This is a genomic window from Christiangramia crocea, assembly GCF_022410465.1.
Classification (GTDB): domain Bacteria; phylum Bacteroidota; class Bacteroidia; order Flavobacteriales; family Flavobacteriaceae; genus Christiangramia; species Christiangramia crocea.
Genome location: NZ_JAJSON010000023.1, coordinates 1 through 115,343 on the forward strand (window position 1 = coordinate 1; position 115,343 = coordinate 115,343).

Consider the following 115,343-nt stretch of genomic DNA (forward strand, 5'->3'; position numbering starts at 1 on the left):
ACGCCTGGAGGAAAGTATCAAAACAGCCATGTATCATGGTGATGATACACTTATGATCCTTGATCATGAAACCGGGAATATCAGATATTTTAGCCGGAACCTGATGTGTCCCACCACAGGGATAAGTTATCCGAATCCTGAGCCGAACAGTTTTTCTTTCAATTCACCAAAAGGAGCCTGTCCTACCTGTAATGGGATTGGCACCCTCTACCAAGTGAATATCGATAAGATAATTCCGGACAGGTCCAGATCCATAAGGAATGGAGCGCTTGAGCCCCATGGGCCACAAAAGAAAAACTGGATTTTCTCCCAGCTCGAACTCATTTCAGAACGTTTTGAATTCAGTCTTGGAGATCCTGTAGAGAAGATCCCTCAGGAGGCACTCGATATGATACTATACGGCGGAAAAGAAAGGTTTTCCCGGGAGTCCAAATCCCTTGGCATTACCAGGGATTATAAAATAGATTTTGAAGGGATTGCTAATTTTATTGAGACCACCTATCGTAATAATGACTCCACCTCGCTCAGACGCTGGGCAAAGGAATATATGGATAAGGTAGTATGTCCCGACTGTGAAGGCTCAAGACTGAAAAAAGAGGCTTTATATTTTAAGATCTACAATAAGAATATCTCAGAACTTTCTGAACTTGATATTACCGATCTAAGCAACTGGTTTGCTGATATCGAAAAACATCTTAGTGAGAAACAACTGCAAATTGCTGAAGAGGTAATTAAGGAAATCAGAACGCGACTACAGTTCCTGTTAGATGTGGGATTAACATACCTTAACCTTAACCGTAGTTCAAAATCCCTGTCGGGAGGTGAAGCCCAAAGGATAAGACTGGCCACACAGATAGGTTCCCAGCTTGTGGGAGTGCTTTACATCCTGGATGAACCAAGTATCGGCCTGCACCAGCGGGATAATGAAAAACTTATCAATTCCCTGGAATCTCTCAGGGATATTGGCAATACAGTGATCGTGGTTGAACATGACAAGGATATGATAGAAAGGGCAGATCATGTAATAGATATAGGTCCCCGCGCCGGAAAACACGGAGGGGAAATTATAAGTGAAGGCACTCCTGCAGAACTGAAGGAACACGAAACACTTACGGCTTATTATCTCAATGGAAAGAAGGAGATCCCGGTACCCAAAGATCGGAGAAAGGGAAATGGGAAAAAAATCGAACTAAAAGGGGCCACAGGTAATAATCTGAAAAATGTAAATATCTCCATCCCGTTAGGCAAGATGATAGCAGTTACCGGAGTTTCCGGCAGTGGAAAATCCACACTTATAAATGAGACCCTCTACCCCATTATGAATGCTCATTACTTTAACGGGGTTAAAAAACCTAAACCCTATAATAGTATAAAGGGACTTGAGCATATAGACAAGGTCATAGATATCAACCAGTCTCCAATAGGCCGGACCCCCAGATCTAACCCCGCAACTTATACAGGCGTTTTTTCAGAGATCAGAAGCCTGTTTGCTAAAACACCCGAGGCACAGATCAGGGGATACAAACCGGGACGCTTCAGTTTCAATGTAAAAGGGGGTAGATGTGAGACCTGCAAAGGAGGCGGACTAAGAGTGATAGAAATGAACTTTTTACCTGATGTTTATGTGGAGTGTGAGACCTGCCAGGGAAAAAGGTTTAACAGGGAAACTCTTGAAATAAGGTACAAAGGAAAATCTATTGCAGATATTCTGGAAATGACCATCAATGAAGCAACCACCTTTTTTGAGAATATTCCCAAGATATACAGAAAACTAAAGACCATTAAGGATGTGGGACTAGGCTACATCAGTCTTGGCCAGCAATCCACCACACTATCCGGAGGCGAGGCACAAAGGATAAAACTGGCAACAGAACTTTCAAAGCGCGATACCGGAAATACTTTCTATATATTAGACGAACCAACAACCGGACTTCATTTTGAAGACATCCGGGTCCTGATGGAGGTTCTGAATACCTTAACCAATAAAGGAAATACCGTGCTTATTATTGAACACAATATGGATGTGATCAAAATGGCCGACTATATTATAGATATAGGTTACGAAGGTGGAAAAGGTGGAGGTAAAGTGGTCGCCAAAGGCACTCCTGAAGAAATTATTAAGAACAAGAAAAGTTATACGGCTCAATTCCTCAAAAAGGAATTAAACTAACAATAAAAATGATAAAAAAGCATAGCAGAAACAAAGCCTGGAACGAGATAAAGACCAATGACTCCTGGGCGATATTCAAGATAATGGGGGAATTCGTAAACGGCTACGAGAAATTAAGCCAGATAGGCCCCTGTGTATCGATCTTTGGTTCCGCCAGGACCAAGCCCGATATGAAATATTATAAGCTGGCAGAAAAAGTTGCCAAAAAGATCGTGGACCATGGTTACGGAGTAATCACAGGAGGTGGCCCTGGAATTATGGAAGCCGGTAACAAGGGAGCTCACCTGGCCGGTGGAACTTCAGTAGGGCTGAATATAGACCTGCCTTTTGAACAGCACGACAACCCATATATAGACAACGATAAAAGCCTGGATTTCGATTACTTCTTTGTAAGAAAAGTAATGTTCGTGAAATACTCCCAGGGATTTGTGGTAATGCCAGGTGGCTTTGGAACCCTGGATGAACTTTTTGAGGCGATCACTCTTATCCAGACCCATAAGATTGATAAGTTTCCTATTATCCTCGTTGGCACCGAATTCTGGGGAGGACTGGTAGACTGGATAAAGGCTACACTGCTGGATAACTTCAAGAACATTAGTGAAGGAGATATAGATCTTGTACAGGTGGTGGATACCGAAGATGAAGTAATTGAAATTCTGGATAAATTCTACGAAGAATATAATTTAAGTCCTAATTTCTAGTTAATAGCCTTATTGAAGGTATCAAACTTTGATTATATTTAGCCCTGATAGCTTATCAGCATTAAATTCTTATACTCGTTGAAATACCTTCAGTTTTTCCTGATATTTTTTATTGGTTCGGGATGGCTTTCCGCACAGAATGTCATTAATGTAAATGCACGCCTGGTTGACAGTCTGCATACCCTGGAAATAGATCAGGATATCACCTTCATCAACACCGAAAACAGGGAGTTGGCAAGCATTTATCTTAACGACTGGAATAATGCATTTAGTTCAAAATCTTCTGCCCTTGCCAAACGCTTCGCTGAAGATTATGCCAGGCGCTTTCATTTTGCAAAAGACCAGGAACGTGGCCATACTTATATAGATCATATAAAAGACAGCCTGGAAACAGATCTTGAATGGGACAGACCGGGTGAGGTTCCGGATCTTATTAGAGTTCTACTGAAAGAGCCGCTTGCCCCGGGAGATTCTTTAAAGATTAATTTAAAATATAGAATTAAGGTTCCTGATGATAAATTTACCCGCTATGGTATAGATCAGGAGGGAAATTATAAATTAAGGTACTGGTACCTTGTCCCTGCTCCCCTGGATAACGGGTGGAAGCTATATACCCATAAGGATCTGGGACTGCAGTACGTAAAACCCTATGATATTTTCATTTCCCTGGATATTCCCACGGAATTCTATGCGGCATCCGGCCTTGATCTTTTACGAACCCAAACCAGACAGGGCTATAAAACCATCACATTTCGGGGAGAGAACCGGATTGATAGTAAAATGTATATCACAAAATCATACATTTTTGAATCCATCAACGCCAATTCGAACCAGGTTATCACCAATATTGAAGATGAAGGCATCCAGTTTGATATCAAAAATACAATACTTGAACGCGTTGTAGGCTTTTTGAATGAAAGACTGGGCGAATATCCTCATTACAATCTTTTTGTGACTCAGGAAGATTATTTAAATAACCCTATTTATGGCCTAAACCAGTTACCGGGCTTCATAAGACCTTTTCCCGATGGCTTCCAGTATGATATAAAGCTTTTCAAAACCATAACCAGCAATTACCTTCAGAATACTATTCTCATAAATCCACGTACCGAAAAATGGGTCACCGATGCCATCATGATCTCTCTTATGATGGACTATGTAGATACCTATTATCCAAAAATGAAACTCATTGGTAACCTTAGTAAGATAATTGGGGTTAGATGGTTTCATGCGGCCGATCTGGAATTCAATGACCAGTACCAGTTTCTGTACATGAACATGGCCAGACTCAACCTGGACCAGCCGTTAACCACCAGTCAGGATTCCCTTGTAAAGTTTAACAAGAATATCGCAAACGCATATAAGGCTGGTGTTGGATTAAAATATCTTGAGGATTTTTTAGGAGACCAGACAGTAAAGGAATCTATTTCAGAATTCTATTCCACCTATAAACTGAGACCTGTAACAGAAGAAGATTTTGCTAATTTACTTCAGAAGAATACAACCAGAGATATCCAATGGTTCTTTGATGATTATGTAGGTACCAATAAGAAAATCGATTTCAAAATAAGCGGACATGAAAAAGAACGTGATTCTTTAAATGTAACCATTAAGAACCTTCGAGATAATGATATGCCCGTTAGCCTTTATGGCTTGAAAGATGGCGAAGTTGTGTATAAAACCTGGGTAGAAAAGGTACGCGATACCAAAAGCGTTAAGATTCCCAAAGACGGGATTCAAAGGCTTGCACTTAATTATGAACAGGAGATACCTGAATTTAATCAGCGTAATAATTATGAGGGGGTTACTAAATTACTGGACAAACCTATACAGTTCAGATTACTTCAGGATGTAGAGGACCCAAGATATCATCAGGTATTTTTTATGCCTGAGTTTGAATATAACCTTTATGATGGCATAGCCATAGGCCCTAAATTATATAACAAGACCATACTTAGCAAGACCTTTAATTTTGCGATCTCACCAAAATATGGATTCAATAGTGAAACTTTTGTTGGTTCGGCTTCCTTCTTCAACACTCATCAGTTCGAGAACAAGAAACTATATGCGATTTCTTACGGAATAAGCGGCACCCGGTTTTCTTATGGGTATGATCTTTTCTACGAAAAATTCACGCCTTATCTGGGATTTGGTTTTAGGAACTCTTATTTACGAAGTAATGAAAGGCAACGCTTACTTATAAGGAATGTGCATGTTCAAAGAGATCAAAATCCTACCGTTCCCCTGCCCCAGCCAGACTATAATGTATTTAATGTAAATTACCGTTACAGTAATCCAAATTTTCTTAAACATCTCACTGCTTCACTCGACTACCAGCTATCAGATAAGTTCAGTAAAATGTCTGTTAGTGCGGAATATCGCAAACTATTTAAAAACAACCGGCAGATAAACCTGAGATTTTTTGGCGGAACTTTTCTCTATAATGATGTAAGGTCCAATGATTATTTCAGTTTTGCCCTGGACCGCCCCACAGATTATCTCTTCGACTATAAATATTATGGAAGGAGTGAAGGCAGTGGACTGTTCAGTCAGCAAATCATCATGGCTGAAGGTGGTTTCAAATCACAGTTACAACCAGAATTTGCCAACCAGTGGCTAATGTCTTTAAATGGAAGTACGAACATCTGGAACTGGATCTATGCCTACGGGGATATTGGAATAGTAAAGAACAGAGGGGATAATGGTAAATTACTTTATGATTCCGGAATAAGGGTAAGTCTGGTACAGGATTATTTTGAACTGTTCTTCCCTGTTTATTCCAGTATTGGATGGGAATTAGACGATCAAAATTATGACCAGAAAATAAGATTCATAGTAGCCTTAGATCTTAATACCCTAATAAGATTGTTTACCAGGCGTTGGTATTGATTGGATAAATTCTTATTTTGACATTCCATATCTAAATTTCATTATTATCAGGAGAATGTTAATATAGAACTCTTTATTTTAAAAATAAATAATAAATAAAGGTTAAAATTATATTATTATCAATTTTAAAGCGAAAATTTGAATTGTATTTAATCAGACTTTTCGTTACATTTGTTACCATCCAAAAACATGTTCATGCAAAGCGAAACACAAACTGAAAATTCTATTTCATTTGATGAGTTCAAATCTCAGATTCTGGAAGATTACAGAACAGCTGTCACGAGCAGGGAATGTAGTCTTTTGGGTCGGAGAGAAGTACTTACCGGGAAAGCGAAGTTCGGAATATTTGGAGATGGAAAGGAAGTACCGCAGTTAGCCATGGCAAAAGCCTATAAGAATGGTGATTTCAGGTCCGGTTACTATCGCGATCAGACCTTTATGATGGCCATTAACGAGCTTACCCCCGAGCAGTTTTTTGCCGGACTTTATGCCGACACTAACATGGAAAATGAACCTATGTCTGCCGGAAGGCAAATGGGAGGTCATTTCATGACTCATAGCATTGATGAAAATGGAGAATGGGTGAATTTGATGAAGCAGAAAAATTCCAGTGCTGATATCTCACCAACGGCAGGACAAATGCCCAGATTGCTTGGGCTTGCTCAGGCATCAAAGATCTACAGAAATGTTAAAGGAATTGATGCCGAAAAATTCAGTGATAATGGTAACGAAGTTGCCTGGGGAACCATTGGCAATGCCAGTACCAGTGAAGGTCATTTCTGGGAAACCGTAAATGCCGCAGGAGTATTGCAGGTACCAATGGTATTAAGTGTCTGGGATGATGAATACGGAATCTCGGTGCATGCCAAATACCAGACAACCAAAGAAAATATATCAGAGGTTCTTAAAGGTTTTCAGAGAGATGAAAATAATAAGGGTTACGAGATCATAGTTGTGGAAGGTTGGGATTACCCCCGACTAATCGACACTTACGAAAAAGCGAGTGAGATTGCCAGAACACAACACTGTCCTGTTTTGATCCATGTGGTAGAACTAACGCAGCCACAGGGACATTCTACCTCGGGCTCACATGAAAGATATAAATCTGAAGAAAGACTGAAATGGGAAAAAGAGCACGATTGTAACCTCAAGTTCCGAAACTGGATCATTGAGAATGATTTTGCAACTTCCGATCAGCTTGAGGAGCTGGAAAAACAAATAAAAAGGGAAATAAGAGAGGCAAAACAGAAAGCCTGGAGTGCTTACTTACAACCAACAATTAAAAAGCAGAAAGAACTAATCCAGCTTCTTGAAAATGCAGCGGCATCAAGTTCTAATTCAAGGTTTATAAATTCAATTAAAAAGGAAGTATCCGGTAACAGAGAGCCATTAAAGAAAGACCTGGTTTCTGCTGCCAGAAGAAGCCTTAGATATTTGATTGGAGAAGAATCTTCTGAAAAGAAAAGCCTTATTAACTGGCTTGAGACTTTTTCAGAACAAACTGATGAGGAGTATGGTTCACGGCTTTATAAGGAAGAAGATATCAGCCTGGAAATTCTTCCAACCTATGATGATCAACCTCATGAAGTTGATGCAAGGATAATTTTAAGAGACAATTTTGACGCAATCTTTAGCCGTCGTCCCGAAACACTAATTTTCGGGGAGGACTCCGGTGAAATTGGTGATGTTAATCAGGGACTGGAAGGCCTTCAGAAAAAACATGGGAAATTCAGGGTTTCCGATACCGGGATCAGGGAGACAACGATCATAGGACAGGGAATTGGAATGGCTATGAGAGGGCTGCGACCTATTGCCGAGATCCAGTACCTTGATTATGTAATGTACGCACTTCAAACCCTTAGCGATGATCTCTCAACATTACATTATCGAACCAAAGGAAAACAAAAGGCTCCATTAATTGTTAGAACAAGAGGTCACAGGCTGGAAGGAATATGGCATAGTGGTTCTCAAATGGGCGGATTACTTAATCTCCTTCGCGGAATGTATATCCTGGTTCCAAGAAACATGACCAAGGCCGCAGGTTTTTATAACGCACTACTAGACCTTGATACACCAGCTATCATTGTTGAATGTCTTAATGGTTACCGTTTAAAGGAAAAGCTTCCAAACAATTTGGGAGAACTCAAAACGCCAATTGGGGTGACGGAAACCGTTCGTAAAGGAAAAGACATCACTCTTGTTTCTTACGGATCCACCTTAAGAATTGTTGAAGATGTAGCCAGGGAACTCCTTGAAGTTGATATTGACGCAGAGGTGATAGATGTTCAGTCATTACTACCTTTCGATTTGAACCATGACATTGTAAAAAGCATCGAGAAGACCAGCAGGCTATTAGTTATTGATGAAGATGTTCCTGGTGGGGCTTCAGCATACATTATGCAAAAGATACTTGAAGAGCAGAATGCCTACAGGTTCCTGGACAGCAAACCTCAAACACTTACTGCAAAGGAACACAGGCCGGCATACGGCACCGATGGAGATTATTTTTCAAAACCTTCACCTGAAGATATTTTTGAAAAAGTATACTCCGTCATGCATGAAACCGATCCTAATAAATATCCGAAATTAAGATAGACCGGAATTTCCAGGACTTATTAAATAAAGAAAAAGCCATGAAAAGTTTCATGGCTTTTTAAATTATAAAAATCTTCAAACCCTAGCAATCTACAAATAACGAATACTGTTTACTGAGTCTAAGGTATCCACTTCTTTTCGAAATTCGGCTTTCTCTTTTCAAGGAAGGCATTTCTTCCTTCTTTAGCCTCATCGGTCATATAAGCCAGTCTGGTTGCTTCGCCGGCAAATACCTGCTGCCCAACCATACCATCATCAGTAAGGTTCATTGCGAATTTCAGCATTTTTATGGAGGTTGGTGATTTAGCCAGGATCTCCTGTGCCCAATCATAGGCCACATCTTCCAGTTCATCATGGGCAATCACAGCATTTACCATTCCCATCTCAAAAGCCTCCTGAGCGGAATAATTTCTTCCTAAAAAGAAAATTTCACGGGCTTTTTTCTGTCCGACCATTTTCGCAAGATAAGCTGAACCGTAACCCGCATCAAAGCTGGTAACATCAGCATCGGTCTGTTTGAAGATAGCATGCTCTTTACTGGCCAAGGTAAGATCACAAACCACATGAAGGCTATGCCCTCCTCCTACAGCCCAGCCAGGAACAACAGCGATTACCGCTTTAGGCATAAAGCGAATCAGCCTTTGAACTTCAAGAATGTTTAATCTGTGATAACCGTCTTCTCCAACATAGCCCTGTTCTCCCCTGGCCTTTTGGTCTCCACCACTACAAAATGCCCATTTTCCATCTTTAGATGAAGGGCCTTCTGCCGATAATAAGACAACACCGATAGAAGTATCTTCATGAGCATCATGAAAAGCATCCAGTAATTCAGAGGTGGTCTTTGGCCTGAAAGCATTTCTGACGTCCGGTCTGTTAAATGCTATCCTCGCCACCCCGTTTGACTTTTTATAGGTAATATCTTCGTATTCCTTTGCTATTTTCCAGTCTATACTTGCCATTAAATATATTTTTAGTAAAATTAAGACTTTTAGGTAAGTTGAGAAAGTAAAAAGCCCGCTTAAGAAAGCAGACTGCGAAGTGGATTCTGAGCATTTTGATTCAGTGTAGCAAGGGCTAAGAAGAGATTGCTTACCGGGTTTTTATTAAAATAAATGTTTTTTAAATTTACTATAAATCTCTTTTTTAAATAAAACCAGTAATTTTATAGTGTAAAAATTGTGCCCTCATGGCAATTTAGCATCATTTTTGATTTAAAACTGTAAAAATTCCGAATGAAACTCTATTCTCTTATTTTTTTCCTTTTAATCGGCTTCAGTGCTACAGCCCAGGAATACTGGGACAGGGAAGATTTTGAAATAGGAAACCGTAGTATAGAAAACTCCTGGAAAGATTATGGTTTTGTCTGGCAGACTGGATCCAGTTTTAATCTGCCTGATGGAAGTTTTTTACATTTAAAGAACGAAGTGCAAAAAAAGCAGATAGATATGCTTGCCATCATCGATAAGACCAATAGAAATAAGATTCAAAGAGAAATTGATCTCGGCTCACCACTTCCGAAATCCAGTAAGGAGAAGAAAATTTTCGAGGTCTCAGGAGAAGTAAGACCTTATGACCGGAATGATGTCTTTAATAACCCCTATTTCGCCAATCCCTTTCTGCATAATTATAATTCCCGTGGCTTTGGTGTTAGGAGGTATACTCCGTACCGGTTTATTTACTGATCTTGATCTGTTAAATGAATTCCGTCTTCTCTGATATCAATTAGACGTTGTTTGTAGAGCGTGCCTACAGCTTTCTTAAAGCTCTTTTTACTCATTTGAAGTCTATCTTTGATATCATCGGGATCAGACTTATCAGAAACATTCATAAAGCCTCCTGCAGATTTCAGTTTGTCCAGTATTTTCTGTGCATTGGGCTCAATACTTCGGTAACCCGGACGTTGTAAAATAACATCTATTTTATTATCATCCCGGATCTTCTTAATATAACCTTTCAAAGAATCCCCAATTTTTAAAGGCTTAAAGACATCATCATGGTAAATCAGTCCCAGATGCAACTGATTGATGATAACATTATAACCCAGTTCAGTCATATTACTCACCAGCAGATTCACTTCTTCAAATGGTTCTACAGTAAGTACTGAATTATCAACAAAGGCATGCACCTTAGATGAAGCTGCCAGTCGCTCTGTTTCAAGGTCCAGGTAACAGAAAACCAGATAATCTTCCCCTGGCTGCATAGGTATTACCTGCTCTTTAAAAGGAACGAAAAGATGTTTTTCAAGCCCCCAGTCAAGGAAAGCTCCAAATTTATTCACCTCAACGCATCGAAGTTTCGCAAACTGATCCAGTTTTATTTTCGGTTCCAGGGTGGTGGCAACCGGCCGCTCTTCATGATCCAGGTAAATAAAGACCTTAATTATATCTCCCTCCTTCCATTCCTGGGGTACATATTTATTAGGAAGCAGGACTTCCTCTCCCTCATCATTTTCAAGATATACACCATGGTCGGTTTCCCTTATCATTTTGAGATCATGAAATTCGCCTAACTGAATCATACTTTACATTTAGCCTACAAAGATACTTTTATTCAATAATAAAAAAATCCGTTTCAGGTTTTATCCCTAAAACGGATTTCCTGCGTTTATATGGATTTTATTTAAAAACAGACTCTTTTTTAAAATGCTTTGTTAAAAGATAATAGATCACAACCCTGTATTTATTCCGGTTTGATTTTCCATATTTCTCAAGTACCTGGTTCAAAGCTTCATTAGCTTTTGATTGATCAGAAATACCCAGTTTCTTATCAATGAAATTCCTTTTTACGGTATCCAGTTCAGATTCGCTGGTAGAAGCAACCGTTTCAGCATCGGCATTATAAATGCTTGGCCCCAGTGATTCTGTGATCTTTCTCAGAAGATCCACATCGGGATCGTTTTCTCCTACTTTCGATTTCAGGTCATCAAGATACTTACCTACTTTTTCATCAAGTTTGCTCATAATGATTTTTTTAATTCGACATTTTCGAATATAAAGATTAAGAGTCTTAAGAAATGTTAGGCTATGCTTAAGATTTCATAAAATTAAAATACTCAAGCAGCACCTCATCATTGATCTTTCTTGGAGTGAAAATTTCGAGAAGTTTAGGTTGGCCCGATTCATCGAAAAAATCTCTCAGATTTTCATGAACCTCTTCCTGGGAGTTAGCCCTGTAATATTCAAAATTATATTGATCACAAATAGGTTTCGCGTTCATATCATGAACGGTCTCAAAATATTTGTCAAAATTTTCAGTGTTCTTATTTCCTGGAAGAATTCTGAAAATCCCTCCCCCTTGATTGTTCAGAACTATAATCCTGAAATTGGAAGGAATATAATTGTTCCATAAAGCATTACTGTCATAGAAAAAACTCAGATCGCCTGTAATCATTAAAACAGGTTCGTCCGAAGTCACCGCCGCTCCCACCGAGGTGGAAACACTCCCATCTATCCCGCTGGTGCCGCGATTACAAAACACTTTTAAACTGGGATGCCACTGGAATAACTGGGCATACCTGATCACTGAGCTGTTTCCAAAATGAACTATTGTATCCTGCGGGACTTTTGGCACTATCTCCAGCATTGCCTTGAGGTCTGAATATGGAATTTGCGTCATATATTCCTCATGCCTGGCCTGTCTTTTTCTCCTTACAGCCTTCCAGAACCCACCATATTCACTTTCTGTTCTTTCTGTAAGCGGAAGGAATTCAGAAAAAAAGGAGTTCACATCGGTCTCAAAGTGTTTGTTCAGGCAAAAGAAAGTATTATAGGCTTTTTTTGAATCTATATGCCAGTGATGCTTTGGATTATTGTTCCTTAAGAAGGATTTTATCTTCTTAGACACTATCATCCCGCCGAAAGTAAGTAAGATATCAGGCTGCAGTTTTTTAAAGAGCTCCTGTCGCCTCTCATCCTTTTCAATAGGGCCAATTATCGTATCTATTCTGGTGAAAAATTCTTCCTGATGAATATTTGAGGTGGTTTCAGTAAAGACAATCACGCTGGGGTCTTCTGCCAGCCTTTCAAGAAATTTTTGTTCTACGGCATTTGGCTGGGCAACTCCAACGATCACCATTTTTCGCTTCGCCCTGTTCCATTCTTCAGCATAATATTGCAGCTGTTTTTTGGAATAATGTCTCTCCTTAAGCTCGGGATAAATTTGAAGCGGCTGTACATCAATATTTTCAACAGTATCATATAAAGGTTCATAAAATGGCACATTAATATGTACAGGTCCCTTCTCTTCTATCGCCTTATTCAGTGCCAGGTTCACTTCGCGCTCATTATGTTTCTGAGCCTCAAACTGTTTCTGTTGAAGTTTGGGATCGCTGGATTCCTTTTCCAGAACCAGTTCTGAATAAAGATTGGCAGAATAAAGTATATGATTCTGAAAGACATTTTTCTGTCTTATGGTCTGCCCGTCTCCAATATCTATTCTTTCTACCGGCCGGTCTGCAGAAATGATCACTAATGGAATATCACTATAAAAAGCCTCGGCAATTGCCGGATAATAGTTGAGTAAGGCTGAACCCGAAGTGCAGACGAGGGCTACAGGCTTCCCCAACTGCTGTGCCATTCCCAATGCAAAAAATGCTGCACAACGCTCATCTACAATACTGTAAGGCGTAATTTCAGTATGATGGGTAAACCCAATGGTCAACGGAGCATTACGGGAACCGGGGGAAATAACAACATGTTTAATATCTTTTGCCGCACACAAGGCCACTACCGAGCGGGCAACGGGAATCTTAGAATACTTCATAGAAGCCCAAAATTACAATTTAAAGGAAATTTCATGGGTAGTTTTTGACCTTATTTAACAAGAACCGCCTTCATGGTCTGGGATTTATTCACGGTTTCCATCCATTCGTCGGCAGCATTAGAATCTTTGGTAATACCTCCACCAATGAATATCCTCGCGTTTCCCTCCTTTAACTTCATACATCGTAGATTAACATACAGCTCGGTCTTCTTGCTAATAGCTGCAAATTGCTGATTCTCCTGGTTACTGGTATTCGAATTCCTTTTAGTCTCAGTTTTCATATTCAGCTCCCCAAGGTATCCGGAATAGAATTCCCTTGATATTTTTTCATTTTCAAGGATAAACTGAAGGGCCTTCTGCTTTGGCAAACCACATACGGCAGGAGTAGGATGAAGTGCCTTGATAAGTTCTCCGAGCTTTTCTGCACTTGCAAGCCTCCCGGTTATATCCGTTCTAATATGAAGTAAATTACCGGCCTTTGCCGTATAAGGTGCAGAGACTTCTACTGAATTTATATCTGTAATAGAATTAAGAGATTCAAGGATATAATCTGTAACAATAAGCTGCTCCTCTACTTCTTTTTTCTCCCATTCAACATTGGTTTCTCCTTTAAAAAGCTGAGTTCCGGCAAGGGCCATACTCTTAAAACGATTTCTCTCTGACTTTAAGAGGGTTTCAGGAGTGGCCCCAAGCCAGCAACCGGTTTCCGGATGAAACCAGATATAAACGAAAGCCTGGGAATATTTGTTTAGCAGTTTTTTGAAGATTCTGATAGGATCCGGATCGTGGACCTGAACCCTTTCTGACCTTGCCAGAACAACCTTTTTGAAATCACCTGCCTTAATATGGTCAATCCCCTTCTGAACCAGATTTTCATGGACCTTCTGATCTTCCTCCATATACTCAAAATCAGTTTCCCAGGAAAGATATTCATAGAGATCACTATCGATCCCATCGGTGGAAATATCCTCAAACTCATAGGTTTCAGAATGATCATCTGGAATAAACCAGGAGGGATTTTCAGGATTGAAAGCTGCAAAAACAAACCCGCTTTCCTTCATATCTTTCACCCTAAAACTTCCTGAATCCTTTTGAAGCATGGCTTTTACCATGTTCTCCCCAGGTTTTCGATAAACCACAAAGGGGCTTTGCTCCTTTAAATGGGATTTCAATTTCTGATAAAAATCGGCAGCTTTGATCATTTCTTTTCTTTTGGAAGAGCAATAGTTGTCAATTTAACAATAGAGATGAGTCGGTCCTCTTCATCAGTAACCCTTATTTCAAAAAGCTGAGTGGTGCGCCCCTTGTGGATAAAGGATGCTCTGGCAAAAACATAACCTTCTTTCACGCTTTTTAGATGATTGGCAGAAATTTCTATTCCGCGAACAAAAAATTCCTTTGTATTAAGAAAAACATAACTGGCCATACTGCCAACACTTTCAGCGAGTGCAACAGTAGCCCCGCCATGGAGTACACCATCCGGCTGATGCACCTTTGGAGAGACCGGCATTTTGGCGATCATATAATCGTCTCCCGCCTCCACAAACTCAATATCAAGAGTTTCCATTAACGTATTTTTGCAGGCCCTCCGTGAAAGCTCAATAATTTCTTCTTTCGTCATCCTATAAAGATTGGTTACTTTGTAAAAATACAAAACAGTAAAGAGATGAGCACCGAGAAAAGTGTTTCGTATCAGATTAAAAACAGCTATTCTGTTCTGAATGAACATACTCCAGGGACAAAAAATGTCTGGATGGTCTTTCATGGTATCGGGTACCTAAGCCGTTACTTTCTGAAATATTTTAAACATCTGGATCCTGAGGAGAATTATATCATTGCTCCTCAGGCTCAATCTAAATATTACCTGAATGGTGAATACAGGCACGTTGGTGCTTCCTGGCTAACCCGGGAAAAGCTCGAGGAAGGAATTGAGAATACATTGAGTTACCTTGACGCCGTATATGAAACCGAAAACCTAAAGGGTGTAAAGAATCTCAATATCCTGGGGTATTCCCAGGGAGTTTCTGTAGCAACCCGCTTTGTTGCAAGACGACAAATTGAATGTGAAAATCTGATCATGCATTCCGGTAAAGTACCTCAGGAATTAAATTCAGATGATTTCAAATTTCTTGATAATACTAATTTCAGCTTTATCTATGGAACTGAAGATGAATATTTAAAATCTGGAATTGTAGAAGTTGAAGAAGAAAGGCTGAAGCAAATCTTTCCGCGAAATCTGGAAATCCTGAGATTTAAAGGTGGACATGAGGTAAATACTGAAATGATCTCAAAATTTGCTTAATTTAATCCATATTTATTTCTGGATGTTGTTGCGAGCCATCCTGGAAAAAGAAGTAATCTCAATTCTTAGATTACTTCGCTCTGCTCGCAATGACTATCCGTACAAATGCTAAAGCCTTTATGAAACAAACCTCCTCTACCAAAACCTCCTTCTTAAAAACACTTGGTCCCGGATTTCTGCTGGCAGGAGCTGCAATTGGGGTTTCCCATCTTGTACAGGCCACCCGCGCCGGGGCCGATTATGGATTCCTTCTTTTGTGGGTTCTTGTGCTCGCCTGTGTAACTAAATATCCATTCCTTGAATTCGGACCCAGGTATGCCGCTGCTACCGGAGATCACTTAATTAGCGGCTATCGAAAAATGGGAAAATTCCCTTACTGGAGCTTTATAATTATAACTATTGGAAGCATGTTTATAATCCAGGCTGCAGTTACCATTGTCACCGCCGGGCTGGCCGAAAGGCTTTTTGGAATGGGCTGGTCGTCATTTACCTGGAGTTTTGTAATTATTGGAATCTGCATAGCTCTTCTATTAATCGGGAAATACCCTGCTCTGGACAGGACCATGAAGCTTATCGTCTCTGTGTTGGGCCTTGCTACTTTAACTGCGGTTATCCTCGCCTTTGGCGATGGACGTCTGGAGAATGCAATTACGATGACCCCTCCGGATGTTTGGAATAAAGCCGGGATCGCTTTTATCATTTCATTTATGGGCTGGATGCCTATTCCTCTGGACGCTTCTGTCTGGCATTCCATCTGGACCAAAGAAAAAGCCATTGGGAATAAAAGAAGAACAACTATTAAGGAAGCATTCGCCGATTTTAATGTGGGTTACCTCGCTGCTGCGTTTATAGGTCTACTTTTCTTTTTTATGGGAGCTCTTATCATGTTTGGCAGTGGAATAAGTTTTTCGGGCAACGGAGTGGAATTTTCCGGTCAGCTTATAGACCTCTATGGTAAAACACTGGGCGACTGGAGTAAACCTATAATTGCTGTTGCAGCTTTTATTGCCATGTTCTCCACTACTCTTGCGGTCACCGATGCTTTTCCCCGTGTGATATCCGAAGTTTTTAACGAAAGAGCTGAAGATAATGATCCAAATTCCAAATGGAAGAATTACCGAATAAGTGTTTTCCTTATCCCATGTCTTTCTTTATTGATCCTCTTCTTTTTTACCGCTTCTTTTACAGTCCTCATAGATTTCGCCACAGCGCTATCGTTTTTATCTGCTCCATTTCTGGGCTGGTTCAACTATAGGCTTGTTACCGGAAAATATATGCCTGCAGAAAACAGGCCTGGAAAACCTTATCGTATCTTTTCTGTTATATGCTTTATTATCCTTATAATATTCAATATCATTTACCTTTCCACATTTTTTTGATCTGTACTTTTACCAAATCACCTTTATGGTTAGAAACAATTAGATAACTTTTAAATAAATTTATTTTCATATCTATATGGAAGAAATTTAAAATATTTGAACTGCTTCCTTTACCTGGGAGTAATTACATAAAATCCGAGAGTTTTTTGTCAACTTAGATTTATGAATGAACCGCTCATGGAGAGCGGTTCTTTTTTAAAACTATTCTTTGATTTAATCATAACCTGTACTTAACACTGAGGTAACATTAGAATCGGTTATTTGCATCGACAAAAAACTTACAGGTAATGAAATTATTAAAATGGCAACTTTTTGTTGCTCTCCTAGCATTAGGGATGTTTAATGCTAACTCACAGGAAATTACAGAAAGTAAATTCGGAAAAGGATTGGTAAATGTAGTAGCTAAGGATAGCTCTTTTAGTCTGAAATTTGCTGCCAGATTCCAGTCTCTTTTCACAAGTAACTGGGATTTTCCAGGTAATGAAAACTTACAAAACGGGGAATCAAATTTTCTAGTCAGAAGAGCCCGTTTAAAGTTCGAAGGTTTCGCTTATTCTCCAAAACTAAGTTATAAGATGGAGCTGGGTCTTTCAAACAGGGATATTTCTGGTGCTTCATACTACACTCATAATGCTCCAAGGTATATTCTGGACGCGGTAATCATGTGGAACTTCTATGATAATTTCGAGTTATGGGTTGGGCAAACAAAATTACCAGGTAACCGTGAACGAATTGTGTCTTCAGGAAATATGCAAACGGTAGATCGTTCCCTGGTAAACAGCATGTTCAATGTAGACCGTGAAATGGGTCTGCAGTTGCACCATGGTTTCGATCTGGGAAATGATTTCCTGGTAAAGGAATCCGTAGCTTTCACTCAGGGTGAAGGTAGAAACGTGACCCGTGGTAATATTGGAGGTCATCATTTTACCGGAAGAGCGGAGATCTACCCTTTTGGAGATTTTGACGCTTACTCTGGAGCCGACCTGGACAGGGAACAAACTCCTAAACTGGCCATTGGAGCTGCATACAGCTATAATGCCGATGCAGTAAAAACAGAATCTGTTTCAGGTTCTTATATGGAAAATGATAACGGATTCTACGAGACCGACATCAATACCTTCTTTCTGGACGCTATGTTCAAGTATAAAGGATTTAACATATTGACCGAATATGCCGATAGAAATGCAGACGCCCCAATTGCAGTAAATGCTGATGGAACTCCAACCGGAGATGTCGTAGAGGTAGGAAATGGATTTAATTTCCAGGCAGGTTACTTATTTAAAAACAATTTTGAGGTAGTTGGAAGATATACCACTATAGACCTGGATGAGAACATCACAGGCGAAGGGGTTCATAACCAGTATACCCTGGGGCTTTCAAAGTATATCGTAGGTCATAAACTAAAAGTCCAGACCGATGTAAGTCTGAATGATTTTTCAGATAATATGAATAATGACCTTATGTACAGATTACAAGTTGATATTCATTTCTAAATAAAAAACAACCATGAAAAAAGTATTATTTATCGCAGTAGTGGCATTTACAATGTTTGCCTGCGGAAACAAAAAAGGACAGGACGGGGATGAATCAGGCACCATCAGTGTTGACGGATCCAGTACTGTATATCCTATCACCGAGGCAGTAGCCGAGGAATTCAGAACCGAAAAACCTAGAGTAAATGTTACTATAGGGGTATCGGGAACAGGAGGAGGATTTCAGAAATTCACCCGTGGAGAGACTGATATCTCTGATGCTTCAAGAGAGATCAAAGACAAAGAGGCTGCTTTAGCTAAAGAGAACAACATAGACTATGTTGAACTTGAAGTAGCATACGATGGTCTTGCAGTAGTGATAAATCCTGAAAATGACTGGGCTAAATCTTTCACTGTAGAAGAATTGAAAAAAATATGGGAGCCTGCTGCTCAGGGAGAGATCATGAAATGGAGTCAGATTAATCCTGAATGGCCAGATGAAGAGATCCATTTATTTGGTCCTGGTGTGGCATCAGGAACTTTTGATTATTTTACCGAAGCCATTGTAGGTGAAGGTGGAGCAAGCAGAGGTGATTTTACCGCCAGTGAAGATGATAATGTATTGGTACAGGGTGTTGCAGGGGATAAATATGGATTAGGTTTCTTTGGCCTGGCATATTATGAAGCAAACTCAGATAAACTGGAACTAGCTGCAGTAGATGGCGGAAACGGACCAGTAGTTCCTTCTGCTGAAACTGTTAACAATGGAACCTATTCTCCATTGTCAAGACCATTGTTTATCTATGTAAGTAGTACCGCTATTCAGGATCCAACCGTTGTGGAATTCGTGAATTTCTATCTGGATGAGGCTGGAGCACTGGCAAAAGATGTTGGTTACTTCCCTCTTACCGACAACGAATATGCTGAGCAGAAGAAAAAGTTTGAAGACTTCGTGGCAAAGTATAAAAAAGAGGATCAGGAGACTAAATAAGGTTGAAACATTTAAAGTAACATCAGATTCTCTAATATGGATGGATCTGATGTTATTTTTAATTACACTCTAAATGCGAAAACTAAAAGAATTAGTAATTGAAAGGGCCTTGCTGATAAGCTCCCTCATTACTATTGCCGTTACCATAGGTATCATTTTAGTTTTGTCTATTGAAGCCATCAACTTTTTTAGTGAAGTTTCTATCATAGATTTCTTTACTGATACAGAATGGACACCTTTATTTACAGACAAACACTTTGGTATTCTGGCGTTATTATCGGGTACCTTGCTTACCTCATTCATAGCGATCGCGTTTGCGGTTCCGGTTGGCCTATCCATAAGTATATATCTTAGCGAATATGCTCCAAAAAGCTTTAGAAGAACTATCAAACCATTATTAGAGCTTCTGGCGGCTGTTCCTACTGTAGTTTATGGTTTTTTTGCTTTAATGGTAGTTACGCCGTTTCTACAATCCATTTTTCCGGAAATTTCAAGTTTTAATTCCCTCTCAGCTGGTATCGTAATGGGAATAATGATAATTCCATATATCTCTTCTTTAAGTGAAGATGCGCTTCACGCCGTACCGGACTCCTTAAGGGAAGCAGCTTACGGAATGGGATCTACCAAACTGCAGAACGCTTTTAAAGTGATGGTTCCGGCAGCTTCGTCAGGAATTGTGGTATCCATAATTCTTGCAATTTCCAGAGCCATTGGAGAGACTATGATCGTTGCCATTGCGGCGGGACAGCAACCAAGATTCACTTTTGATCCAACAGTACCGGTAGAGACCATAACCGCATATATCGTACAGGTTAGTCTTGGAGACGTTCAACATGGGTCCTTGGAATACAAGACCATCTTTGCTGCAGGTATTACCCTGTTCATCTTTACTTTCCTGCTGAATACCTTAAGTTACAGGATACGTAAAAAATTCCAGGAGAAATATGAATAATATTAGAAAAAACAGGATCAAAGACCAGGCCTTCAAATACTGGGGAATCGCCTGCACATTATTGGGTCTGGTATTACTTGCGATCTTTATTGGAAATATTCTCATTGACGGAATAATGAGGATCGACTGGGACTTTATTGTAAACCTTCCATCCAGAAAGGCCGAAAGATCTGGTATCTATACAGCCTTAATGGGAAGTATCTGGGTCCTGTTGTTAACCACCTTAATTGCTCTGCCCGTTGGTATCGCTGCAGCAATCTATCTGGAAGAATATAACAAAAAGAATAAGCTCTCAACCATACTGGAAGTGAACATTTCGAATCTGGCTGGAGTACCCTCAGTTATATACGGGCTCCTGGGGCTGGAGGTATTTGTTAGAATTATGGAAATGGGATCCAGTGTCCTTGCAGGTAGTTTTACCCTGGCGTTATTGATACTCCCAATCGTAATAGTTTCAACCCGTGAGGCCTTAAAGGCTGTACCAAAATCAGTTAGGGATGCATCCTTTGCTATGGGAGCATCAAAATGGCAAACCGTTTACCACCAATTATTACCCGCTTCTTTTGGAGGTATCCTTACCGGAGTGATCCTGGCATTATCAAGGGCCGTGGGTGAAACCGCACCTTTGATCGTAATTGGGGCACTTGCTTATGTGCCTTTCGCCCCTTCATCAGCTATGGATGAGTTCTCTGTATTACCTATACAGATCTTTAACTGGATTACCCGGCCACAACATGGGTTTGTTGAAAATGCAGCAGCAGCAATAATCATATTATTGTTGATTACTTTTGTAATGAATGGTATAGCTGTATATTTTAGAAATAAGTGGCAGAAAAAATTCAAATAACACAAGTGTTATAAAATGATAAAAAAGAAAAAAAAACAGGATAGCATCATTGATAGCAGCCTGAAACGTAAATATAAATTACAGGCCAAGAACGTAAAGGTGTGGTATGGAGATTTTCTTGCCATCAAAGGGGTTAGTATGGATATTAAGCCCAATAAGATCACTGCGTTTATTGGTCCATCTGGTTGTGGTAAGTCAACTTTTTTAAGACTGTTCAACAGAATGAATGATTATGTGGACAGCTTTAGAATGGAAGGAGAGATCAATATTGATGGTGACAATATCTATGATAAAGATATAAACGTAGAATTGCTTCGAAAGCAGGTTGGAATGGTTTTCCAAAAACCGAATCCGTTTCCTAAATCCATTTATGAAAATGTAGCTTACGGCCTGAAAATTCAGGGAATAAAAGATAAGAAATTCTTACAGGAACGGGTTGAAGAATCTCTGAAACAGGTTGGACTTTGGAATGAGGTGGAAGATGATCTGAATAAGTCGGCACTTGCGCTTTCAGGAGGCCAGCAACAGCGACTATGTATAGCACGTACGCTGGCAGTAGAACCTTCAATTATCCTTATGGACGAACCAACTTCTGCCCTGGACCCTATTTCTACTGCGAAGATCGAAGATCTTATCTATCAGCTAAAGGAGAAGTATACTATTGTAATTGTAACGCATAACATGCAACAGGCAAGTAGGATAAGTGACAGCACAGCCTTTTTCTATATGGGTGACCTTATAGAGTATGATAAAACCAATAAGCTCTTCACAAACCCGGAAAAAGAACAAACCGAGAATTATATAACCGGCCGTTTCGGATAAAATACAACATATGATAAATTTAGACGAACATAGAGAGTTGCTTAAACAGCATGGAATGGAAATGTTCAATCTCTGTAGAAAGCAATTAAAGAAATCCAGAGAGGCATTTTTAAATCATGATAATGATCTTGCTGAAGATGTACTGCATTCAGAAAACAGGGTAAATAGCCTTGATCTTAGAATTGATAGGGATTGCGAGCGATTCATCGCCCTTCACAACCCCGTTGCTGTAGATCTCAGATTTGTACTTGCCCTTAGAAAGATCAATTTCGATCTTGAGAGAGTGGGCGATCATGCTTATGGAATCTCCAAATATATAGTTGAAGTAGACACTCCGGTAGACAAGAAATTACTTGAAAAATTAAGGTTTGAAGAGATGTATGAGGCTGGGCTCTCAATGCTGGATGATATACAGATAGCTTTTAGAGATGAAGATGCCAATAAAGCAAGGAAGGTTTTTAAAAAAGATAAACTTTTGAACAAGATCAACCTGAGTGCATTTGGAGTGATCTCAAAAGAAGTAAAAAAAGATCCTTCACTTATAGAACAGTACCTGCTTCTTTTTTCGGTTATTAAGAAAATTGAGCGTGTAGGTGATCTGATAACGAATATTGCTGAAGAGATCATCTTTTATATGGAAGCCGAGGTTCTTAAGCACAGTAAGAAAAAAGGCCCTAAGAAATAGTAATTTATTTTTATTGATCCATAAGAAAAACCCTCGCGAATTGCGAGGGTTTTTCTTTGCATATAGGTTCACCTTTTGTTGATGCTTAGCTTATGGTTAAGACAAGCGAGAACATAAGGTTTAGCAAAAGAAGAGCATAAAAAAAGCACGACCTTCTCAGGTCGTGCTTTCAGTTCTATGTATTTAGTGAAGATCCCTTGTTTTGCCCGGGATAAGCGATTCACTCATTTTGTTTACCAAAATGGTTCTCTGCTTACTTCACTTCTTCAAAATCTACATCTTCTACGTCGTCTCCACTTTTGGTGTCTCCACCTTCAGATCCATCCTGGGCTCCGGTTGCACCTTGTTGTGGTCCTCCGGCTTGTCCGCCCTGAGCTTCTGCCTGTGCCTTGTACATTTCTTCTGAAGCTGTTTTCCATGCTTCATTGATCTTGTCAAGGGCCGGCTGAATAGTTTCAACTTCTTTAGTTTCGTAAGCTTTCTTAAGCTCTTCCAGGGCTTCCTCGATTGGCTTCTTCTTATCGTCAGATAATTTATCACCAAATTCTTTCAACTGCTTTTCAGTCTGGAAGATCATTGCATCAGCTTCATTCAGCTTATCAACTTTCTCCTTAGCTTTCTTATCGGTTTCAGCATTCGCTTCAGCCTCTTTCTTCATTTTTTCGATTTCCTCTTCTGTCAATCCTGAAGAAGCTTCAATACGAATATCCTGAGACTTACCAGTTGCTTTATCTGTAGCACTTACTTTAATGATACCGTTGGCATCAATATCGAAAGTCACTTCAATTTGAGGTGTTCCTCTTGGCGCTGGTGGTATTCCGTCTAAGTGGAATCTACCAATTGTCTTGTTATCTGCGGCCATTGGACGCTCACCCTGAAGTACGTGGATCTCAACTGATGGCTGATTGTCTGCTGCAGTAGAGAAAGTTTGTGACTTCTTGGTTGGGATCGTAGTATTCGCCTCAATAAGTTTAGTGTTCACTCCTCCCATAGTTTCAATACCTAAAGATAGCGGAGTAACATCAAGAAGCAATACATCTTTTACGTCTCCGGTAAGTACACCACCCTGGATAGCTGCACCAATTGCAACAACCTCATCCGGGTTTACACCTTTTGAAGGCTTCTTACCAAAGAATGCTTCTACTTCTTCCTGGATCTTAGGGATACGGGTTGATCCACCCACAAGAATTACCTCGTCGATATCACTTTTACTTAGACCTGCATCACTAAGTGCTTTTTGAACCGGATCCATAGATCTTTTTACAAGTTCATGGGCCAGTTGTTCAAATTTTGAACGTGTAATAGTTTCTACAAGGTGTTTTGGTCCGCTTGCAGTAGCAGTTACATAAGGAAGATTGATCTCTGTTTGAGTAGAAGAAGATAATTCGATCTTCGCTTTCTCGGCAGCTTCTTTTAAACGCTGAAGTGCCATAGGATCTTCTCTAAGATCGATATCTTCAGCTTTTTTAAAGTTATCTGCAAGATAATCTATCAGTACTTCATCAAAGTCATCACCACCAAGGTGAGTATCCCCATTAGTAGAAAGTACTTCAAATACCCCATCACCTAATTCAAGGATAGAGATATCAAATGTACCACCACCAAGGTCATATACAGCGATCTTCTGATCTTGTGATTTCTTATCCAGACCGTAAGCCAGTGCCGCAGCTGTAGGCTCGTTGATGATCCTTCTTACTTTAAGACCAGCGATCTCACCAGCTTCTTTGGTTGCATGACGCTGAGAGTCATTAAAATATGCAGGTACGGTAATCACCGCTTCGGTTACATCCTGTCCAAGATAATCTTCAGCAGTTTTCTTCATTTTTTGAAGTACCATTGCTGAAAGTTCCTGAGGAGTATATAAACGACCGTCCACATCTACACGTGCGGTATCGTTATCACCTTTCTTTACGGTATAAGGAACCCTTTTTGCTTCTCTTTCAGATTCAGAATACTTATTTCCCATAAAACGTTTTATGGAAGAAATGGTTTTCTGTGGGTTAGTTACTGCCTGACGTTTTGCAGGGTCACCAACCTTTATTTCGCCACCTTCCACAAATGCAATAACAGAAGGCGTAGTTCTTTTTCCTTCGGCATTAGGTATCACTGTAGGCTCGTTACCTTCCATTACGGCAACGCAGGAGTTGGTGGTACCCAAGTCAATTCCAATTACTTTACTCATAACTATATAACTTGTTTTTTACGTTAGTTTTTCAATTACAGTCACTAGAAGTCAATCATTATGCCAGCGCAAATCTTATGACAGGTTGTCACATTTTTTGAAAGCACGTGTCACCGGGCCTGATTCAGCCGTTTTGACTTTTATAAATATTATTTTTTCAATATTTCATGGACAGCATTAACAATTCCTTATTTTTGTGAGCAAATTTGTACTCTGAATGCGAAAAAGAGAATGCATTAGCGTTTTTGACATGCTCAAGGTGGGTGTTGGACCTTCAAGTTCCCATACCTTAGGACCATGGCGTGCAGCCCAAAGGTGGATTACCGAACTCAAACAAAAAGAAAGGTTCTCTGAGCTTGAAAAAATACATGTAGATCTGTATGGCTCCTTAAGCCTTACCGGAAAAGGTCATGCAACAGATATTGCAATCCTTCTTGGGTTGCTTGGACATGATCCCGTCACCATGGATATTTCAATTATTGATTCTGAAATTGAAAGGATCAGGGAATCAGGCAAGCTATTCCTGAACGGTGAAAAGGAACTAAATTTTAATATCAGCGAAGACATTAAATTCAATCGGAAATTTTTAGAATTCCACCCAAACGGAATCACATTCAGGGCTACCTTAAATAATGGCAAAAAGACCTCTTCTTCATTTTATTCCATAGGAGGTGGATTTGTGGTCAAAAAAGAACGGAAGAATGCCAGTAAGAAAATGAAGAGTTTTCAGGAATTCCCCTTTCCAATTGAGAAAGCTACTGACCTGGTGCAGTACTGTAAAGCAGAAAATAAAAGGATCTCTGATATAGTTCTTGAAAATGAACGTTCTCTCCGCAGTGATGAGGAAATTGATGCAGGCCTGAAACAGATATGGAAAGTGATGCTGGAATCCATGTACACCGGCTGCCATACCGATGGTACACTTCCTGGCGGACTCAATGTAAAACGCAGGGCTTTCGAAATGCAAGAACGCCTTATAGGTGAAGAGAAATATGAATCTTCTGAAGAGTGGATCGCCGCCATTAGAAACACTGAGGTCAGGTTCCGCCAAATACTGAAATGGGTAAGTTGTTTTGCCCTTAGTGTGAATGAGGTGAATGCTTCCCTGGGAAGGGTGGTAACGGCTCCAACCAATGGAAGTGCCGGGACTGTTCCTGCAGTGCTTATGTACTATATGGTAATCGAAAATCATAAGGCCGGTTTTGAGGAAATAAAAAGGTTCATGCTGGTTGCGGGAGAAATCGGTAGTCTTTTCAAAAAAGGAGCTACCATCTCGGCAGCAATGGGTGGCTGTCAGGCTGAAATTGGAGTTTCTTCAGCAATGGCAGCAGGTGGACTTACTGAACTCCTGGGAGGCACCCCGGAACAGGTCCTTATGGCCAGTGAGATCGCAATGGAACATCACCTGGGTCTTACTTGTGACCCTATAGGAGGATTGGTCCAGGTTCCCTGTATTGAAAGAAATGCAATGGGCGCCATTAAAGCGATAAATGCTGCTGAGATCGCCATGGAAAGTGATGCCAGCCGTGCAAAAGTTCCACTGGATAAAGTTATCGAGACCATGTGGGAAACGGCTAAGGATATGAGTACAAAATATAAAGAAACATCTGAAGGCGGACTGGCCGTTAAAGTGAACCTTAGCGATTGCTAATATTTAATTTTAAAATTGAATGATCTGTCAGTATACGGGAATTGGGCAAAAGTGAAAAACCTGTTGAGGAATTTCACTTTGATGATCGCATGCTACTTTATTTTTTTCATTGCCCTTCGTGTTATAGACGTTTTTGTATTCAATTTTGATTTCAATAAATATGAGCAGATCGAATTATTCGAAACCCTTAAAGATCATCCCTGGAAATTTGTATTTCTTGCCGTGATCGCTGCTCCCCTAATTGAGGAAAGTATCTTCAGGAGCCTTCTTAAGCCATCCCCTTTCAGTCTTAAACTTTTTCTCTGTGCCATAATATATATGACAGGTGTTTTCATGATTCCTGAACAGGGACACTGGATATTACGCTACTCCTTATTATTTGGCACCATACTTCTTTTTTATTACGCAATGGGTAAACTTATCCCCTCAGAATTTTACAAAATAATATGCGCTTGGTTGCATAAATATTACCTCTTTATCTGGATTATGGGAGCTATTATTTTCGGTTTTGTTCATATATTCAATTATGTTGATAGCTTTAAAATAGACCTGGTGTTATTAATGATGATCTTTCCCCGTATCATCGCCGGATTCTTCTTTGGAAAAATAAAACTAGAGAACAAAGGCATGATCTGGCCAATACTAATGCATAGCATGAATAATTCCATAGTCCTTTTCTTTCTGTTACCCTATACCCTATCGCAGTATTAACAAAGCCTTAAAATGGTATTGCTTCATGATTTTGTAACTTCTGCATCCTAAAAAAAATTGCAGAATTATGAAAGCAGCATTGATTGAAGAAAAAGGCGGGGATTTTATCGTTAAGGATATCGATAAACCCACTCCCAATGAAAATGAAGTATTAATTAAGGTAGAAGCCTGTGGAATTTGCCATAGCGACAATTTTGTAAAGGCAGGGGCTTTCCCGGGGATCGAATATCCCAGGGTCCCTGGTCATGAGGTGGTAGGTATTATTGAGGAAACAGGAAAATCGGTGAATAACTGGAAAATAGGTCAGCGTGTTGGTGTTGGCTGGCACGGCGGGCACTGTTTTGAATGTGAATCCTGCCGGCGTGGTGATTTCATCAATTGTCAAAACGGAAAAATTAGCGGAATCTCTTATGATGGTGGTTATGCCGAATATATGACAGCTCCCAAGGAGGCGGTTGCCAATGTCCCCGAAGAACTATCCTCTGTTGATGCGGCTCCCCTACTCTGTGCTGGGATCACTGTATATAATGCGTTGAGAAATTCCGGAATAAGAGCAGGTGATCTGGTAGCCGTTCAGGGAATTGGAGGTCTCGGTCATCTTGCCATTCAGTATGCCTCAAAAATGGGAATGCGTACCGTGGCAATCTCAACCAGTGACAGTAAAAAAGAGCTCGCTAAAGAACTTGGAGCTCACCATTTCATAAATACCGAAAAGCAGGACGCTTCAGAAGAACTGCAGAAACTGGGCGGCGCAAAGCTTATTCTTGCCACTGCTCCTCACAGTGATGCCATATCTTCTGTTGTAGACGGACTGGGGATAGATGGAAAACTACTGATGGTAGCTGCCACCGGAGAACCTATAGAAGTCTCTCCAATGCAGTTATTAATGGGAAGAAAATCGGCTGCGGGCTGGCCAAGCGGTACGGCGATGGATTCTGAAGACACCCTGAACTTTAGTGCCATGACGGGTACAAAACCAATGATAGAGGAATATCCCCTGGAGAAGGTGAATGAAGCTTTTGAAAGAATGATGAACAATAAGGCCAGATTTAGAGTTGTATTAAAACCTTAAGTTGCCATACTAACCTTTACAGCCGGAATATCAGCTTTGATTTCCGGCTTTTCTTATAATTGAGACTAGTCACAATCCTGTGTGGTCCTGGTATCTATAAGATACACGATCTTCCACTTACCATTGAACTGAACAAGCTGAAAACTGTTTACACCGCAATGACTGAAAGCACCATTATAATAAAATGAATAAGGAGTCGTAACCGTTGCCAGTGGTCCATTTTCCTCTACTCTGAATTCATGTAGTTTTTCTTCGAATGTAGCATCCGCTGGAATTGAAGCTATTCCTTTCAGGAATTTTGAATAATCACCGGTGATGAGTTTGGTACTGCCTTCGGCATCAATAGAAACCGATTCTAATCTCGCTCCTTCGTGTGCAAAGGTCTTGAGTTCAGTCGTATCCTGGGCATGAAAAGCTTCAAAAAAATCGTCCACTAATTCCCTGGGGGTTTGCCTTTGGGCAAAAGCTGACATATTCACAAAAATCAGGGCCAGAAATATTATTTTTTTCATTGAAAGCTAGTTTTGAATGTGGCTCACGAATTTACTACTTTTACTCAAATTTAAATAGAAGCCAATGTCTGTTGCTAAAAAAGAATACAAGCGTATCACTACCAAATCTTTAGTAGATATGAAAGCTAATGGTGAAAAGATCGCCATGCTGACTGCCTATGATTTCTCTATGGCTAAAATAGTTGATGGCGCCGGAATAGATGTGATTCTGGTGGGTGATTCTGCAAGCAACGTTATGGCTGGTCATGAAACGACCCTGCCTATCACTCTGGACCAAATGATCTATCACGCAACCAGCGTAGTTAGAGCTATTAACAGGTCTCTGGTGGTGGTAGATCTGCCCTTCGGAAGTTACCAGAGCGACCCAAAGGAAGCCCTTAGGTCAGCAATTAGAATAATGAAGGAAAGCGGCGCCCATGCCGTAAAACTTGAAGGTGGTAAGGAAGTGAAAGAGTCTATCAAAAGAATTCTACATGCGGGTATCCCTGTAATGGGACACCTGGGACTTACCCCGCAATCAATATATAAATTTGGAACTTATACCGTAAGGGCCCGTGAAGAGCATGAAGCTGAAAAGCTGAAAAGCGATGCAAAAATGCTTGAAAAAATGGGGTGTTTTGCCGTGGTTCTTGAGAAAGTTCCTGCACAATTAGCTAAAGAAGTAGCCGAAAGCATCAGTATTCCGGTAATTGGAATCGGTGCAGGAAAAGATGTAGACGGTCAGGTACTGGTAATACATGATATGCTGGGAATGACACATGAATTCAATCCACGGTTCCTGAGACGTTATGCTGATCTTCATGCCGAAATGACCCAGGCTTTTGAGAACTACAGGGACGATGTAAAGAACAAGGACTTCCCATCAGATGAAGAACAATATTAATGGAATGTTGACTGGTTAACATCTCCTTATTTCTACCGAAACTCTACTAAAAAATTTCCGAAAAATTGGCTTCAGAAAAACTACATTCCAATAAAGAAAACCTGGAAGTTCTTTACGAAGACAATCACATCATTATAGTCAATAAAAGACCAGGTGATATCGTGCAGGGAGATAAAACCGGCGATAAGCCCTTAAGCGAGGTAGTGAAATCTTTCCTTAAGGAAAAATATAACAAACCTGGAAATGTTTATCTGGGGGTGGTTCACCGTCTGGATAGACCTACCAGCGGAATCGTTCTCTTTTCCAAAACTTCAAAGGCACTTCCCAGACTGAATAAACTCTTTCAGAATAAAGATGCGCAGAAGACTTACTGGGCAGTGGTTAAGCAAAGACCTCCAAAAGATAGTGACAAATTAATACATTTTCTTAAACGAAATCCCAAGCAGAATAAATCTTACGCTAATATTAAGGAGGTTCCTGAGAGTAAAAAGGCTATCCTTGAATACCGCCTTAAAAAGGAATTGGATAATTATTATTTGCTGGAAGTAGATCTTCAAACAGGAAGACATCACCAGATAAGAAGCCAGCTTTCGGCTATAGGATGTCCTATAAAAGGAGATCTGAAATATGGTTTTGATCGAAGCAACAAAGATGCAAGTATCCACCTGCATGCCCGGGAACTCAAATTTGAACATCCGGTGAAGAAAGTGCCTGTTCATATAGTAGCACCATCTCCTAAAGACGCTATATGGAACTCGTGTCTGGACTAGGCTGTCTTCTCATGCTTCTGCTTATTTCAACAAAAATTGCACAAATAATCAGCAGGCCTCCTATCACTGTCTCTAAGGCAGGATACTCCCCTAAAAATAACATTCCTATTAATATTCCATAAACCGGCTGTGCACTACTGATTATACTTGCTGTAGTCACAGAAAAATTTCTGAAACTCATCAGTAACAGGGTATGTCCCAGACTGGTTGTGATGAAGGCCAGAACGAAAATAGGCACTAACTGGGAAACCACTTTAGAAAGATCAAAAATGAAAAGGACCGGAAGCAGCAAACAGCTTATTATAACCATCTGGTACATCATAAGTACAGATCCGTTATATTTTTCTATCTCCTGTTTCATCAAAATATTCCGTAAGGAATAAAAAAATGCGGAGGTTACACCAAGGGCTACCGCCAGGGTCTGATCATTTTTCAAACTGAATTCGGGCACCAGGAAATATATTCCGAAAAGCACTAAAACCGCCAGTGCCAGATGCATCTTACTAAAACCTGTTTTTAAAAGCAAAGGCTCCAGAAAAGTAGTGATAACAGGGTAAGTATAAATGCTCAACATCCCGATGGCAACACTTGATAGTTTTAAAGAATAAAAATAGGTGATCCAGTGTATACCCATTAAGCTTCCTCCCAATATCACCTTTAATAAATCCCTTCTGTTGGCAATGCTAATTTTGAATGCTTTGTAGCGACAAAACAAATAAAGCACTACACCGGCCATTAAAGCCCTGAACAGAATTATTACAAAAGGATCCAGCGTGATATACCGGCCTAATGCACCAGAAGTACTAATTAGTAGTACAGCCAGGTTAAGCTCCAGAATATTCTTAAAATGCTGGTTTAGATGGGGCAAAATATATGCTTATCTTGAGTATTCCTGATTCTTTTCTTTGATCACCTCCTTTACAGGCCGGTTCTCGATCTTACTTTCCAGCCAGGAAATAATGTCCAAATATAAGAATGCTCTTTTTTCAAATGGATGATCTTCGAATTTTTTAAGCTTGGAATGTAATTTCCTGAACTCATCTTTAATATTCAAAGGAGAAACATCTGGCAGATTTCTCAGGAACCTTATCATTTCCTTCTGTACTTCATGCAGATCGTTCATCCTGATCAGGAATTTATAGGTAGATTTTATCAGACTATCCAGGTGGTAATCAAGTCCTGCTTCATAATGGGCTACAAGGTTAAGTATCCTGGCAAAACACATAAGATCTTCCCGCATTTCCAGTGACTTGTTGGTAATGATCTTATTAAGGAACTCGATACACTTTTTATTATTTCCATCACCAAAATAAAGACAGGCGATCTTATAATAGAACACCATAATATGATGTTCATCCAGTCTTCCCCTGAATTTGCTTATCTTCTGATTGATCTTTTCTACCAGTTCATCAGAATCACCAAACTCACCTTTCATGAATTTTAAATTCAGTTTATTGGAATACACATAGAGAAATGAAAGGGCGGCAATATTATCATCATGCGGGATCTTGGCATCACGCAGGGAATCTTCCAGATGCTTCAGGGTTGCCTCAAACAATTCAGTGTGATTCAGATAAAACAATGACTCCAACAGGTAATGACTGCCCTTCAAATAGGAAACAGGATGAATTGGGATCAAATGATCATATTCCTTGAACAGATCGTTCCATTTTGTGGAATAACGATAACAACCCAGGAAATCCTGGATTAGGAAACTATACCATAAATGAGCCTTATAAAGCCATAGCTTCTCACGGAAACCAAGATCCCGGAAATTATATTCAGGTAATTTTTTTTGAAAATAGTCTTTAATCTCCTTTGCTTCCTCTTCCGTCCGGCTATAACCCATTTTTAGAAAAATAGAATAAAGTTCCAGGGAAAGATTAGATAACTGTCCTGAAATAAGATTCAGTTTGTTCAGCTCCTCGGTTTGCCGGATAAGTGTTTCAGCCCTGTTCTTGATACTTCGTGTGATATATTGTGACTCGATTATCTTTTCCAGTTCCAGGATCTCATATGCCACATTTTTCTCTTCATATGTTAGCGCTAGAGATTTTACCTTGTCAAGTATTTTCAGACTTTGTTTATACAACCCCTTGTGATAAAGGATATAGGCAAAATCAAGCTGCTCCCTTATTTGTACAGGAATATCCTGATGAGCAGGATTCAAACGAAGCGAGATAAGTAACTGTTTATAAAGGTGAGCCTTTACATTGGAAAGCTGTTGCTTGCTTACTTTCGTATTCTTTAAAATTTCATCCTCGTTATACTTCTTTTGTTTTGAGATGACCTTATAAAGATTCAAAAATTTACTATCGGTATTCACCCCTATTCTTCCCACATAAAGGGAGAATTGTCTTTTTTCTGAAGCAGATAAAGATTTAATTAAAGAAAAAAGATTTTCGGTTAAGTCATTGGTCATTGTAATACATTTATTTGTAAAACCCTGTCTTACAAGGCTTTTCTGCTATTATTTTATACTTCAAATATCGTAACACTATGCCTGAACTCCTAACTGATGCATATGTTTTCCAATACTTTAGTTAAAGATAAAGCAAAAAAAATCTCATATGAGCACAGAAAAAGTAGAAATTTTTGACACTACCTTGCGCGATGGAGAACAAGTCCCGGGCTGTAAACTTAATACTCAACAAAAATTAAAGATTGCTGCGAGACTTGATGAACTGGGAGTAGATGTGATTGAAGCCGGTTTTCCGGTATCCAGTCCTGGAGATTTTTCTTCTGTAACTGAGATCTCTAAAATTGTTAAAAACGCTGCTGTTTGCGGACTTACGCGGGCGGTTAAAAACGATATTGAAGTTGCCGCAAGAGCATTGAAATATGCCCGGAAACCAAGAATCCATACCGGTATAGGGACTTCAGATTCTCACATAAAATACAAGTTCAAAGCTAGCCGTGAGGAGATCATAGAAAGAGCGGCAATTGCGGTTGAACATGCAAGACGTTATGTAGATGACGTTGAGTTCTATGCAGAGGATGCAGGTCGTACCAGTAATGAATTCCTTGCCAGGGTATGCAGTGAAGCTGTTAAAGCCGGCGCTACGGTATTGAATATTCCGGACACTACCGGATATTGCCTTCCTGAAGATTATGGTAGAAAGATAAAATACCTTAAAGATCATGTGGAAGGGATTGAAAATGTAATTATTTCATGCCACTGTCACAATGACCTTGGTCTTGCTACTGCCAATGCAATTGCAGGGGTTATGAATGGAGCCCGCCAGATAGAATGTACCATCAATGGTATAGGAGAGCGTGCAGGAAATACCGCTTTGGAAGAAGTGGTAATGATACTACGTCAGCACCCGACTCTTAACCTTAATACTGATATCAATCCAAAGCTATTGTTCGATACAAGTAAGATGGTTTCCCGTGAAATGGGAATGTTGGTGCAACCAAACAAAGCCATTGTTGGAGCCAATGCTTTTGCGCATAGCTCAGGTATACATCAGGATGGTGTTATCAAGAACCGCGAGACCTATGAGATCATAGATCCTGCCGATGTTGGTGTAACCGAATCTGCAATTGTGCTTACTGCAAGAAGTGGCAGGGCTGCCCTTGCTTTCAAGGCTAAAAAGATGGGGTACAATTTAACAAAACTTGAATTGGATGTTGTATACGCCGAATTCCTGAATTTTGCTGATGCTAAAAAGGAAGTGGCCGATGCAGATATACATACCATAATGGAGATCTATAGAAAGAGCTCCAGAGCAATTGCTTAAACTTTTATGAAGAAAAAGACATTATTTGATAAAATATGGGATTCCCATGTGGTGGAAAGTATCCCAAACGGACCTGACATTTTATATATCGATAAACATCTTATACATGAAGTGACAAGTCCGCAGGCTTTTAATGAATTAAAAGAACGGGATATTCCTGTTTTCAGGCCGGAGCAGATCGTAGCCACGGCCGATCACAATACACCGACAGAGAACCAGCATCTGCCGGTACAGGACCTTCTTTCAAGAAAACAACTGAAACAGCTTTCCCAGAACTGCGAAGAGAACAATATCACACTTTATGGCCTGGGACATCCTTATAATGGCATTGTACATGTGATGGCACCGGAATTAGGTATCACCCAACCGGGAATGACCATTGTTTGCGGGGACAGTCACACCTCTACCCATGGTGCATTTGGTACCATCGCTTTTGGGATTGGCACCAGCCAGGTTTCACAGGTGTTTGCCAGTCAGTGCCTATTAGTAGAGAAACCTAAAAGACTAAGGGTTAACGTTAATGGGAAACTGAAAAAAGGAGTGCTTCCTAAAGACGTTATATTATATATCATCAGTAAACTGGGAACCAATTCGGGTACCGGATATTTTTGTGAATATGCCGGAAATGTATTCGAAGAAATGTCAATGGAAGGCCGGATGACCGTCTGTAATATGAGTATTGAAATGGGTGCCCGAGGTGGATTGATCGCTCCTGATGAAACTACTTTTGAGTATGTAAAAGGCCGTGAGTTTGCTCCTAAAGGACTTGAATTTGAGAATCAGCTGGAATACTGGAAGACCTTAAAAAGTGATGAAGGTGCAGAATTCGATAAGGAATATTCCTTCGAGGCTGAGGATATTGAGCCAATGATCACCTACGGAACGAATCCGGGAATGGGGATCAAACTTACTGGTTCCATCCCAACTGAAGGTAATAAGAGTGATGCGAAGGCCCTGGCCTATATGGACTTCAAACCAGGGGAAACACTCCTCGAAAAGCCTATCAACTATATCTTTATTGGAAGTTGTACAAATTCGAGGATCGAAGATTTCAGGGTTGCGGCTTCCTATATTAAAGGAAAACAAAAAGCAGAGAATGTGAATGCCCTTATTGTACCGGGCTCACGTCAGGTAGCGGCTCAGATCAAAGAAGAAGGCCTTGATAAGGTATTTGAAGAGGCTGGTTTTAAACTTCGGCAACCGGGTTGTTCAGCCTGTCTTGCGATGAATGACGATAAGATCCCGGAGGGTGAATATTGTGTTTCAACCAGCAATCGGAACTTTGAAGGAAGACAGGGACAGGGATCAAGAACGATTCTTGCCAGTCCACTTACAGCAGCAGCCACAGCTGTGGCAGGAAAGATCACCGACTTTACTAAAAGCCTGAACTAAAATGGAGAAATTCATAACACTTATAGATACTGCCGTACCACTGGATGCTGAAAATGTGGATACCGATCAGATCATCCCAGCCCGCTTTCTAAAAGCGACAGATAAAGCCGGTTTTGGTGAGAATCTTTTCAGGGACTGGAGGTTTAATAAAGATGGTAGCCCAAACGAAGAATTTATACTGAACGATTCCAATTATAAGGGATCCATCCTTGTGGCAGGTAATAATTTTGGATGCGGTTCAAGCCGTGAACATGCTGCCTGGGCAATAAAAGCTTATGGTTTTAAAGCAGTTGTTTCCAGTTATTTTGCTGATATTTTCAAAGGGAATGCACTTAACAACGGTGTCCTGCCTGTGCAGGTAAGCCCCGATTTTCTGCAGGACCTATTTACCGCTATAAACAATGATCCTTCACAGGAAATAAAGATCGATCTGGAAAAACAGGAGATAGGAATTTCAGGAACGAACCTGAAAGAAGGTTTTGATATAGATCCGTATAAAAAAACATGTCTGATAAACGGCTATGACGATATAGATTTTCTGGTTAGCAAACTGGATTCTATAAAGAAATTCGAAAAGAAAAGTGATTCAAAGAAGCACACGGCTGCTCAGATGTAATACAAATTAGATAGTCATGAAATTAAATATAGCAGTACTTCCCGGAGACGGGATTGGTCCCGAAATCACACAGCAGTCAGTAAAAGTGCTGAAGGCAGTTGCAGACCGATTTGAACACGAGTTCCATTTTGAAGAGGCCGCCGTAGGTGCGGCAGCAATTGATTTTTGGGGAAATCCGTTGCCGGACGCTACACTGGAACTATGTAAAAATTCTGACGCTGTGCTGTTTGGGGCAATTGGTGATCCTAAATATGACAATGACCCTTCGGCTAAGGTAAGACCTGAACAGGGATTGCTGAAATTAAGAAAGGAACTTGGTCTTTTTGCCAATATAAGACCTGTAAAGGCTTATGATAAACTGGTAGACCGTTCCCCTTTGAAAGCAGAGAATATCTCGGGAGCCGATATGGTTATTTACAGAGAGCTTACCGGAGGAATATACTTTGGTGAAAAAAGCACCAGTGAAGATGGGAAAACAGCCTCCGATCTTTGTTCCTATTCCGTGGAAGAAATTGAAAGGATTGCCCATTTGGCTTTTAAAGCAGCTCAATCCCGAAATAAGAAATTAACGCTTGTAGATAAGGCCAATGTTCTGGAAACTTCCAGGTTATGGCGCAAGACAGTAACAGAGCTGGGCAAGCAGTATGACGATGTGCAACTGGATTTTCTTTTTGTAGATAATGCAGCCATGCAGATGATTTTAAACCCAAAACAGTTCGACGTGATCCTAACTGAAAACATGTTCGGGGATATTTTATCTGATGAAGCAAGTGTGATCGGCGGTAGTATCGGGTTGCTGGAATCGGCTTCGGTAGGAGAAAAAAGTGCTCTTTTTGAACCAATTCATGGCTCCTATCCGCAAGCGACCGGAAAGGGAATTGCAAATCCCGTAGCTTCCATTCTTTCAGCAGCCATGCTTCTGGACCATTTCGGACTTGAAAAAGAAGCTGCTGTGGTTAGAAAAGCTGTAGAAGTGAGCATTCAATTTAATGTATGTACCCCAGATATCAATACAGACAATCATTATACCACTGAAAAGGTTGGAGACTTCCTTGAAAGCGTGATCAGTGATACTGAAAACCATATTATAAATAATGACAACTTAAATTTTGGCCAAATGACCATTATTTAATTTTTTCTTCATTTAAGTTTGGGACCTCCTGGAATTTATTTTTCAGGAGGTTTTTTTGTCCCTGATAAGAATGAAGACCAATAGCTTTCTAAAGACTGATCTTATTTTTTCAGTTTGCTCCTTATCTCGTCTAAAGCCAGGTTGTCCTTACTTCCAAGGTGTGTATGCTTTTTAGATCCGGAAGGCTTATAAGTATTGTTCTGTACCTGCTCCCCTATTTCCTTATACGCGTCCCTGAATGAATTTCCCTGCATTACAAGATCATTAATGCTGTCTACCGTAAACAGATATTTATATTTTTCATCATTAAGGTCTACATCCTTGACCTTTATGACCGAAATGGAGTGAATAAAAATATCCAGGATCTCCTTCATATTTTCCACCGCGTAGATACTGTTCTCTTTAATTAGCTGAAAATCTCTGTGGTATCCACTTGGAAGGTTATTGGTGATAAGGATCATCTCATTTGCGATGGCCTGAAGTTTATTGCACTTGCCCCTGATAAGTTCAAAAACATCAGGATTCTTCTTATGAGGCATAATGCTGGAACCTGTGGTAAGTTCATCAGGGAAAGTAATGAAATCAAAATTCTGGCTCATATACAGGCAAACGTCCATGGCAAATCTTGAAAGTGTATTAGCCAGGGAAGAAATATTTGAAGTGACCGTTCTTTCACATTTTCCACGACTCATCTGGGCAGCCACCACATTGTATTTCAAGTCAGAAAAACCAAGCTCTTTGGTGGTGAATTCCCTGTCTATAGGAAAAGATGATCCGTAACCGGCAGCTGAGCCCAGGGGATTCTGATCGACTATCTTCTGCCCTGCTTCCAGTAGATAAATATCATCGATCAGTAATTCGGCGTAAGCAGAAAACCATAATCCAAAGGATGATGGCATGGCCACCTGAAGATGGGTATAGCCCGGAAGCAGTTTTTCCTTATGCTCTTCGGCCAGTTTTAAAAGTACATTAATGAGATCTTCAGTTTTCATGTGAATATCCTTCAGGTTCTCTTTAAAATAAAGCTGCATTGCTACAAGCACCTGGTCATTTCTGGAACGTGCAGTATGTATCTTTTTACCGGTTTCCCCGAGCTTCTTTGTAAGTTCAAACTCTATTTTTGAATGGACATCCTCAAAGTCTTCCTCGATCACAAAACTTCCTTTCTCCAGCTGTTCATTCAATTCATCCAGCTCTTTTAATATCTTCTCAACTTCCCCGGCATCCAATATTCCTACCTTTCCCAACATCTTCGCGTGAGCTTTAGACGCGATGATATCATATTCGGCCAGATGCATATCCAGTTCCCTGTCGTTGCCAACCGTGAACTTTTCTATTTTTTTATCTATTGAAATACCTTTGTCCCAGAGTTTCATAATCTTTAATTTAAAATCGTCAAGCTGAACTTGTTTGACTTCGTCGAATCTTAGATTTCAGCTTCTCTATAATTCAGACCTCTCGACTTCGCTCCAGGTGACCATCAGGATATATTTGAGTCCTAACTGTCGCACTGAGCCTGTCGAAGTGCGGTTATTTAATCGCCTTTTCAAGCAGTTTTATATATTTTTCTATTCCTTCTTCAATTTCCTTTACATAAATGAATTCGTCAGCCGAATGTGACCTGGTGGAGTCACCCGGACCCAATTTTAATGATTGACATTTCAGCATGGCCTGGTCTGACAGGGTCGGCGAACCATAGGTATTCATGCCTAAATCTATTCCCGCTTTCACCAGCTCATGTTCTTTGGGAATAGAAGATGAGTTAAGCCTTAATGATCGTGGCGTTATCTCATCAACAGGAGCTTTTTCCTGCAGGATATCGTTTATTTCCTCATTGCTGAAACAATCATTTACCCTGACATCTATCACTAAATCCACCTTTGCCGGCACCACATTATGCTGGTTTCCTGCATTAATTTGCGTTACCGTAAGTTTCACCTCTCCCAGCGCCGCTGACTTCTTCTCAAAACTGAAATTCTCAAACCATTCAAGTACTTTAGCCGTTTTATAGATGGCATTATTATTATTGGGATGCGCGGCATGAGATGGCGTTCCCTTTACTACCGCATCAAAGACCACGAGACCTTTTTCGGCTATTGCAAGATCCATTAAAGTAGGTTCTCCAACAATGGCTACATCTATTTTCGGCATCATCGGCAATAGACTGGCAATCCCATTTTTACCATTGATCTCCTCCTCTGCTGAGCCTGCAAAAATAAGGTTATAATTCAGGTCTTCAGAATCAAAAAAGTATGTAAATGTTGCCAGAAGAGAAACAAGACAGCCTCCCGCATCATTACTTCCTAAACCAAATAATTTTCCATCCTCTACTGCAGCCTGAAAAGGGTTTCTTGTATAAGCCGAATTTGGCTGAACCGTATCGTGATGTGAATTTAAAAGTAAAGTTGGTTTAGACTTATCGAAATGTTTGTTTACAGCCCATACATTGTTAAGATGTCTGAAAAAAGGAATGTTCTTTCTCTTAAACCAGTTTTCCAGGAGTTCTGCTGTGTTATCCTCCTTTCCGGAAAACGACTCTGTTTCTATCAGGTTTTTAAGTAAATCAATAGCTTCCTTCTGTAAGTCTGAGATCTGCATTATTCTACGATTTTTGTATGAATTGAATTCTTTTGAAGTAATCCTGAATCTCCCAGGTATATTGTGGAAACTCCATTTTCAAGTGCCTGAAAACAGTTATGCAGTTTTGGCAACATCCCATCGCTAATAATCTTTTTTTCGACCAGTTCCTGATACTTTTCTTTATCCAGAACCTCTATAACCGAATCATCATCCTGGGCATCAGCCAGTACACCTTTCTTTTCAAAACAGTAATATAATTCGGTTTCATATTCCCGGCTCATGGCCTTTGAAATTTCAGCGGCAATGGAATCGGCATTGGTATTAAGGATCTCCCCCTCCTCGCTGTATGATATAGCCGAAAAAACAGGGATAATATCCTGCTCTAAAAGTGAGCTTATAAAAGCTACATTTATCTCTTCAATATCCCCCACAAAGCCGTAATCCACTTCCTTCACAGGACGTTTCCTCGAAATGACACTTTTCCCATCGGCACCGCAAAGCCCTACGGCATTGCTTCCCAGTTTTTGAAGACCGGCCACAATATTCTTGCTTATGAGACCGGCGTATACCATGGTTATAACCTGCATGGAATTGGCATCGGTGATCCTTCGGCCATCAAGCATTTTTGTTTCATATCCGAGTTTTGTAGCAACTTCAGTCGCGAAATTTCCTCCTCCATGAACCAGGACCTTAGGCCCCTCCATAGCAGAAAAATCTTTTAAAAATTCCTGAAACCTGGCTTTGTCTTCAATTAACTTACCTCCGGTTTTTACTATTTTCAGTACTGATTTCATATTTCTTTAATCATTTACTTTCCAGCAACCTTTTCAGTACAGCCTGTGCGGCATAGGTCCTGTTTCCAGCCTGCTGAATGACTAGAGAGTCCTGGCTATCCAGAACCTCATCGGCAATAACAACATTCCTTCTCACCGGAAGGCAATGCATCACTTTAGGACTGTTTGAATTCCCGAGTTTATCTTTTGTAAGAGTCCACTCCCTGTCAGTTTTCAGTACTTTTCCATACTGCTCATAACTGCTCCAGCTCTTTACATATACAAAATCGGCATCCTTTAAAGCTTCCGCCTGATTATGGGTCACCGCGGTCTTCTTTGTTATTTCGGGATTAAGGTCATATCCCACTGGATTCGCGATTACCAGGTCCACATTCATCTTTTGCATAACTTCAACGAATGAATTAGGCACCGATTGAGGCAGGGCTTTAGGATGCGGAGCCCAGGTAAGCACTACTTTCGGCCTGTCTTTATCTTTAGTTTCAGTTATGGTAATTGCATCGGTTAAAGCCTGCAGGGGATGACCCGTCGCACTCTCCAGGTTGATCACAGGAACTGAAGCGTATTTCTTAAAACTATTAAGCACCGTTTCAGCTTCATCCTTCTCTTTATCTTCCAGTCCGGGAAAGGCCCTCACAGCTATAATATCACAGTATTGAGAAAGCACAGCTGCCGCTTCCTTGATATGTTCTGCCTTGTTTGAATCCATCACCGCACCATCTTCAAATTCCAGAGCCCAACCATCTTTATCCACATTCATCGATATCACTTCCATCCCAAGGAGTTTTGCAGCTTTCTCGGTACTTAAGCGCGTACGCAGACTCGGATTGAAAAACAACATCCCAAGGGTCTTTCCTTTTCCAAGGGTAGGAACGCTATTCTCCTTCTTTAGCTGAAGGGCTTCATTAATCAATTCATCTAAACTTTCTATATCTGATAATGTGATGTAATTCTTCATCTCTTCTTTCTATCTCTAATTTGTCAAGCTGAACTTGTTCTATTTATGAGTAATTCTTCAGGGCAATTTTCAATGCCTTGAAAAAAGTATCAAATTGTTCTTTTTTAATATTCAATGGTGGAAGTATTCGCAGTAACTTCTTATTACTGGCTGCTCCGGTGAAGATCTGATGTCTAAAAAGAAGATCCTTTCTCAATTCGGCAACCTCAAAATCGAATTCAAGACCTATCATCAAACCTCTTCCTTTCAAATTCTTTATTTGAGGGATCTCCTCCGCTCTTTCCTTAACATACTCGAAAAGGCTTTTTGAGTTCTCAATAAGCTTTTCCTTTTCAATGATTTCCAGAACCGCAATACCGGCAGCGCAGGCAAGATGATTTCCACCAAAGGTGGTTCCCAGCATTCCGTATTTTGGTTCAATAGCATTATCGATAAGTATTCCTCCAACAGGAAAACCATTCCCCATCCCTTTTGCAATAGAAATAATATCCGGTCTTATCCCGTGTTTCTGGAATGCGAAGAAATCGCCTGTTCTACCATAACCAGCCTGAACCTCATCGGCTATAAGAATCGTATTATGGCTCTTGCACAATTCAGCTGCTTTCAAATAAAATTCTGTGGTGCCTTCATCAAGTCCGCCCACTCCCTGAACAACTTCAAAGATCACTGCAGCAACATCGTCTTTCTTTAGCTCCTCCTCTAAGGCTTCAGCATCACCAAATCCAACTTTAGTAGCCTTATGTCCAGTATTAAACGGAGATTTTATCGCTTCATTATCTGTCACGGCTACCACGCCGGAAGTCCTGCCATGAAAGGCCTTTTCGAAATAGATCACCCTGTCCTTTCCGGTATGGAAGGAGGCTAATTTCAAGGCGTTTTCATTTGCTTCAGCTCCCGAATTGCATAAGAAAAGGCTATAATCATTTATTCCGGAAACTTTTTCCAGTTTACTTGCCAGTTCCTGCTGTAAAGGATTTTTTACCGAATTGGAATAAAAGCCGATCTCCCTTAACTGCTTAGTGAGTGCATTAACATATGCAGGGTGTGAATGCCCTATGGAGATCACAGCATGTCCTCCGTAAAGATCGAGGTATTTATTGCCATCTTTATCATAAACATAAGAACCCTCTCCTTTTACCGGGGTAATATCATATAGCGGATATACATCAAATAGATCCATAATTACTGATCTGAAATATTATTGATTTTTTTAAATGAAGCCTGAATTCCTTTAATTAATGATGAACTCAGACCGTTATGTTCCATTTCATTTAGTCCTTCTATGGTACAGCCGCGTGGAGTGGTCACTTTATCTATTTCCTCTTCCGGGTGCCGGCCAGATTCGATTAGAAGACTTGCTGCCCCCAGACAGGTTTGCATAGAGAGTTCCTGAGCGTCTTTCGCGTCAAACCCGAGTTGTACAGCTCCCTGGGTCGTAGCGCGTATGAGACGCATCCAGAATGCCACTCCACTGGCACATATTACCGTCGCAGCCTGCATTTTGTTTTCATCAATAATGATACTTGTACCTAACCTGTTGAAAATAGCCTCTGCAATGCCTATGCGTTTCTTTCCTTTTTCGTTACTGCAAAGGCAGGTCATTGATTTTCCTACAGCAATCGCAGTATTAGGCATGGAACGAATGATAAAATGATCCTCTCCTACGATATTTTCCATTCTCGGGATTTTAAATCCTGTAACCGTGGAAATAAGAACATGCTTATCTGTTAGTTCGTCCTTAATCTCCTTCAGAATTCGCTCCAGTTGTGTTGGCTGAACTGAAAAGATCAGAATATCAGAATTCCTCACCGCTTCAAGGTTATCTGAAGTCACCTTAACCTTGGAATATTCCTCGTAATCGGCAATATCTTCAGTCTTTCTCTTGGTGAGATACAAACTTGTATAAGCATTGCTAAAGATGAGTCCTTTCGCTATGGAAAGGCCCAGATTACCGGCACCCAGAATTGCTATTTTCATTTTATTCTATTTTTTGGTCAATTAGTTTTACTTGTCATTCCGAAGGAGTAAAGGGACTGAGAAATCACAGATCTCTCGACTCTCCTCGAAGTGACTTAAAAATAACTGGCTTTTAAGTCCAGTCCTAACTTTTCGTCCAGGCCAAACATGAGGTTCATATTCTGAACCGCCTGTCCCGACGCTCCTTTCAAAAGGTTATCAATGATACTTGTTACCAGCAATTTGTTTCCAAACTTCTGCAGCTTTATTAAACATTTATTTGTATTCACCACCTGTTTTAAATGCAGGTCCTCATCTACCACAAAAGTGAAGGCTGCATCTGAATAAGCTTCATTATAGATCTTCTGAGCATCTTCCGGGCTACCTGAAAAACTGGTATATGCCGTTGCATGAATTCCCCTTGAAAAATTACCTCTGTTTGGAATAAAGTTCACATCTGCACTATAATCCTCCTGTAACATCTTTAAACTCTGTCCTATCTCATTAAGATGCTGATGTTCAAAAGACTTATAAGCCGAAAAGTTGTTATCTCTCCACGTAAAATGCGTTGTACTTGATAATGAGGTTCCTGCCCCCGTCGCTCCGGTCACCGCATTGATATGCAACTCATCTTTCAACAGGTTTTTCTGAGCCAATGGAAGAACAGCTAAGCTGATGGCCGTTGCAAAACAACCGGGATTAGCGATATAATCTGCGTTGCTTATCTTTTCTTTATGAAATTCAGGTAATCCGTATACAAAGGAATGGTCATTTGCAGCCATTCTGAAATCGGTACTCAGATCAACAATTTTAGTGTTTTCAGAAAACTGATTTTCCGCCAGAAACTTTTTGGAGTTCCCATGTCCAAGGCAAAGAAATACCACATCGGCTTCCTTATTGATCTCTCCGCTGAATTTCAGATCGGTTTCTCCCAGCAGATCCTGATGAACCTGAGCTACAGGTTTCCCTGGCTGGGAAGTGCTGTAAACAAAATTCAGATTCACTTCGGGATGCCTTAGCAGGATCCTGATAAGTTCCCCTGCAGTATAACCTGCTCCTCCTATTATTCCTGCTTCGATCATGCTTCCTCTTTTACGTGTTGATATATTTTCCCTGAATTGGAAAGGATCTTGATAAATCCTTTAGCATCATCAGCAGTCCAGGCTTTGTTCTCTTCGCCATATTTTCCAAACCCGGAATTCATAAGATCGTATTGAGATTTTATCCCGTCCAGAGTGAACCTGTATGGATGAAGTGTTACGAACACTTCTCCACTCACCTGCTCCTGGGAACTTTCCAGGAATGCTTCAAGATCTCTCATTACAGGATCCAGATAAAGCCCTTCATGTAAATGAGTTCCATACCAGTTCGCTATATAATCCTTATGCTGTAGTTGCCATTTGCTCAATGTATGTTTTTCAAGAAGATGATGGGATTTGATCGTAATAAGGGCCGCGGCAGCCTCAAAACCTACCCTTCCCTTTATTCCAATAATCGTATCTCCCACATGAATATCCCTTCCTATGGCATACTTATTTGCGATCTCTTCAAGTATCTGAATATTCTTCTCGGGATCATTCATTTTACCATTCACACCAGTAAGCTCACCTTTAGTAAAACTAAGACTTATCTGTTTTGGATCTTTTTCTTTTAGTTGTGACGGATATGCTTCTTCGGGCAATGGCTTTTCAGATGTCAGGGTCTCGGCACCTCCAACACTGGTTCCCCAAAGCCCTTTATTCACTGAATACTTTGCCTTTTCCCAGTTCATATCCACACCATTAGCCTTAAGATAATCGATCTCCTCTTGTCGGCTTAACTGTTTGTCCCTTATAGGAGTAATGATCTTGATCTTAGGTGCAATGGTCTGGAAGATCATATCGAATCTTACCTGATCATTTCCCGCTCCGGTACTTCCATGAGCGATATATTCAGCTCCAATCTCCTTTGCATAATTAACGATCTCGATGGCCTGAACTATCCGTTCCGCACTAACCGAAAGCGGATAAGTATCATTCTTAAGTACATTCCCATAAATGAGATATTTAACCACTTTATCATAAAATGAAGAAACTGCATCGATGTTCTTATATGTTGCGGCACCTATCTTTTTGGCATTAGAACCTATATTTTCAACTTCTTCTTCTGAAAAACCACCGGTGTTCACGCTTACCGCATGAACTTCAAAATTTTCCTCTTTCGATAAATATTTTGCACAGTAAGAAGTATCTAACCCACCGCTATATGCTATTACTACTTTTTTCATTTATAACTTCTTTAATCCAATTTTGTCAAGCTGAATTTATTTCAGCTTCTCCAGAGATCCTGAAATCTATGATTCGACGAAGTCAAACAAGTTCAGGATGACGACCTTTATTATTCTTTTTCAGCCTTTTCCTTTTTATAGAAAAGGGTTTGTTTTATATGTTTCAGCCTTTGAAACGCTTTATCATTAAATTTACTCACCTTATTATTCTTCTTCTTAGCTTCAGCCTTCTTTTCCGGATCATATAACATACCGGTACAAAGGCACATTTTATGTTCGGTTCTTGTAAGCACATCATAGTTCTTACAGGTCTGGCAGCCTTTCCAGAAACTTTCATCATCTGTTAATTCGGAAAAAGTCACAGGCTGATATCCCAGTTCGTAATTGATCTTCATTACGGCCAGTCCGGTAGTGATACCAAAGATCTTTGCATGCGGATATTTCTTTCTTGAATGATCAAAGATCACCTGTTTAATATCTTTTGCAAGTCCCTGTTTTCTGTAATCGGGATGTACGATAAGTCCGGAATTTGCCACATATTTTTCGTGACTCCAGGTTTCGATATAGCAAAAACCTGCAAATTTTTCCCCGTCCAGGGCGATTATGGCATTCCCTTTCTCCATCTTATCGATAATATATTCAGGAGTTCTTCGGGCAATACCAGTACCACGTACTTTGGCCGATTCTTCTATGTTTTTACAAATGATCTCTGCGTAAGAAGCATGAGATTTATTAGCAATGATAATTCTCATCTGCTAAGAAATTAAGGTTGAAAAATTGTTTTGATTTTGTCTTTTGAAAGGGGAACCGGACTCACCTAAGTTCCATAAATATACACACGCACTTACGTGCGGCGCGGGAAAAAGCGGGGCATAGGAGATATGTCAGAAAAAATCCTGATATATAATTTAAATTCTATGCTTTTAAAGTGTTTCAAAATGGAAAAAATCAAATAATATTAATACTGAAGAGTCAGGGCCAGCGCTTAGCTGCAGCGGGGCCTGAAATGAAAAGAGGGTAATATTATTTGTCTGAATGTTTTCACGTGGTAAATGTACATAATATTTTGTTTCACACTAAATTATTAAACTAAAAATTGAAATAAATTTGGCTTATCATTCAGATATTCCCCATAAAAGTTCTTCTTTTTCATGCGTTCTACCAGGGGTCCAAAATCGGCAGGATCATTTAACTCAATACCCACTACTGCCGGACCGTTCTCCCTGTGGTGCTTTTTGGAATATTCGAAATGGGTAATATCATCATTAGGCCCAAGAACCTTTGCCACAAATTCTTTCAGGGCTCCAGCTCGTTGAGGAAAACTCACTATAAAATAATGCTTGATCCCTGCATAGAGCAAGGCTCTTTCTTTAATTTCTGCGGTTCGGGTAATATCATTGTTACTTCCGCTTACTATACAAACCACATTCTTACCCTTTATCTCTTCGGCATAACTATCTAATGCTGAGATCGCCATGGCGCCTGCGGGTTCTACCACAATAGCATCCTGATTGTATAGGTCAAGTATGGTCTGACAGATCTTACCTTCGGGGATGCAGATCATATCATCAAGATTCTCTTTACATATCTCAAAATTGCGGTTCCCCACTTTTTGAACCGCGGCGCCATCCACAAATCTTTCGATTTCGGAGAGTTCTACCACTTTGCCCTCTTTCAATGAAGAAGTCATGGATGGTGCGCCAGATGGTTCAACCCCAATTATTTTCGTATTCGGAGAAAGTCTTTTAAAAACTGTAGAAATACCGGCCAGCAAACCTCCACCTCCCAGTGGGGCGAAAACATAATCTATTGGAGAATCGGCTTGCTCCAGAATCTCCAGTCCTATAGTAGCCTGGCCTTCGATAACCTTTTCATCATCAAAAGGATGTATAAAAACCAGTCCGAATTTCTCCTTATGCTTCATGGCGTTCTTAAAGGAATCATCAAAAGTGTCTCCTTTAAGGATCACTTCTACCCATTCACCACCAAACATCTGAGTTTGCTGTACCTTTTGTCGCGGAGTAGTGATAGGCATATAAATAACACCTTTAGTATGCAGTTTGTTACAGGCAAAAGCCACTCCCTGCGCATGGTTACCGGCACTTGCACAGATAACCCCTTTTTTTAGCTGATCTTCAGGAAGACTGGATATCTTGTTATAAGCGCCTCTAATCTTATAGGAACGCACCTGTTGAAGATCTTCCCTTTTTAAAAGAATACTGGCCTCATAACGTTTGCTATAAGTGAAAGAAGCTGCCAGGGGAGTCTTTAGCACCACCTTCGAGATCCTTTCAGCAGCTTCTTTTACAGCTTCAAGTGTTGGTTTATATTTTCTATCTTTTTCCAGCAACATATTCATTTATTCGTATATTTTCTTCATTGCGGTCATTGCCTTTCTCAATCTGGCTCCTACCTTTTCTACAGGATGATTCCTTAAATTGTCATTTACTGCAATCAATTCCTGATTATCCACTCCCGTGTATCCTGTTCCGAATGATTTTCCTGCCACTTCAGGTTCAAGACCATTTACATAATCTTTGATAAGCGGTTTTGCAGCATGATCAAAAAGATAACATCCATATTCGGCGGTATCTGAGATCACCCGGTTCATTTCGTATAATTTCTTTCTTGCAATGGTATTAGCGATAAGCGGAGTCTCGTGCAGTGATTCATAATAAGCCGAATCTTCTATAATACCTGCTTCTACCATAGTTTCAAAAGCAAGCTCCACCCCAGATTTTACGAAGGCCACAAGTAATACGCCTTTATCAAAATATTCCTGCTCCTTAATTTCTTCGGAAGTGGCCTCTGTTTTTTCAAAAGCGGTATTCTCGGTTTCAGCTCTCCAGGTCAGTAATTCCTTATCATCATTCGCCCAGTCTTTCATCATTCTGCTACTAAAAGCTCCGGAAATAATATCATCCATATGCTTCTGAAAAAGCGGACGCATCTGTCCTTTAAGATCTTCTGCTATCTCGTTGGCCCTTAATTTCGCCGGATTGGAAAGCCTGTCCATCATATTGGTAATACCGCCATGCTTCAAAGCTTCTGTGATGGTTTCCCAACCATACTGGATGAGCTTAGCTGCGTATGAAGCATCCACTCCATCGGCCACCATTTTATCGAACGTAAGGATCGATCCTGTTTGAAGAACCCCACAAAGGATGGTCTGCTCTCCCATAAGATCAGATTTCACCTCAGCCACGAAAGAAGATTCCAGAACCCCTGCTCTGTGGCCACCGGTAGCATATGCATACGCCTTGGCCCATTCAAGCCCAATTCCTTGTGGATCATTCTCAGGATGTACCGCAATAAGCGTTGGAACTCCAAAGCCTCTTTTGTATTCCTCACGAACTTCAGAACCCGGACATTTTGGAGCTACCATGATAACTGTTATATCCTCACGTATCTTCATTCCTTCTTCCACGATATTGAATCCGTGGGAATAAGAAAGTACCGCTCCTTCTTTAATATGAGGTGCAATTGCCTTAATTACCGGGGTGTGTTGTTTATCGGGCGTAAGGTTGATCACAAGATCGGCCTGAGGAATAAGTTCCTCATAAGTCCCGACATTAAATTTATTTTCAGTTGCATTTTTCCAGGACTGTCTTTTTTCCTTGATAGCTCCTTCACGAAGGGCGTAAGAAATATCGAGACCACTGTCTCTCATGTTTAATCCCTGGTTAAGTCCCTGGGCACCACAGCCCACGATAACAATTTTTTTATCTTTTAAAGCAGTCACTCCTTCACTGAACTCGTCGAGGTCCATAAACCTGCAGGTTCCAAGTTGGGCCAGTTGTTCTCGTAACGGAAGGCTGTTAAAGTAATTGGTCATGATTATATTGAATTTGTAGTATTAAATTTTTCTAAGATTCCTGATATTGGCATTTCATTTTTAGTTACCGCAATGGTTCCAGATCTAACGAACTGCATAAGCCCATAAGGTTTTAAGGTTTCATATAACTGGTCTACCTCGCTTCGCTTTCCGGTCTTTTCAATGACAAAAAAGCTCTTTGTAACGGTCACGATACGGGCATTTGTTTCTTTTATAAAATCCTGGATATTATGATCATCCAGAAATTCTTCAGATTTGATCTTATATAAAGCCGTTTCCTGATAGATAGTCTCCTCATCGGTATGATAGAATGCCCTGATCACTTCAATCTGCTTTTCGAGCTGACCAATGATCTTCTTGATCTGGTCCTCTGTAACCTCTACGATTATTGTAAATCGCATCACTTCGGTAACTTCACTTGGGGAAGCCGTGATGCTTTCAATATTTATATGTCTTTTAAGAAAGATCGCTGCGATCCTGCTTAGCAAACCAAGATTATTCTCGGTATATATCGAAACTGTAAAACTTTTCTTTTCCATTACTCCAATAATATGTCTGAAACCGCTGCGCCCGTTGGTATCATAGGGAATACGTTTTCTTCCTGTTCAACTTTCACCTCAAGGAAATAAGCTTCACTGCTCTCCATCATTTCCTTAACGGCGTCTTTCAACTCATTTCTTTCAGTAACCTTTTTCGCTTTGAGATGATAGCCCTTTGCAATCGTTACAAAATCCGGGTTTATCATTTCGGTAGAAGCGTAGCGCTTATCAAAGAAAAGCTGCTGCCACTGTCTTACCATTCCAAGGAATCCATTATTAAGCACCACTATCTTTACGGGTACCTTTGTCTGGAAAATGGTTCCAAGCTCCTGTATGGTCATTTGATAACCTCCATCCCCAATCACTGCCACTACGTCTCTCTCAGGAGCTCCCATTTTAGCTCCAATTGCAGCAGGCAGAGCAAACCCCATGGTTCCAAGTCCGCCCGAGGTCACATTACTCCGGGTTTTGTTGAATTTACCATAACGGCAGGCTTTCATCTGGTGCTGGCCAACATCAGAAACGATCACCGCATCACCATTGGAGAAATTATTGATTTCCTGAATGACTTCTGCCATACCAAGATTTTCTTTACTGGTGTCAAGGTTTCCTTTAATGACCTTTTCGTATTCCGTTTTATACATATCCTTGAATTTTTGATGCCATTTCTCATGCTTACTGGGTTTCAAAAATTCAAGTAATACTTTCAAAGATTCTTTTACATCGCCAAGTACAGGATAATCGGCTTTTACATTTTTGTTCACCTCGGCAGGATCTATCTCAAAATGTATCACTTTAGCCTGTTTGGCATATTGCTCCAGATTTCCGGTAACACGGTCATCGAATCGCATCCCAATAGCGATAAGAACATCACATTCGTTCGTGAGCATGTTTGGCCCATAATTGCCGTGCATTCCTACCATTCCAACATTCAAAGGATGATCGGTTGGCAGTGCAGAAAGTCCCAGAATGGTCCAGGCTGCCGGGATACCAGTCTTTTCAACCACTTCTTTCAGCAGGTCTTCGGCACCACCCAGAATAACTCCCTGACCAAAGACTATAAAAGGTTTTTTGGCCTTATTGATAATCTCTGCGGCTCGTTCAACCTGAAGAAGATTTAGTTCAGGTACGGGTTTATAACTGCGTATTCCGGAGCATTTCTTATATTCAAAGTCAAGCGAAGCGAACTGTGCGTCTTTTGTAATATCCACCAGCACGGGGCCCGGTCTTCCTGAACGGGCAATATAAAAGGCTTTAGCCATCACTTCGGGAATTTCAGAAGCCTTGGTGATCTGGTAATTCCATTTCGTAATAGGGGTAGAAATACCTACAATATCGGTTTCCTGAAAAGCGTCGCTCCCCAGTAAATGTGATCCCACCTGACCTGTGATACAGACCATGGGAGTAGAATCTATCTGGGCATCGGCAATACCGGTGACCAGATTGGTCGCGCCCGGACCCGAAGTAGCCACGGCGACTCCTACTTTTCCACTTACCCTTGCATAACCCTGGGCGGCATGCGTTGCGCCCTGTTCATGCCTGGTAAGCACATGGTGAATTTTTCCCTGATATTTAAACAATTCATCATAAACCGGCATGATCGCTCCGCCAGGGTAACCGTAGATAGTGTCCACACCTTCCTCAAGCAAACATTTGATCACCGCTTCAGCTCCTGAAACAGTGGTAGTTTCCTTAGTGGTTACCTTTCCAAAACTTGCTGTTTTTACTTCTTCCATAATTCACCGTATTAAAATTCGTCGGTCACACAGCCGTTGGAGGCTGAAGAAACCGTTCTTGCGTATTTATATAGCACCCCGCCATCGGCTTTTAACGCAGGTGCTTTCCAGTTCTTTCTTCTTTTTTCGATCTCTTCGGCTGAAAGTTTAACATCCAGCGTATTCGCTTTAGCATTGATCACTATTTCATCTCCATCTTCCAGCAATCCAATTAGCCCACCTTCCTGAGCTTCCGGAGTAATATGACCAACCACAAAACCATGTGTCCCGCCTGAAAACCTTCCATCGGTAATCAGGGCGACCTCCTTGCCTAATCCGGCTCCCATGATGGCAGAGGTTGGCTTAAGCATCTCAGGCATTCCCGGGCCTCCTTTGGGACCTTCATAACGAATTACAACAACATCTCCCTTTTTCACTTTTCCGGCCGAAATTCCGTCATTAGCCTCAAATTCACTATTGAATACTTTAGCTTTCCCTGTAAATTCCAGACCTTCCTTCCCGGTGATCTTTGCGACAGAACCTTCTTCTGCCAGATTACCATATAGAATCCTGATATGACCTGATTTCTTTATAGGTTTATCCAAGTCATGGATCACATCCTGACCATCCTCCATATCTGGTACTTCAGCCAGGTTTTCTGCCAGGGTCTTTCCGGTAACGGTTAGGCAATCCCCATTCAGCATGTCATTTTTCAACATATATTTTAATACCGCCGGGATTCCACCAATTCGGTGTACATCCTCCATAGCATACTTCCCACTGGGTTTTAAGTCTGCCAGAAATGGGGTGCTGTCGCATATCTTTTCAAATTCAGCCAGACCAAAATCCACTTTGGCAGCCTTGGCAATAGCCAGAAAATGCAGCACAGCATTTGTTGAACCTCCCAGGACCGTAAGCAAACGAATAGCGTTTTCAAGAGACTTCTTGTTTACGATATCCCTTGGTTTTATATCTTTTTCCAGAAGAAGCTTTATCGCTTCACCTGCTTTTTTACTTTCCTCTTTTTTTTCAGGGCCTACTGCCGGATTTGATGAATTATAAGGCAAACTCATCCCCAGTGCTTCAATTGCCGAAGCCATGGTATTTGCCGTATACATCCCACCACAGGCTCCTGCCCCGGGACAGGCTTTACGTATCACCTGCTTATATTCTTCTTCGGGCATTTCTCCCGAAACCTTTGCTCCCCAGGCCTCAAAAGCCGAGACCACATCCAGTTTCTTTCCATTATGGCAACCAGAAGCTATGGTACCTCCATATACAAGTATTGCCGGGCGATTGATACGAAGCATGGCCATAAGGGCTCCAGGCATATTCTTATCGCATCCCACAACGGTGATAAGACCATCATAAGCCATGGCATTCACCACGGTTTCCATTGAATCGGCAATAATATCCCGTGAAGGAAGCGAAAACCTCATTCCCGGAGTTCCCATTGAAATTCCGTCACTAACCCCAATGGTATTGAATATCAAACCAACAAGGTCTGCCGAAAGTGTTCCTTCTTTAACTTCCTTTGCCAGATCATTCAAATGCATATTACAGGGATTGCCTTCGTATCCTGTACTGGCAATTCCCACAAATGGTTTTTTAAAATCTTCATCTGTAAGACCAATCGCGTGTAACATGGCCTGCGAAGCAGGTTGCGAATCGCTTTGAGTCAGGGTGCTGCTATACTTATTATTCATTAATTGATTTTCCTTTATATTCCTTATAATAGATTAAAATTACCGTCTTAAGATTGCTGCACTTCACCGCATACATGACTCAAATTACTTTCAAAAAAGAAATTAAAATTTCAACTTGTTGATTTACAGTTACTTAAACCGTTTCTTGTTACGATAGCTGAAGGTTTTTTGAGAAAGTGAAGTAGCACTAAAGACTTTTCAAAATTGATTATATACTAAAGCCACTTTTTCATAATGATTTAATCCAAAAGCTTTAAAATCCTTTTTTATCAACAATTAACAGAATAACTATCGATATGATAAAAATGCAGGAAAGGCTTTTAAAAATAGGAAATTTGACATGACAAGAAAAGATTCCGTCGCTTCCTTCGGAATTACTTCTTGCGCTTCAGAGAGTATAGATCTTTTCTACGGTCTTTTTTATTTCGTACGCTTCCATAATTATGAAGCTCTTTCAAAAGATCCAGGTCCACATCAACAAGTAAGGTACTCTCAGTGTTGGGAGTAGCTTCGGCCTTAATTCCGTTCACAGGAAAGGCAAAATCTGAAGGGGTTAACACAGCGCTCTGGGCGTACTGTATATCCATATTATCCACTTTAGGCAAATTTCCTACTGACCCGGCTATCGCCACATAACACTCATTCTCCACTGCCCTGGCCTGTGCGCAGATCTTCACCCGTGAATAACCATTTTGTGTATCGGTCATGAATGGTACAAACAGGATATTCATTCCTTCTTCCGCCAGAATTCTGGCTACTTCTGGAAACTCAATATCATAACAGATCAAAACACCAATCTTGCCACAATCGGTATCAAAGGTTTCCAGTTTATTGCCACCCTTCATTCCCCAGGCGGTCTCTTCAGCAGGGGTAATATGAAGTTTTTCATACCGTTCATAACTACCGTCTCTTCTGCACAAAAATCCTACATTATACATATGCTCTCCTTCAGGAAACGGCATACTTCCGGTGATGATATTGATATTATAATTGATGGCGAACTCCCTAAAAGTCTCGAGCAAACGTTCTGTATAATCTGAAAGCCCCCTTATCGCCTCCGGTTCGGTTAGATGATTGAACTGGGCCATGAGTGGCGCATTGAATAATTCGGGAAACATGATAAAATCACTCTGATAATTGCTCACCGCGTCTACGAAGAACTCTATCTGGGATACCAGGGCTTCATAATCCTTAAAAAGACGCATCTGCCATTGGACGAGTCCGAGTCTTACAACTGTCTTGGTTGTATTGACCAGTTTTTGAGATTTGGTATAATAGATATTATTCCATTCCATCAAAGTGGCAAATTCCTTACTTTCATAATCACCAGACAGATAACCCTTAATGACCTTCTTTACGTGAAAATCATTGGATAGCTGAAAAGAAAGAACCGGATCATGTATCTCCTGAAGCTTTACCTTTTCGATATACTTTTTAGGCGTCAACTCATCTGCATACTCGGCATAATTCGGAATTCTCCCTCCAAATACGATAGCTTTCAGGTTAAGATGCTCACATAGCTCCTTTCGGGCTTCGTAGAGACGTCTTCCCAGCCGCATACCCCTGTATTCTGGATGTATAAATACATCAATACCATACAAAACATTTCCGTTCTTAGTATGAGTGGAAAAATTCTCGCCTCCAAGGATCTCGTCATAGGTATGATTATCATCAAACTTATCATAATCTACTATGATTGACAGGGCACAGCCTGCAATCTTATTATCTATGACTATGCATAACTGACCTTCCGGAAATTTATTGATAAGAGTTTTAATCTCACCTTTAGTCCAGTATTCATGGGGCATCGCATGATAACTCTTTATCATGGAAACCTTTAGTTCTTCGTAATCCTTAACACGTAAGTTCCGGAGTTCTATTTTAGCGGAGTCGAGCAAATCATCAAAATTTAGTATACGAAGATAAGGCGCAAAGTGATTTCACGTAAACGGGAGTTGTTAAAATGATCAGAAAAAAGCCTAGATCTTATAGATACCTTCCTTAATGGCGAACATCACCAGTCCTACCCTGCTTTTTACTCCCAGCTTTCCAAAGAGGCTTTCCCTGTAATTATCAACGGTCTTGGGACTAAGAAACATTTCTTCAGCAACCTGTTTATAGGTGAGTTCACTACAGGCATGATTCAGGAATTCAAGTTCCCTTTCGGTAAGCTCTTCGTATTTCTTTTTTCTTTCTTCGTGGCTTAAAGCGTCTGAGATGGTCTGGTTTGAATAATATCCATTTCTCTCTATTGCGTTAAGCGCATATTCAAACTCCTCCGGCTCAATATCCTTTAGAAGATAACCCCGACAGCCAAGCCTGAGCATTTTAATAATGGTCTCATCTTCCTGGTCTACCGTAAGGGTCAAAACTTTCTGATCTGGTTTATTCTCCTTTAGCCATGCCATAGTATCCATCCCGTCCATCACGGGCATTCTCATGTCGAGCAGAATGATATCCGGAAGCGGATTACCATCTTCTATGTATTTCACGAGCTCCTCGCCATTCTTGAAACAGTCAATAACCTTGAAACCTTCAAAGGAATTCACCAGGATCTGAAGTGATTGTGCAAAAAGCTTATGATCGTCAACGATTATTATCGTCTTGTCCATTGTTTTTAATCTTGGTTGGGTACCGTAAAGATAGCGAAGTTCCTTTACCAATCGAAGAATTCAGGTTAAAATCGGTATTGATCATCTCTGCCCTGCTTTGCATATTAAGAAGTCCTGAGCCTGCATCCTGATGTTCAACATCAAAACCCCTCCCGTCGTCACTAGCCTTGATCTGAAGATAATCTGGTGTATATTCAAAGGTGACCTTAAGTTTTGAAGCATCGGCATATTTGATCACATTGGAAAAAAATTCCTGCAATATCCTGAACAGGATAATGGCATCTTCCTGTTTTATTTTACAGGAATTCCCTTTTACTTTAAGCCTGGCATCCAGAACACCCAGCCTGTTAAATCGTTCCATTTCGTTTTCTACCGAACCTTCCAGGCCTTTATAATCTATCACTTCATTATTAAGAGAACGAGATAGAGCCCTTACTTCAGCCAGCGAATCGGCAACAAGTTTACGTACTTCTTTGAATGCATCCTGATTCTCTTCTACCACGGACTTGGTTAAAAGGTTGATTTGCATCTTGGCAATAGAAAGCAGCTGACCAATATTATCGTGCAGTTCCCAGCTCACATTCTTAAGGGTGGCTTCCTGTATCTCGAGCCTGGCATTGGAAAGCTCTGCCCTGAATTTTTGCTCAGCTTCATATTTCTCCTTTAGGATCTTATTCTTCCGCCTTTGGTAGGTAATAAAGAATAAAACGGTAAAGCCTGCCAGGAATAGTATGACAAGTATAAAATAAACTATAAGTAAGATCTCCTCCTTACGAAGCATAGTATTGGCTGATTAGTCTAACAAGTATACATAAAATCGGGCAATTATTTTAAAAGGCTGATTATCTTCGATTTTCTTTCAAATAGTAAACTTTACTTCTTATCAATCATTCCTTTTAATTTCAAAGACCTGTAATCTATATAGAAAGCCAGGGCAAATAGCAAATATAAAATAAGGTTTGCCAGTCTCAGAGTTCCATAGTAAACAGATACAAAAGCCGGGTTTTCTGAATTAACGTAAGTAGAGTATATAAATAATGGCATGACGGTAAGGGTCCAGATCATTAAGCCTGCCGCCATATAAAAAGGAAGCTCTCCGAAAGAATCAAGTATCCTGGAACTATTCAGCAACTCCATTAGATAGATGCCTGTGCATATTAATAATCCAAAGGCACCAACAATATAAATATAGGCTGAAATAGACTTAAAAAAACCTTCCAGGACAAATATGCTTATAATAGCTGAAACTGCATAGAAGGCAGTGACATGTTTAATTATCCTACGTTTTCTTTTGGACTGAAGTTGCATCCTGAAGAAGCTGTAATAAAAATAATACTGAACGATCTTGAATATATTATACAACCACCAGTTCCGTTCAAAGCTTGAGCCTTCAGTAAAACCAAAAACCTTATAATCGGTTACATAGGCGATAAGGGGATATAATCCCAGGATTTCCACCCAGACCACCAGCCATAAAAAATAAACAAAGAGGCGATACGATTTTGGGGTGTGTGGGTATTTCAACAAATAAATAGAACCAGAGATAGCCGCAATAAATTCAGCGGCATAACCTATATACAACTTGCTTTCAAAAAAATAATCCCAGAAATTCATTAATCAATAAGCAGGCAAAGAAATATACCTGTAATTTAATAAGCATTAATATATAATTAGCTTACAGCCTTTCTCTAATACACTTATTTCTATAATCCACATAAAAACCCACAATATACATGGAATATAAAAATACATTGGCATATCTCATTACCACAGTATCTACCTTCATGAAATAGGGATTCTCAAGACTGAAGAAATCATCATAAATATCTAAAGGAAGTACACACAGACTCCACAATATCAATCCTACAGATATAAAAAATTTAATACCTCTGTGAAAATGAAGCACCCTGTCGGATTTTAAAAGCTCAAAATAAAAGTAGCCTATACAGACCAGTACAAAAAATGTCAGCAAGGTGCGAACATACAGGTCTGCTGAATAAAAAAACTCTCCTGAGGTTATAAAGCGGATGATGCTCCCAATAATAAGAATTATGAGAATAAGATTCAGGTTTCTTCTTATTCTGGCATTACTAAGGTTACGAATGAATAGCTGCGAAAAACATAAAGCATAAATAATCTGGTTAAAGTTCCCTATCCAGACATTTCTTCTAAAAACAGAATCTTTATAAAAACCCAGGACCTCGTAGTCATTAACCCAGGCATAGATTGGAATGAAGGCGTAAAATTCAACAAGGACTATGTAAAAAAGGTAGAATATAAAAAGTTTTAATTCCGGAGCGATGTATGGAGATTTCTTCCAATAGAGAGTCCCGGCAACTGCTGCCAGTAACTCGAATATAAAATGTATAAACAATTTGGTTTCCTGGAAAAACTCAATCATTTTAAAAGAATCAGTGGTTCTTCAAAATTAGACTGAAAATAAGTTAATTCATAAAAAGCATTTGTAAAAAGGGGAATTATCCCCTTGATGAGTATTCCTATCCTGCCTACATTTGATATAGTCATTTTAGTAAAGCTAAAGTGTTTTGGGGCAAAAAAGTGTCGACCGAGGTTATGTTATAGTTCTGAGTAGGGTCTTTTCTATAACTTTAATACCGAGGTGGCACTTTTTTATTTTACTCTTTCTTCAATATATGAACGGAGAGTATTTAGCTTATTGCCTTTTGCCCGGTTCTTTTTATCTCCAGGATCATTTTGATAAATCCGAAAGCAAAGACCAAGTACATAAAGATATTTCCCAAATCCAGGGTCCAACCATATACATCACTGAAATCTTCACTTACCTTAATATATTTCTGAAAAATGAATAATGGCGTTATTCCCAGCTGGTAAATAAGGAGGCCAAATGAAATAAAAAGTGGCAACTCTCTTCGAAAATTGAGTATCCTATCTGTTCTTACTAATTCCAGGTAATATAAAGCTATTGAAATACAAATCAAGAAAGCTCCAAAAATATATACATAAGCTGAAAAGGCATTAAAAAATACATCACTTGAGAAAAAATGAATTATTGAACTAAGTATAAAAATTAAGATCAGCCCTACTGTTAATCTTTTTAGTTTATTGTAATGCAATTGCATTACAAAATATAAAGTGAACATTGAAGATGAAATAAGTGTCAGGACATTGTAAATCCAAAATACACTCCTAAATGGAGTATCCTTTAAAAACTCTATATATTTATAATCATAGACCATAGTGTACAGCGCATAGATAATACCTGTAAGATCGATTATGAAAATCAAACTCAGACAAGAAACTATAAGCTTGTCTGCCCTGTTAACCGGCTTTTTTATGATTAGATAAAAGACCCCTGAAATTGCTGCTATAAGCTCAACTATATAAGTCGGATAGAGTCGATTTTCAATAATTATTTCCCACAAAATTAATTCCTGCTTCTTTCAATGTGAATATTAATTTTCCTTAAATTATCGGTGTTATTATAAACCTAATCTCTATTTAGTTAGATTAAATTCCTTCGCTGGGATCTTTTCATTTCCAGGATCATTTTAATAATGCCAAAAGCAAAGACCGAATACATAAATAAATTGGCAAAATCTAAAATATAGCCATATATATCCTCAAAATCACTACTTACACTTATATACCTTTGAAACATAAAAAGAGGAGTAATGGCTAACTTGTAAATTAAAAGGCCAATTGAAATATAAATCGCCAACTCAGAACGATATTTCAATATCCTGTCCGTCTTTATTAACTCCAGATAATAGATCGCTATCGAAAAACAAATTAAAAAAGCCCCCAAAACATACGGATAGGTGGCTGTAGTGGTAAAAAAATAATCTGTGAAGAAATAACTTATTATTGATGTAATTAAATAGCTCCCTGTTAAGAAGATAATTATCCTTTGCCAGAACTTGGAATTTAATTGATAAACAAAATATAAAGTATATGCCGTAGTTGTGATCAATGACAGAATATTAGCAATCCACCAATGGCTGGCAAATCGGGTCCCATTAATAAATTCAAAATATCTGAATTCATATACATGCCCGTACAAGGCATAAATAATAGCCATTAGATCAAACACGAAAATAAAAATCAGGTAATAAATCAAAAACCTGTCAGCTTTTCGAGCATTTCTATCTACATAAAGATAAATACAACCAACTACCGCTGCTATGAACTCAAAGATATAAGTAGGATAGAGGCGATATTCAATAAAAGTTTCCCACAAAATTGTTGATATTTTTAATAATCGCTAGGTGGCCATTTGGTACTACCGTCATTATAGGCATCTATATTGTAATTAGTTTCATAATTTGTATTTGCTAGGGCTAAGATAACATCGGAAGATCCTGAACCATTTTGGACCACTGCGTTTTTAGAAGCCGAAGATTCCTTTGTTGCAGCAAGGAAGATTGTGGAAAGCCCGTCTTTCTTTCCTTCATTATCTTCAGCCGCTAACCAGATACTTATTCCTGGATGCTCTACCCCCTGCTCAGCTGAAAGATCCCGTACGTAGTTTATATATTCCTGAAGTTCGTCCAGGCTGTACCATACTTCACATGAGTCCTGATATTCCTCATTTTCTTCAAATAATTTTCCCCTGGTATCTCTCCATTTCTTTTGGAGCTTTTTCGCTTTCTCAATCGTAATGCATTTGGCTGGTCGTTTCATAATTTAAATATTAAGGTTAGTAATACACTAAAAATAGAAATATTTGAGGTTAATCCTATAGATCAAAAATAAAAAGGGGAATTTCCCCCTTGGTAGCTATACTCTGCTACCTTACATTTGATACAGTCATTTTAGTAAAGCTAAAGTGTTTTGGGGCAAAAAAGTGTCGACCGAGGTTTTGTTATAGTTCTGAGTAGGGTCTTTTCTATAACTTTAATACCGAAGTGGCACTTTTTTTTATATTTTAAATAGGTGAAATTGAAGAATAATTTAGTTTCAGATACTACTTCTGGACATACCCATCTCCAGGATCATTTTAATAAACCCAAAAGCAAAAACCGAATACAAAAAGAAATTACCCAAATCAACCGTCCACCCGTAGACCGCCTCGAAATCATCACTTTCAACTATATAACGTTGAAAAATAAATAAAGGAGTTATCCCCAGCTGGTAAATAATGAGCCCTACTGATATATAAAGCGGCAACTCCCTTCGGAAGTTCAGTATACGATCTGTCCGTAACAGCTGCAGGTAGTAGGCTGCAATTGAGATGCAAATCAAAAACGCTCCAAAGATATAGACGTAAGCTGAAGTCGTAAGAAAAAATACCTCATTGGTAAAGAAATGAACGATCGAACTTATAATATAGATAGCCACTAAAGCTCCTATTGACTTTTTCAATTTTCGGGAATGTGTCTGCATTAAAAAGTAGATGGTAAATAAAGAACCCGTTAATAAAGTCAGGGTATTATAGATCCAAAAATGAGTTCTAAATGGAGTTTCTTTTATGAATTCTATATATGCATAATCATACACATAATTATAAACACTATAGGTAGCGCCAAAAAGATCTATTAGGAAAATCAAATTTATCGTAAATACTATCAGATAATCTGTCTTAACAGGTTCTTTCTTTGAATACAGATAAAAGATTCCGGAAATTGCCGCTATCAATTCAAAGATATAAGTTGGATAGAGGCGATATTCAATAAAGGCATCCCACACAACTTCTTTCTATTGATATGGATCTGGCGGGAACTTTGTTCCTCCACTGTTATATGCATCCAAAGAATAATTATTTTGAACCTCATCTAAATTAACGTCAGCTTCTGCATCTCCTCCTCCCTGGGTTGGCGCCAGAAATACGGTATTATAACCTTTTTTAGGTCCAGGTCCGGTTCCATAACTTCCAAAATAGATCCTGACCCCTGGATTATCAGAAATATTATTTTCTACGTACTCTAAATACGCTTTTAATTCAGCTACTGTAAAATAAGTTTCATAAGTATCTTTATAATTTGGACCCATAGTTTTTCCGGGCCCACCCGGTTTTGTCCAGTTTTCTAAAAGTTTTTTTGCTTCTGAAGGTGAAATTTGTTGCCCCATAATTATTTTTTTTTGGAAGGCGATTAATAGCCTTAAAGGTTAGTAGTAAATTAAAAATAGTGAAATTTTGGGTTAATTCTACGCACACAAAACAAAAAGGGGAATTTTCCCCTTGCTGACATTTAGAGGCCAACATACATTTGTTCAAGTCATTTTAGTAAAGCTAAAGTGTTTTGGGGCAAAAAAGTGTCGACTAAGGTTACGTTATAGTTCTGAGTAGGGTCTTTTCTATAACATCACTACCAAAGTGACACTTTTTTATTTTTGCCCCATTTAAGAAGTATATCACTCTAATTTAGTTCAGAATCTCCTAATATTCTAGTTTTCTGAAGATTATTTTTCCTTCTAATTTCTTTTACAAAAGTGTCTGCTGAGCTTTTTCTTCCAGGAAAAATGGAATAACTATTAAGCCTAAAAAAAGGGGGATTTTCCCCCTTTTTTTATAATATTTAACCATATAAATTGGCAAATCCATTTAGAAACCGAAAAAATTTGGGGCAAAAAATATCGATCACGGTTGTTTTATAGTTCTGAGTAGAGTCTTTTCTATATACATACAACCAAACCGAGTCCTTTTTTGCCCCATTGTATTTACTCTAATTTAGTCAAGAATCTTCTAATATTCTACCTTTTTGAAAGTTATTTTCTCTCCCGGCATCTTTTGCGCAAGCACCTGCTGAGCTTTTTCGGAAAGCTGAAGTATCCTGGGATAACCACCGGTAGTCTGGCAATCTTTCATAAGAACAATGAGCCTTCCTGAAGGTGTTAACTGAACCGTACCGGGAACGACGGGACCAGTGATAATTGGCTCCAGCTCATTCTCAAAATCTTCTTCCAACTGTACTGCCATCCGGTTGCTGTTCTTACCGGTCTTAAATGAAACGCTAAACAATTTTTGTCTCTGTTGGGCTGACAGTTCTCCGAACTCAGGCCCTGGATAAGTCTCGATCTCTGTAGATCCAATATAATTCAGATCTGTCTTCAGATGTGAATGAGTTTTCCTTTCTTCCATATCCTTAGAAAAAAAGAGCAGTTTCATTCCTTTTCTTAACCTGAAATCATCTGTAAGACTTTCATACCAACTCTTACTTCCCATCAGCTCCCCGGTTTGAAAGCCTCCCAATATCCCTATATAGGACCTAAAACCAGACTTTCTCGTTCCAAATTTCAATACATCCCCACGATGGATAGGAATAATTTCATTAAGACTAACAGGGCTATCGTTAAGGATTGGAGAAAGATCGCCTCCACTGATGCTGATGGCTGTCGCGGCATTGAATTTCATCTGTGGTCCCTGGAAAGTAATCTCCAAAACCGAAGCATCCTGAGGATTTCCCAGGATAAGATTACATACCCGCATGGCATACCTGTCCATCACCCCACTTTGAGGCACTCCATATTTCTGATAACCGAACCGCCCAAGATCCTGGATACTTGAAAATAATCCCGGTTGTAAAACTTCAATTTCCGCTTTCATAAGTTTCAGATTTCAACTCATAATTTCCGTTTTCCACTTCTTCTTTAATCTTAAAAAATTCATCTTTCGAAACCGAATAAAACCTGATCTTATCTCCAGCAGAAAAACGAGTTGGAGGATCCATATTTTTATCAAAAAGATCTACCGGACATCTGCCTAAAATCTGCCATCCCCCGGGACTTGATTTTGGATAAATTCCGGTCTGTTTTTCACCTATTCCTACCGAGCCTTTTTCTACCGATTTTCGTGGTGTTTTCTTTCTCGAAATATGTAGCCTTTCATCCAGCCCGCCCAGGTATAAAAATCCGGGTAGAAATCCTATAAAATAAATCTGATATAAAGGAGTGGTATGAAGTCGAATTATTTCGTCTATTCCAATGTTTTTTTCCTCGGAGATCAGCTTCAGGTCCGGCCCAAAATCCTCATCATAACACACTGGCAGATAAAAGATTTGAGAGTTGATTTTTTTCGGTATATTGGCATTCTTAAAAAGACCTTTTAGCTTTGAAACCTCACTATAAATATCCTCTATAGTGAATACGTAAATAATTAATAATGAGTTGTATGTGTTAATAACCTCAACTGTTTCTTTAAGTAATTCTTTTTCCAGAAGTTTTTTATAAAACAGAAGCTCACGTAACTTTTCCGGACTATAATCCTGACCAAAATCGATCAAAATTGCCCTCTCTCCCATGGGTGATATTAAAGGAAAATCTGCCATTAAGTATTTCTTATTCCTACCCCGTGCTCGGCGAATTTTTTGTGAAGAAATTCAATGATTTCAAGTGAAGATGGTGTATCGCTATGTACACAAAAAGTATCGGCTTTAGCTTCTATCTTCACTCCATTTTCACAGGTGATTTTCTGGTCTTTGAAGATGGAAAAAACATGCTCAAAAACAGCTTCTTTTTCAGTGATCAAAGCATGCTTTCCTGTGCGCGAAACAAGGCTGTAATTTTCATTATAATTCCGGTCTGCGAAAGCCTCAAAGATCAGGTCACATTTCCCCATAGCGAGTTCTGAAATTTTTGAATTTAGAGGCACATAAAGTTTAAAATCCTCATCCATAATTTCAAGACTTTCAAGGATGATCCTGGCGATATTTTCGTCTTTTGCGGCGTCGTTATAAAGTGCTCCATGAGGTTTGATATGGATAAGCTTCCCTCCTTCAGATTCAGCGATCTGTTTAAGACTTAAAACCTGACCCTCTATAGAAAGCTTCAGGTCTTCCTCAGACATCTTAACGGGACTTCTTCCGAAGTTTTCCCGGTCCGGATACGACGGATGCGCTCCAATTTCAACATTATGTTCCATTGCAAGCCTTACAGTGCGATGCATGCTTTCCAGGTTACCGGCATGACCGCCACAGGCAATATTGCAGGCCGAGATAAGCGGCATAAGCTCTTCATCGAATTTTCCTCCTTCCCCGAGGTCACAATTAATATGGATGGACTTTTTCATTTGTTCTATAGATTCTGAATTACGCTAAAAATCGATTTGGCTCCTAGAAATACGGCAAGTGCGATGACCAGAAAGCCAATTATATTCTGAAAAAGGCTGTTCCGGTATTTTCCCAGAACAGATTTTTGATTCACTATCCAAAATAAGAAAATTGCGATGATTGGCAGCACAAGACCGTTTGCAATTTGCGCAAACTGGATGATTTCCACAGGTTTTATTCCCAGTGAAGAAAATAGCACCCCAAGAATGAGGATAATAATCCATACCATCTTGAACTTTCCCGATTGCATGCCCCCTTTCCAGCCGAGACAACCCTGCACCACATAAGCAGCAGCCAGCGGGGCTGTAATAGAGGAAGTGATCCCGGCAGCCAGCAAACCTATGGCCAGGAAGATAGTTGCAGAATTTCCAAACAAAGGTTCAAGACCTGCAGCCAGATCCCCCGCATCCTCGATTTGAGTAATATTAGAGGCCGCAGCACAAATCACAATAGCCATAGATACCAGTCCCCCGAGAATGATGGAAAAAACCAGTTCCTTTCTAACGGTTCCCAGGTATTTCTTACCCTTCCATTTCTCGCTTACCAGAGAAGCATGCAGAAAAAGGTTATAGGGCACAACGGTGGTCCCAACCAGGGCGATAATAGTAAGAAGACCGGCATCGAAAGACCCAGGAATAAAACCTTCAAAGACACTGGAAATATCTGGTCTGGTTAAAAATGCAGTTAGAATAAAAGCAATACTCATCAGCAGAACAAGAGCAATAAAGACTTTTTCAAGTTTTTTATAACTCCCTAAAAAGAGCAGGATAAATGCCAGGAGTCCAATCACCAGACTCCAAATATTAAGATCGAAATTTCCAAACTCAAAATTAACGGAAGGAAGAACAGCCTCGAGCCCCAGAACTGCCCCAGTAATATTACCGGCCTCATAGGCCGCATTTCCAATTACGATCGCTGAGAATATTAATATAAGGGTAAAAGCTCTTACAAAAGGTATCCTGATCTCCTCCCGAATACAATCGCTTAATCCTTTCCCGGAGATCAAACCAAGTCTGGCAGACATCTCCTGAAGAATGATACAGGCAAATACAGATATTAGCAGAGCCCACAACAGGGAATAACCAAAATTAACACCGGCGAGACTACATACCGTTACCGTACCCGGGCCAATAAAAGCCGCAGAAACGAGTATTCCGGGTCCTAAATTCCTGAAAAAGTTCTTCACTCTTTTTTCTTGTTCCCGGCTTCCTGTAATGCGTAAATAGCAAAAGTGCCAAGCCAGTGCCCCCCTTCATAACTATCCCCTACTACGTTGGGAAATGAATAGGCAACATGTTCTTCAGCAACACTTCTAAGATGCCCATACTGTTCAGGATACTGGTTCGCCAGTCCATAGAAAACCCATGCCCGACTAAAATTAAGTCCGTCAAGATGTACCAATTTCCCGTCTGACCGATCTGAAACTTCCCCTACTTCCATAGAAAAATCCTTATTCTTAAGTTGTGGCATAAAATCGTCTATCCACATACTAAAAGCATTCTTGGGGAGCACACGTCTCATGATATCAACTTCAGCAAGACAGGGTGAGAGAAAATCATATCCGCTGGGTTCCCATTCCACAGGGCAGTTATCATCCTTGAGATAAAAATCCTGGGCTCTCTTGGCAACGGTTTCTTTTAACTTTTCATTCTCTGTGGCTTTCGCATAATCATAGGCTAAGGCCAGCCCGAAACCTGTATTGGTATGTTCCCCAACCCTGATGGGATAATTAAGTTTGGGAAGAAATTCCATATACCTTTGTATTATAATATCGGTTAATGGCTGCAGGTTATTGGCCAGCTCCTGCCCTAACGGGTCTTCCCAGGTCCTTAACTCTTCAGCCAGTTTGAGCAGCCAGGCCCAGCCATAGGTACGCTCATAAGAATCGCTTTCACCTCTTTTGAAATAAGCTACCTCTCCCTGAATATTCTCTTCAGAAAGTGAATTTTTTAAAGCTTCACGAATAGCTTCTTTTTTCTCGATCTTCGGAAACTGCTTTAGAAGGCTTACCAGCGACCAGTGCGCATGAACCGATGAATGCCAATCAAAACAGCCATAAAAAGCAGGATGCAGTTCATGAGGCTCTCCAATCGCTTCTTTATTTTCAAGGGTTTGCCCCAGCTTATTGGGATATTCTGTATCTATACAATTTAGAGGCAGCTCCACCAGGTTATTAGCCTCTTCTATACCAAGGCTTACGGGCTCAATAGCCATAATCTTATTTATATCTTCACTTATACTGTCTGTTGAAATATTGCTCTTGTTTCCATCCTGGGGTTTATCCCCTTTACATGAGGCAAGTATGAGGAAGATAAGTACTGGAATTAGTCGTTTCATCAGTTTAGGTTATAGTTTACCATGTATCTGGCAACCGGTTTTATTGATTGGTTGTTCACGGATTTACCAAAAATATAAAAATCCTTTAAAGGTTTAGTTAATTAAAACTGAAGATATTCAGCCAAGCCAACCCTCACGATCCAGACTACGGTATTGTATGGCCTCGCTTAAATGATCGCCTTTAATGGATTCGCTTTGTCCCAGATCGGCTATACTGCGTGCAACCTTTAGAATACGGTCATAGGCCCGGGCTGAAAGATTAAGCCTTTCCATGGCGGTTTTAAGCAATTGTTTGGAAGGCTCATCCAGAATACAAAACTCCCTGATCTGTCTTGGCCCCATCTGTGCATTGTAATGAAGGTGTTCGATCTCCCGGAATCTATCAGACTGAATCTGCCTCGCTTTTGTAACCCGGTCCCTGATCTGTATGCTGCCCTCTCCTTTTCTTTCCTCACTTAGTTTCTCAAACGGAACCGGGGTAACTTCAATATGAATGTCTATCCGGTCAAGTAAAGGCCCGCTTATCCGGCTTAGATATCGTTGCATTTCAGAAGCTGTAGAAGTTACCGGGGCACCGGGATCATTAAAATAACCGCCGGGACTTGGATTCATACTTGCAACCAGCATAAAACTAGAAGGGTAAGTCACTGTAAACCTTGCCCGCGAAATTGTAACTTCCCGGTCTTCGAGTGGTTGACGCATCACCTCCAGAACACCTCTTTTGAACTCCGGAAGCTCATCCAGAAATAAAACGCCGTTATGGGAAAGAGAAATTTCACCAGGTTGAGGGTAGGCTCCTCCTCCCACTAAAGCGACATCTGATATCGTGTGGTGCGGGCTTCTGAATGGTCTGTGAGACATTAACCCAACATTGTCTTTTATTCGTCCGGCCACACTATGAATCTTTGTAGTCTCCAGAGCCTCCTGCAGGGTCATTGGAGGAAGAATACTTGGCAATCGTTTTGCCAGCATGGTTTTTCCGGCCCCAGGAGGGCCAATAAGTATGATATTGTGGCCACCAGCTGCTGCGATCTCCATGCATCGCTTTATAGATTCCTGTCCTCTTACATCGGCAAAATCATGCTCTAAACTTTCCAGGTTATTATAAAAGACTTCCCTCGTATTTATCTGGGTTCTTTCAAGCTCACGGCCAGCATTAAAAAATTCGATAACCTGAGTTATATTATTGATCCCATAAACTTCCAGCCCGGCCACAATTGCTGCCTCCCGGGCATTTTGCTCTGGAAGAATAAAACCTTTAAAACCCTCTTTCTTAGCCTGGATGGCAATGGGCAAAGCCCCCTTTATTGGCTGCAGGCTTCCATCAAGTGAAAGCTCCCCCATAATAATATAATCGGAAATAGTTTCTGCTTTGATCTGCTGGGAAGCAGCAAGGATCCCCATGGCAAAAGTAAGATCGTATGCTGAGCCCTCCTTGCGAAGGTCGGCAGGAGCCATGTTGATAATGATCTTCTTTCCGGGAAGTTTATACTTGTTATTCTGAAGAGCTGCAGTTATACGATAGCTGGATTCCTTAACAGCATTATCTGGCAGCCCCACTAAATGATAACCGATACCAGCCGCAACATTAACCTCTACGGTAATAGTCGTAGCTTCTACCCCAAACACGGCACTACCGTATACTTTTACAAGCATCTAATTTTATTTGGGCTAAATGTAATTTATTTTCGAATACGCAGCCGAAATTATTTTTGAAACAAATGAATTTAATCAACTGATTTACAGAGTATAAATCAGTTTTCAGAGTAGTTTAATTCGGCACGAATCTTTCCTGGTGAATTTGACTTTTTACCAAGACTAATAGAAAAAGTGGTTCCATGTTCCTCATCACTTTCCAGACCTACTTTTCCTCCATGTGCCTGGGCCACACTTTTTACAAGTGTAAGCCCCATACCCCAGCTTTCAAGATTTCCAGTCTGAACACTACGAGCACGATTAAGGAATTTGAAAATCTCTGACTGGTTTTTTCTGGCAATAGGCTTACCATAATTATGAACTTTTATGATCACATGGTCATCTTTATCTTCTACCATGATTGTAACGGGAGTACTATGTGACCCATATTTAACCGCGTTAGTAACCAAATTTTCAATGACTCTCCTAACCGCAGTTCCGTCGAAAATACCTGTTATTTTTTCTGAATCACACTTAAAACCTATTTCATTGGTAAATATCTGCGAAGCCTCCTTATACACCCATTTCAGTTCTTTGACTAAATCAATCTCTTCAAAGTTAAGGGTAATCCCCTCGCCAGCCTGGACGCTGATCGCATCAAGAAGCCCCTCTAGAAGTTCAAGGGATTTCTCCAAACTCTTCATCCCCATATTTTTAAGATTCTGAAACCTTTCTTCAGAATCACCGTGGTGCAGGATGTCCAGGGCGAAATAAGCCGTAGAAATAGGGGTTCTTATATCATGAGCCAGGGTGCCCACAAGTTTCTCACGCATTTCCTGCAAAGAATCACTAAACGAACTGGCCGAATTGAGCATCGCATTTTCAAGAGTATACTTAAGTATAATCCCTACTTCTTTAGTATAGACACTATGTTCAATTAATATTTCAGTTAAGACCCGGTGAAAGACCACGTATTCCTTCAATATCTGTTTGACTGTATAATGAGAAGAAGTTGCACGATGCCTTCCATGGTCCAGGCTGTTTTTCATGATCTCCCGGTATTCTTCATGCTTATGAATCCCTTTAAAATCATCATACCTGGTCATTATTTCAGAAATATCGTCCAGGAGATTCGGCAACTGATTCCGAACCGCCAAACTGGATATATTGGAAGCTTCAATCTCCAGCTTTACAGCCCGCTCCCAGTCATCCATTATCCTGTTACTATTTTGTTTTATTATTTCAGCTGCAAGTCTCATTATCAATTAAATAACGCTTAAAATTAACTTAATTTTTGTTTTTAAGCAACCTAAACTGTTGATACCCTAAATCTATCTTAAATTTATCATAAAAAAAAGACCTGCAGAATTGCAGGTCTTGTATTATCTTTCAAAAATAAGTCTTTCCTCTTAGGAGACCTTAATCACTTTTTCTCTGTAATAATCGATCAAAGCATCTATAGGCCTACGTACGATATTTCCAAGTTCTATACCATATGGTTGCAATACCGCGCGAATAATATCTTCACTAAAATAAGCAATGCTCCCTATAAAGTGAACAGGAACAGATTTCACCTCCGGATACAATAATACTCTGGAATGAACAAAATCAGTGATCCCTTCATGCAACAACTTATAGAAATAGCCATTTCTCTCATTCGTAAAAATGAATTCCGCAAAATTAGCAAGGTAAGTATTAGGGTTTTCCTTACGGTAGAGATTCATTTTGATGGTATCAGAATTAAGATCAAACTTCTGTTTGAACTTTTCAGCTACTTCGGGAGGCATTCTTTTATAGTAATAATCCCTTATAAGCCTTTTCCCAAAATAATTTCCGCTAGCCTCATCCATCAGAATATAGCCAAGTGAATCAATTGCCTGATGTATATTCTCACCATCATAATAGCAACTGTTGGAACCCGTACCAAGAATACAAACGATTCCAGGTTCGGTGGTTGCGGCATGCACTGCAGCCACAGTATCTTCCATCACAAGTACCTCATCGGCATTCGTGAAATAATTCGCTATAATACTGCGAAGCAATTCCCTGGGTATAGGAGTTCCACAACCGGCTCCATAAAAATGAACTCTTTCAATTTTATCCTTCACCTCAGAAAGTTCAGGGTTCTCCGCGAGTCTTTCTTCCAATACAACTTCCTGAAATACTGCAGGATTAAGTCCTTTACTTCTGGTCTTTAAAACCTGTTCACCTTCATTGTTCAGAAGTATCCAGTCACATTTAGTGGAACCTCCATCAGCAATTAATATCATGCGTTCATTTATGATTAATAATTAAACTGAAAAAAATTCAGTTTAAGCGATAAAATTAATAAATAATATGCCTTCAAACTGAATTTCCTTCAGGTTTAATCTGGTTTTATAGAGTAGCTACGTGAGCTGCAAGATCTATAAGCTTGGCAGAATATCCATACTCGTTGTCATACCATGCGATAAGCTTGAAGAAATTGTCGTTTAAAGCGATTCCAGCACCGGCATCAAAATTACAGGTATGAGGATCTGAAACGAAGTCCTGACTTACAACCTCTTCATCTGTATAAGAAACCACTCCTTTTAACGGGCCGTCTGCTGCTTTTTTGAATGCCGCTTTGATATCTTCATATGAAGCATTCTTTTCGGTACGAACAGTAAGGTCTACCACAGAAACATCGGTAGTTGGAACCCTGAAAGCCATCCCTGTAAGTTTTCCTTTTAATGAAGGAATAACCTTGGTTACTGCTACTGCAGCACCGGTTGAACTAGGAATGATATTGGCCATCGCGCTACGTCCTAATCTAAAATTCTTTCTAGATGGAGAGTCCACAGTGAACTGAGTGGATGTAGATGCATGAACAGTAGTCATCAATCCTTCCACAAGACCAAATTCATCATCGATCACTTTTGCAAGTGGAGCAAGACAGTTTGTGGTACATGACGCGTTAGAAACGATATGATCGTCTGCAGTCACTTCCTGATGATTTACTCCCATAACAAACATTGGAGCCGTTTTTGAAGGGGCCGAGATAACCACTTTTCTGGCGCCTGCATCCAAATGGGCCTTTGCATTATCCTTATCTGTGAAGATTCCGGTACAGTCAAGTACTACTTCAACTCCTACATCACTCCACTTAAGGTCTGCCGGGTTCTTCTCTGAAGTTACTCTTATTTTTTTCCCGTCCACAAACAGGCTTCCGTCCTTAACTTCAACAGATCCTTTATATTTTCCGTGAACTGAATCATATTTTAGTAGATATGCAAGATGGTCTACATCCAGCAGGTCGTTTATAGCTACTACTTCTACATTTTCATTTTGAGCGGCTATTCGAAAGGCAATTCTTCCGATACGCCCAAATCCGTTAATTCCAATTTTTGTACTCATTTTCTTTGGTTTTAATTATACCGAAGTGATGTCTGCCACCCTTCGTAATTCTTTATCAAATTCATGTCTTGGTTCTATCGCATCCTTCAGCGATATTTGCACTACTTTTTTGTGTTCAACACCCATCATGACATTATATGTTCCATTCAAAATAGCTTCCACTGCACCTACGCCTAATTTACTGGCAAGCACTCTGTCAAAACAAGAGGGTTTCCCCCCTCTTTGAATATGTCCTAAAACGGAAACTCTTATATCGTAATTGTAATCTTCAAGATCGTCATTAATATGATCAGCCAATTCGAAAACATTTTTTCCGCTTTTATCACCTTCAGCAACCACAATAATACTGGAGGTTTTACCCTTCTCACGACTAATTTTAAGAGATTTCATTAGTCTGTTCATACTATCACTCTCCTCGGGAATCATGATTTCCTCTGCACCCGCTCCTACGCCACTATTTAGTGCAATGTCCCCAGCATCTCTTCCCATTACTTCGATAAGGAAAAGTCTATTGTGAGAACTGGCAGTATCCCTGATCTTATCTATGGCCTCCACGACCGTATTCAAAGCGGTATCATAACCCAGCGTATAATCGGTACCATTAATATCATTATCAATGGTTGCCGGGATTCCCACAACCGGAAAGTCATATTCATCAATTAGTAATTGTGCTCCTGTAAAGGTTCCATTTCCACCAATCACAATGAGGGCGTCCACACCAGCCAATTTCAGATTATCATAGGCCAATTTGCGTCCTTCTGGTTTTCTAAAGTCTTCACACCTGCTAGATTTAAGAAATGTTCCACCTTTGTTTATTACATTTCTTACCGAGCGTGCATCAAGATTTTCAAAATCTCCATCAAGTAATCCCTGATAGCCTCTATAAACTCCTGTACAATCTATTTTATAGAAAGAACAGGCACGAACTACTGCTCTAATAGCAGCGTTCATTCCCGGGGCGTCTCCTCCGGAAGTTAACACTGCGATATTTCGTATATTTTTACTCATTGCGCCCAAAGCTATTCCATTTCAAAACGATAACCTAATTTCGGAAAAAACTAAAACGTTTTCGGTTAATAACTAATAAAAAAAGCCACTTTAGCCTAGGTTTTTGCAAATATTTATGACTTTAATTATTTTTTTGTCAAAAAAAGACTCCTTCCGACGAGAAATACTCCCAGAAATAGCTCCAAATGTCATAATTAAAAAAACCCGGCAAACAGCCAGGTCTTTTTATTTAAAATATATGCTATTCTTAAGAAAGTACTTCCTGTACTTTATCAGCAGCTTCTTTAAATTCAACGGCACTAAATACCTTAAGTCCGCTATTATCAATAAGCTCTTTTGCCTTTTCAGCATTTGTCCCCTGTAATCTTACAATGATAGGAACATTTATCGCATCTCCCATATTTTTATAGGCATCAACGATTCCCTGTGCCACGCGGTCGCAACGAACAATGCCTCCAAAAATATTTACAAGAATGGCTTCTACTTTATCGTCTTTTAAGATAAGTCTGAATGCCTCTTCTACTCTTTTTGCATCGGCCGTACCTCCAACATCAAGGAAGTTAGCCGGTTCACCACCGGCCATTTTAATTAGATCCATGGTAGCCATCGCAAGTCCGGCTCCATTCACCATACATCCAACATTTCCGTCTAGATCCACGTAGTTCAGTCCAACTTCCTTGGCTTCAACTTCAGTTGGATTCTCCTCACGAATATCACGCATCTCTGCATAGTCTTTATGACGGAAAAGTGCATTATCATCTAAGGTCACCTTGGCATCAACAGCAAGTATTTTATCGTCACTTGTTTTAAGCACCGGGTTGATTTCAAATAATGAAGAATCTGATTTTTCAAAAGCCTTATATAAGGATAAAACGAATTTCACCATTTCTTTAAAGGCCTGGCCGCTTAATCCAAGATTGAAAGCGATACGACGTGCCTGAAAACCAAGTAGTCCGGTTGCAGGATCAATATCTTCAGTGAATATAAGGTGCGGAGTTTCCTCAGCTACGGTCTCGATATCCATTCCTCCTTCAGTAGAATACATAATCATATTTCTACCTGTAGAACGGTTTAGCAGAACCGACATATAAAATTCATCTGGTTCACTATCTCCAGGATAATACACGTCCTCGGCTACCAGTACCTGATGAACTTTCTTTCCTTCGGCAGAAGTCTGGGGGGTCACCAGGTTCATCCCGATGATCTCTCCTGCTATTTCCTCCACCTCTTTAAGGTTCTTGGCAAGCTTCACACCACCACCTTTTCCACGGCCTCCGGCATGCACCTGGGCTTTGATCACGTGCCATCCGGTACCGGTTTGTTCAGTCAGTTCTTTTGCAGCATCCACTGCTTCTCTGGCATTTCTTGCAACGGTACCACGCTGGATGCGTACTCCGAAGCTGCTTAGTATTTCTTTTCCTTGATATTCGTGTATATTCATAATCAGCTATTTCTTCTTGATTAATTATGGAAAGCAAAAGTAACAAATACAATACTATTGTACCAATCTTTTTTGAGCATCTTAACTCTTGCAGAAACCGGGAATTCCCAGAGGATGTAATCCCTTCCTAAAAGGCGTTTCCAACGAAAAGGTTATCGTAGAAAATCAAGTTATTTCTACCATTAATGTTTATTCTCTTGTAAATTAGGCGCTTAATTTTCAGACTATGAAAAAAGCCTTATTAGCACTTGCGATCGGCGGATTTGGAATTGGAATGACTGAATTTGTGATAATGGGCATACTTCCTGAAGTGGCAGAAGCCCTGGATATCTCTATTCCCAGAGCAGGACATTTTATATCGGCCTATGCCCTAGGAGTTGTAGTTGGCGCCCCCCTGCTTACGGCTTTTGGAAGCAAATGGCCTGCACACAAGGTCCTTCTGGGTCTTATGATATGGTTCACGGTTTTTAATACACTTTCAGCATTTTCAAATTCATATTTTGTACTTCTGGTTTCAAGGTTCCTCTCCGGACTTCCCCATGGAGCTTTCTTCGGGATAGGTGCAGTGGTTGCCGGAAGACTTGCGAAACCTGGTAAAGATGCACAGGCCATAGCCATGATGTTTACCGGCCTTACGGTAGCAAATGTTCTTGGTGTGCCTCTTGGAACATGGCTCGGACAGAATTTTAACTGGGGAGTTTCATTTCTGGCCGTGGGAATTGTAGGAGTGCTTGCCGTTCTAAGCATCAAATTCTGGATGCCTGATTTGCCCAAAGCGACATCCAACGGATTCAAAAAGGATCTGAAAATCCTGAAAAAGACTGAATTATGGATGGTGATACTGCTAACAACTATAGGAACCGGCGGTTTCTTTGCATGGTATAGTTATATAGCACCCCTTATTACTGATGTTGCAGGACATTCCGAAGGAATAGTAAGTTATGCCATGATACTGGCTGGTCTAGGAATGGTTTTGGGAAATCTTCTGGGAGCCAAACTGGCTGAGATGTTCAGCCCTATCAATGCTGTGATCATCGCACTGATTCTTATGGTCATCGCTTTGATCTCGAACACTTTCCTGGCTTATGATCAGATCGGGGTACTGGTAATGACCTTTATTTTGCCGGTTATCGCATTTTGTATTGCCACACCCATACAAATGGCGGTGATCAATTCAGCAAAAGGATCAGAAATGCTGGGATCATCCCTAAATCAGAGTGCTTTTAATATGGGTAATGCCAGTGGAGCCTACCTGGCCGGTCTGCCTATTGCCTATGGTTACGGGATTGTTTCTGCCCAGTATGTTGGTGCCGCAATGGCAGCTTTAGGGATTCTCATCGGGTTGAGCGTTATCCTAATACGGAAACAAAATTCAGCAGAACTGGAAGTAAGCAATTCTTAAAAGATGATCTGTTTTCAGAATTAACAAATAATATAAATCGGTTATATTTGATATATCGCTTGTCTAACAACAGATAAGTAAGTTATTTTTGCGCAAAATATTTTAGAACAATGACTCAGAAGGACCTTCTTGCAGTAGCCGAAGAATTTGGAAGCCCGGTATATGTCTATGATGCTGAAAAGATCATTTCCCAATATAAAAGGCTTACCTCTGCTTTTAAAGTAAATGAACTCCGAATACATTATGCCGTTAAGGCACTTTCAAATATCTCTATCCTGAAACTTATGAATTCTCTGGGATGCGGACTCGATACCGTATCCGTACAGGAAGTAAGACTGGGATTAGAAGCCGGAGTGGATCCTTCAAAGATCATCTATACCCCTAATGGTGTTTCCCTGGAAGAAATTGAAGAGGTCGCTAAACTGGGAGCACAAATAAATATAGATAACCTTTCGATACTTGAGCAATTTGGTAGCAGGCACCCGGAAACCCCGGTTTGTATAAGGATCAATCCGCATGTAATGGCCGGAGGGAATTCAAAGATATCTGTAGGACATATAGACTCAAAGTTTGGCATCAGCATTCACCAGATGCCACATTTGCTAAGAATTGTTGAGAATACGGGAATGCATATAAACGGGATACATATGCATACGGGAAGTGATATCCTGGATATTGGTGTGTTCCTGCATGCTTCTGAGATACTTTTTGAGGCTGCCAAAAACTTCAAGGAACTTGAATTCCTGGATTTTGGCAGTGGTTTCAAAGTACCTTACCGGGAAGGGGATATTGAGACGGATATTGAGGATCTTGGTGCCCAGCTTACTAAAAAGTTCGATAAATTCTGTAAAGAATATGGAAGAGAACTTGCACTTACATTTGAACCTGGAAAATATCTGGTAAGTGAAGCAGGAAAGTTTCTGGCGAAGGTCAATGTAATCAAGCAAACAACCTCTACCGTATTTGCGGGGATCGATACAGGATTTAATCATTTGATAAGACCCATGTTCTATGGTTCCCATCATGATATTAAGAATATTTCCAATCCCAGTGCGAAGGCCCGTTTTTATAGCGTTGTAGGCTACATTTGTGAAACTGACACATTTGCCAGTAATCGCAGAATCTCTGAGATAAGGGAAGGTGACATTTTAAGCTTTAGTAATGCAGGCGCCTATTGCTTTTCCATGGCCAGTAATTTTAATTCAAGGTACCGCCCAGCTGAAGTGCTCTGGTATAAAGGAAAGGCTCATCTTATAAGAGAACGGGAAAGCTTTGAAGACCTTACTCGCCATCAGGTTGTGATGGATTTTAAAAGCACTGAAAAAGATCTCGTCATAAAGGAATAAACTTAAAAGGATATATAAAACAAAAAAAAGCAGCCCGCGGGCTGCTTTTTTTATTTAGTGAAATTTTTAATAAATCTATAACCAACTGAATTAAGTCATTTCGGTATCTTAATACGAAAATCGAATGATGACCTACAAGTTTGAAAAAGATAAAACCTTAAAGAAAAACATTACGAGTGTTGCTACCGAGGAAGTAGATGCATGTATCACATCACTTGCCACTTTGACCATCCATGAAGCCGTTCATGATATTCGTAAACGGCTGAAAAAACTGCGTGCGCTGGCCAGACTGGTAAGGGACGAAATGGGTGAAGATAATTACAAATCGGTCAACATCTATTATCGGGACCTTGGCAGGGAACTGGCAGACTTTCGTGATCTTACCGCTCATATTGAAACTATGGAGATACTTCGTGAACGCTATGGAGACCATCTATACGTGAACTTTTTCAACTCTGTAATAAAAAATATTGAAAAAGAAAGAGATGTAATGGAAAAGGAACTGCGTGAAAAAAGTTTCTTTTCAGAACATCTGGTGAATAAGCTTAATTACGCACAAAAAGAGCTGGTCAAATGGCCAGTCAATAATAATGAGATAAGCATTATCCTTCCAAGTATACAAAGAGTATATAAAAGAGGAAAAAAAGCTCTGCAAGAGGCATATGAGAATCCAGGCAAGGAGATCTTTCATGAATGGCGTAAAAGGGTGAAATACCTGTGGTATCAGGTACTTTTACTTCAGGAAACCTGGCCTGAACTATTCAGCACTTATGAGGCAGAAATTCACGAACTTGCAGATTACCTGGGCAACGATCATGATCTTATGGTATTAAATGACAAATTGAATAAGGATGGTTTTGGTCTTAAAGATCCCCAACAGGTGGAACTTATACATGCAGTAGTGATGGAATATAGTACCCACCTGCGCAGTAATGCTAAGGTAAAAGGTGAACTTATCTATGCTGAGGAACCTGAAGATTTCTCAAAACGGATCGATAGCTATACGAAGGTTAATTGGAATTAAAAATTGATAAAATGAGGGTTTTATATTTTGTTCTTTTACTACTGTTCTTCCAGTCCATCCCGGCCCAGGAAAAATCGGGAGAATTTGTAGATCTCACCTATTCATTTTCTGAGGAAAGCGTATACTGGGTCACAGCTAAGGAATTTAAGCTGGAAGAAGTTGCAAAAGGCAAAACAGATCAGGGCTTTTACTATTCAGCAAATAACTTTTCTACAGCAGAACATGGCGGAACGCATATAGACGCTCCTATACATTTTGCTGACGGAGCCCAGACTGTAGATCAAATTCCCCTTGAAAATCTAATTGGTGACGCGGTAAAAATTGATGTTTCAGATAAAGCCCTAAAAGATCCTGATTATCTGATAAGTCCTAAGGTCATCATGGACTGGGAACAGGAGCATGGTCCTATTCCTGACGGCGGAATCGTACTTTTACAAACCGGCTTTGGCCAGTATTATCCTGATGCGTCAAAATATCTTGGTACTGATAAGAGAGGGCCGGAAGCAGTTAAACAACTACATTTTCCAGGGCTTTCAGTCGAGGCAGCAGAATGGCTGGTCACTAACCGGAAGATCAAAGCGGTGGGAATAGACACGGCAAGTATAGATTTTGGTCAGTCACAAAATTTTGCAACCCATGTAGCTTTAATGACTCAAAATATTCCCGCTTTTGAAAATGTTGCAAACCTGGACCAGCTTCCTGAAACGGGGTTCACGGTCATCGCCTTACCCATCAAGATCAAGGGTGGCAGTGGCGGACCATTAAGGATCATTGCGATTAAATAATTCAAATGTCAGGAAAGCTTAAAAATCCTCTTTACTTCATCACTCTTATGCCGCCGGCATCTATTAGAACCGAAATTGAGGCTTTTAAAAAGGAGATCAGGGAGAAACATAATATTAAGCACGCGCTAAAACTTCCGGCTCATATAACCCTGCAAATTCCTTTTCGGATGCCTGAAAGAAAAGAAGATATACTCGTGAAAAAAATTAAGAAATTCTCTGCGGAAAATAAGGCTTTTGAAACCGTGCTGGATGGCTTCGGTAAATTTTCAAAACAAGTGATCTTTATAAAGATCAAGGATCATGTACCATATATTGAACTACATGAAAAACTTCAAAGTTTGATGCTTAATTTCCTGGATCTTAAAAGACACGAAATCTCATCCAAGATACACCCGCATATTACAATCGCGACCCGGGACCTTAAAAGAAGTAACTTTCCGGCCGTGTGGAATGATTTTAAAGACCGGGAATATTCGGCCTCTTTCAAAGCAGAACACCTTTACATACTAAAACATAATGGGAATACCTGGGATATTTTCAGGAAATTCAAATTATGCTCCTGAAAATTTAACCTGCTTTTATCATAATTTCAGTATACTACACTTCATTTTTCAGTAACTTTTTCGTGTAATTCAAACTATTGTTCCCTATAATGAAAACAAGGTATTCCATAGCAATCCATGGCGGTGCCGGAACCCTCATCAAGGGAAAAATGACCCCTGAAAAGGAAAAAGCTTACCGTGATACGCTGCAGCTGGCATTGGATGAAGGCTTCAAAATTCTAAAAAATAAAGGATCAGCTATAGATGCGGTGGAAAAGGCCGTGGTCGTGCTGGAAGACTCTCCACTCTTCAATGCCGGAAAAGGAAGTGTTTTTACCGCTGGCGGTACTCACGAGATGGATGCTGCAATTATGGAAGGAAAGGAGCTTAAGGCAGGAGCAGTAAGTCTGGTTAATGGTATTAAGAACCCTGTTTCCCTTGCACGGATTATCATGGAAAAAAGTCCTCATGTTCTACTGGCCGGACAGGGAGCCATGGATTTTGCCAGGCACCATGGATTCCAGCTTGAAAGCGCTGATTATTTTCATGATGAATTCCGTTATCAGCAATGGCAAAAAATAAAGGATAGTGAGCAATTTCAGCTGGACCATAGCGAGTCCAAAGATTCCAAATTTGGTACCGTAGGAGCCGTGGCCTGTGATATGCATGGTAACCTTGCCGCCGCAACCTCCACCGGTGGTATGACAAATAAGAACTGGGGACGTATTGGAGATAGCCCGCTTATTGGTATTGGTAATTATGCAAATAATAACACCTGTGCAGCAAGCTGTACGGGAAGTGGTGAGTTTTTTATTCGCGGTGTAGTTGCCTACGATGTATCCTGCCTGATGGAATATAAAAAGTTATCACTCAGGGAAGCTGCTGAAGAAGTAATTCAACACAGGCTTTTAAAAATCAATGGAGATGGCGGACTGATTGCCGTGGATAATAAAGGAAATATAGCTATGCCTTTCAACACGGAAGGCATGTACAGAGGAATGCGTTCTTCAAATGGCAAAAATGTAGTCGCTATTTATGAGGATTGATGACCCTCTAAAGGGGTTTCCACATGCAGGATCCTTACCTGATGTTTTTCTATATTAAACATATCCCCCTGTGCCAGGATATGTGTCTTCATGTTTGTAATAGACATTAAATCACCATCTTTCACGTACTTCTCGGTATTATGTTCAAGTTCACTGGGATCGAAAATAATGACCATCCCTGTTCCCACGATCTCTACCGTATTACATTCCTTGATCACAAGGCCCGTGTCTTCCGCCAGTCCTATCCCAACAAGGTGCGGAAATTTAGCGACTGCTTCTGCCAGCCGTCCAAACCGGCCGCGACGAATAAAATGTGAATCTATTACAATATTGGGCAAAAAGCCCATTCCCTTAGTCATTCCAACAGCCCCTTTTACAAATGCTTCCTTATGCCGGCCTCCGGTGATCATTTCTTCAGACATGCACATGGCACCGGCACTTGTTCCGGCAATAACAAGAGAACTATTATGATACCTGTCCATCAATATCTTATGTACACTCGTATCCTTTATTTTTTTTATGATTTCTGACTGATTTCCACCCGAAAACATTACGCAATGTGCTTTGGAAACAAGTTCAATATTTTCCATTTTTTCTGAATCCTCTCTCTTCCTGAGATTGGCAACTTCAACATTCCTGCACCCCAGTTTTCCAAATGCATCTATATAGCTCTGGCTAACTTCGGCAGGAATACTGGAGGCTGTGGGGATAACGGCTATTAAAGAGTTAACCCCTCCGCTTTCTGCAACCACCCTGGAGAGAATACCCCTTTCTATATGTTCCGTATGAAATTTCTCGTTGGTTCGGGTACCCTTGTTTTCATTCCCTCCAATAGGAATTAATGTTCCTTTAGATTTCATTAACGTAACTTTTAGAATACTAAAATACAGTTGTTGGACGAAAAAGTCTAATTTTATTTAAGTCATTATAAATCAATCACCTGTCCCGTATGAAAATAAAGGAAATCACCGCCATGCGTGGGCCCAACTACTGGTCTATACGGCGTACAAAACTTATAGTAATGGTCCTGGACCTGGAAGAAATGGAGAATTATCCATCAAATGAAATTGAGGGATTCAATGAGCGTTTAATTAATTTACTTCCCGGTCTTGAAGAACATTACTGTTCAGTGGGAAGACCAGGCGGTTTTTTACTTCGGCTTGAAGAAGGCACATGGATGGGACATGTAATAGAGCATATGGCTCTTGAAATCCAGTCCCTGGCAGGAATGGATACTTCCTTCGGAAGAACCCGGGGTTATGGTGAAAAAGGTGTTTATCATGTAGTTTTTGAGTATACTGAAGAAAGTGCAGGAAGGTATGCGGCCAGGGCTGCTGTAAATATTTGCGAGGCCATCATTGCCGGTGAACAGTACGACCTGGAAAAAGATATACAGGAATTAAGAGAACTCCAGGATGATAGTAGATTGGGACCCAGCACCGAGTCTATCATCAGGGAAGCTGAACGTCGGGGTATTCCATGGCTTAGACTGAATGAAGGCTCATTTTGCCAGCTGGGCTACGGTGCTTACCAGCAGAGAATTCAGGCGACCATCACCAGCAAAACAAGTAATATTGGAGTTGATATCGCCTGCGATAAGGAAGACACAAAGAATTTATTAAGAAAAGCCTCCATAAAGGTGCCTTACGGAAGGACTATCAGCGAGCTTTCTGAACTTGGAGAGGTATGTGAAGATATTGGTTATCCTTTGGCCATTAAACCTATCAACGGGAATCATGGTCGTGGCATTACTTCAAATATTCAGAATATTGAGCAAGCTACTGAGGGCTTTCACACGGCAAAAAAGATCTCAGACAGAGTAATTGTTGAAAGCCACATTTATGGATCAGATTTTAGAATGCTGATTGTGAACTTCAAATTTGTGGCAGCCGCAAGACGGTCTCCTGCGCAGGTTACAGGAAATGGCAATTCAACCATAGCCGAATTAATAGCAATCACCAATCAGGATCCACGGCGGGGATATCGGCATGAGAACTTACTCACCAAAATAGAACTAGATGATATTAGTCTGAAGCTTATTAAAAAAAAGGGTTATGAACCGGATTCAATATTACCGGCAGGAGAGACAATTATTTTAAAAGATACAGCAAACCTCAGTACCGGCGGCACCGCAGAAGATGTAACCGATATCGTTCATCCATCCAATATCTTTCTGGCAGAAAGGATCGCAAAACTTATTGACCTTGACATCTGCGGGATAGATCTTATCACCAGTGATATTTCCAAACCCATCGAGGAGACGGGAGGCTCGGTAATAGAGGTAAATGCCGGTCCAGGCTTTCGAATGCATCTGGCTCCTACTATTGGCCTGCCCAGAAATGTTGCTGCTCCGGTACTTGATTCTTTATTCCCTGATAATAAAAATGGAAAAATCCCTGTAATTGCAGTAACCGGAACAAATGGCAAAACCACTACTACCCGACTTATTGCTCATATTGCCAAGTTAGGCGGAAAACTTGTAGGTTATACCACTACAGATGGTGTTTATATCCAGAATAGAATGATCATGAAGGGAGACTGCACCGGCCCGCTTAGTACAGAACTGGTATTAAGGGATCCAAACGTCAACTTTGCAGTACTGGAATGTGCCCGTGGAGGTCTTCTTAGAGCAGGACTTGCATTCAGGAATTGCGATATAGGAATAGTTACCAATGTGGAAGGAGATCACCTGGGACTTGCAGGCATTCATACCCAGGAGCAACTGGCCAAAGTGAAATCTGTAATTCCGGAAACCGTGACACATGACGGCTATGCAATCCTTAATGCAGATGATGACCTGGTTTTTGATATGAGGAATTACGTAAAGTCTAAGATTGCCTTGTTCTCTATGGATGAAAACAACCCGAGAATCAAAAGATTTCAGAATGAAGGGGGCATCACGGCAATATATGAAAATGGATATATTACTATAACCAGCGGAGTCTGGAAAATGAGAGTGATGAAGGCTGATGCCATCCCGCTTACATTCAGGGGAAAAGCCAGATTCATGATCCAAAATATCCTGCCCGCTGTTCTCGCAGCTCAAATAAGTGGCTTTAGTATTGAAGATATGAGAATGGCATTGCAAAGTTTTGTTCCTTCTGATTCTCAAACTCCGGGACGCCTTAATATCTTCCGGTTCAGAAATTTCACATTTATGCTGGACTATGCCCATAACCCTACAGGGATGAGAGCCCTACAGAATTTTATAAATGCTCTCGATTTCAGACATAAGGTCGGGATCATTGCCGGGATTGGAGACAGACTGGATACCGATACTGAGAAAATAGGAATGATCGCCGCTGAAATGTTTAATGAAATAATAATTCGTAATGACCGGGATCTTCGGGGTAAATCGGCAGAACATCTAACCTCATTACTTAGGAATGGAATTAATAAGGTAGATCCTAAAAAACTGGTTACGATTGCTGGTTCAGAGCCTGAATCAATAAAACATGCGATCAGAAATGCAAAGAAAGAATCTTTGATCGTTCTATGTAGTGATGCGGTGAGTGATTCCTTAAAACTGCTGAAGGAATTAAAGGAAAAGGATGATAAAGGAGAGTTGAGGTTTGAAAACTCCTTTTGGCTTAACACCTTATAGAACCAGTCTATAAAAATTTAATTTACACGAAATAAACTGATTGCTAATTGATTAACAATATTTTAGCCTATCTTTAATATCGAATCATTTTTTAAATATCCTTATATTGCATTATATTCTTACGCAATTCTAAAAGCGTTATTTAAACTCCCCCCTTTTTTAATTTCGCCGCTCCAGTACCTGTAATTCTTTACTCCTTGATAGCTATGGATAAAGTATAATCCAATTATCTATAAATCAATAATTATGAGCACAGTAAAATTAGAACCTTCAATGGTAGAAGAATTGAGAAGCGGCCTGAGAGGTCAATTGATTCTTGAAGGAGATGTGAATTATGAAGATTCACGTAAGGTATTTAATGCCATGATCAGCAAGAAGCCTGCTATGATCGCAAAATGTGTGGATGTAGCAGATGTAATCACGGCTGTTAATTTTGGCCGAAAAAACAACATGCTAACCGCTGTTCGGGGTGGCGGCCATAATGGGGGCGGCCTTGGGATTTGTGACGAAGGCCTGGTCATAGACCTTTCAGGAATAAAGTATGTAAGGGTAGACACCTCAAACAACACGGTAAGGGTTGGCGGAGGAAATCTTTGGGGTGAAGTAGATCATGCCACTCATCCATACGGCCTGGCGGTGCCTGCTGGTATAATCTCTACAACAGGAGTAGGAGGATTAACTCTGGGAGGAGGCGTAGGCCACTTAACCCGGAAGTTCGGTCTAACCATAGACAATCTTCTGGAAGTGGATATGGTTCTGGCCGACGGAAGCGTGGTCACCGCAAATAAAGATCAGAATTCAGATCTTTTCTGGGCTGTTCGTGGCGGTGGCGGCAATTTTGGAGTAGTTACTTCCTTTCTTTTCCAGGCACATGAATTGAAAAACGTGATTGGCGGACCAACCCTGTGGCCAATAGAAAAAACCGAAGAGATCATGAAATGGTACCATGATTTCATTCATAACGCACCAGAAGACCTTAACGGGTTTATTGCAACCATGGTAATCCCAGGCCCTCCATTTCCGGAAGAACTCCATGGAAAAAAATTCTGCGGAATAGTTTGGTGTTATACCGGTAAACCTGAAGAATTTGATAAGCTATTTGAACCAGTAAGAGACCACAACCCCGTTTTTGAGCATGTGGGTGAAATGCCATATCCTGTGATACAAACCTTATTTGACGGCCTCTTACCTCCGGGATTCCAGTGGTACTGGCGAGGTGATTTCTTTAGTGAAATTCCACCTGAAGCTACTAAGAAACACCTGAAATTTGGATCATCCATACCAACACCATTATCGCAAATGCACTTATACCCAATTTCGGGGGCAGCAGCGAAAGTTGGTCCCGAGGATACGGCATGGGCTTACCGTGACGCGAAGTATGCCGGGGTTTTCGTGGGAGTAGATCCGGATCCCGGGAAAGCCATGGAAATCACAAACTGGTGCAAGGACTACTGGAATGCCCTTCATCCATTCTCTATGGGGGGTTCTTATTCCAATTTCATGATGGAAGAAGGTCAGGAGCGAGTAAGGGCTTCCTTCAGGCATAATTATGAAAAACTTCAGAAAATAAAAGCCAAATACGATCCCGATAATTTCTTCAGGGTCAATCAGAACATCGAGCCAAAAGCCTGATTTATTCTTTAATACAAACGTATCCTTTCAGAACGGAATAGCTCTGAAAGGATATTTATTATTACTAAGTCCTGCTATTGGGAGCTTTAGAAATTTCACATTGAGAAAACCAAATATCGCGGCAATAGACACCAGAATGGTAGTAATTAAAAAATAATCCATTAAGCTTATTGGTTAATTATAATTCCCTCTGAAACATAGATCCTGGCTATCAAAAAATCACTGAACCAAAAAAGATAGCATTGGCGAACAACTTATGGGTTTCCAGCATCATTGCCCTGAAATTTGGATTATCACTGAACATAATCACCGTTCCCCTGCCATTTTGCTCTGCTAGAATTGCTGCAGAACCCTTAATCAATTCCAGGTTTTCGGGATGGATATATCCGCTTATGTAGGGATCACTGCTAAAGACTGCCACCTTATTGAAGGGATTGTTACCTGGCTTAAGAAAAACAGTACTGTTCTTATAGATCGATAATTCCCTGTCTTCATAGCCAAAACCAATTGGATGAGTAATATCAAGATCGGCCTTATAAAAAGAACCTCCTATCGCACGGGACCCATAATAATTATCGGCCTTTGCATAATTCATTCTTAACAGACTGTCTTTTTCTTTCTTCTGCTCTTTAAGTTCTGCCTTCACAAGCTCATTCTTGATGGCCCATTGTGTAGCCGTTCTCTGGGTTATCAAAGTTCCTCCGTTTTTGACCCAGCTTTCGATCCGTTCTTTTTCCAGATCATCATAATTCCCAGACACCATTATCAGCACATCATAATCATTAAGGGGCATTCTTTTAAAATCGCTCCGGTCTACTTTCGTGATAGGCATATTTGCATAGGTATCCATCATAAACCAGATCTCACCAGCTTCATATCCGCTGGTGCCTTCTCCAGTGAGCATAACTACTTTGGGAAGCTCAATATCCTTAAGTTCCGGACTGCCAAGGTCAATTCCCAGCGCGCTTCTACCAGAGGCGACAGATTCTACCCTGATCCCGGCTTTCCCGGATGCCTTTTTAACCAGATCGTATAATTCCTGCGGAGTAACTGACTGATCAGCAACCGAGATCATAAGGCTTCCATACCCGAATTTCCTGATCCCGGTGTCTGTCTCTATTGAAAAAGGAGTGAATGCAGTTTTAATATTAACATCGTTCTTAAGGAGATAATACAATGCTTCGGAAGCCCCGAACTGTGACCAGTCTATTAGATAAGCATAATCAGATTTCGCAGGAATCTTAACATTTGCAGCGATATCCTCCTTGGTTATTCTGGATCCCAGATCCAGCCTGCCAGAAGACACTTCGGTATTTGATATCCCGTAGGCCAGAGCCATAGACCAGGCTGAAGTATCATAGAATACACTATCTGCAAAACTGGTCACTTTATCGAACATGGTTTTCACCATAAGGTTTTGAGCCTGCCCCTCCGGAACTGCATAAGCAAAATCAGGTTTAAATGTCTTATCTCCGGCTGTCACCTCATCTTCGATCCTGTAGACCTCAATCTGATGATCCAGCAATAAGTTGGTAAACATTTTGGTTAAGCCCGGATCTTCTTCATTTCCATACACATGAAGCTTTTTTTCCTTAAGGCCCTGATCCCTGATATCCTTAAAAAATTTACGTTGCCAGTTCAGCAATAATTCCCTCTTATCTATAGTAGCCTGGATCGTTGCCAGACTGGTGCGCAGATGATTGCGTATAGTGAATGGAAATGTGATATCCTCACTTCCTGTTTTCTGAACATATCCCCTTGAGCTGGCCTGCTCATAAACAATTCCAAGTGCTCCATGAAGATCGGGATAGGTTGAACCATATCCGGGATATGAATTATCATAGCGTTCTCCGGTGAAGTAAAGAGAGCCGATCTCATCCAGAGATTCCTGGTGATATTTTGCGAAAATAGTATTAAGAGTATCATAATTATAACGTGGAACAATTGGGTTTTCTGATCCATATTTCTTGGTTGGTTCAAAGAAATAAGTGCTTGAACTTCCCATCTCATGATAATCGGTCACCATATTAGGCAGCCATTTATGATAGAAAGCCACCCGATTCTTACTTTCAACCTGTGTAAGCGGCAGCCAGTCACGGTTAAGATCAAACCAGTAATGATTGGTTCTGCCGGAAGGCCAGGATTCATTATGTTCCCTGTCCCAGTTATCTGCCACCGGAGGATTGCCTTTATTGCTATTCACCCAGGTAGTATGACGGTCGCGACCATCAGGGTTTAAGGCCGGTTCAATATGAAAAACCCCATTTTTCAGATATTCATCCACTTTTGAATCTTTTGCTGCCAAAAGATAATAGGCTACGAGCATTGACACCTCACTACTGGAAGGCTCATTCCCATGAACATTATACCCAAGATGAACGATCACCGGCATCTTTTCTACATCTCCTGCAGAATTCTCCGGATTTACATGGGCAAGATGCTCCTGCCGAATATTTTCAAGGTTTCTAAGATTCTCTTCCGATGAAATGGTCAGGATTATTTGAGGCCTCTTTTCATGAGTATATCCAATGGTCTGGATCTGTGCATTGGGAGAAAGTTCTGCCAGCTTTTCCATATAACTGACCAGCCTGGAATATCTTGTATGCCAATCTCCTATCTCGTAACCGAGAAATTCGGCCGGACTCGGAATGCTCTCCTCGAAACTTACATCTTCAGGAAAATAATAGTCATTCTGTGACTGTAATGGGCTAAATATTAAAATGAGTATTAGGCTGCAAAAAATGTAATTGCTCTTCATAGAAACTGATTTCGATAGGCTTTAAAGATAAAAATTATTCCCTAGAAAAGATTCTATTTAAACATTATCGGGCAATACGTAAAAGTAAATTGAAATGAAGTGACTAAAAGTTCCCAAGAGAACAAAAATATGGAAAATAGCATGATTAAACGGGATCCTATGCTGCATAAAAAGGATGGCACCTATAGTATAGAAAATACCACCACCGAACAACCACCAGAGTCCGTCACCCGGCAAATTATCTATAAGAGGTTTAATGGCAAATACGATTATCCATCCCATCACCAAATACATTGTTGTGGAAAATAACTGGTAACGCCCCGCATAATACAATTTAAAGACAGCACCTGTAATCGCCATCACCCATATCACAATCAGTATGCTCCAGCCGGTAATTCCATTAAGAGTTACCAAGGCAAAAGGCGTATAAGTACCTGCGATTAAGAAATAAATAGACGCATGATCAAGGATGTTAAGTTTTATTCTTAAACGTTTTGATCTGGCACTGTGATAAAAAGTAGAAGCAGCATACACAAGTACCATGCTTGCTCCAAAAATGCTGAAACTTACAAGATGTTCTATTTCCCCCAGCCTCTCTGCCTTCAAAATAAGAAGGATCAGGGCCAGTATACTTAATACAAAACCTATCCCGTGAGAAATGATATTGAATTTCTCTTCTGCCGGAGGATAATAATGGCAAGGTAATTCTCTTTCCATATTTGGGAGGTTTTAAAGAAGGGGTAAAATTCGAGGGGAGTAACTTAAATTTACGAAGATCCTGTCTAAGATTCAAGCTAAAAATTTCTTAAAATATCTTTATAACCTTTGTTCTCCCGGGAAGGAAAGAAAAAAGAAATCACCAGTAGAAAAAGGAGTAAGTATCCGGTCTCTATTCAGGTATTTTTATAAGGGTTTCAACCCCGGAACCATCAGCCTTATTTCTTATCTCGAAGAAGTAATTATCATGATAGAGGTTCTTTAAACGATCGTTGATGTTGGTAAGCCCCACCCCTTTTTTCATCAATTCTGCGTGCGTCTGAGATATGGGCGCCCCATCATTCTCAACCTTTATCACAAGGTATTTACCTTCTTCGTATACCGATATTTTGATATTGAGATTAGTATGATCATAAGAGTATCCATGTTTTATAGAGTTCTCAATAAGTGGCTGTAAAAGAAGTGCGGGCACTCTTTTTACCAGTAAAGAATTGTCTATTTCCTTTGTGATCGTTAGATGGTCTGAAAACCGTACGTTGACGATATTCAGATAATATTCCAGAATTCTCAGTTCCTCATCCAGACTAATTCGGTTGCTATCGCTACTATAAAGTATTTCCCTCAGAAAATCACTGAGATCGGCAATAGTATCTTTTGCTTTCGCGGCATCTATATCTGTTAGAACAGCTATAGAATTAAGCGTATTAAATAAAAAGTGAGGTTGCAACTGGGACGAAAGCATTTTCATCCTTGTATTCACCAGCTGGGATTCAAGCTTGGAGTGACGTTTTTCAGCCTCTTTCACCTGCTTCAAATAATAGTAGGTATAAATAATAAAAACCATCGCAAAATAGATCAGGAAATTAAGATCTATAACATAAACAAAGGCATTAATACTCTTGCGGAGATCAAAATCTGCAAGGCTAACCCTTCCTGCGATTATAGAGTAGAAATCAAAAATCAAACGGATAATAAGCCCGATAAGAATTGAAAAAATAGTATGTATGGAAATGATCTTGACCCAGGAATAATTCTTGTTCAGGAACCTCTTGGTGCTAATAGCTATAAGGGTCATGTAACTCACTACGATGATATAATCGAAAAGGAGATTATGTACCAAAAAATCTGTCCAGCTAAAATAGTCTGGACTATCTCCAGGCATATAGTTGCGCATGTAGGCAACCTTGACAAGCAGAACAATGTCGAACATGAGATAAAAACCGGCCAGAAGCAGCACCAGCTTCAGGTCTATATACTTTCTTTTTAGTGTAGTGAGACTCATTTAGATTCCTATTTTTTCAAGAAATTCCTTTTTATGGGACTTACTTACATGAAGCAGCTTTCCATCGGTCATTTTGGCGTCTATCTCAGAATAATCAGAGTGTATTATTTCTTCTACATAATTGAGGTTAACAATGCTAGACCTGTGTATTCTTACAAAGACATTCTCATCCAGGATCTCTTCAAGATTATTAAGCGATTCTCTTAACACATGCTTTTTGGAGTTCACATATAACTCGGCATAATAGCCCGAAGCGATGATGTATAAAATATCCTTCGGATCTACCAAAGCTGTTTTATTTCCCTGTTTGACAGGAATTTTTGAAACTGAATTCAGTCTGGTTGAACCTTTTGAATACTCATGGAAAAATTCAATGAGACGCTTTTCAAAGTTAGAATCAGCCTCATTTTGGGTTGTTTTTAGCACTTTACTGATGGTTTTGAAAAATCTCTCATCCTTAAAAGGCTTGAGCAAAAAGTCAAATGCCTCCACATCAAAGGCTTTTAAGGCATAATTATCATAAGCAGTAACAAAGATCACTATTGGTTTGGGTGTTATCTCCACCTGTTTAAGCACTTCAAAACCGTTCATATCCTTCATATTGATATCCAGAAAAATAAGATCCGGCTTTTCAGAATTGATCTTCTTTATGGCAGTTTTGCCATTAGAACATTCACCGAGTATTTCTATTTCCTCTATTTCCTCAAGCAAGTTCAGAACCCTTTTTCTGGCCAGTTCTTCATCATCTATAACAAGTGCTTTCATAGTTTGAATTAGTATTTAATAACTGCAATTTAAAACTATTTGAACATAAAACTTATATTTTTAAAGCACTGGTATCCATACATGCTTAGGTCTTTTATAAATTATTCAAAAAGTATTCATCCAAAAAAAAGGCCATCAAAATTCAAGATTCTGATAGCCCCTGCTTAATTCAAATTATGTTTTACTTTAAAATCAATCTTTACTGGCAACACTGGTTCTATCCACAGCTCTTGGATCGAGTTTAATGTTCCGTGAACGATTACCATTTTCGATTTTGATTTTATACATTTCCTTTTCAAGCAATTCTCCCCTTCCTGAGGCTATATATTTATTTTCGGTCATATTCCAGCCCTTGTAAGCCATATACAATTCTCTTCTCATATCTAATGGCAAAACGATATTATTAAATTTTTGATAAGTTCTCACCAACTCTCCTTCCTTGTCGAAATCTGCCAATAGATATCCCTGTCCGCTTCTTATAGTTATATTATAGGAGTCATAATCACGGTCTCCGTAACTTGCGATAAAGTTCTGAATATCGAAATTCGCTTTCATAAAGGCTATAGGATCTTTAACAAATTCGCCTGCAGATGATTCATGTACAGTATAGGTAAAACTATTTCCATCCTCGGCAACTTCAACATCTAATGGAGCAAAACCAACTTTTGCCTCTTCAAGCTCTGTAATTTTCTGGGCGTGACCAATAGAGGTCGCAACGATTAGTAATAAAGAAAAGATTAATGTTTTCATGATGAATGATTTTAATAATGAATAATTTACTTCCTGTCAATTAATTGACCAATGATGATTATGATGCTAATTTACAGCAGAGTATCTCTTATTATTTCATAAAGATACCGGTAACTCATTTAGAGTAATAAAGAGACTAATTGTAGATTTAAAATTAAAGTTCAGAACTCGATGGCTTATAATTAGCAGGACAGATTATTTCACTTCACATAATAGGCCATTCACATCACGATATATAAATTTGAGAGCCTGAATGTCCCGGAACTTGCAGGCGAAGGCCTTTTTTGAATCGAAATTCCAAACTTTTAGAATATTTCTTGATATTTGAAACTATGAACATCTCCAGAAATATTGAGCAAATTTTCAAAAGACTCATTCCGGCGCCATTTACCCTGGCTGTTTTACTTAGCCTGCTTACAATTTTTATCGCTTTCTTTTTTACCGGTGAAAGAAATGCTGCATCAATGATAAAGATTTTGGGCTACTGGCAAGATGGAATGTGGAACCCTCCTTTGCTGGTTTTTGCCGTTCAAATGATGCTTATTCTTGTCCTGGGACATGTACTTGTACTGAGTAAACCTATGGCCTGGCTTACCCGGAAATTAACAGGTATCGTAACAGGTAATGCCAGCGCGGTAATTACTGTCTCGGTTTCTACCATGTTGGTCGCTTTCTTTAACTGGGGACTCGGGCTCATCTTTGGAGCCATAATGGCTCGTAAAGTTGGCGAAGCTGCCCGGGAAAGAGGTTTTGAGATCAACTACCCTCTTGTTGGTGCCGCGGGATATGTAGGGCTAATGGTGTGGCATGGAGGAATTAGTGGAAGTGCTCCTTTAAAAGCCTCTGAAAGCGGACATATAAACAGTCTTTTTTCAGGATCGGCAGCTAACGATCTCATTACCCGGCTACCAGATACGATTCCAACGGCCAGTACTATCTTTTCGGAATGGAACCTTATTATTTTTGGAATACTTTTGCTGTTTGTCCCCACCGTACTTTGGGTAGTTTCTAAAAGTACAGCTACCACCAAAATTGTGCTACCTGAGGAAAAAAGAGAGAAGAAGAATATTTTAATAGAAGGTGCTGAAAGACTGGACCATTCAAAATGGTTAAGCCTGTTTTTCGGAATGCTGCTAATGGCAGGCTTTTTAGCCAGCTACTATAACGACATTCTTACTGGCAACCTCACTCCTAATATGCTGAATTTTTTCATGCTGGCCCTTTGTATACTTTTACACCGGACTTTTGTTTCTTTTCTGAAAGCACTTGATGAGGCTATAGGAGGAGCGGCCGCTATCCTTATTCAGTTTCCCTTATATTTTGGCATTATGGGTATAATGAAGGAAACAGGAATAGTTGGTGATATTGCAGGTTTTTTCTCTTCAATGGCTACCGATGTAAGCCTGCCCGTTTACACTTTTTTTAGTGCAGGACTAGTGAATATTTTTGTACCAAGTGGAGGTGGACAATGGGCCATACAGGGTCCCATAGTTCTGGAAAGCGCATTAAAACTAGGAGTTCCACTGAATAAAGCAATAATGGCCTTTGCCTATGGTGACCAGATCACCAATATGCTTCAACCATTCTGGGCATTACCATTATTGGCTATCACCCGGTTAAAAGCCAGGGAAATTCTTCCCTACACCTTAATACTGATGCTGCTTGGCATTATCGTCTATGTAGGAGGCTTATTAATTATTTAGGCCGAGCCTTAAAGAATATTGTAAATCTATAACCGGAAATATTGTAAGGTTTATTTCTTACGGCTGCTTCTTATAACAGCAATATCCCTGGTATGCTTCTCAATGATCTTTTCCTGTTTTGCATTATCCTTCATCAGATATACAAGGATGGCTCCACCAATAACGATACAAACACCTACCATAATGTAGATTGAAATAGAATCCATAAATTAAATAATAAGAAGTAAAAAGTGTAGGGGGATCGCTAATATACGAGTATTCCTACAAGCACAAAAAGAGTTAATTCATTAATTAGCAAATAATTAACATTAATATATCGAATAGTAGAATACTTCCTGGGGGGACCAAACTAAAAACAGGAATTCTAAAATTCCTGTCTTTTAAAGATAAAATCTATAGTTAATACTGGTACTCCTCAGCTATATTTTAATCAAATTTTACCCATAATATATTTCCCATGATATGCATTTGCACCAATAAGATCATGTAATTCGGTAAGGTTATTTGGTGTAATATGTCCTTGTGCCAAAATTTCAATTTCATCTCCTGCCAATTGTACCATTTTCTTCAATATATCCGCTCCTTCGAAAGCATTAGATTTTCCTCCGGAAGTAAGTATGGTACTGATTTCTTTAATATTCAATAATTGCTTAAGAGATTCCACAGTATCTGGTGTACTGTCAATTGCCTTATGTATAACTACCTTCAGAGGATAAGCTTCTTTTGCCAATGATTTTATAGCTTCAATATTTAATGTATTGTCTTTATTAAGTATCCCGAAAACTACTCCTTCTACCCCAATCTTCTTACATAAATTTATACTTTCCCTCATTTGCGTTAATTCATCTTCGCTATAACAAAAATCTCCTGCCCGTGGTCTTATCATTACTCTGACAGGAATGTTAAGTGTCTCTTTAGCAGCTTCTATTAAACTCTTTGAAGGGGTGAGACCTTCTACGGCTAAATTAGAGCAAAGCTCTATTCTGTTAGCTCCCAACGCCTGAGAATTAATTGCCTGGTCCAAATTCTCAACACATGCTTCTTTTATAATTCCTTCCATTTTTATTCTTTTAATCAATATCTCTAATTATTAACTTCCTCCCTTTAAATAGTCCATATTAGTATAAGAAAACTAAGTAGGAACTTTACAAAGCGGGAACCTTTAAACCTGAATTCATTAATAAAACTGATATAAAAGCACTCATACTTTAAGCTTAATTATCAATGTCTTTTCCTTTATAAAAGTTTATCCCCCCTAAAGTCCATCTTTCCTTAAGTTCTTTAAGAGAACTTTGAAACCTGTCATAATTTTTATTTTTTCTTGTAGTCCAACCAACTTCTGCATAAGCTGCCAGTCTTGGAAATATCTGCTTTTCCATTTCGGGTACGGTAGGAATCCATTCACTCCACATTTGGGTGCCTGTACCCAGGATACGCGATTGATATTTAACATCAAGCCCTTCGGGAACAGGGTCAAATGCATAGGACTTTGATAAGGGTGTTCTATCGTACGTATAATCCAGATAAGTATCCCAATGGTTAGAGTTGACAACATCATAGCCTTCTTTAACGGCTCTATTAATAAGATCTAAGTCTCCCTTCCAGAAGTGCACGATTGCAGATTTTGCCAATTTTTGTTTTGTCTTGTTTGTATGCGGCTCCCTTTCTTCATGAATATCATCTCCTAATATTTCATTCCATCCCATCATACGCTTACCAGCATTATCAATATAATTGGACATTTGATTTGTGAAATAAATTTGCAAATCCACCGGAGATTCTAAATCCTTCTCCTTCATAAATCTATTTGCCATTTTCGATTCCTCCCAGGGCTTAAAATTCACTTCATCCCCTCCAATATGTACTACATTGTCCGGAAAAAGAGTGAAGACTTCATCCAGAATATTTTTCAGGAACTGTACCACCTCCGGATCAGCAATATTGAAGGAATCATTCATCTTCCCAAAGGTTACAGGAACCTCATTAGTAGTACCCAAAGATCCTAACCAGGGATATGCTGCAACTGCAGCCATTGCGTGGCCGGGCATTTCAATTTCCGGAACAATAGTAATATGTCTATTTTTAGCATATTCTATAATTTCCTTTATTTGTTCTTGTGTATAAAAACCTTCATGCGGTACACCAGTTCTCTCATCACTTCTACTTGATGTTTGAGTATCTCTTCGTCTGGACCCTATTTCGGTCAGCTTGGGATATTTCTTAATTTCTAACCGCCAGCCCTGATCATCGGTCAAATGCCAGTGAAAAGTATTCATTTTTAGAAGGGCCATTTGATCCAAAAGTTTTTTCACTTCCTGTGATCCTTTAAAATGCCTGGATTCATCCAACATAAAAGCTCTCCATGGAAACCTGGGTGTATCCGTGATCTGGAGAACTGGAACTTCAATTTTTTCATATTTCCCCTCATATTCAAAATCGGAAGGTAAAAGCTGACGCAAAGATTGAATACCGTAAAATATTCCTGAGGAGGTAGCTGCCTTTATTAAAATTCCATCTGGACTTACAGAAAGTACATAGCCCTCTTTTCCCAGCTGGCCCTGCAAATCACTTTCCATTATCAAGTGAATACCTTTCCCATCTTTAGAGATTTGTGGTTTATCGGCTAATCCCTTGCCTAAAAGATCAGCCAGAAAGCTTGCTTCATTTTGAAGGTTCTCAGAAGCAATAACATCTATCCCTTCTTTTAATGCAAAAGCACCTTCTCCGTATTCAATTTTGGAAGGTTGCGGAATAATTTGAACCGTTTCATTCGCAAAAACCGGATTATTTATTAGAGCAAAAAAGATGAAAATGAAATATGTGATATTCATAGGATATATGGTTATTTTAATACTGCTTTAATTTTTTATTCTCTGCTAAATAGTATACACTACTTCCCCAGCTTTAATGGTTTGTAGAATTTTTATTTTACCTGAGGTACGTTCAAAAATGATTAAGTCTGCTTTTTTACCCTCTTCCAAGCCATATAAATTATGTATCCCAAGTAGCTCCGCAGGTTTTAAGAATGCCATCTCTAGCGCTGTTTGTAACGAACTGATTTCAGAATTCACTAAATGATCTACACAAGTAAGAAGGGATTGGGCAGAACCCGCTAGCATTTTAGGATTCTCCTTCATATATAGTCTCCCTTCAGCATTCAATTCTATGGTTCCTCCAATATGACTGGAATAAGAACCTGGAGGCAAACCAGCAAATTTAGTGGAATCACTTACCAGAACGGTTTTTCCTTCTTTGAGTTTTATAAATACTTTTAACAAAGACTCAGGTAAATGAAATCCATCTGCTATTATTGTTGACCACAATTTTTCTGAAGCTAATTGTTCCCATATATAATTAGAATGACGCGGTAGCATTAGATGAGTGGCGTTACCCAAATGAGTAGATGCTCTTGCCCCTGCCTGTACTGCCTCCCTAATTTGTTCTGCACTGGCAGATGTATGGCCTATAGAAACCAGAATACCGGAAGATACACATTGCTTTATGAAACTTACCGATCCCGGCCACTCAGGCGATATAGTTATCAATTTAATCCGTCCCCTGGCTATTTTTTGCCATTTATTAAGGAGCTCCCAATCGGGAGCTTTTATATGTTTTAAAGGATGGGCTCCTCGAGGGCCATCCTCTGCGGATAAAAAAGGGCCTTCCAAATGGATTCCACCAATCGTTTTATTAATTATTGAATGTTTCTCACAAGCCTCTGCTATTGTTTCGAGAGTTGCACATATATTTTCATCACTGTTGGTGATTAAAGTAGGAAAATAACCAGTTATACCTTCTGCCCACAGTGATTTTGTAATACTCACAACCTGATCTACGCTTAACCCCTCTTCATTAAAATCAATACCCTTGAATCCATTAATTTGAAGGTCAACCAGTCCCGGACATATAATTTTATCGGTGTTTAGATCTGGACCCGATTTGATGAAACTTATTAAATCATTTTCGATACTTATTTCAACAGGTTTACCGGTTTTATAGTGAATTCCATTTAGCATTTTTCCCATTCATTTAAATTTTAATGATTCCTGTCTAAATTCATATGCAGTTTTTTAATCTCTGAAGGAACTTCCTTCTTATTAAATAACCCGAAAAAGAAAAATATTAATAATGAAACCAAAGTTGGACCACCAATTTCAATTGCAAGCGAATGAACAGTAAATAATTTAAGAAGAACAAATGTGGTTAATCCACCCAAAATAGAGGCTATTGCGGCCTTTCCATCACTTTTGGCAAAAGCTGGCAAAAGACCTAAAATCATAGGTATGGCAATTGGTCCTAATAAGGCGGCGAACCAGGAAATTATAAGACCAAAAACACCACCAAAATGACTAGAGTTTATCGCAGTTACAATCGTTAGAATGGTAAAACAGAGCGTGGTTATTCTGGCAAGGAGCAAACTCTTTTTACCTGAAAATTTTCTGATTTTCGGAAAAATGACAGGCAAAATATCCCGACTTATAACTGCGGATACTGTGTTTGAATCTGAAGCAGTCATAGAAAGCGTATTTGCAAATAGCGAGGCCAGAACAAGACCAACGAGGCCGTTAGGTAAAAATTCTCTTACCATAACGCCATAGGAAAGAGTGGGATCTGAAAGGTTTTTAAAAAATATAGGCGCAGCAAACATTGGGTAAAGTAAAATCAGTGGCCAGATAAAATAAAGCAGGGAAGATAGAATTGCTGCTTTTTTTGCAGTTTTCCCAGATGAAGATGAGATAAACCTGGTAGCAAGATTCCAGGTTCCTCCACTATAGCTAAAAAAGTTAATAATAAGAAGTACTATAGCAAAGACTACTGTATAGGGTTCGTTAAAAAAATTAGAGTGCTCAGGTGGTAATCTATCCCACATATTAAAGATCCCGTCAAAGCCATCGTCCAATTTTAAAATGATCATTACGAACATTGTCATGCCGGCCAGCAACTGAACTAAAAATTGCCCAAAATCGTTCCATACATCTGCCCACAGCCCCCCAATCGTGATGTAAATAAGGGAGACAGTACCCACAAGTAAAATTCCAAAAGTAATTGATGCCCCGCTAAAAACATTCAGTAGAACCGCGATTGCAGCCAGTTTTCCGCCGGTATCAAAAATTTTTATAACCGCTCCGGACCATGCAATAAGTTGTTGGGTAGTTAAATTATACCTTAACAGTAAATATTCAGTTGGTGACTGAATACCTGCATACAATCTAAGTCGTGACCATCTTGGAGCTATATAAAAAGCTGCAATCATTGTAGCAATCCCCACAGTAAATGCCCACCAGACATATAAGGTAAACCCGTGAGTATAAGCTATCCCTGCATAGGCAACAAACACGGCCCCACTATAGCCTGAAACGTGATGGGAAATCCCAGATAACCACCATGGCAATTTACCGCCTGCCGTATAAAAATCTGCTGAGTTTTTAACCCGAAAATAAGCCCAGCCGCCTATAGCCAGGAGCATTAAAAAATATATTGATAAGACAATCCAATCTAGTAATTGCATAGTTTAAATAGAATTAGGAACCTATTATATTTTAGAGTTTGAACTAATCAAATGCAGATAAGCTTGTGCATACCGGATACCAAGAATCCGCTGTGATTGCCCATTAAAATGAACATTATCTGATTTCGCCTTTAAGTCACCTGTATTTACAAGTGTCAAATTGGGATACTGATACGTGACCTCTTCAATTTTTTTGTTAATCATTTCCCATTTTTTTTCCTTATCTAATGAAAAAGATCCCAGTTCCCCACAAACAATTGGAAGGTTTTCTATTGTCGAGTAACTTCTGAAAAAATGAAACAAAGTCAATAATTTACCTTCATATCCCGGTATTTTTTCGAGGAAAGCATCACTTTCACCCTGGTGCCATAAAATTCCTTTCAGGGTCCCTTTCTCCTGTGCTAGACGCAGTTTCTTTTTGAAGTTACTTAACAGATTAACTCCGTGGAATTCCTTATCGTTCAACCAATAGTCAACAGAACTTCCTCCCATTGCAACAGGTACAAGTGCGATTGTTATATCCTTATCAACATTCTTTAGTAACTCATTGGCAAAGGATGTTCCCATATCTAACCCGGTTAATTCTGGTTGATATAAATGCAAGGGTTCCTTTGCTTCAATCCATTCTCCCTTATGATTCAATGCTATAATCCTTGGGTTAGAGAGAGTGTCTTCCGGCTCTACTAATCCCCTTCCGGCCATATTAGATTGTCCTGCCATCATAAAAACCCACAGGTTTTCTTTTTCCGGAAAACTATCTACCTTCTTGATCTCCTTTGGAAAGTTCTTTGTCCTTTCGTCTGATTGCCCTTGAAGATCATGAACCCAAACAGCAGTAAGTAAAAAAACGCTTAAAATAATTTTACTGAATTTCATTCACTCTCTATTTCAATTTCGCCAAGCGATTATATAAAACCTGGACGGGCTCTATTCTAATTTCATTTTGCTCTTCTATTTCAGCCTCATACAAAAAGCCTTTATTCAATTCAAAAAAACGTTTGTCTAATTCTTTTGCATCTTCAAAAACAGCCTCCAGATCTTCCAATAATTTAGGAGCCTGTTCAGTTGAAAAATTGGGGGAGTTGTATTTTGATTCAATTATTTTAAAGTCTAGATAATGCATCCTTAAATCTGCCATTAATTTAAAGTGTGCAAATTCCTTTTTATTTCTACTGGGTTTTAACTGGACTAACTGATCCCTAATGACTGAAAACTCCTTTTGCATCTGCTCAATACTTTCACTTTTTACCGGCTTCCCATTTTGAATTAACTCCATGGGTCTGGAAAAGAATTCCCATAGGATGTCCGCGTCTTCTTTACCTAAACCAAATCTTTTTCTGGCATATTCCTGGACAAAAGTCTCGGGATCGATAGGATCGGTAGAATTTAAGGCTTCCGCAAAACTTGCCATCAATATTCGGAAACCTGACAAAGGATAAGTATTCCTGATTTGCACCATATCTATAACATCGTAGCCCACATCCCAGGTAAACCCGTATACACCACTGGTTGACCAGGAGGTCATAATCATACCTTCATAATTGGATTTACGTGCATAAGGAATAAATTCCTTTTGATTTTTAAAATGAACCGGCCAGTTAGTACCATACCAATTGTCCGGGTGGCTTCGTAAAGCCGGTGCTCCCCAAAAAGAAAAGCCTAATTCCTGCAGGGAGGCTATATCTCCAAAATGATTTATTTTCCATCCATAGTTCCAATCTACGAATATTGTTTCTTCAGGTAGTTGTTCAGCAGCTTCAGGATATTTCAGAATAATATCCGCCCACATAACCGGTTTTTTTCCTAAATCGATTACGATTTGTGCTATAGTTTTCATATAGTCTACAAATAATTTAGATTTCCCCTCTTCTTCTACCTTTTTTTGACACTCCTCACAATGTCCTAAGAGGTATGTTTCATCTCCTCCTATATGGATATATTCAGAATTATGCAAAGCTGCTAAATCTGTAAACAAATCTTTAAAAAGAGAGGTGCTTTCGTCAATCTCCATGGGACAAAGCTGAGAGATATCCTTTCGATCTTCTTTTAAAAAACTATAGCGCGGATTTCTTAATATATATTCAACATGTCCTAAGCTTTGCTGCAAGGGAATTACCTGTATATCCAGACTTTCACAGTAAGAAATGAAATCTTTAATTTCTTCCCGGGTATATGAATATTCATTAGATATGGTAGCATGCTTATTAAAAGGGTAAGTCCCCTCCCACTCCATTACTAATGTATTCAATCCCAAACTGGATAATTCCCTGGCAAACTCCTTAAGAGCCTTTGGCGTCATTACTTGAATTCGTAAATCTAAATGAAAGCCCTTTACTTTGAATTCTTCATTATCTTTTTCAGTTGAGTATTGTGCAAAACCTTGCAATGCAAGTATTGAAAAAACACCTATCAATAAAAAAGTTTTTATTCTATATAAGATTTTCATAAACTAAATATTATCGTAAAACATTAAATTCCTTTTCTGATCTTTTACCAAAGGCAGCAACGTCTTTCGTCCCTGGGTTTTTTACTAATAAAAAAATATCCTTACCCGCATCAGTGAATTTTACCCCCGCACCTGTCTTTTTTGAAGAGTACTCCATTTGTAAGTCTATATAATTCGGGGCTATCACAAGAATTGAATGGACTACTCCATCCCCTTTAAACTTATATGAAGCCATGGGCGCGACAACATTTTCAGCTTTTTTACTTATTAAACCACTTCTGACTTCAACTTTCTCATATAAATCCCTGTTTGGAACTATTATCTTAAAGCTTTCATCTTTCCCTTGCCCGGATAAGGTTTTTTCATTTTCATTTATATGAACCTCAGGAAAATGTAATAACAATTCAAAATCATGTTCGTCTTCCGACTCAAAGCAGTCATGTAAGATAAAATACTTATCATCAACCAGAGCTACATTTCTATTCCATTGCACCCTGGAATTAACTTCTTCAAACCTTGGAGAAGTCATATAGCAAGCCTTAAATAGTTCTGTTTCCTCCAGATCTCTTATATGATTACCGGTTGTTCTTTTGGAGGTCCAAAGTACGTCAGTGGAAGTTTCAATATCAGTTTTTCCATCTATTAGAACCGTATTATGTGCTTCTGAAGTACGATACCATGTGACCAATTTTGGGTCATCATAATTGCAAACTCCACTATCTATTACAATTGGAGTGCCGTTATACCAGAGTGTAAAGCCTAACCTTCCGGCATGGGCATGAGCTCCAATCGTTTTTGCAGGATTTGCCGTGACATACCATTTTTCATTAGGCTTTTCAGAGCGTAAAACCGCCAACTGGGTCTCTGGCAAAAATGCTGTTGCACTTCCTTTGAGTGGACTACTAAGAATATCTTCTAAAACGGCTATGCTAGAACCAACCGGCATTTCGTAGGAATCATTTATAGGAGGCATAGTATTATCAGGTTGGGCAACCGTTTTAATAAAAGCACCCATTTGCTTTAACTTAGGCTTTAAATTTTCAGGAGCATTGAACTCATTGTTCATACTGAACAAATACATATCCCTAAAGATATGGGTCTCGAATGGATAATATCCAAACATTTGCTCCACATTTCCGCCGTCCTTATAAAATGCTTTATTTAGATGATGTGTTAGAATTGTAATTCCTGTTTCCTTAAGTTCACCAGCTTGTTTAAAATGAGGAAAAAATACTCCTAAATAGAGCATTGCCAGACCTCCATGTGCCTGATGATTAAATTCATTAAGCTTTTGTTTTCCAAACCACGTTAAAAGTACTTGCCCGTGATCTTTAAGGGAGTTTTCAATTAGATCTTTTTCCTGCTTATTTATTTTATTCTCAGTAAGATATAAACACCAGGTCCAATGTATGACCCTCCAGGCCGCCTGCATATCCCGCCAGTTATAATTTTTGGTTTGGGCATCGGGGGTAAGCGGGTTATCCTTAATCCATTTAGAAATATACTTCATCATGGTTTTTAAATAGGAACTATCCCCGGTTAAATAGAACATCCTCGCAAAAGAAGGAAGAAAATAAAACCTGTTTAGCCAAACACTTTTCTCTACCTGAGTATCTTCATAAACATCCCAGCCAATATTTACACCATACTCTTCTTCAATTAGTCCTTTATTAATTTTTGCTACAATTTCTTCGTCAACCTCCGTTTTGAGAAGTTCCATATGAACTAATTTACCACCCTGGTCCTTTGGTATCAATTCACCAATATTATATTTCTTCAAATACTTAATAAAGGGAAATTGTTTTTTAATTTCCGGGTTACTGATTGCAGAAGGACTATCTATACCTAAATGCTTTGCTAAAATTGGATTAATACAAAGTAGACCCAGTCCACCACCGGCAAGCAATTTTATTAGTTCCCTTCTATCCTTAATCATCGCTACCGGAGACATTTTGAAAGGCTGCGTTATCAAAGTAAAATTTACATTGTGGGTGTTTTCTTAGAATAGACGCCGGACAAGTCTCAGATATAGGACCGGTAAGGGTTCTATTCACTGCATCAGCTTTATTTTCGCCTATTACTATACAAAACAAATTCTTTCCAGCCATTAAAGTAGGGACAGTTAATGTAATTGCCTTTTTAGGAACTTTACTCAGGTCTTCAAAACAATCATCATTTACCTGTTGTTTTCTGCATAAATCATCTAATTCAACAGTTTTTATCACCTTTGAATCCTGAAAATCTGCCACAGGAGGATCATTAAATGCGATATGTCCATTTTCACCAATTCCCAGACAAACTATATCAATTGGTCCTTGATTAATCAATTTGGAATATCTTTCAATTTCCTGATGAACCGGAATATTGGGATTAATTGTATAAACTTCTTTTATATCCACCTTCGAAAAAAGATGCTCCTCAAGATATTTAGAAAATAATTGTGGAGCATCTGTTGGCAAATCCAGGTATTCGTCCATATTGAAAGCAACAATTCTATTCCAGTTAATCTCCGATGATTTTGACAGATACGCTAACATCGTATCCTGAGAAGGAGCTGCTGCAAAAATAATCCGAATGGTTCCCTGCTTTTCCTGTAATTTCAGGATACATTTCTCTATTGCCTTCCCGGCGGCTTCACCTGTTATTTTTTTTGTAGGAAAGACATTTACATCTTTCATTAAATCTAACATTTGCTTCATATCTTTCATACAGCAGATTAAATAATATGCTATTAATTTTGTAGGCAACTCCCTTCCATGAAGATCTCAAATATCATTTCTTATGGAAAGAAATATTGCAATAACTATAATATTGGGGTTTTAGTAGATCTCTACATGATCTATAATCATTTCGGCCTCCTGATTATCTGTAGGCTTTTTACCTCTGAATAACCAAAGGTTTATTTTAAGGCGTTCATCACTATCTGGTGGAATATCACTACCGGTATAAGTCCAGGTATTGATAATATCTTCAGTTTCCGGTTCCAGGGTAAACCCTCTGAAACTACCAAACTCGATCTTATCTGGTTGCCAATTAAAGAAATGGGTTGACTGGTCTGAATTTAATTCCAGGTCATACCTTACCTTATTCCCAGCCAAATAAGATGGCTGCACTGCAAATTGAGAATCAAGTTTTTCAGGATCAGACCATCTGGAAAATTCTATGTCAATTTCTTCTTCATCATTCTTATAAGTAAAAAGACCTCCTACTACATTTGGGTCCAGTTGATCCACCCTGTTTGCCACGTAAAAAACATATTTATTATGACCATAGGATCGCCTCAGGGTTACACCTGCACAATACCAGAGACCGCCTTTTTGAACGATTTTGAGATGTAAGCGCCCCTTTTCGTCCACCCATACATTATCCTCAGAATCTGAGAAATAATTAGGTCCTGGTCCCTGCTTTCCAGCACCTGAGGTTCTAACCACCCATTCATAACCAGAAAAATTAATTATGCGGGTAGTAGTTTCAACGGGTATTTCATCTGCTTCCTGAGATTGACTACATGCAACCATCAAAATAAGAATACCCGTTAAAACACCATGTATTAACTTTTGCTTCATACTAAATTTGAAATACATCCTAACTCTTTGGTCTATTCTATAGTAATTAGCACATCAAAAGGTTCAAGGTTTGAGCCCGCACGATCTCTAGCTGAAAGGACAACTTTATCCTCAGTTCCCGATCCATCGTTTATGTATAAAAGGTTCATAACCTTAACATCCTGTTGTGTAAATCTGTCTCCTACCTGCAGAATATCCGCTCCTCTTATTAACCATCCGTGTTGAGGTGTTTCTTCAACCTCAAATATGATGTCTTCAGCTGCTGCTCCAGAAACTTCAAGAACACTATTGCTAAAGGCATAAGCCTCACCGCTTCCTACTGCAAATCCTGTATTTGTAACAAATTCCAGGAAATTGTCTCCGGAAGCAATCGTAGCAATAAGCATAGGCATGTTAAAATCTGAATTCTCCTTTGAAGCAAACTCATCAGTTTCATCAGTTCCAGCCTCTCCATCCAACATCAAACTAACACGTTGTTTTCCCTGAAGATCATTGAAATAATCGGTGATGTTAAACTCAAAAGTATTTATCTTGGAAGTAGTCAGACTAGCTATGGGTGCCTCATTCTCGTCGGGTAAAGTCGCGTTATCAAAAGTTAAACTTGTCTCTTCCCATAAGGTATCATTTACTGAATATAAATCCAGACTTACCCCTTTAGCCCTGGTATATTTTACTGCTATTTCCAGTTTCATATCGGTTATCACCCCTTCTTCATCAAAATCCTTAAGGTCGAACATGAGAAAAGATTTTCTGTCATAGCTACCATCTCCGGTAACATTCTTAACTTTTAAAAGAGGATCATTACCAAAATTATTTCCCGATTGACTTCCTCCATTTATATAAGTATCATGAAGAGGGAAAATAGTATCTGTTTTAACAGATGGATCCGGAGGTGCTAAATCACCCACAGGTGCAGAAAAATAGACAATAGACGACACTACATGCATTGCACCATTAGATGGCTCTAAATTGGAAGTTACTATAGTCCATTGTTTGTTTGCTCCTTCGTTTACAATACCCTGAAAATTGCTATTATGTGATAAGAACATAGTTTGTCCGTTCTCCGTTTCATAAGCTATCGGGTTATTACTTTCCATAAGCTCCGGATCTGTGAATAACACAACATCGTTTACTATGTGGTATTTTAATGCATTACGCAAAATGGGCACCGGCACCTCATCCAGACTATTATAAGAATTGGCGTTAAGGTACTCAGTAAATGCATTATTAGTGGGTGCTATAAATGTCTTTGCCGAACCTGTCTCATAAAAATCTACAAGATCAGCACTTTTTATTGCCTGCTCAAGCATCACTAAAGAGTCGTGGCTCTGAATATATTCCCAGGCGGTAACTCCTAATTCTCCTGTGATACCGGATTTTTGATATTCAAAATCTTCCTGAATTTCACAACTGTAAAATATGCCTAAGCAAATTCCAATTAATGAAAATGTTATAATCTTAGTATTTTTCATCCTTTTTAATTTTTAATTGAACTCTCTGCAACCTTAACGGTCTCTATTGATAAAAAGAATTTTGTTCAAGGTTTGGGTTTCTGTTTAATGCATCTTCGTGAATAGGCCATACCAAATTACCCTCATCGTTCAAACCATTTATAGGTTGCATTACATCTATAGCTCTCCCTGTTCTTACGAGATCAAACCATCGATGACCTTCAAAAGAAAGCTCAATTAAACGTTCGTGCAAAATAGCAGATTCAACATCTCCATACATGGCCGTGGCCTCTGCCTCATCCAGTTCAGGTAAACCAGCCCTTTCACGAATAACATTTAATAACTCAAGAGCCTTTTCAGTTTCTCCTAATTTGTTTAGAGCCTCTGCCTTAAGAAGTATAATATCTGCCAAACGTATTAATACAATATTATTTGAAGAAGGGTCAGCGCTTTCATCATCAAATCCCTCTCCAAAAAATTTCCAAATTTTACGCGGCTGCTCTTCCGAGGTATCATAAATAAGATTTTTCCTGAGATCTCCATCTTCAAATGAATTTCTAAATTTATCACTAGGGAAATAATCACTATCTGAGCCTAATGCATATAACACACGTAAAGAATTGGTTTGAGTTTCATCGTATCCAACTTCAAAAATACTTTCGTTTGTATAACCCGTAGTAAATATTCGGGACCAGTCACTGATAGACATCAGAGAATACAAACTATTATTAAGTACCTTATCTGCGCTCTCGATGGCATTCTCATATTCATTCCTCAACATATAAACCTTGGTTAAAAGTGCATTTGCACTTCCCTTGGTAATCAATATTCTATCCTTTCCTCCCCCATAGCTATCACGAGTATTTTCTGCTGCAAACTGCAGGTCTGCCACTATCTGGTCCAGTACTTCTTCTTTATTTGTTCTTTCTACAAATAAATCCTGCTCCCCGCTCTCGTAAGGCTCAGTAATCAATGGAACATCCCCCCATATACGTACTGCATAAAAATAAGAAAGGGCCCGGAGTGCTCTGGCCTGGCCAACAAGCTGTAAACCAAACTCACCATCAGATACCAGAGGTATGTATTTAATTGCATAATTTGCCCGGCTAATGGTTTCATAAATAGAATTCCACCTTGCAGAGTTAATGGTTTTACTAAGTGTATTTTGCTGTAAAACCAATGGATCGCCGGAGTGGTTTGTATTCACTGCATCGGCGCGGCCTTCACCCCAGTATGCAAAATTTAAACGAAAGGTAGACTGAACGGCATCATAAATACCATACACACCTGCCTGAGCATCGCTGGTCGTCTTATAAAAACCCTGAGCAGAGAAACTGCTTACAGGTTCTTTGTCCAGAATATCCTGGGAACAGGAAAACACACTAAATAGGACGATTGTAAATAATATTTTTTTCATTTCTTTCATTTTTTTCAAAATTTAAAATCCAAAATTTAACCCGAAGATCAAGGTCCTGCTTTGCGGATAAGAACCTTCGTCCACTCCGGCACGCAAACCGCTATAAGAGTTTACATCAGGATCAAAACCGGTATAATGTGTCCACGTTATCAAATTTGACCCAGTGATATAGGCGTCAAGTCTTGCTAAACCTAAGTGATCAATAAGTTCAGTAGGGAATTGATATCTAAGATTTACATTCTTCAACTTTATATAAGAACCATCTTCTACCCAACGGCTTTGAATTCTACTATCGCTATTTAAAGGATCATCACGAACCGGTTTTGGAAAATTAGTTACATCCCCCTGTTCTCTCCATCTATTTAAAGCATCTGTAGAAAGATTATTATATCGAACTACTGAATTTCGCTGATGGTTGATTTCACTATAAATGTCATTACCATAGGAAAACTGGAAAAATACACCAAGACTGAAATTTTTATAGGAGAAATTGTTTGTAATTCCTCCGAAAAAATCAGGAGTAGCATCACCTATGATTTGCCTGTCATCTCCATTAATAATATTATCTCCATTCACATCATCCCATATAGGATCTCCTCCTTTAAATTGTTGACCTAAGGCTCCATAAGTAACTCCATTCACATTATCTTCATCCCTAGCGTAAACACCGTTAAATTTCCAGCCATAGAAAGTTCCTATTGGTAATCCTTCTTTTAATATATGGTATTTTCCGTTTTGTATATAACCATTAGTAAGAAGCTCATCAGGAAGATCTGTTACAACATTCCGGTTTGAACTAATATTGAAGTTAGTATCCCACTGAAAATCGCCTACCATGTTACGACTGTTTAAAGCGAATTCCACTCCTTTATTTTCTATACTCCCAATGTTCTGAGTTATATATGAAAAACCCGTAGTCCTCGGAATTGGAACATTGTAGAGTAAATCATCTGTTTGCTTTAGATAGACATCCGCACTAAAGGATACCCGGTTTTTCCATAAAGCAACATCCAACCCAGCATTATATTGGGTTGTGGTCTCCCAGGTTAATCCAGAATTAGGCATTACAGTAGGAGTTGCACCAGAGTTATCTAAATAATTTGCACCTACTGCAAATTCACCTTGCGAAGTATAATTTCCAATGGCCTCATTACCAGTTTGCCCGACACTTAGGCGTAATTTAGCATCATTAACAGTCCTATTATTCTTTAAAAACTCTTCGTCTGAGAATCGCCATCCTACAGAGGCAGAAGGAAAATATCCAAATCTATTATCCCTACCAAAACGTGATGATCCATCTGCTCTCAGGTTTACTTCTGCGAGATATTTCCCTTTGTAATCATAGGACACTCTTCCAAAATACGATAACATGGAATGTTCAGTAATAATATTTACATCTTGATTGGAAATAGTTCCCGCACCATTCAAGGTCCTTATATTATCACTTGAAAAGAACATCCCGTCCAGCCCTGTTCGTTCATACTTCCATTTTTGGAAACTTAATCCGGTAAGAGCAGACAGGTTATGAATCTCATCAAATTGGTTATCATAGGTTACATAAGTTTCGTTACCCCACGTTAAATTATTAATTGAACGCACGGCTCCTGAATTGTAGCCTGGACGATAATCAAGTGTTGAAGGCAAAAACTCATCTTCTTTCATAGAGATATAATCCAGGTTCAGATTACTCCTGATTTTAAGCCCTTCCGTAAATTCATATTCTACATACTCATTACCAATTATTCGATTGGTTTTATTAAGATGGGTAGCAAGTTCAGCTAACCCGACAGGGTTTCTTTTTCCCCATTGATAGCCGTTCAAAGAGCCATCAGGAAGATACATAGAATACGATGGCGGTCGTATTAATAATTCACGTACCACACTTAAATTCCCCGATCCCCCGGCATTAATACGATTATTGATTCCATTTGTATAGGACAAACTCTGTCCAAATTTGAGCTTATCAGTAGCATTGAAATCTACATTCAGCCGCGAAGTAACACGCTTATAGTTTGAATTTAAAATAATCCCATCCTGGTTAAGAAATGAGGAACTCCATGCATACTTTATATTTTCTGAGCCACCTCTCACCGAAAAATCGACCTTATATTGTGGCGCTACTCGCAACACCTCATCCTGCCAGTCAACATCACCGTTATTTCTCGGACTTAATGAATCTAAAACAGCATAGGTTGGCTCAACCGGATTATCCATATTTTTATAAGAATCTATGATAACCTCTCTATATTGACTAGCATTCAAAACACTTAATTTCCTGCTAATTTCACTAACCCCGGTAAAAGCATTGACATCAATCCTTGCTTTACCTTCCTTACCTCGTTTAGTGGTAATCATTACCACTCCATTGGCTGCCCGGGAACCATAAATTGCAGTTGAGGCTGCATCCTTTAAAATTTCAATTGACTCAATATCACCTGGATTAATATCGGATAATGGATTTAAACCAAAATTTTCAGTCCCATTTAAAGAAGACAAACTATTGGATTCAATAGGGACCCCATCTACCACATATAAAGGATCGTTACCAGAGTTTAAAGAAGAATTCCCCCTCACCCTGATAGTTATCGCTCCACCGGGAGCTCCGGAATTGGAGGTTACCTGAACCCCAGCTGCCCTTCCCTGTAATATCGAGACAGGATCCTGCTGGTTGCTCTCTGCTATTTCTTCACTCCCAACAGATGCGATAGAACCTGTTAAATTCCTCTTCTTTTTCCTCCCATAACCAACAATGACCAATTCATCAAGCTCATCAGCAACAGGCTCCAAAGACACATTAATCTCTTGTTGAGCACCAACAACAACCTCTTCAGATTCAAATCCCAGGAAAGAGAATGTAAGAACATCCCCTGGAGAAACTCCATTAATTCTGTAATTACCTTCCATATCAGAAGAAACCCCATTAGAAGTTCCTTTAAGTATCACATTCACACCTAAAAGAGGCTCCCCTGTATTGGCATCGGTGATTTTTCCGAATATTGTTGCTTCTTGAGCAATTGCCGTAACAGATATGAAACACATCAATAAAACAGGCAAAACCACTTTAGGCAACAACCTAAAGCTTCTTGCAAAGCGTTTAGGATATTTTTTAGAATTCTGGTTCATAGTTAAAAATTCGTTAATTTATAATAATGTTCAATGCAACAATTTGATCCAAATATAGAATTTAGGTTTTTGCAATGCAAACGTTTGCGTAAAAATATTTAACTTTTTATTATGTTTACCATATATTTTGGACTTAAATATTAATTTAAGCCTAAAAAAACCAATATATTGCAACTATATGATCATTATATCTAAGGATGTAAGGATAATTATGCAAACGTTTGATGTTATGAAGGACTCAAGAATTACACTTAAGGATTTAGCCCAGGTTCTAAATTTATCTCCCTCAACAATTTCCAGGGCTCTGGCTGATCATCCTGCAATAAGCGAAGCTACCAAGGAGAAAGTGCAAAAAAAAGCTGAAGAATTAGGTTTTATTCCCAACTCCATAGCTTCTAGCTTTAGAAAGAAAAAAAGCCATACTTTAGGTGTTATAGTTCCCAGAATTGACATTCATTTCCACTCCCTGGTGATAAGCGGAATAGAAGAGTTTGCTTACAAGACTGGCTATAATGTAACTATTTTTCAGTCCAAAGATTCTATTACAAGAGAAAAAGAAATCACCAAATTATTACAGAATAAAATGGTTGAAGGTGTTATTGTGTGTCTTGCTACGGAAACCTATAATTATGACCATTTTAAAAAATTCAGGAAATTGGGAGTGCCATTGGTATTTTATGATCGGGTCCCTTCGAATTATGACACAAACAAAATTGTTATCAATGATTTTGAATCGGCATTTAAAGCAACTGAGCATTTAATAAAAAAAGGCTGTACCCGTATTGCTCATATTGCAGGTAACCAATCTACTCCAATTTTTAAAGCACGACTTCAGGGATATAAAAGTGCAATAAAGAAACATCATGGTAATCTGGACGAAAAATTAATTATCCCATGTAAAACTTTAAGTTATGAAGAAGGTGCTTTGTGTGCAGAGAAGTTTTTAAAATTTTCTCCAATGCCAGATGGAATTTTCTGTGCGAATGACTATACAGCAGTAAGTGTCATCCAGGTATTCAGGAAAGCGGGAATAAAAATCCCTGAAGATACCGCTGTAGTTGGCTTTAGTAACTATCCAATTTCACGGGTAATTGAACCCCATCTTACCACCATAAACGATAGGGCTTTTCAAATGGGTATTGAAGCTGCAAAACTACTAATCAGACTCATAGAGGAGGAGAAGAAATCTATCAAATCTGAGACTATTACGCTTGAAACAGAATTAATTATTCGTGAATCTTCAATGAAACCATGAGGCAGGATCAATATTTAAATACAATAGTATTTCAATATTCTGTCTACACTTACCTTTTTTGAAAATTTTAAATTCCGCCTGATAATTTCTTTTTCAATACCGGCTTTTCATCCATTATAAAATCTGCAGCCAGCTGTGCATGTAACTGGGTAGTGGCTATAAGTGGAAATTCAACTTCTTCCTGATCCAGAAGCATAGGAAGCTCGGTACAGCCCAGGATTACTCCTTCAGCACCTTGTTGCTGGAATAACTTTATCTGTTTTAAATAGAATTCCCTGGCTTTATCAGTGAATTGTCCCTGGGTTAGCTCCTGGGAAACAAAATAATGTGATCTTAGAATATCATTGTGTGGTGGAAGCAGAGTTTCTATCCCAAAATTTTCTTTCAGGTAATCTGGTATGAATTTCCCAGTGACCGTAGGTTTATTACCAAGTAAACCAAGTTTAGTAAGTCCCTGCCTTTTAGCTTCCCTTCCAATAGCCTCTCCTATATGGAGGACAGGAATATCAAGTTGCGGCTGGATATATGAGTATGTCATATGTGGCGTGTTGGCACAGATCAATATAGCTTCGGCTCCCGCCTCCTGAAGCTTTTTTGAGACTTCCAGATATTTTGCGTTGATCTTATCATGGTCCTGTTGCCTCATCAGTTCAATATTGATGCTGTATATGATTAGTTGTGGATTGGCCTGTGTACCTATTTTTTCACTAACCAACTCATTAATCAACTTATAATATACGATGGTAGAGTGCCAGGAGGTCCCTCCTATCATGCCAAGCGTTCTCATAAGAAATCTATTTAAGGTTACTCAAATAAAGTTACATCTTATACAGGATTTTGGCTGTAACAAATGTTACTCCAAAAAAAAGATGATAGTGGTTCTTACTATCATCTTTTGTACTCTTTCCGGTAATTACCCTGAAAATCTAATTTTTAGTCTGGTTTTCCTGAATATCGCAACTACCATTATAACAACTTCCGCCGGCACAGCCAAAACCAAACAGTCCCATAAAAGACATATAGAGTCCGAGAACAATCCCTATCCACTGGTCATAATTAGCGGCCTGGATAATCATTGCAACACCTATAATTAGGTAAATTACGCGCCCCAGGGTCCACCCTTTAAGAAGTCTGTCCTTTATCATGATATTTTCCTCTCCAGATTTCTCCAGCCTCCTCCATTATGAACATTGGTATACCCAAGGTTTTTCAAAATGCTCTTTGCACTTCCACTCCTCATCCCCGATGCACAGCAGGTAATAATAGACTGATCCTTTTTCTTCAGTTTAGCCAGATTGTGATTCAGACTATTAAGAGGAATATTTTTAGAACCTTTAATGTGGCCTGCGGCATATTCGTTTTTGGTACGTACATCCACAATAATTCCACCGTTCTTTAGTAACTCCGAATAATCAGGTTTAGGTTCAGATTTAAATAGTTGCTTTAATATATTAATCATAAACTAGGAAAATTTTAAATAGTTAATTTCAAGCCAGGATCCACCATTGATACATTCAATGTTCTGTGCCTGCAGGTATCTCTCTACTTGTCCGCTTCTCATTCCTGAGGCGCAACAGAGGATAAGGGGTGCAGGTAATTGTTTTAATTCTTCCAACCTGTCCGGGATCTCTGTAAGGGGAATATTCTTAGACCCATCAACATGACCGGAACTATATTCTCCCGGGCTTCTCACATCTACGATGGTACCTTGATTTTCTTTTATTAATACTTCTGTTTGCATATTTTTCTTTTCAGAATTATGTGGCAAAAATAAATCCCATAAGACTCTTGCACAGTTACTTATGTTACAAAAGATTTTGGTAATTTTTAGCCGGCATTTTATAAATTCCTTTTAGAAATTGATCAGCTTTTGTTCAGTTCTTTATCATTGGTAATTCCAAACTTCTTTAATATATCCTCCATCAAACACCATTGGGTTAAGGAAGACTGAAGCAGGTTGGCTCCCACAAAGGCAGTGAACCAAAGCCAGTTTATATTTACATAAATGGCAAGCATCAAACTTATTAAAATAAATGTTCCGGCTACGCCGCGTACTATTCTGTTTCTCATTTTTAATGTATTTTAATTAGATATATCTTTCAATGGGTAATACAACAGCTCTTACCGGATTATCGGTTTCGAGCTGTTCGTTATATGCTTTTACAAGCTTAAAGAAGCTGTCTATTTTGTCATCTTCGGTAAAACTAAAA

Annotated in this window: 103 protein-coding genes (1 of these 103 running past the window's edge); 32 read left to right on the forward strand and 71 right to left on the reverse strand. The window is 39.5% G+C overall.

The window, feature by feature from the left end; translation table 11 throughout:
- The 4 genes from uvrA to LU635_RS10475 form a co-directional block, all read left to right on the forward strand.
- The coding region (gene uvrA, locus LU635_RS10460; protein ID WP_240098919.1) for an excinuclease ABC subunit UvrA at window positions 1–2,170 on the forward strand (2,170 nt) is incomplete at its 5' end.
- A gap of 8 nt (window positions 2,171–2,178) precedes the next feature.
- Window positions 2,179–2,871, forward strand: a complete 693-nt coding sequence (locus LU635_RS10465; RefSeq protein ID WP_255749795.1) for an LOG family protein — start codon at window positions 2,179–2,181, stop codon at window positions 2,869–2,871.
- A 78-nt stretch (window positions 2,872–2,949) separates the two neighbouring features.
- Window positions 2,950–5,760 carry a gluzincin family metallopeptidase gene (locus tag LU635_RS10470; RefSeq protein WP_240098920.1) on the forward strand — a complete coding sequence of 937 codons (2,811 nt, stop codon included), beginning with the start codon at window positions 2,950–2,952 and terminating at the stop codon, window positions 5,758–5,760.
- Between the two features lie 195 nt (window positions 5,761–5,955).
- Window positions 5,956–8,355: an alpha-ketoacid dehydrogenase subunit alpha/beta gene (locus LU635_RS10475; protein WP_240098922.1), complete on the forward strand. Its 2,400-nt coding sequence runs from the start codon at window positions 5,956–5,958 to the stop codon at window positions 8,353–8,355.
- Window positions 8,356–8,474: 119 nt separating this feature from the next.
- Here the strand turns inward: LU635_RS10475 and LU635_RS10480 are convergent, their stop codons facing one another.
- Window positions 8,475–9,314, reverse strand: a complete 840-nt coding sequence (locus tag LU635_RS10480; RefSeq protein ID WP_240098925.1) for a 1,4-dihydroxy-2-naphthoyl-CoA synthase — start codon at window positions 9,312–9,314, stop codon at window positions 8,475–8,477.
- A gap of 273 nt (window positions 9,315–9,587) precedes the next feature.
- On the opposite strand from LU635_RS10480, the gene LU635_RS10485 reads away from it, so the two are divergent.
- Complete coding sequence (locus tag LU635_RS10485; RefSeq protein ID WP_240098928.1) at window positions 9,588–10,037, forward strand: hypothetical protein; 450 nt, start codon at window positions 9,588–9,590, stop codon at window positions 10,035–10,037.
- On the opposite strand, the gene LU635_RS10490 is transcribed toward LU635_RS10485, so the two are convergent.
- The 5 genes from LU635_RS10490 to LU635_RS10510 form a co-directional block, all read right to left on the reverse strand.
- The gene (locus LU635_RS10490) at window positions 10,031–10,873 is read right to left on the reverse strand and encodes a CvfB family protein (RefSeq protein ID WP_240098930.1); all 843 of its coding nucleotides are present in this window, start codon (window positions 10,871–10,873) and stop codon (window positions 10,031–10,033) included. The genes LU635_RS10485 and LU635_RS10490 overlap by 7 nt on opposite strands.
- Window positions 10,874–10,970: 97 nt before the next feature.
- Window positions 10,971–11,315 (reverse strand): DUF2853 family protein, encoded by a 345-nt coding sequence (locus LU635_RS10495; RefSeq protein WP_240098933.1) that lies wholly within the window; start codon window positions 11,313–11,315, stop codon window positions 10,971–10,973.
- A gap of 67 nt (window positions 11,316–11,382) precedes the next feature.
- Window positions 11,383–13,116, reverse strand: coding sequence for a 2-succinyl-5-enolpyruvyl-6-hydroxy-3-cyclohexene-1-carboxylic-acid synthase (gene menD / locus LU635_RS10500; RefSeq protein WP_240098936.1), 1,734 nt, complete (start codon window positions 13,114–13,116; stop codon window positions 11,383–11,385).
- 50 nt (window positions 13,117–13,166) lie between these two features.
- The gene (locus LU635_RS10505) at window positions 13,167–14,318 is read right to left on the reverse strand and encodes a chorismate-binding protein (protein ID WP_240098938.1); all 1,152 of its coding nucleotides are present in this window, start codon (window positions 14,316–14,318) and stop codon (window positions 13,167–13,169) included.
- Window positions 14,315–14,737 (reverse strand): PaaI family thioesterase, encoded by a 423-nt coding sequence (locus LU635_RS10510; protein ID WP_240098941.1) that lies wholly within the window; start codon window positions 14,735–14,737, stop codon window positions 14,315–14,317. The genes LU635_RS10505 and LU635_RS10510 overlap by 4 nt, the downstream gene beginning before the upstream one ends.
- A 45-nt stretch (window positions 14,738–14,782) precedes the next feature.
- Here LU635_RS10510 and LU635_RS10515 point away from each other — a divergent pair, with 45 nt between their 5' ends.
- The 8 genes from LU635_RS10515 to phoU all read left to right on the forward strand — a co-directional run bounded on the left by LU635_RS10515 (window position 14,783) and on the right by phoU (window position 22,566).
- Window positions 14,783–15,418, forward strand: coding sequence for an alpha/beta hydrolase (locus LU635_RS10515; protein WP_240098943.1), 636 nt, complete (start codon window positions 14,783–14,785; stop codon window positions 15,416–15,418).
- 119 nt (window positions 15,419–15,537) lie between these two features.
- Window positions 15,538–16,797 carry an Nramp family divalent metal transporter gene (locus LU635_RS10520; RefSeq protein WP_240098945.1) on the forward strand — a complete coding sequence of 420 codons (1,260 nt, stop codon included), beginning with the start codon at window positions 15,538–15,540 and terminating at the stop codon, window positions 16,795–16,797.
- Window positions 16,798–17,084: 287 nt separating this feature from the next.
- Window positions 17,085–18,290 carry a porin gene (locus LU635_RS10525; protein ID WP_240098947.1) on the forward strand — a complete coding sequence of 402 codons (1,206 nt, stop codon included), beginning with the start codon at window positions 17,085–17,087 and terminating at the stop codon, window positions 18,288–18,290.
- Window positions 18,291–18,303: 13 nt separating this feature from the next.
- A complete protein-coding gene (locus tag LU635_RS10530; RefSeq protein WP_240098949.1) occupies window positions 18,304–19,260 on the forward strand; it encodes a PstS family phosphate ABC transporter substrate-binding protein in 957 nt (318 codons plus the stop codon).
- A 73-nt stretch (window positions 19,261–19,333) separates the two neighbouring features.
- A complete protein-coding gene (gene pstC, locus LU635_RS10535; RefSeq protein WP_240098951.1) occupies window positions 19,334–20,212 on the forward strand; it encodes a phosphate ABC transporter permease subunit PstC in 879 nt (292 codons plus the stop codon).
- Window positions 20,205–21,059 (forward strand): phosphate ABC transporter permease PstA, encoded by an 855-nt coding sequence (gene pstA, locus LU635_RS10540; RefSeq protein WP_240098953.1) that lies wholly within the window; start codon window positions 20,205–20,207, stop codon window positions 21,057–21,059. Before pstC ends, pstA begins: the two co-directional genes overlap by 8 nt.
- A 15-nt stretch (window positions 21,060–21,074) precedes the next feature.
- Window positions 21,075–21,881, forward strand: a complete 807-nt coding sequence (gene pstB / locus LU635_RS10545) for a phosphate ABC transporter ATP-binding protein PstB (protein ID WP_240098955.1) — start codon at window positions 21,075–21,077, stop codon at window positions 21,879–21,881.
- Window positions 21,882–21,891: 10 nt separating this feature from the next.
- The gene (phoU, locus tag LU635_RS10550; RefSeq protein ID WP_240098957.1) at window positions 21,892–22,566 is read left to right on the forward strand and encodes a phosphate signaling complex protein PhoU; all 675 of its coding nucleotides are present in this window, start codon (window positions 21,892–21,894) and stop codon (window positions 22,564–22,566) included.
- Window positions 22,567–22,819: 253 nt separating this feature from the next.
- On the opposite strand, the gene dnaK is transcribed toward phoU, so the two are convergent.
- Window positions 22,820–24,748, reverse strand: a complete 1,929-nt coding sequence (gene dnaK, locus LU635_RS10555) for a molecular chaperone DnaK (protein ID WP_240098959.1) — start codon at window positions 24,746–24,748, stop codon at window positions 22,820–22,822.
- Between the two features lie 217 nt (window positions 24,749–24,965).
- Here dnaK and LU635_RS10560 point away from each other — a divergent pair, with 217 nt between their 5' ends.
- From LU635_RS10560 to LU635_RS10570, 3 genes are all read left to right on the forward strand, one after another.
- On the forward strand, window positions 24,966–26,399 hold the full coding sequence (locus LU635_RS10560) for an L-serine ammonia-lyase (protein WP_240098961.1): 1,434 nt from the start codon (window positions 24,966–24,968) through the stop codon (window positions 26,397–26,399).
- Between the two features lie 63 nt (window positions 26,400–26,462).
- The gene (locus LU635_RS10565) at window positions 26,463–27,110 is read left to right on the forward strand and encodes a CPBP family glutamic-type intramembrane protease (RefSeq protein WP_240098963.1); all 648 of its coding nucleotides are present in this window, start codon (window positions 26,463–26,465) and stop codon (window positions 27,108–27,110) included.
- Between the two features lie 67 nt (window positions 27,111–27,177).
- On the forward strand, window positions 27,178–28,182 hold the full coding sequence (locus tag LU635_RS10570) for an alcohol dehydrogenase (protein WP_240098965.1): 1,005 nt from the start codon (window positions 27,178–27,180) through the stop codon (window positions 28,180–28,182).
- Between the two features lie 65 nt (window positions 28,183–28,247).
- Here the strand turns inward: LU635_RS10570 and LU635_RS10575 are convergent, their stop codons facing one another.
- Complete coding sequence (locus LU635_RS10575) at window positions 28,248–28,694, reverse strand: Cif family virulence factor (RefSeq protein ID WP_240098967.1); 447 nt, start codon at window positions 28,692–28,694, stop codon at window positions 28,248–28,250.
- Between the two features lie 64 nt (window positions 28,695–28,758).
- Here LU635_RS10575 and panB point away from each other — a divergent pair, with 64 nt between their 5' ends.
- Together panB and LU635_RS10585 are read left to right on the forward strand one after the other, a co-directional pair.
- The gene (gene panB / locus LU635_RS10580; RefSeq protein ID WP_240098969.1) at window positions 28,759–29,577 is read left to right on the forward strand and encodes a 3-methyl-2-oxobutanoate hydroxymethyltransferase; all 819 of its coding nucleotides are present in this window, start codon (window positions 28,759–28,761) and stop codon (window positions 29,575–29,577) included.
- Between the two features lie 65 nt (window positions 29,578–29,642).
- Window positions 29,643–30,347: an RluA family pseudouridine synthase gene (locus tag LU635_RS10585; RefSeq protein ID WP_240098971.1), complete on the forward strand. Its 705-nt coding sequence runs from the start codon at window positions 29,643–29,645 to the stop codon at window positions 30,345–30,347.
- Here LU635_RS10585 and LU635_RS10590 read toward each other — a convergent pair.
- On the reverse strand, window positions 30,322–31,215 hold the full coding sequence (locus LU635_RS10590; RefSeq protein WP_240098973.1) for a DMT family transporter: 894 nt from the start codon (window positions 31,213–31,215) through the stop codon (window positions 30,322–30,324). The two genes, LU635_RS10585 and LU635_RS10590, sit on opposite strands and share 26 nt — an antisense overlap.
- A 9-nt stretch (window positions 31,216–31,224) precedes the next feature.
- A complete protein-coding gene (locus LU635_RS10595; RefSeq protein ID WP_240098975.1) occupies window positions 31,225–32,769 on the reverse strand; it encodes a hypothetical protein in 1,545 nt (514 codons plus the stop codon).
- A 148-nt stretch (window positions 32,770–32,917) separates the two neighbouring features.
- Here LU635_RS10595 and LU635_RS10600 point away from each other — a divergent pair, with 148 nt between their 5' ends.
- Genes LU635_RS10600 through leuB form a run of 4 tightly spaced genes read left to right on the forward strand, consistent with a single transcriptional unit; the run spans window position 32,918 to window position 37,230 of the window.
- The gene (locus LU635_RS10600; protein ID WP_240098978.1) at window positions 32,918–34,090 is read left to right on the forward strand and encodes a 2-isopropylmalate synthase; all 1,173 of its coding nucleotides are present in this window, start codon (window positions 32,918–32,920) and stop codon (window positions 34,088–34,090) included.
- Between the two features lie 6 nt (window positions 34,091–34,096).
- Window positions 34,097–35,482: a 3-isopropylmalate dehydratase large subunit gene (gene leuC, locus LU635_RS10605; RefSeq protein ID WP_240098980.1), complete on the forward strand. Its 1,386-nt coding sequence runs from the start codon at window positions 34,097–34,099 to the stop codon at window positions 35,480–35,482.
- Between the two features lies 1 nt (window position 35,483).
- Window positions 35,484–36,098: a 3-isopropylmalate dehydratase small subunit gene (gene leuD / locus LU635_RS10610; protein WP_240098982.1), complete on the forward strand. Its 615-nt coding sequence runs from the start codon at window positions 35,484–35,486 to the stop codon at window positions 36,096–36,098.
- A 16-nt stretch (window positions 36,099–36,114) separates the two neighbouring features.
- Window positions 36,115–37,230 (forward strand): 3-isopropylmalate dehydrogenase, encoded by a 1,116-nt coding sequence (gene leuB, locus LU635_RS10615; protein WP_240098984.1) that lies wholly within the window; start codon window positions 36,115–36,117, stop codon window positions 37,228–37,230.
- Between the two features lie 101 nt (window positions 37,231–37,331).
- On the opposite strand, the gene argH is transcribed toward leuB, so the two are convergent.
- From argH to sucC, 35 genes are all read right to left on the reverse strand, one after another.
- Window positions 37,332–38,606, reverse strand: a complete 1,275-nt coding sequence (gene argH / locus LU635_RS10620) for an argininosuccinate lyase (RefSeq protein ID WP_240098986.1) — start codon at window positions 38,604–38,606, stop codon at window positions 37,332–37,334.
- A gap of 154 nt (window positions 38,607–38,760) precedes the next feature.
- On the reverse strand, window positions 38,761–39,828 hold the full coding sequence (locus tag LU635_RS10625) for a M20 family metallo-hydrolase (RefSeq protein ID WP_240098988.1): 1,068 nt from the start codon (window positions 39,826–39,828) through the stop codon (window positions 38,761–38,763).
- Window positions 39,828–40,604: an acetylglutamate kinase gene (gene argB, locus LU635_RS10630; RefSeq protein ID WP_240098990.1), complete on the reverse strand. Its 777-nt coding sequence runs from the start codon at window positions 40,602–40,604 to the stop codon at window positions 39,828–39,830. Before argB ends, LU635_RS10625 begins: the two co-directional genes overlap by 1 nt.
- A gap of 10 nt (window positions 40,605–40,614) precedes the next feature.
- Complete coding sequence (locus LU635_RS10635) at window positions 40,615–41,559, reverse strand: N-acetylornithine carbamoyltransferase (protein ID WP_240098992.1); 945 nt, start codon at window positions 41,557–41,559, stop codon at window positions 40,615–40,617.
- Between the two features lie 43 nt (window positions 41,560–41,602).
- Window positions 41,603–42,739, reverse strand: a complete 1,137-nt coding sequence (locus LU635_RS10640) for an aspartate aminotransferase family protein (protein ID WP_240098994.1) — start codon at window positions 42,737–42,739, stop codon at window positions 41,603–41,605.
- Between the two features lie 2 nt (window positions 42,740–42,741).
- Entirely contained in the window at window positions 42,742–43,536 is a 795-nt protein-coding gene (gene proC / locus LU635_RS10645; RefSeq protein ID WP_240098996.1) for a pyrroline-5-carboxylate reductase, read from the reverse strand.
- 95 nt (window positions 43,537–43,631) lie between these two features.
- Window positions 43,632–44,597 carry an N-acetyl-gamma-glutamyl-phosphate reductase gene (gene argC, locus LU635_RS10650; RefSeq protein WP_240098998.1) on the reverse strand — a complete coding sequence of 322 codons (966 nt, stop codon included), beginning with the start codon at window positions 44,595–44,597 and terminating at the stop codon, window positions 43,632–43,634.
- Entirely contained in the window at window positions 44,594–45,781 is a 1,188-nt protein-coding gene (locus LU635_RS10655; RefSeq protein WP_240099000.1) for an argininosuccinate synthase, read from the reverse strand. The genes argC and LU635_RS10655 overlap by 4 nt, the downstream gene beginning before the upstream one ends.
- Before the next feature lie 110 nt (window positions 45,782–45,891).
- Window positions 45,892–46,533, reverse strand: a complete 642-nt coding sequence (locus tag LU635_RS10660) for a GNAT family N-acetyltransferase (protein WP_240099002.1) — start codon at window positions 46,531–46,533, stop codon at window positions 45,892–45,894.
- Between the two features lie 332 nt (window positions 46,534–46,865).
- Window positions 46,866–48,140, reverse strand: a complete 1,275-nt coding sequence (ilvA, locus tag LU635_RS10665) for a threonine ammonia-lyase IlvA (protein WP_240099014.1) — start codon at window positions 48,138–48,140, stop codon at window positions 46,866–46,868.
- The gene (gene ilvC / locus LU635_RS10670; protein WP_240099016.1) at window positions 48,141–49,616 is read right to left on the reverse strand and encodes a ketol-acid reductoisomerase; all 1,476 of its coding nucleotides are present in this window, start codon (window positions 49,614–49,616) and stop codon (window positions 48,141–48,143) included. It lies immediately after the preceding gene.
- Window positions 49,617–49,618: 2 nt separating this feature from the next.
- Entirely contained in the window at window positions 49,619–50,155 is a 537-nt protein-coding gene (gene ilvN / locus LU635_RS10675) for an acetolactate synthase small subunit (RefSeq protein ID WP_240099018.1), read from the reverse strand.
- Complete coding sequence (ilvB, locus tag LU635_RS10680) at window positions 50,155–51,891, reverse strand: biosynthetic-type acetolactate synthase large subunit (RefSeq protein WP_240099020.1); 1,737 nt, start codon at window positions 51,889–51,891, stop codon at window positions 50,155–50,157. The genes ilvN and ilvB overlap by 1 nt, the downstream gene beginning before the upstream one ends.
- Window positions 51,892–51,902: 11 nt before the next feature.
- Entirely contained in the window at window positions 51,903–53,576 is a 1,674-nt protein-coding gene (ilvD, locus tag LU635_RS10685) for a dihydroxy-acid dehydratase (RefSeq protein WP_240099022.1), read from the reverse strand.
- Between the two features lie 374 nt (window positions 53,577–53,950).
- Complete coding sequence (locus tag LU635_RS10690) at window positions 53,951–55,474, reverse strand: carbon-nitrogen hydrolase family protein (RefSeq protein ID WP_240099024.1); 1,524 nt, start codon at window positions 55,472–55,474, stop codon at window positions 53,951–53,953.
- A gap of 81 nt (window positions 55,475–55,555) precedes the next feature.
- Window positions 55,556–56,188, reverse strand: coding sequence for a response regulator (locus tag LU635_RS10695; RefSeq protein ID WP_240099026.1), 633 nt, complete (start codon window positions 56,186–56,188; stop codon window positions 55,556–55,558).
- A complete protein-coding gene (locus LU635_RS10700) occupies window positions 56,163–56,969 on the reverse strand; it encodes a sensor histidine kinase (protein ID WP_240099028.1) in 807 nt (268 codons plus the stop codon). The genes LU635_RS10695 and LU635_RS10700 overlap by 26 nt, the downstream gene beginning before the upstream one ends.
- Before the next feature lie 92 nt (window positions 56,970–57,061).
- Window positions 57,062–57,802: a hypothetical protein gene (locus LU635_RS10705; protein ID WP_240099030.1), complete on the reverse strand. Its 741-nt coding sequence runs from the start codon at window positions 57,800–57,802 to the stop codon at window positions 57,062–57,064.
- A 61-nt stretch (window positions 57,803–57,863) separates the two neighbouring features.
- Window positions 57,864–58,589, reverse strand: coding sequence for a hypothetical protein (locus LU635_RS10710; RefSeq protein ID WP_240099032.1), 726 nt, complete (start codon window positions 58,587–58,589; stop codon window positions 57,864–57,866).
- 268 nt (window positions 58,590–58,857) lie between these two features.
- A complete protein-coding gene (locus tag LU635_RS10715) occupies window positions 58,858–59,592 on the reverse strand; it encodes a hypothetical protein (RefSeq protein WP_240099034.1) in 735 nt (244 codons plus the stop codon).
- An 80-nt stretch (window positions 59,593–59,672) separates the two neighbouring features.
- Window positions 59,673–60,407, reverse strand: coding sequence for a hypothetical protein (locus LU635_RS10720; protein WP_240099036.1), 735 nt, complete (start codon window positions 60,405–60,407; stop codon window positions 59,673–59,675).
- 14 nt (window positions 60,408–60,421) lie between these two features.
- Window positions 60,422–60,850: a hypothetical protein gene (locus LU635_RS10725; RefSeq protein WP_240099038.1), complete on the reverse strand. Its 429-nt coding sequence runs from the start codon at window positions 60,848–60,850 to the stop codon at window positions 60,422–60,424.
- Between the two features lie 276 nt (window positions 60,851–61,126).
- Entirely contained in the window at window positions 61,127–61,855 is a 729-nt protein-coding gene (locus LU635_RS10730) for a hypothetical protein (protein ID WP_240099040.1), read from the reverse strand.
- Window positions 61,856–61,864: 9 nt separating this feature from the next.
- Entirely contained in the window at window positions 61,865–62,236 is a 372-nt protein-coding gene (locus LU635_RS10735) for a hypothetical protein (protein WP_240099042.1), read from the reverse strand.
- Window positions 62,237–62,852: 616 nt separating this feature from the next.
- The gene (locus tag LU635_RS10740) at window positions 62,853–63,713 is read right to left on the reverse strand and encodes a 5-oxoprolinase subunit C family protein (RefSeq protein ID WP_240099044.1); all 861 of its coding nucleotides are present in this window, start codon (window positions 63,711–63,713) and stop codon (window positions 62,853–62,855) included.
- The gene (gene pxpB, locus LU635_RS10745; protein ID WP_240099046.1) at window positions 63,697–64,434 is read right to left on the reverse strand and encodes a 5-oxoprolinase subunit PxpB; all 738 of its coding nucleotides are present in this window, start codon (window positions 64,432–64,434) and stop codon (window positions 63,697–63,699) included. Before pxpB ends, LU635_RS10740 begins: the two co-directional genes overlap by 17 nt.
- Window positions 64,434–65,174, reverse strand: a complete 741-nt coding sequence (gene pxpA / locus LU635_RS10750; RefSeq protein ID WP_240099048.1) for a 5-oxoprolinase subunit PxpA — start codon at window positions 65,172–65,174, stop codon at window positions 64,434–64,436. The genes pxpB and pxpA overlap by 1 nt, the downstream gene beginning before the upstream one ends.
- Window positions 65,175–65,179: 5 nt before the next feature.
- A complete protein-coding gene (locus tag LU635_RS10755) occupies window positions 65,180–66,400 on the reverse strand; it encodes an Nramp family divalent metal transporter (RefSeq protein WP_240099050.1) in 1,221 nt (406 codons plus the stop codon).
- Entirely contained in the window at window positions 66,397–67,551 is a 1,155-nt protein-coding gene (locus tag LU635_RS10760) for a DUF2891 domain-containing protein (protein WP_240099052.1), read from the reverse strand. Before LU635_RS10760 ends, LU635_RS10755 begins: the two co-directional genes overlap by 4 nt.
- Before the next feature lie 117 nt (window positions 67,552–67,668).
- On the reverse strand, window positions 67,669–69,207 hold the full coding sequence (locus tag LU635_RS10765; RefSeq protein ID WP_240099054.1) for a YifB family Mg chelatase-like AAA ATPase: 1,539 nt from the start codon (window positions 69,205–69,207) through the stop codon (window positions 67,669–67,671).
- A gap of 98 nt (window positions 69,208–69,305) precedes the next feature.
- Window positions 69,306–70,445, reverse strand: coding sequence for a sensor histidine kinase (locus LU635_RS10770; RefSeq protein WP_240099056.1), 1,140 nt, complete (start codon window positions 70,443–70,445; stop codon window positions 69,306–69,308).
- Between the two features lie 150 nt (window positions 70,446–70,595).
- Entirely contained in the window at window positions 70,596–71,456 is an 861-nt protein-coding gene (locus LU635_RS10775; protein ID WP_240099058.1) for an N-acetylglucosamine kinase, read from the reverse strand.
- A 106-nt stretch (window positions 71,457–71,562) separates the two neighbouring features.
- Window positions 71,563–72,561: a type I glyceraldehyde-3-phosphate dehydrogenase gene (gene gap, locus LU635_RS10780; RefSeq protein WP_240099060.1), complete on the reverse strand. Its 999-nt coding sequence runs from the start codon at window positions 72,559–72,561 to the stop codon at window positions 71,563–71,565.
- 15 nt (window positions 72,562–72,576) lie between these two features.
- Entirely contained in the window at window positions 72,577–73,569 is a 993-nt protein-coding gene (pfkA, locus tag LU635_RS10785) for a 6-phosphofructokinase (protein WP_240099062.1), read from the reverse strand.
- A gap of 247 nt (window positions 73,570–73,816) precedes the next feature.
- Window positions 73,817–75,010, reverse strand: coding sequence for an ADP-forming succinate--CoA ligase subunit beta (gene sucC / locus LU635_RS10790; RefSeq protein WP_240099064.1), 1,194 nt, complete (start codon window positions 75,008–75,010; stop codon window positions 73,817–73,819).
- Between the two features lie 226 nt (window positions 75,011–75,236).
- On the opposite strand from sucC, the gene LU635_RS10795 reads away from it, so the two are divergent.
- The 6 genes from LU635_RS10795 (at window position 75,237) to LU635_RS10820 (ending at window position 81,155) form a co-directional block, all read left to right on the forward strand.
- The gene (locus tag LU635_RS10795) at window positions 75,237–76,412 is read left to right on the forward strand and encodes an MFS transporter (protein ID WP_240099066.1); all 1,176 of its coding nucleotides are present in this window, start codon (window positions 75,237–75,239) and stop codon (window positions 76,410–76,412) included.
- A 110-nt stretch (window positions 76,413–76,522) separates the two neighbouring features.
- Window positions 76,523–77,758, forward strand: a complete 1,236-nt coding sequence (lysA, locus tag LU635_RS10800) for a diaminopimelate decarboxylase (RefSeq protein WP_240099068.1) — start codon at window positions 76,523–76,525, stop codon at window positions 77,756–77,758.
- 124 nt (window positions 77,759–77,882) lie between these two features.
- Window positions 77,883–78,782 (forward strand): CHAD domain-containing protein, encoded by a 900-nt coding sequence (locus LU635_RS10805; RefSeq protein WP_240099070.1) that lies wholly within the window; start codon window positions 77,883–77,885, stop codon window positions 78,780–78,782.
- Window positions 78,783–78,793: 11 nt separating this feature from the next.
- The gene (locus LU635_RS10810) at window positions 78,794–79,567 is read left to right on the forward strand and encodes a cyclase family protein (protein WP_240099071.1); all 774 of its coding nucleotides are present in this window, start codon (window positions 78,794–78,796) and stop codon (window positions 79,565–79,567) included.
- Window positions 79,568–79,572: 5 nt separating this feature from the next.
- Entirely contained in the window at window positions 79,573–80,130 is a 558-nt protein-coding gene (locus tag LU635_RS10815; protein ID WP_240099072.1) for a 2'-5' RNA ligase family protein, read from the forward strand.
- 89 nt (window positions 80,131–80,219) lie between these two features.
- Window positions 80,220–81,155 carry an isoaspartyl peptidase/L-asparaginase family protein gene (locus LU635_RS10820; RefSeq protein WP_240099073.1) on the forward strand — a complete coding sequence of 312 codons (936 nt, stop codon included), beginning with the start codon at window positions 80,220–80,222 and terminating at the stop codon, window positions 81,153–81,155.
- On the opposite strand, the gene LU635_RS10825 is transcribed toward LU635_RS10820, so the two are convergent.
- On the reverse strand, window positions 81,143–82,015 hold the full coding sequence (locus LU635_RS10825; protein WP_240099074.1) for a cyanophycinase: 873 nt from the start codon (window positions 82,013–82,015) through the stop codon (window positions 81,143–81,145). The two genes, LU635_RS10820 and LU635_RS10825, sit on opposite strands and share 13 nt — an antisense overlap.
- An 89-nt stretch (window positions 82,016–82,104) precedes the next feature.
- On the opposite strand from LU635_RS10825, the gene cphA reads away from it, so the two are divergent.
- Window positions 82,105–84,759 carry a cyanophycin synthetase gene (cphA, locus tag LU635_RS10830; RefSeq protein ID WP_240099075.1) on the forward strand — a complete coding sequence of 885 codons (2,655 nt, stop codon included), beginning with the start codon at window positions 82,105–82,107 and terminating at the stop codon, window positions 84,757–84,759.
- A gap of 246 nt (window positions 84,760–85,005) precedes the next feature.
- Window positions 85,006–86,391 carry an FAD-binding oxidoreductase gene (locus LU635_RS10835; protein WP_240099076.1) on the forward strand — a complete coding sequence of 462 codons (1,386 nt, stop codon included), beginning with the start codon at window positions 85,006–85,008 and terminating at the stop codon, window positions 86,389–86,391.
- Between the two features lie 27 nt (window positions 86,392–86,418).
- On the opposite strand, the gene LU635_RS17230 is transcribed toward LU635_RS10835, so the two are convergent.
- The 6 genes from LU635_RS17230 to LU635_RS10860 form a co-directional block, all read right to left on the reverse strand.
- Window positions 86,419–86,553 (reverse strand): hypothetical protein, encoded by a 135-nt coding sequence (locus tag LU635_RS17230; RefSeq protein WP_255749802.1) that lies wholly within the window; start codon window positions 86,551–86,553, stop codon window positions 86,419–86,421.
- A 49-nt stretch (window positions 86,554–86,602) separates the two neighbouring features.
- Window positions 86,603–89,149, reverse strand: coding sequence for a M14 metallopeptidase family protein (locus LU635_RS10840; protein WP_240099077.1), 2,547 nt, complete (start codon window positions 89,147–89,149; stop codon window positions 86,603–86,605).
- 57 nt (window positions 89,150–89,206) lie between these two features.
- Complete coding sequence (gene trhA, locus LU635_RS10845; RefSeq protein ID WP_240099078.1) at window positions 89,207–89,866, reverse strand: PAQR family membrane homeostasis protein TrhA; 660 nt, start codon at window positions 89,864–89,866, stop codon at window positions 89,207–89,209.
- A gap of 172 nt (window positions 89,867–90,038) precedes the next feature.
- Window positions 90,039–91,148, reverse strand: a complete 1,110-nt coding sequence (locus LU635_RS10850) for a sensor histidine kinase (protein ID WP_240099080.1) — start codon at window positions 91,146–91,148, stop codon at window positions 90,039–90,041.
- The gene (locus LU635_RS10855) at window positions 91,149–91,913 is read right to left on the reverse strand and encodes a LytR/AlgR family response regulator transcription factor (protein WP_240099082.1); all 765 of its coding nucleotides are present in this window, start codon (window positions 91,911–91,913) and stop codon (window positions 91,149–91,151) included.
- Between the two features lie 192 nt (window positions 91,914–92,105).
- Window positions 92,106–92,663 carry a hypothetical protein gene (locus tag LU635_RS10860; RefSeq protein WP_240099084.1) on the reverse strand — a complete coding sequence of 186 codons (558 nt, stop codon included), beginning with the start codon at window positions 92,661–92,663 and terminating at the stop codon, window positions 92,106–92,108.
- Window positions 92,664–92,995: 332 nt separating this feature from the next.
- Here LU635_RS10860 and LU635_RS10865 point away from each other — a divergent pair, with 332 nt between their 5' ends.
- Window positions 92,996–94,366: a short-chain fatty acid transporter gene (locus LU635_RS10865; protein ID WP_240099086.1), complete on the forward strand. Its 1,371-nt coding sequence runs from the start codon at window positions 92,996–92,998 to the stop codon at window positions 94,364–94,366.
- Window positions 94,367–94,416: 50 nt separating this feature from the next.
- Here the strand turns inward: LU635_RS10865 and LU635_RS10870 are convergent, their stop codons facing one another.
- The 13 genes from LU635_RS10870 to LU635_RS10930 all read right to left on the reverse strand — a co-directional run bounded on the left by LU635_RS10870 (window position 94,417) and on the right by LU635_RS10930 (window position 111,878).
- Window positions 94,417–94,572: a hypothetical protein gene (locus tag LU635_RS10870; protein ID WP_240099088.1), complete on the reverse strand. Its 156-nt coding sequence runs from the start codon at window positions 94,570–94,572 to the stop codon at window positions 94,417–94,419.
- 224 nt (window positions 94,573–94,796) lie between these two features.
- Window positions 94,797–95,426 carry a copper homeostasis protein CutC gene (locus LU635_RS10875; protein WP_240099090.1) on the reverse strand — a complete coding sequence of 210 codons (630 nt, stop codon included), beginning with the start codon at window positions 95,424–95,426 and terminating at the stop codon, window positions 94,797–94,799.
- 154 nt (window positions 95,427–95,580) lie between these two features.
- The gene (locus LU635_RS10880; RefSeq protein ID WP_240099092.1) at window positions 95,581–97,197 is read right to left on the reverse strand and encodes a beta-N-acetylhexosaminidase; all 1,617 of its coding nucleotides are present in this window, start codon (window positions 97,195–97,197) and stop codon (window positions 95,581–95,583) included.
- A gap of 45 nt (window positions 97,198–97,242) precedes the next feature.
- Window positions 97,243–98,391, reverse strand: a complete 1,149-nt coding sequence (locus LU635_RS10885) for an N-acetylglucosamine-6-phosphate deacetylase (protein WP_240099094.1) — start codon at window positions 98,389–98,391, stop codon at window positions 97,243–97,245.
- An 11-nt stretch (window positions 98,392–98,402) separates the two neighbouring features.
- Window positions 98,403–99,875: a sodium:solute symporter family protein gene (locus LU635_RS10890; RefSeq protein WP_240099096.1), complete on the reverse strand. Its 1,473-nt coding sequence runs from the start codon at window positions 99,873–99,875 to the stop codon at window positions 98,403–98,405.
- Between the two features lie 24 nt (window positions 99,876–99,899).
- The gene (locus LU635_RS10895) at window positions 99,900–100,751 is read right to left on the reverse strand and encodes a sialate O-acetylesterase (RefSeq protein ID WP_240099098.1); all 852 of its coding nucleotides are present in this window, start codon (window positions 100,749–100,751) and stop codon (window positions 99,900–99,902) included.
- Window positions 100,752–100,758: 7 nt separating this feature from the next.
- Window positions 100,759–102,321: a family 20 glycosylhydrolase gene (locus LU635_RS10900; RefSeq protein WP_240099100.1), complete on the reverse strand. Its 1,563-nt coding sequence runs from the start codon at window positions 102,319–102,321 to the stop codon at window positions 100,759–100,761.
- 10 nt (window positions 102,322–102,331) lie between these two features.
- Entirely contained in the window at window positions 102,332–104,257 is a 1,926-nt protein-coding gene (locus tag LU635_RS10905; RefSeq protein WP_240099102.1) for an alginate lyase family protein, read from the reverse strand.
- Window positions 104,250–105,029, reverse strand: coding sequence for a glucosamine-6-phosphate deaminase (locus LU635_RS10910; protein WP_240099104.1), 780 nt, complete (start codon window positions 105,027–105,029; stop codon window positions 104,250–104,252). Before LU635_RS10910 ends, LU635_RS10905 begins: the two co-directional genes overlap by 8 nt.
- 111 nt (window positions 105,030–105,140) lie before the next feature.
- Complete coding sequence (locus tag LU635_RS10915; protein WP_240099106.1) at window positions 105,141–105,887, reverse strand: glycoside hydrolase family 16 protein; 747 nt, start codon at window positions 105,885–105,887, stop codon at window positions 105,141–105,143.
- A gap of 32 nt (window positions 105,888–105,919) precedes the next feature.
- Window positions 105,920–107,359, reverse strand: a complete 1,440-nt coding sequence (locus LU635_RS10920; protein WP_240099108.1) for a CBM96 family carbohydrate-binding protein — start codon at window positions 107,357–107,359, stop codon at window positions 105,920–105,922.
- A gap of 43 nt (window positions 107,360–107,402) precedes the next feature.
- Window positions 107,403–108,755, reverse strand: a complete 1,353-nt coding sequence (locus LU635_RS10925) for a RagB/SusD family nutrient uptake outer membrane protein (RefSeq protein ID WP_240099110.1) — start codon at window positions 108,753–108,755, stop codon at window positions 107,403–107,405.
- Between the two features lie 21 nt (window positions 108,756–108,776).
- On the reverse strand, window positions 108,777–111,878 hold the full coding sequence (locus tag LU635_RS10930; RefSeq protein WP_240099111.1) for a SusC/RagA family TonB-linked outer membrane protein: 3,102 nt from the start codon (window positions 111,876–111,878) through the stop codon (window positions 108,777–108,779).
- Window positions 111,879–112,056: 178 nt separating this feature from the next.
- Here LU635_RS10930 and LU635_RS10935 point away from each other — a divergent pair, with 178 nt between their 5' ends.
- The gene (locus LU635_RS10935; RefSeq protein ID WP_240099113.1) at window positions 112,057–113,133 is read left to right on the forward strand and encodes a LacI family DNA-binding transcriptional regulator; all 1,077 of its coding nucleotides are present in this window, start codon (window positions 112,057–112,059) and stop codon (window positions 113,131–113,133) included.
- A 67-nt stretch (window positions 113,134–113,200) separates the two neighbouring features.
- Here LU635_RS10935 and LU635_RS10940 read toward each other — a convergent pair whose 3' ends face one another.
- From LU635_RS10940 to LU635_RS10965, 6 genes are all read right to left on the reverse strand, one after another.
- A complete protein-coding gene (locus tag LU635_RS10940; RefSeq protein ID WP_240099115.1) occupies window positions 113,201–113,920 on the reverse strand; it encodes an aspartate/glutamate racemase family protein in 720 nt (239 codons plus the stop codon).
- 139 nt (window positions 113,921–114,059) lie between these two features.
- Entirely contained in the window at window positions 114,060–114,278 is a 219-nt protein-coding gene (locus LU635_RS10945; RefSeq protein WP_240099117.1) for a hypothetical protein, read from the reverse strand.
- Window positions 114,275–114,592 (reverse strand): rhodanese-like domain-containing protein, encoded by a 318-nt coding sequence (locus LU635_RS10950; RefSeq protein WP_240099119.1) that lies wholly within the window; start codon window positions 114,590–114,592, stop codon window positions 114,275–114,277. The genes LU635_RS10945 and LU635_RS10950 overlap by 4 nt, the downstream gene beginning before the upstream one ends.
- Before the next feature lie 3 nt (window positions 114,593–114,595).
- Window positions 114,596–114,874 (reverse strand): rhodanese-like domain-containing protein, encoded by a 279-nt coding sequence (locus LU635_RS10955; protein WP_240099121.1) that lies wholly within the window; start codon window positions 114,872–114,874, stop codon window positions 114,596–114,598.
- A gap of 122 nt (window positions 114,875–114,996) precedes the next feature.
- On the reverse strand, window positions 114,997–115,203 hold the full coding sequence (locus LU635_RS10960) for a YgaP family membrane protein (protein WP_240099123.1): 207 nt from the start codon (window positions 115,201–115,203) through the stop codon (window positions 114,997–114,999).
- Between the two features lie 16 nt (window positions 115,204–115,219).
- Window positions 115,220–115,343, reverse strand: partial view of a hypothetical protein gene (locus LU635_RS10965; protein ID WP_240099125.1) — the end only. Its footprint extends 176 nt past the window's final position; the window shows 124 of its 300 coding nt (coding positions 177–300); its start codon lies beyond the right edge, outside the window — the gene reads right to left on this strand; it ends in the stop codon at window positions 115,220–115,222.

Bases quoted from the DNA above. Each gene is read 5' to 3' on its own strand.
- LU635_RS10465 (WP_255749795.1), top strand. From the start codon at position 2,179: ATGATAAAAAAGCATAGCAGAAACAAAGCCTGGAACGAGATAAAGACC.
- LU635_RS10475 (WP_240098922.1), top strand. From the start codon at position 5,956: ATGCAAAGCGAAACACAAACTGAAAATTCTATTTCATTTGATGAGTTC.
- LU635_RS10480 (WP_240098925.1), bottom strand. From the start codon at position 9,314: ATGGCAAGTATAGACTGGAAAATAGCAAAGGAATACGAAGATATTACC.
- LU635_RS10485 (WP_240098928.1), top strand. From the start codon at position 9,588: ATGAAACTCTATTCTCTTATTTTTTTCCTTTTAATCGGCTTCAGTGCT.
- LU635_RS10490 (WP_240098930.1), bottom strand. From the start codon at position 10,873: ATGATTCAGTTAGGCGAATTTCATGATCTCAAAATGATAAGGGAAACC.
- LU635_RS10495 (WP_240098933.1), bottom strand. From the start codon at position 11,315: ATGAGCAAACTTGATGAAAAAGTAGGTAAGTATCTTGATGACCTGAAA.
- menD (WP_240098936.1), bottom strand. From the start codon at position 13,116: ATGAAGTATTCTAAGATTCCCGTTGCCCGCTCGGTAGTGGCCTTGTGT.
- LU635_RS10505 (WP_240098938.1), bottom strand. From the start codon at position 14,318: ATGATCAAAGCTGCCGATTTTTATCAGAAATTGAAATCCCATTTAAAG.
- LU635_RS10510 (WP_240098941.1), bottom strand. From the start codon at position 14,737: ATGACGAAAGAAGAAATTATTGAGCTTTCACGGAGGGCCTGCAAAAAT.
- LU635_RS10515 (WP_240098943.1), top strand. From the start codon at position 14,783: ATGAGCACCGAGAAAAGTGTTTCGTATCAGATTAAAAACAGCTATTCT.
- LU635_RS10520 (WP_240098945.1), top strand. From the start codon at position 15,538: ATGAAACAAACCTCCTCTACCAAAACCTCCTTCTTAAAAACACTTGGT.
- LU635_RS10525 (WP_240098947.1), top strand. From the start codon at position 17,085: ATGAAATTATTAAAATGGCAACTTTTTGTTGCTCTCCTAGCATTAGGG.
- LU635_RS10530 (WP_240098949.1), top strand. From the start codon at position 18,304: ATGAAAAAAGTATTATTTATCGCAGTAGTGGCATTTACAATGTTTGCC.
- pstC (WP_240098951.1), top strand. From the start codon at position 19,334: ATGCGAAAACTAAAAGAATTAGTAATTGAAAGGGCCTTGCTGATAAGC.
- pstA (WP_240098953.1), top strand. From the start codon at position 20,205: ATGAATAATATTAGAAAAAACAGGATCAAAGACCAGGCCTTCAAATAC.
- pstB (WP_240098955.1), top strand. From the start codon at position 21,075: ATGATAAAAAAGAAAAAAAAACAGGATAGCATCATTGATAGCAGCCTG.
- phoU (WP_240098957.1), top strand. From the start codon at position 21,892: ATGATAAATTTAGACGAACATAGAGAGTTGCTTAAACAGCATGGAATG.
- dnaK (WP_240098959.1), bottom strand. From the start codon at position 24,748: ATGAGTAAAGTAATTGGAATTGACTTGGGTACCACCAACTCCTGCGTT.
- LU635_RS10560 (WP_240098961.1), top strand. From the start codon at position 24,966: ATGCGAAAAAGAGAATGCATTAGCGTTTTTGACATGCTCAAGGTGGGT.
- LU635_RS10570 (WP_240098965.1), top strand. From the start codon at position 27,178: ATGAAAGCAGCATTGATTGAAGAAAAAGGCGGGGATTTTATCGTTAAG.
- LU635_RS10575 (WP_240098967.1), bottom strand. From the start codon at position 28,694: ATGAAAAAAATAATATTTCTGGCCCTGATTTTTGTGAATATGTCAGCT.
- panB (WP_240098969.1), top strand. From the start codon at position 28,759: ATGTCTGTTGCTAAAAAAGAATACAAGCGTATCACTACCAAATCTTTA.
- LU635_RS10595 (WP_240098975.1), bottom strand. From the start codon at position 32,769: ATGACCAATGACTTAACCGAAAATCTTTTTTCTTTAATTAAATCTTTA.
- LU635_RS10600 (WP_240098978.1), top strand. From the start codon at position 32,918: ATGAGCACAGAAAAAGTAGAAATTTTTGACACTACCTTGCGCGATGGA.
- leuC (WP_240098980.1), top strand. From the start codon at position 34,097: ATGAAGAAAAAGACATTATTTGATAAAATATGGGATTCCCATGTGGTG.
- leuD (WP_240098982.1), top strand. From the start codon at position 35,484: ATGGAGAAATTCATAACACTTATAGATACTGCCGTACCACTGGATGCT.
- leuB (WP_240098984.1), top strand. From the start codon at position 36,115: ATGAAATTAAATATAGCAGTACTTCCCGGAGACGGGATTGGTCCCGAA.
- argH (WP_240098986.1), bottom strand. From the start codon at position 38,606: ATGAAACTCTGGGACAAAGGTATTTCAATAGATAAAAAAATAGAAAAG.
- LU635_RS10625 (WP_240098988.1), bottom strand. From the start codon at position 39,828: ATGCAGATCTCAGACTTACAGAAGGAAGCTATTGATTTACTTAAAAAC.
- argB (WP_240098990.1), bottom strand. From the start codon at position 40,604: ATGAAATCAGTACTGAAAATAGTAAAAACCGGAGGTAAGTTAATTGAA.
- LU635_RS10635 (WP_240098992.1), bottom strand. From the start codon at position 41,559: ATGAAGAATTACATCACATTATCAGATATAGAAAGTTTAGATGAATTG.
- LU635_RS10640 (WP_240098994.1), bottom strand. From the start codon at position 42,739: ATGGATCTATTTGATGTATATCCGCTATATGATATTACCCCGGTAAAA.
- proC (WP_240098996.1), bottom strand. From the start codon at position 43,536: ATGAAAATAGCAATTCTGGGTGCCGGTAATCTGGGCCTTTCCATAGCG.
- argC (WP_240098998.1), bottom strand. From the start codon at position 44,597: ATGATCGAAGCAGGAATAATAGGAGGAGCAGGTTATACTGCAGGGGAA.
- LU635_RS10655 (WP_240099000.1), bottom strand. From the start codon at position 45,781: ATGAAAAAAGTAGTAATAGCATATAGCGGTGGGTTAGATACTTCTTAC.
- LU635_RS10660 (WP_240099002.1), bottom strand. From the start codon at position 46,533: ATGAGAATTATCATTGCTAATAAATCTCATGCTTCTTACGCAGAGATC.
- ilvA (WP_240099014.1), bottom strand. From the start codon at position 48,140: ATGAATATGTTGCTGGAAAAAGATAGAAAATATAAACCAACACTTGAA.
- ilvC (WP_240099016.1), bottom strand. From the start codon at position 49,616: ATGACCAATTACTTTAACAGCCTTCCGTTACGAGAACAACTGGCCCAA.
- ilvN (WP_240099018.1), bottom strand. From the start codon at position 50,155: ATGGAAAAGAAAAGTTTTACAGTTTCGATATATACCGAGAATAATCTT.
- ilvB (WP_240099020.1), bottom strand. From the start codon at position 51,891: ATGGAAGAAGTAAAAACAGCAAGTTTTGGAAAGGTAACCACTAAGGAA.
- ilvD (WP_240099022.1), bottom strand. From the start codon at position 53,576: ATGAATAATAAGTATAGCAGCACCCTGACTCAAAGCGATTCGCAACCT.
- LU635_RS10695 (WP_240099026.1), bottom strand. From the start codon at position 56,188: ATGGACAAGACGATAATAATCGTTGACGATCATAAGCTTTTTGCACAA.
- LU635_RS10700 (WP_240099028.1), bottom strand. From the start codon at position 56,969: ATGCTTCGTAAGGAGGAGATCTTACTTATAGTTTATTTTATACTTGTC.
- LU635_RS10705 (WP_240099030.1), bottom strand. From the start codon at position 57,802: ATGAATTTCTGGGATTATTTTTTTGAAAGCAAGTTGTATATAGGTTAT.
- LU635_RS10710 (WP_240099032.1), bottom strand. From the start codon at position 58,589: ATGATTGAGTTTTTCCAGGAAACCAAATTGTTTATACATTTTATATTC.
- LU635_RS10725 (WP_240099038.1), bottom strand. From the start codon at position 60,850: ATGAAACGACCAGCCAAATGCATTACGATTGAGAAAGCGAAAAAGCTC.
- LU635_RS10735 (WP_240099042.1), bottom strand. From the start codon at position 62,236: ATGGGGCAACAAATTTCACCTTCAGAAGCAAAAAAACTTTTAGAAAAC.
- LU635_RS10740 (WP_240099044.1), bottom strand. From the start codon at position 63,713: ATGAAAGCGGAAATTGAAGTTTTACAACCGGGATTATTTTCAAGTATC.
- pxpB (WP_240099046.1), bottom strand. From the start codon at position 64,434: ATGGCAGATTTTCCTTTAATATCACCCATGGGAGAGAGGGCAATTTTG.
- pxpA (WP_240099048.1), bottom strand. From the start codon at position 65,174: ATGAAAAAGTCCATCCATATTAATTGTGACCTCGGGGAAGGAGGAAAA.
- LU635_RS10760 (WP_240099052.1), bottom strand. From the start codon at position 67,551: ATGAAACGACTAATTCCAGTACTTATCTTCCTCATACTTGCCTCATGT.
- LU635_RS10765 (WP_240099054.1), bottom strand. From the start codon at position 69,207: ATGCTTGTAAAAGTATACGGTAGTGCCGTGTTTGGGGTAGAAGCTACG.
- LU635_RS10770 (WP_240099056.1), bottom strand. From the start codon at position 70,445: ATGAGACTTGCAGCTGAAATAATAAAACAAAATAGTAACAGGATAATG.
- LU635_RS10775 (WP_240099058.1), bottom strand. From the start codon at position 71,456: ATGATATTAATTGCTGATGGAGGTTCCACTAAATGTGACTGGATACTT.
- gap (WP_240099060.1), bottom strand. From the start codon at position 72,561: ATGAGTACAAAAATTGGAATTAACGGATTTGGGCGTATCGGAAGAATT.
- pfkA (WP_240099062.1), bottom strand. From the start codon at position 73,569: ATGAGTAAAAATATACGAAATATCGCAGTGTTAACTTCCGGAGGAGAC.
- sucC (WP_240099064.1), bottom strand. From the start codon at position 75,010: ATGAATATACACGAATATCAAGGAAAAGAAATACTAAGCAGCTTCGGA.
- LU635_RS10795 (WP_240099066.1), top strand. From the start codon at position 75,237: ATGAAAAAAGCCTTATTAGCACTTGCGATCGGCGGATTTGGAATTGGA.
- lysA (WP_240099068.1), top strand. From the start codon at position 76,523: ATGACTCAGAAGGACCTTCTTGCAGTAGCCGAAGAATTTGGAAGCCCG.
- LU635_RS10805 (WP_240099070.1), top strand. From the start codon at position 77,883: ATGATGACCTACAAGTTTGAAAAAGATAAAACCTTAAAGAAAAACATT.
- LU635_RS10810 (WP_240099071.1), top strand. From the start codon at position 78,794: ATGAGGGTTTTATATTTTGTTCTTTTACTACTGTTCTTCCAGTCCATC.
- LU635_RS10815 (WP_240099072.1), top strand. From the start codon at position 79,573: ATGTCAGGAAAGCTTAAAAATCCTCTTTACTTCATCACTCTTATGCCG.
- LU635_RS10820 (WP_240099073.1), top strand. From the start codon at position 80,220: ATGAAAACAAGGTATTCCATAGCAATCCATGGCGGTGCCGGAACCCTC.
- LU635_RS10825 (WP_240099074.1), bottom strand. From the start codon at position 82,015: ATGAAATCTAAAGGAACATTAATTCCTATTGGAGGGAATGAAAACAAG.
- cphA (WP_240099075.1), top strand. From the start codon at position 82,105: ATGAAAATAAAGGAAATCACCGCCATGCGTGGGCCCAACTACTGGTCT.
- LU635_RS10835 (WP_240099076.1), top strand. From the start codon at position 85,006: ATGAGCACAGTAAAATTAGAACCTTCAATGGTAGAAGAATTGAGAAGC.
- LU635_RS17230 (WP_255749802.1), bottom strand. From the start codon at position 86,553: ATGGATTATTTTTTAATTACTACCATTCTGGTGTCTATTGCCGCGATA.
- LU635_RS10840 (WP_240099077.1), bottom strand. From the start codon at position 89,149: ATGAAGAGCAATTACATTTTTTGCAGCCTAATACTCATTTTAATATTT.
- trhA (WP_240099078.1), bottom strand. From the start codon at position 89,866: ATGGAAAGAGAATTACCTTGCCATTATTATCCTCCGGCAGAAGAGAAA.
- LU635_RS10850 (WP_240099080.1), bottom strand. From the start codon at position 91,148: ATGAGTCTCACTACACTAAAAAGAAAGTATATAGACCTGAAGCTGGTG.
- LU635_RS10855 (WP_240099082.1), bottom strand. From the start codon at position 91,913: ATGAAAGCACTTGTTATAGATGATGAAGAACTGGCCAGAAAAAGGGTT.
- LU635_RS10860 (WP_240099084.1), bottom strand. From the start codon at position 92,663: ATGAAAACATTAATCTTTTCTTTATTACTAATCGTTGCGACCTCTATT.
- LU635_RS10865 (WP_240099086.1), top strand. From the start codon at position 92,996: ATGAACATCTCCAGAAATATTGAGCAAATTTTCAAAAGACTCATTCCG.
- LU635_RS10870 (WP_240099088.1), bottom strand. From the start codon at position 94,572: ATGGATTCTATTTCAATCTACATTATGGTAGGTGTTTGTATCGTTATT.
- LU635_RS10875 (WP_240099090.1), bottom strand. From the start codon at position 95,426: ATGGAAGGAATTATAAAAGAAGCATGTGTTGAGAATTTGGACCAGGCA.
- LU635_RS10880 (WP_240099092.1), bottom strand. From the start codon at position 97,197: ATGAATATCACATATTTCATTTTCATCTTTTTTGCTCTAATAAATAAT.
- LU635_RS10885 (WP_240099094.1), bottom strand. From the start codon at position 98,391: ATGGGAAAAATGCTAAATGGAATTCACTATAAAACCGGTAAACCTGTT.
- LU635_RS10890 (WP_240099096.1), bottom strand. From the start codon at position 99,875: ATGCAATTACTAGATTGGATTGTCTTATCAATATATTTTTTAATGCTC.
- LU635_RS10895 (WP_240099098.1), bottom strand. From the start codon at position 100,751: ATGAAATTCAGTAAAATTATTTTAAGCGTTTTTTTACTTACTGCTGTT.
- LU635_RS10900 (WP_240099100.1), bottom strand. From the start codon at position 102,321: ATGAAAATCTTATATAGAATAAAAACTTTTTTATTGATAGGTGTTTTT.
- LU635_RS10905 (WP_240099102.1), bottom strand. From the start codon at position 104,257: ATGATTAAGGATAGAAGGGAACTAATAAAATTGCTTGCCGGTGGTGGA.
- LU635_RS10910 (WP_240099104.1), bottom strand. From the start codon at position 105,029: ATGAAAGATATGAAGCAAATGTTAGATTTAATGAAAGATGTAAATGTC.
- LU635_RS10915 (WP_240099106.1), bottom strand. From the start codon at position 105,887: ATGAAGCAAAAGTTAATACATGGTGTTTTAACGGGTATTCTTATTTTG.
- LU635_RS10920 (WP_240099108.1), bottom strand. From the start codon at position 107,359: ATGAAAAATACTAAGATTATAACATTTTCATTAATTGGAATTTGCTTA.
- LU635_RS10925 (WP_240099110.1), bottom strand. From the start codon at position 108,755: ATGAAAAAAATATTATTTACAATCGTCCTATTTAGTGTGTTTTCCTGT.
- LU635_RS10930 (WP_240099111.1), bottom strand. From the start codon at position 111,878: ATGAACCAGAATTCTAAAAAATATCCTAAACGCTTTGCAAGAAGCTTT.
- LU635_RS10935 (WP_240099113.1), top strand. From the start codon at position 112,057: ATGATCATTATATCTAAGGATGTAAGGATAATTATGCAAACGTTTGAT.
- LU635_RS10940 (WP_240099115.1), bottom strand. From the start codon at position 113,920: ATGAGAACGCTTGGCATGATAGGAGGGACCTCCTGGCACTCTACCATC.
- LU635_RS10945 (WP_240099117.1), bottom strand. From the start codon at position 114,278: ATGATAAAGGACAGACTTCTTAAAGGGTGGACCCTGGGGCGCGTAATT.
- LU635_RS10950 (WP_240099119.1), bottom strand. From the start codon at position 114,592: ATGATTAATATATTAAAGCAACTATTTAAATCTGAACCTAAACCTGAT.
- LU635_RS10955 (WP_240099121.1), bottom strand. From the start codon at position 114,874: ATGCAAACAGAAGTATTAATAAAAGAAAATCAAGGTACCATCGTAGAT.
- LU635_RS10960 (WP_240099123.1), bottom strand. From the start codon at position 115,203: ATGAGAAACAGAATAGTACGCGGCGTAGCCGGAACATTTATTTTAATA.